108 protein-coding genes and 1 riboswitch (2 of these 109 running past the window's edge) are annotated in these 112723 nt (G+C 60.3%); of the genes, 76 read left to right on the top strand and 32 right to left on the bottom strand.

Annotated elements, in window-relative coordinates; all coding sequences use genetic code 11:
- Positions 1-498, top strand: partial view of a flagellar biosynthetic protein FliR gene (fliR, locus tag JWU58_RS19885; protein ID WP_073472764.1) — the 3' portion only. Its footprint begins 288 nt before the window's first position; the window shows 498 of its 786 coding nt (coding positions 289-786); the start codon falls outside the window, past its left edge; the stop codon is at positions 496-498.
- Positions 499-501: 3 nt separating this feature from the next.
- On the top strand, positions 502-1641 hold the full coding sequence (gene flhB / locus JWU58_RS19880) for a flagellar biosynthesis protein FlhB (protein WP_024012110.1): 1140 nt from the start codon (positions 502-504) through the stop codon (positions 1639-1641).
- Between the two features lie 79 nt (positions 1642-1720).
- Here flhB and JWU58_RS19875 read toward each other — a convergent pair whose 3' ends face one another.
- On the bottom strand, positions 1721-3511 hold the full coding sequence (locus JWU58_RS19875; RefSeq protein ID WP_206420835.1) for a hypothetical protein: 1791 nt from the start codon (positions 3509-3511) through the stop codon (positions 1721-1723).
- Positions 3512-3588: 77 nt separating this feature from the next.
- The gene (locus JWU58_RS19870) at positions 3589-3789 is read right to left on the bottom strand and encodes a hypothetical protein (RefSeq protein WP_110602072.1); all 201 of its coding nucleotides are present in this window, start codon (positions 3787-3789) and stop codon (positions 3589-3591) included.
- A gap of 123 nt (positions 3790-3912) precedes the next feature.
- Between JWU58_RS19870 and JWU58_RS19865 the strand changes: the two genes are divergently transcribed.
- Positions 3913-4149: a hypothetical protein gene (locus tag JWU58_RS19865; protein ID WP_122611575.1), complete on the top strand. Its 237-nt coding sequence runs from the start codon at positions 3913-3915 to the stop codon at positions 4147-4149.
- Positions 4150-4315: 166 nt separating this feature from the next.
- Here the strand turns inward: JWU58_RS19865 and JWU58_RS19860 are convergent, their stop codons facing one another.
- Entirely contained in the window at positions 4316-4675 is a 360-nt protein-coding gene (locus JWU58_RS19860; protein ID WP_042610027.1) for a DUF6124 family protein, read from the bottom strand.
- A gap of 621 nt (positions 4676-5296) precedes the next feature.
- Between JWU58_RS19860 and flhA the strand changes: the two genes are divergently transcribed.
- The 14 genes from flhA to JWU58_RS19790 all read left to right on the top strand — a co-directional run bounded on the left by flhA (position 5297) and on the right by JWU58_RS19790 (position 19853).
- Positions 5297-7426, top strand: coding sequence for a flagellar biosynthesis protein FlhA (flhA, locus tag JWU58_RS19855; RefSeq protein ID WP_016771062.1), 2130 nt, complete (start codon positions 5297-5299; stop codon positions 7424-7426).
- Positions 7427-7437: 11 nt separating this feature from the next.
- Entirely contained in the window at positions 7438-8778 is a 1341-nt protein-coding gene (gene flhF, locus JWU58_RS19850; RefSeq protein ID WP_024012117.1) for a flagellar biosynthesis GTPase FlhF, read from the top strand.
- A 116-nt stretch (positions 8779-8894) separates the two neighbouring features.
- The gene (fleN, locus tag JWU58_RS19845) at positions 8895-9725 is read left to right on the top strand and encodes a flagellar synthesis regulator FleN (protein WP_016771060.1); all 831 of its coding nucleotides are present in this window, start codon (positions 8895-8897) and stop codon (positions 9723-9725) included.
- Positions 9722-10462, top strand: coding sequence for an RNA polymerase sigma factor FliA (gene fliA / locus JWU58_RS19840; protein ID WP_016771059.1), 741 nt, complete (start codon positions 9722-9724; stop codon positions 10460-10462). The genes fleN and fliA overlap by 4 nt, the downstream gene beginning before the upstream one ends.
- A gap of 167 nt (positions 10463-10629) precedes the next feature.
- A complete protein-coding gene (locus tag JWU58_RS19835) occupies positions 10630-11001 on the top strand; it encodes a chemotaxis response regulator CheY (protein ID WP_161986607.1) in 372 nt (123 codons plus the stop codon).
- A gap of 18 nt (positions 11002-11019) precedes the next feature.
- On the top strand, positions 11020-11808 hold the full coding sequence (locus tag JWU58_RS19830; protein ID WP_042607546.1) for a protein phosphatase CheZ: 789 nt from the start codon (positions 11020-11022) through the stop codon (positions 11806-11808).
- Between the two features lie 53 nt (positions 11809-11861).
- Positions 11862-14138, top strand: coding sequence for a chemotaxis protein CheA (locus JWU58_RS19825; protein WP_206420834.1), 2277 nt, complete (start codon positions 11862-11864; stop codon positions 14136-14138).
- A 49-nt stretch (positions 14139-14187) separates the two neighbouring features.
- Positions 14188-15333, top strand: a complete 1146-nt coding sequence (locus tag JWU58_RS19820) for a protein-glutamate methylesterase/protein-glutamine glutaminase (RefSeq protein WP_206420833.1) — start codon at positions 14188-14190, stop codon at positions 15331-15333.
- Positions 15333-16073, top strand: a complete 741-nt coding sequence (locus tag JWU58_RS19815; protein ID WP_016771055.1) for a flagellar motor protein — start codon at positions 15333-15335, stop codon at positions 16071-16073. Before JWU58_RS19820 ends, JWU58_RS19815 begins: the two co-directional genes overlap by 1 nt.
- A gap of 12 nt (positions 16074-16085) precedes the next feature.
- Positions 16086-16976 carry a flagellar motor protein MotD gene (motD, locus tag JWU58_RS19810; protein ID WP_016771054.1) on the top strand — a complete coding sequence of 297 codons (891 nt, stop codon included), beginning with the start codon at positions 16086-16088 and terminating at the stop codon, positions 16974-16976.
- A 43-nt stretch (positions 16977-17019) separates the two neighbouring features.
- Positions 17020-17808 carry a ParA family protein gene (locus JWU58_RS19805; RefSeq protein ID WP_039763606.1) on the top strand — a complete coding sequence of 263 codons (789 nt, stop codon included), beginning with the start codon at positions 17020-17022 and terminating at the stop codon, positions 17806-17808.
- A gap of 118 nt (positions 17809-17926) precedes the next feature.
- Positions 17927-18880, top strand: a complete 954-nt coding sequence (locus JWU58_RS19800) for a CheW domain-containing protein (RefSeq protein WP_123442835.1) — start codon at positions 17927-17929, stop codon at positions 18878-18880.
- 90 nt (positions 18881-18970) lie between these two features.
- Positions 18971-19456, top strand: a complete 486-nt coding sequence (locus tag JWU58_RS19795) for a chemotaxis protein CheW (RefSeq protein WP_016771050.1) — start codon at positions 18971-18973, stop codon at positions 19454-19456.
- Between the two features lies 1 nt (position 19457).
- Positions 19458-19853 (top strand): DUF2802 domain-containing protein, encoded by a 396-nt coding sequence (locus JWU58_RS19790; protein ID WP_016771049.1) that lies wholly within the window; start codon positions 19458-19460, stop codon positions 19851-19853.
- Between the two features lie 249 nt (positions 19854-20102).
- Here JWU58_RS19790 and JWU58_RS19785 read toward each other — a convergent pair whose 3' ends face one another.
- Positions 20103-20432 carry an EscU/YscU/HrcU family type III secretion system export apparatus switch protein gene (locus JWU58_RS19785; protein ID WP_016770586.1) on the bottom strand — a complete coding sequence of 110 codons (330 nt, stop codon included), beginning with the start codon at positions 20430-20432 and terminating at the stop codon, positions 20103-20105.
- Positions 20429-22003: a flagellar hook-length control protein FliK gene (fliK, locus tag JWU58_RS19780; RefSeq protein ID WP_123442834.1), complete on the bottom strand. Its 1575-nt coding sequence runs from the start codon at positions 22001-22003 to the stop codon at positions 20429-20431. The genes JWU58_RS19785 and fliK overlap by 4 nt, the downstream gene beginning before the upstream one ends.
- A gap of 197 nt (positions 22004-22200) precedes the next feature.
- Here fliK and ccmA point away from each other — a divergent pair, with 197 nt between their 5' ends.
- The 10 genes from ccmA (at position 22201) to JWU58_RS19730 (ending at position 29597) form a co-directional block, all read left to right on the top strand.
- Positions 22201-22836, top strand: coding sequence for a cytochrome c biogenesis heme-transporting ATPase CcmA (ccmA, locus tag JWU58_RS19775; RefSeq protein ID WP_206420832.1), 636 nt, complete (start codon positions 22201-22203; stop codon positions 22834-22836).
- Positions 22833-23501, top strand: a complete 669-nt coding sequence (gene ccmB / locus JWU58_RS19770) for a heme exporter protein CcmB (protein ID WP_039763615.1) — start codon at positions 22833-22835, stop codon at positions 23499-23501. The genes ccmA and ccmB overlap by 4 nt, the downstream gene beginning before the upstream one ends.
- A 97-nt stretch (positions 23502-23598) precedes the next feature.
- Complete coding sequence (locus JWU58_RS19765; RefSeq protein ID WP_122691772.1) at positions 23599-24354, top strand: heme ABC transporter permease; 756 nt, start codon at positions 23599-23601, stop codon at positions 24352-24354.
- Positions 24351-24527, top strand: a complete 177-nt coding sequence (gene ccmD, locus JWU58_RS19760) for a heme exporter protein CcmD (RefSeq protein ID WP_016771045.1) — start codon at positions 24351-24353, stop codon at positions 24525-24527. The genes JWU58_RS19765 and ccmD overlap by 4 nt, the downstream gene beginning before the upstream one ends.
- Positions 24524-24979 (top strand): cytochrome c maturation protein CcmE, encoded by a 456-nt coding sequence (gene ccmE / locus JWU58_RS19755; protein ID WP_016771044.1) that lies wholly within the window; start codon positions 24524-24526, stop codon positions 24977-24979. Before ccmD ends, ccmE begins: the two co-directional genes overlap by 4 nt.
- Positions 24980-24982: 3 nt before the next feature.
- Positions 24983-26971: a heme lyase CcmF/NrfE family subunit gene (locus tag JWU58_RS19750; protein ID WP_056783848.1), complete on the top strand. Its 1989-nt coding sequence runs from the start codon at positions 24983-24985 to the stop codon at positions 26969-26971.
- Positions 26968-27504, top strand: a complete 537-nt coding sequence (locus JWU58_RS19745) for a DsbE family thiol:disulfide interchange protein (protein WP_016771042.1) — start codon at positions 26968-26970, stop codon at positions 27502-27504. The genes JWU58_RS19750 and JWU58_RS19745 overlap by 4 nt, the downstream gene beginning before the upstream one ends.
- A complete protein-coding gene (locus JWU58_RS19740; RefSeq protein ID WP_016771041.1) occupies positions 27501-27971 on the top strand; it encodes a cytochrome c-type biogenesis protein in 471 nt (156 codons plus the stop codon). The genes JWU58_RS19745 and JWU58_RS19740 overlap by 4 nt, the downstream gene beginning before the upstream one ends.
- On the top strand, positions 27968-29167 hold the full coding sequence (gene ccmI / locus JWU58_RS19735; RefSeq protein ID WP_206420831.1) for a c-type cytochrome biogenesis protein CcmI: 1200 nt from the start codon (positions 27968-27970) through the stop codon (positions 29165-29167). The genes JWU58_RS19740 and ccmI overlap by 4 nt, the downstream gene beginning before the upstream one ends.
- Positions 29168-29192: 25 nt before the next feature.
- Positions 29193-29597, top strand: coding sequence for a hypothetical protein (locus tag JWU58_RS19730; RefSeq protein ID WP_123442831.1), 405 nt, complete (start codon positions 29193-29195; stop codon positions 29595-29597).
- Positions 29598-29961: 364 nt separating this feature from the next.
- On the opposite strand, the gene JWU58_RS19725 is transcribed toward JWU58_RS19730, so the two are convergent.
- From JWU58_RS19725 to gcl, 9 genes are all read right to left on the bottom strand, one after another.
- Positions 29962-31149, bottom strand: coding sequence for an MFS transporter (locus JWU58_RS19725; RefSeq protein ID WP_024012134.1), 1188 nt, complete (start codon positions 31147-31149; stop codon positions 29962-29964).
- A 166-nt stretch (positions 31150-31315) separates the two neighbouring features.
- Positions 31316-32314, bottom strand: coding sequence for a sulfate ABC transporter substrate-binding protein (locus JWU58_RS19720; RefSeq protein ID WP_042607566.1), 999 nt, complete (start codon positions 32312-32314; stop codon positions 31316-31318).
- A 104-nt stretch (positions 32315-32418) separates the two neighbouring features.
- Complete coding sequence (locus tag JWU58_RS19715; protein WP_024012136.1) at positions 32419-33243, bottom strand: ion transporter; 825 nt, start codon at positions 33241-33243, stop codon at positions 32419-32421.
- 21 nt (positions 33244-33264) lie between these two features.
- Entirely contained in the window at positions 33265-34179 is a 915-nt protein-coding gene (locus JWU58_RS19710; protein ID WP_206420830.1) for an urea transporter, read from the bottom strand.
- Positions 34180-34324: 145 nt separating this feature from the next.
- Positions 34325-35740 carry a pyruvate kinase gene (gene pyk, locus JWU58_RS19705; protein ID WP_122611608.1) on the bottom strand — a complete coding sequence of 472 codons (1416 nt, stop codon included), beginning with the start codon at positions 35738-35740 and terminating at the stop codon, positions 34325-34327.
- A complete protein-coding gene (locus tag JWU58_RS19700; protein WP_123442828.1) occupies positions 35737-37011 on the bottom strand; it encodes a glycerate kinase type-2 family protein in 1275 nt (424 codons plus the stop codon). Before JWU58_RS19700 ends, pyk begins: the two co-directional genes overlap by 4 nt.
- 154 nt (positions 37012-37165) lie before the next feature.
- Positions 37166-38059 carry a 2-hydroxy-3-oxopropionate reductase gene (locus tag JWU58_RS19695; RefSeq protein WP_016771028.1) on the bottom strand — a complete coding sequence of 298 codons (894 nt, stop codon included), beginning with the start codon at positions 38057-38059 and terminating at the stop codon, positions 37166-37168.
- Between the two features lie 162 nt (positions 38060-38221).
- Complete coding sequence (hyi, locus tag JWU58_RS19690) at positions 38222-39004, bottom strand: hydroxypyruvate isomerase (protein ID WP_123442827.1); 783 nt, start codon at positions 39002-39004, stop codon at positions 38222-38224.
- Positions 39005-39142: 138 nt separating this feature from the next.
- Positions 39143-40918 carry a glyoxylate carboligase gene (gene gcl, locus JWU58_RS19685; protein WP_123442826.1) on the bottom strand — a complete coding sequence of 592 codons (1776 nt, stop codon included), beginning with the start codon at positions 40916-40918 and terminating at the stop codon, positions 39143-39145.
- Positions 40919-41186: 268 nt separating this feature from the next.
- Here gcl and JWU58_RS19680 point away from each other — a divergent pair, with 268 nt between their 5' ends.
- The gene (locus tag JWU58_RS19680) at positions 41187-41627 is read left to right on the top strand and encodes a GlcG/HbpS family heme-binding protein (protein WP_041479606.1); all 441 of its coding nucleotides are present in this window, start codon (positions 41187-41189) and stop codon (positions 41625-41627) included.
- A 212-nt stretch (positions 41628-41839) separates the two neighbouring features.
- Complete coding sequence (locus JWU58_RS19675) at positions 41840-42298, top strand: REP-associated tyrosine transposase (protein WP_073472715.1); 459 nt, start codon at positions 41840-41842, stop codon at positions 42296-42298.
- 102 nt (positions 42299-42400) lie between these two features.
- Here the strand turns inward: JWU58_RS19675 and JWU58_RS19670 are convergent, their stop codons facing one another.
- The gene (locus tag JWU58_RS19670) at positions 42401-43009 is read right to left on the bottom strand and encodes a TetR/AcrR family transcriptional regulator (RefSeq protein ID WP_041479604.1); all 609 of its coding nucleotides are present in this window, start codon (positions 43007-43009) and stop codon (positions 42401-42403) included.
- A gap of 135 nt (positions 43010-43144) precedes the next feature.
- On the opposite strand from JWU58_RS19670, the gene JWU58_RS19665 reads away from it, so the two are divergent.
- Positions 43145-44059: a DUF808 domain-containing protein gene (locus JWU58_RS19665; RefSeq protein ID WP_123442825.1), complete on the top strand. Its 915-nt coding sequence runs from the start codon at positions 43145-43147 to the stop codon at positions 44057-44059.
- 127 nt (positions 44060-44186) lie between these two features.
- Here JWU58_RS19665 and JWU58_RS19660 read toward each other — a convergent pair whose 3' ends face one another.
- Together JWU58_RS19660 and JWU58_RS19655 are read right to left on the bottom strand one after the other, a co-directional pair.
- Entirely contained in the window at positions 44187-44975 is a 789-nt protein-coding gene (locus JWU58_RS19660; RefSeq protein ID WP_024012144.1) for an MlaA family lipoprotein, read from the bottom strand.
- A complete protein-coding gene (locus JWU58_RS19655; protein ID WP_024012145.1) occupies positions 44968-46266 on the bottom strand; it encodes a serine protein kinase PrkA in 1299 nt (432 codons plus the stop codon). Before JWU58_RS19655 ends, JWU58_RS19660 begins: the two co-directional genes overlap by 8 nt.
- A 224-nt stretch (positions 46267-46490) precedes the next feature.
- On the opposite strand from JWU58_RS19655, the gene JWU58_RS19650 reads away from it, so the two are divergent.
- Positions 46491-46859 (top strand): hypothetical protein, encoded by a 369-nt coding sequence (locus tag JWU58_RS19650; protein WP_136492218.1) that lies wholly within the window; start codon positions 46491-46493, stop codon positions 46857-46859.
- Between the two features lie 94 nt (positions 46860-46953).
- Here the strand turns inward: JWU58_RS19650 and JWU58_RS19645 are convergent, their stop codons facing one another.
- On the bottom strand, positions 46954-48549 hold the full coding sequence (locus JWU58_RS19645; protein ID WP_206420829.1) for a glycoside hydrolase family 17 protein: 1596 nt from the start codon (positions 48547-48549) through the stop codon (positions 46954-46956).
- A 297-nt stretch (positions 48550-48846) separates the two neighbouring features.
- Here JWU58_RS19645 and JWU58_RS19640 point away from each other — a divergent pair, with 297 nt between their 5' ends.
- The 3 genes from JWU58_RS19640 to JWU58_RS19630 all read left to right on the top strand — a co-directional run bounded on the left by JWU58_RS19640 (position 48847) and on the right by JWU58_RS19630 (position 51906).
- A complete protein-coding gene (locus JWU58_RS19640) occupies positions 48847-49698 on the top strand; it encodes a glycine betaine ABC transporter substrate-binding protein (RefSeq protein ID WP_041479599.1) in 852 nt (283 codons plus the stop codon).
- Positions 49699-49939: 241 nt separating this feature from the next.
- Positions 49940-50251: a DUF485 domain-containing protein gene (locus JWU58_RS19635; RefSeq protein WP_016771016.1), complete on the top strand. Its 312-nt coding sequence runs from the start codon at positions 49940-49942 to the stop codon at positions 50249-50251.
- Positions 50248-51906, top strand: coding sequence for a cation acetate symporter (locus tag JWU58_RS19630; RefSeq protein WP_016771015.1), 1659 nt, complete (start codon positions 50248-50250; stop codon positions 51904-51906). The genes JWU58_RS19635 and JWU58_RS19630 overlap by 4 nt, the downstream gene beginning before the upstream one ends.
- 993 nt (positions 51907-52899) lie before the next feature.
- Here the strand turns inward: JWU58_RS19630 and gltA are convergent.
- A complete protein-coding gene (gene gltA, locus JWU58_RS19625) occupies positions 52900-54189 on the bottom strand; it encodes a citrate synthase (protein ID WP_003222994.1) in 1290 nt (429 codons plus the stop codon).
- A 362-nt stretch (positions 54190-54551) separates the two neighbouring features.
- Between gltA and sdhC the strand changes: the two genes are divergently transcribed.
- The 12 genes from sdhC (at position 54552) to JWU58_RS19565 (ending at position 68993) form a co-directional block, all read left to right on the top strand.
- Positions 54552-54926, top strand: coding sequence for a succinate dehydrogenase, cytochrome b556 subunit (sdhC, locus tag JWU58_RS19620; protein ID WP_016773673.1), 375 nt, complete (start codon positions 54552-54554; stop codon positions 54924-54926).
- Positions 54920-55288 carry a succinate dehydrogenase, hydrophobic membrane anchor protein gene (gene sdhD / locus JWU58_RS19615; protein WP_008049683.1) on the top strand — a complete coding sequence of 123 codons (369 nt, stop codon included), beginning with the start codon at positions 54920-54922 and terminating at the stop codon, positions 55286-55288. The genes sdhC and sdhD overlap by 7 nt, the downstream gene beginning before the upstream one ends.
- A 3-nt stretch (positions 55289-55291) precedes the next feature.
- Complete coding sequence (sdhA, locus tag JWU58_RS19610) at positions 55292-57064, top strand: succinate dehydrogenase flavoprotein subunit (RefSeq protein WP_024012149.1); 1773 nt, start codon at positions 55292-55294, stop codon at positions 57062-57064.
- Between the two features lie 11 nt (positions 57065-57075).
- Positions 57076-57780, top strand: a complete 705-nt coding sequence (locus tag JWU58_RS19605) for a succinate dehydrogenase iron-sulfur subunit (protein WP_016773675.1) — start codon at positions 57076-57078, stop codon at positions 57778-57780.
- A 251-nt stretch (positions 57781-58031) separates the two neighbouring features.
- On the top strand, positions 58032-60863 hold the full coding sequence (locus JWU58_RS19600) for a 2-oxoglutarate dehydrogenase E1 component (RefSeq protein WP_041479560.1): 2832 nt from the start codon (positions 58032-58034) through the stop codon (positions 60861-60863).
- 44 nt (positions 60864-60907) lie between these two features.
- Positions 60908-62134, top strand: coding sequence for a 2-oxoglutarate dehydrogenase complex dihydrolipoyllysine-residue succinyltransferase (gene odhB, locus JWU58_RS19595; RefSeq protein WP_024012151.1), 1227 nt, complete (start codon positions 60908-60910; stop codon positions 62132-62134).
- 108 nt (positions 62135-62242) lie between these two features.
- Positions 62243-63679 carry a dihydrolipoyl dehydrogenase gene (lpdA, locus tag JWU58_RS19590; RefSeq protein WP_016773678.1) on the top strand — a complete coding sequence of 479 codons (1437 nt, stop codon included), beginning with the start codon at positions 62243-62245 and terminating at the stop codon, positions 63677-63679.
- 182 nt (positions 63680-63861) lie between these two features.
- A complete protein-coding gene (gene sucC / locus JWU58_RS19585) occupies positions 63862-65028 on the top strand; it encodes an ADP-forming succinate--CoA ligase subunit beta (RefSeq protein WP_016773679.1) in 1167 nt (388 codons plus the stop codon).
- Positions 65028-65912 carry a succinate--CoA ligase subunit alpha gene (sucD, locus tag JWU58_RS19580; RefSeq protein ID WP_016773680.1) on the top strand — a complete coding sequence of 295 codons (885 nt, stop codon included), beginning with the start codon at positions 65028-65030 and terminating at the stop codon, positions 65910-65912. The genes sucC and sucD overlap by 1 nt, the downstream gene beginning before the upstream one ends.
- 361 nt (positions 65913-66273) lie before the next feature.
- Positions 66274-67587, top strand: a complete 1314-nt coding sequence (gene brnQ, locus JWU58_RS19575) for a branched-chain amino acid transport system II carrier protein (protein WP_016773681.1) — start codon at positions 66274-66276, stop codon at positions 67585-67587.
- 267 nt (positions 67588-67854) lie between these two features.
- Positions 67855-68592 (top strand): DUF599 domain-containing protein, encoded by a 738-nt coding sequence (locus JWU58_RS19570; protein WP_016773682.1) that lies wholly within the window; start codon positions 67855-67857, stop codon positions 68590-68592.
- Complete coding sequence (locus JWU58_RS19565; RefSeq protein ID WP_016773683.1) at positions 68592-68993, top strand: MAPEG family protein; 402 nt, start codon at positions 68592-68594, stop codon at positions 68991-68993. Before JWU58_RS19570 ends, JWU58_RS19565 begins: the two co-directional genes overlap by 1 nt.
- 62 nt (positions 68994-69055) lie before the next feature.
- Here JWU58_RS19565 and JWU58_RS19560 read toward each other — a convergent pair whose 3' ends face one another.
- A complete protein-coding gene (locus tag JWU58_RS19560; protein WP_007959016.1) occupies positions 69056-69292 on the bottom strand; it encodes a hypothetical protein in 237 nt (78 codons plus the stop codon).
- Between the two features lie 158 nt (positions 69293-69450).
- Between JWU58_RS19560 and JWU58_RS19555 the strand changes: the two genes are divergently transcribed.
- The 4 genes from JWU58_RS19555 to JWU58_RS19540 all read left to right on the top strand — a co-directional run bounded on the left by JWU58_RS19555 (position 69451) and on the right by JWU58_RS19540 (position 73161).
- Positions 69451-69927 carry a PaaI family thioesterase gene (locus JWU58_RS19555; protein WP_206420828.1) on the top strand — a complete coding sequence of 159 codons (477 nt, stop codon included), beginning with the start codon at positions 69451-69453 and terminating at the stop codon, positions 69925-69927.
- A complete protein-coding gene (locus JWU58_RS19550) occupies positions 69924-70376 on the top strand; it encodes a PaaI family thioesterase (RefSeq protein ID WP_071171477.1) in 453 nt (150 codons plus the stop codon). The genes JWU58_RS19555 and JWU58_RS19550 overlap by 4 nt, the downstream gene beginning before the upstream one ends.
- A gap of 82 nt (positions 70377-70458) precedes the next feature.
- Positions 70459-72363, top strand: coding sequence for a molecular chaperone HtpG (gene htpG, locus JWU58_RS19545; RefSeq protein WP_038861952.1), 1905 nt, complete (start codon positions 70459-70461; stop codon positions 72361-72363).
- 69 nt (positions 72364-72432) lie between these two features.
- A complete protein-coding gene (locus tag JWU58_RS19540; protein ID WP_122611617.1) occupies positions 72433-73161 on the top strand; it encodes a dienelactone hydrolase family protein in 729 nt (242 codons plus the stop codon).
- 86 nt (positions 73162-73247) lie between these two features.
- Here the strand turns inward: JWU58_RS19540 and JWU58_RS19535 are convergent, their stop codons facing one another.
- Together JWU58_RS19535 and JWU58_RS19530 are read right to left on the bottom strand one after the other, a co-directional pair.
- Entirely contained in the window at positions 73248-74120 is an 873-nt protein-coding gene (locus JWU58_RS19535; protein WP_123442819.1) for a pirin family protein, read from the bottom strand.
- A gap of 61 nt (positions 74121-74181) precedes the next feature.
- Positions 74182-74598, bottom strand: coding sequence for an OsmC family protein (locus JWU58_RS19530; protein ID WP_206420827.1), 417 nt, complete (start codon positions 74596-74598; stop codon positions 74182-74184).
- Between the two features lie 129 nt (positions 74599-74727).
- Between JWU58_RS19530 and JWU58_RS19525 the strand changes: the two genes are divergently transcribed.
- Both JWU58_RS19525 and JWU58_RS19520 read left to right on the top strand, forming a co-directional pair.
- Complete coding sequence (locus JWU58_RS19525) at positions 74728-75774, top strand: amidohydrolase family protein (protein WP_206420826.1); 1047 nt, start codon at positions 74728-74730, stop codon at positions 75772-75774.
- Between the two features lie 138 nt (positions 75775-75912).
- Complete coding sequence (locus JWU58_RS19520) at positions 75913-77538, top strand: methyl-accepting chemotaxis protein (RefSeq protein WP_206420825.1); 1626 nt, start codon at positions 75913-75915, stop codon at positions 77536-77538.
- Between the two features lie 191 nt (positions 77539-77729).
- On the opposite strand, the gene JWU58_RS19515 is transcribed toward JWU58_RS19520, so the two are convergent.
- The 3 genes from JWU58_RS19515 to purM are packed head-to-tail and all read right to left on the bottom strand — an operon-like array spanning position 77730 to position 80160.
- Positions 77730-78443 (bottom strand): DUF3108 domain-containing protein, encoded by a 714-nt coding sequence (locus JWU58_RS19515; protein ID WP_056783915.1) that lies wholly within the window; start codon positions 78441-78443, stop codon positions 77730-77732.
- 8 nt (positions 78444-78451) lie between these two features.
- On the bottom strand, positions 78452-79102 hold the full coding sequence (gene purN / locus JWU58_RS19510; RefSeq protein WP_024012162.1) for a phosphoribosylglycinamide formyltransferase: 651 nt from the start codon (positions 79100-79102) through the stop codon (positions 78452-78454).
- Positions 79102-80160: a phosphoribosylformylglycinamidine cyclo-ligase gene (gene purM, locus JWU58_RS19505; protein WP_123442816.1), complete on the bottom strand. Its 1059-nt coding sequence runs from the start codon at positions 80158-80160 to the stop codon at positions 79102-79104. Before purM ends, purN begins: the two co-directional genes overlap by 1 nt.
- Positions 80161-80533: 373 nt before the next feature.
- Between purM and JWU58_RS19500 the strand changes: the two genes are divergently transcribed.
- The 5 genes from JWU58_RS19500 to JWU58_RS19480 all read left to right on the top strand — a co-directional run bounded on the left by JWU58_RS19500 (position 80534) and on the right by JWU58_RS19480 (position 85172).
- On the top strand, positions 80534-81592 hold the full coding sequence (locus JWU58_RS19500) for a DUF2066 domain-containing protein (protein ID WP_206420824.1): 1059 nt from the start codon (positions 80534-80536) through the stop codon (positions 81590-81592).
- Between the two features lie 34 nt (positions 81593-81626).
- The gene (locus tag JWU58_RS19495) at positions 81627-82700 is read left to right on the top strand and encodes an AI-2E family transporter (RefSeq protein ID WP_123442814.1); all 1074 of its coding nucleotides are present in this window, start codon (positions 81627-81629) and stop codon (positions 82698-82700) included.
- A gap of 206 nt (positions 82701-82906) precedes the next feature.
- Complete coding sequence (gene hda / locus JWU58_RS19490) at positions 82907-83611, top strand: DnaA regulatory inactivator Hda (protein WP_007919828.1); 705 nt, start codon at positions 82907-82909, stop codon at positions 83609-83611.
- Between the two features lie 191 nt (positions 83612-83802).
- Positions 83803-84420, top strand: a complete 618-nt coding sequence (locus JWU58_RS19485; protein ID WP_016773699.1) for a C40 family peptidase — start codon at positions 83803-83805, stop codon at positions 84418-84420.
- Positions 84421-84635: 215 nt separating this feature from the next.
- On the top strand, positions 84636-85172 hold the full coding sequence (locus JWU58_RS19480) for a C40 family peptidase (RefSeq protein WP_016773700.1): 537 nt from the start codon (positions 84636-84638) through the stop codon (positions 85170-85172).
- A 128-nt stretch (positions 85173-85300) separates the two neighbouring features.
- Here the strand turns inward: JWU58_RS19480 and JWU58_RS19475 are convergent, their stop codons facing one another.
- Positions 85301-86614, bottom strand: coding sequence for a PQQ-dependent sugar dehydrogenase (locus JWU58_RS19475; RefSeq protein ID WP_206420823.1), 1314 nt, complete (start codon positions 86612-86614; stop codon positions 85301-85303).
- Between the two features lie 66 nt (positions 86615-86680).
- Positions 86681-87265, bottom strand: coding sequence for a hypothetical protein (locus JWU58_RS19470; RefSeq protein ID WP_123442812.1), 585 nt, complete (start codon positions 87263-87265; stop codon positions 86681-86683).
- A 162-nt stretch (positions 87266-87427) separates the two neighbouring features.
- Positions 87428-87657, top strand: a riboswitch (cobalamin riboswitch).
- An 82-nt stretch (positions 87658-87739) separates the two neighbouring features.
- On the opposite strand from JWU58_RS19470, the gene cobO reads away from it, so the two are divergent.
- The 14 genes from cobO (at position 87740) to JWU58_RS19405 (ending at position 99238) form a co-directional block, all read left to right on the top strand.
- Entirely contained in the window at positions 87740-88351 is a 612-nt protein-coding gene (gene cobO / locus JWU58_RS19465; protein ID WP_016773703.1) for a cob(I)yrinic acid a,c-diamide adenosyltransferase, read from the top strand.
- Entirely contained in the window at positions 88348-89748 is a 1401-nt protein-coding gene (locus JWU58_RS19460; protein ID WP_206420822.1) for a cobyrinic acid a,c-diamide synthase CobB, read from the top strand. Before cobO ends, JWU58_RS19460 begins: the two co-directional genes overlap by 4 nt.
- A complete protein-coding gene (gene bluB / locus JWU58_RS19455) occupies positions 89745-90395 on the top strand; it encodes a 5,6-dimethylbenzimidazole synthase (RefSeq protein WP_125926989.1) in 651 nt (216 codons plus the stop codon). Before JWU58_RS19460 ends, bluB begins: the two co-directional genes overlap by 4 nt.
- Complete coding sequence (gene cbiB, locus JWU58_RS19450) at positions 90392-91300, top strand: adenosylcobinamide-phosphate synthase CbiB (RefSeq protein WP_206420821.1); 909 nt, start codon at positions 90392-90394, stop codon at positions 91298-91300. The genes bluB and cbiB overlap by 4 nt, the downstream gene beginning before the upstream one ends.
- Positions 91293-92285, top strand: a complete 993-nt coding sequence (gene cobD / locus JWU58_RS19445) for a threonine-phosphate decarboxylase CobD (RefSeq protein ID WP_073472676.1) — start codon at positions 91293-91295, stop codon at positions 92283-92285. Before cbiB ends, cobD begins: the two co-directional genes overlap by 8 nt.
- On the top strand, positions 92282-93733 hold the full coding sequence (locus tag JWU58_RS19440) for a cobyric acid synthase (RefSeq protein ID WP_206420820.1): 1452 nt from the start codon (positions 92282-92284) through the stop codon (positions 93731-93733). The genes cobD and JWU58_RS19440 overlap by 4 nt, the downstream gene beginning before the upstream one ends.
- 121 nt (positions 93734-93854) lie before the next feature.
- Positions 93855-94376 (top strand): bifunctional adenosylcobinamide kinase/adenosylcobinamide-phosphate guanylyltransferase, encoded by a 522-nt coding sequence (cobU, locus tag JWU58_RS19435; RefSeq protein WP_206420819.1) that lies wholly within the window; start codon positions 93855-93857, stop codon positions 94374-94376.
- A complete protein-coding gene (gene cobT, locus JWU58_RS19430) occupies positions 94373-95428 on the top strand; it encodes a nicotinate-nucleotide--dimethylbenzimidazole phosphoribosyltransferase (RefSeq protein ID WP_206420818.1) in 1056 nt (351 codons plus the stop codon). The genes cobU and cobT overlap by 4 nt, the downstream gene beginning before the upstream one ends.
- Positions 95425-96000: an alpha-ribazole phosphatase family protein gene (cobC, locus tag JWU58_RS19425; RefSeq protein WP_206420817.1), complete on the top strand. Its 576-nt coding sequence runs from the start codon at positions 95425-95427 to the stop codon at positions 95998-96000. The genes cobT and cobC overlap by 4 nt, the downstream gene beginning before the upstream one ends.
- Position 96001: 1 nt before the next feature.
- Positions 96002-96724 carry an adenosylcobinamide-GDP ribazoletransferase gene (locus JWU58_RS19420; RefSeq protein WP_206420816.1) on the top strand — a complete coding sequence of 241 codons (723 nt, stop codon included), beginning with the start codon at positions 96002-96004 and terminating at the stop codon, positions 96722-96724.
- A gap of 114 nt (positions 96725-96838) precedes the next feature.
- On the top strand, positions 96839-97243 hold the full coding sequence (locus JWU58_RS19415; protein ID WP_016773714.1) for a MarR family winged helix-turn-helix transcriptional regulator: 405 nt from the start codon (positions 96839-96841) through the stop codon (positions 97241-97243).
- A 52-nt stretch (positions 97244-97295) separates the two neighbouring features.
- Positions 97296-98504 carry an MFS transporter gene (locus tag JWU58_RS19410; protein ID WP_110601190.1) on the top strand — a complete coding sequence of 403 codons (1209 nt, stop codon included), beginning with the start codon at positions 97296-97298 and terminating at the stop codon, positions 98502-98504.
- Complete coding sequence (locus tag JWU58_RS27405) at positions 98501-98623, top strand: hypothetical protein (RefSeq protein ID WP_016773715.1); 123 nt, start codon at positions 98501-98503, stop codon at positions 98621-98623. Before JWU58_RS19410 ends, JWU58_RS27405 begins: the two co-directional genes overlap by 4 nt.
- Before the next feature lie 54 nt (positions 98624-98677).
- Positions 98678-99238 (top strand): glutathione peroxidase, encoded by a 561-nt coding sequence (locus JWU58_RS19405; RefSeq protein WP_071171497.1) that lies wholly within the window; start codon positions 98678-98680, stop codon positions 99236-99238.
- A 224-nt stretch (positions 99239-99462) separates the two neighbouring features.
- On the opposite strand, the gene JWU58_RS19400 is transcribed toward JWU58_RS19405, so the two are convergent.
- The 3 genes from JWU58_RS19400 to JWU58_RS19390 form a co-directional block, all read right to left on the bottom strand.
- Complete coding sequence (locus JWU58_RS19400; RefSeq protein ID WP_130902173.1) at positions 99463-100734, bottom strand: OmpP1/FadL family transporter; 1272 nt, start codon at positions 100732-100734, stop codon at positions 99463-99465.
- A 146-nt stretch (positions 100735-100880) separates the two neighbouring features.
- Complete coding sequence (locus tag JWU58_RS19395; protein WP_122505975.1) at positions 100881-101363, bottom strand: hypothetical protein; 483 nt, start codon at positions 101361-101363, stop codon at positions 100881-100883.
- A 271-nt stretch (positions 101364-101634) separates the two neighbouring features.
- The gene (locus JWU58_RS19390; protein WP_016773719.1) at positions 101635-101859 is read right to left on the bottom strand and encodes a hypothetical protein; all 225 of its coding nucleotides are present in this window, start codon (positions 101857-101859) and stop codon (positions 101635-101637) included.
- A 911-nt stretch (positions 101860-102770) separates the two neighbouring features.
- Between JWU58_RS19390 and JWU58_RS19385 the strand changes: the two genes are divergently transcribed.
- Complete coding sequence (locus JWU58_RS19385; RefSeq protein WP_024012181.1) at positions 102771-103094, top strand: SEL1-like repeat protein; 324 nt, start codon at positions 102771-102773, stop codon at positions 103092-103094.
- Between the two features lie 175 nt (positions 103095-103269).
- Complete coding sequence (locus JWU58_RS19380; RefSeq protein WP_166554593.1) at positions 103270-104634, top strand: DNA recombination protein RmuC; 1365 nt, start codon at positions 103270-103272, stop codon at positions 104632-104634.
- Between the two features lie 437 nt (positions 104635-105071).
- Here the strand turns inward: JWU58_RS19380 and JWU58_RS19375 are convergent, their stop codons facing one another.
- Together JWU58_RS19375 and JWU58_RS19370 are read right to left on the bottom strand one after the other, a co-directional pair.
- Positions 105072-108542 carry a hybrid sensor histidine kinase/response regulator gene (locus JWU58_RS19375; protein ID WP_206420815.1) on the bottom strand — a complete coding sequence of 1157 codons (3471 nt, stop codon included), beginning with the start codon at positions 108540-108542 and terminating at the stop codon, positions 105072-105074.
- 211 nt (positions 108543-108753) lie between these two features.
- Complete coding sequence (locus JWU58_RS19370) at positions 108754-109296, bottom strand: TetR/AcrR family transcriptional regulator (RefSeq protein WP_024012184.1); 543 nt, start codon at positions 109294-109296, stop codon at positions 108754-108756.
- A 103-nt stretch (positions 109297-109399) separates the two neighbouring features.
- On the opposite strand from JWU58_RS19370, the gene JWU58_RS19365 reads away from it, so the two are divergent.
- The 3 genes from JWU58_RS19365 to JWU58_RS19355 form a co-directional block, all read left to right on the top strand.
- Positions 109400-110587, top strand: a complete 1188-nt coding sequence (locus JWU58_RS19365; protein WP_206422213.1) for an MFS transporter — start codon at positions 109400-109402, stop codon at positions 110585-110587.
- 115 nt (positions 110588-110702) lie between these two features.
- Entirely contained in the window at positions 110703-111854 is a 1152-nt protein-coding gene (locus JWU58_RS19360) for a TDT family transporter (RefSeq protein WP_206420814.1), read from the top strand.
- A 96-nt stretch (positions 111855-111950) separates the two neighbouring features.
- On the top strand, positions 111951-112723 hold the 5' portion of the coding sequence (locus JWU58_RS19355; RefSeq protein WP_122602267.1) for an MFS transporter. It continues 1099 nt past the right edge of the window; 773 of the gene's 1872 nt are visible here — the first part of the coding sequence; the start codon lies at positions 111951-111953; the stop codon falls past the right edge of the window.

The following is a 112723-nucleotide window of genomic DNA, read 5'->3' as shown; positions in this document are numbered from 1 at the left end:
CAGGCCTTCGCCGTCGCCGGGCAGATTGTCGCGGTGCAGATGGGTATGGGCTTCGCCTCGATGATCGACCCTACCAACGGCGTTTCGGTGGCGGTGATCGGGCAGTTCTTCACCATGCTGGTGACGCTGCTGTTCCTGTCGATGAACGGCCATCTGGTGGTATTCGAAGTCCTCACTGAAAGCTTCACCACGCTGCCGGTCGGCGGCGGTCTGATGGTTGCGCATTACTGGGAACTGGCCGGCAAACTCGGCTGGGTACTCGGCGCCGCATTGCTGCTGGTGTTGCCGGCCGTCACCGCACTGTTGGTGGTAAACATCGCGTTCGGCGTGATGACCCGCGCCGCGCCGCAACTGAACATCTTCTCGATCGGTTTTCCGCTGACCCTGGTGCTCGGCCTGTTCATCGTCTGGGTGGGCCTGGCGGACATTCTCAACCAGTATCAACCGCTGGCCAGCGAGGCCTTGCAGTTGCTACGCGAACTGGCACGGGCGCGCTGAGTCATGGCAGAGAGCGAAAGCGGTCAGGACAAGACAGAAGACCCCACGGAGAAACGCAAAAAGGACTCCCGTGAGAAGGGTGAAATCGCCCGTTCCAAAGAACTCAACACCCTCGCCGTGATGATGGCTGGCGCCTCTGCGCTGCTGATTTTCGGCGGCATGCTTGCGCAAGAAATGATGGACGTGATGCGCCTGAACTTCACCCTGTCCCGCGAAGTGGTCATGGATCAGGGCGCCATGGGCCGTTTTCTGTTGGAGTCAGGGTTGATCGCCTTGCTGGCGATTCAGCCGGTGATGATCACCCTGTTGCTCGCCGCCATCATCGGGCCGATCTCCCTCGGTGGCTGGCTGTTCGCCGCAAAGTCGCTGGCGCCCAAATTCAGCCGGATGAACCCGGCCGCCGGCCTCAAACGCATGTTCTCGTTCAAGGCTGTGGTCGAACTGCTCAAAGCCCTGGCGAAGTTTCTGATTACTCTGGGCGTGGCGCTGTTGGTGTTGTCCGCCGACGTCGACGACTTGCTGCGCATAGCCCACGAACCACTGGATATGGCGATCATTCACAGCGTCCTGCTGGTGGGCTGGAGCACGCTGTGGCTGGCCTGCGGTCTGATCATCATCGCCGCCGTCGACGTGCCGGTGCAGATCTGGGAGAGCATGAAGAAGCTCAAGATGACCAAGCAGGAAGTGCGCGACGAACACAAGGATCAGGAAGGCCGCCCCGAGGTCAAGCAACGCATTCGCCAGACCCAGCGCGAAATGTCCCAGCGGCGCATGATGGCAGCGATTCCCGAAGCCGACGTGGTCATCACCAACCCGACCCACTACGCCGTCGCGCTCAAATACGACTCGGAGAAGGGCGGCGCGCCGGTGCTGCTGGCCAAGGGCAGCGACTTCATCGCCCTGAAAATCCGCGAAATCGCAGTGGCCAACAACGTCATGCTGCTCGAGTCGCCTGCGCTGGCGCGCTCGATCTATTACTCAACTGAGCTTGAGCAGGAAATTCCTGGCGGGCTGTATCTGGCAGTGGCGCAGGTGTTGGCTTACGTCTACCAGATCCGCCAGCACCAGGCGGGCAAGGGCAAACGGCCGGATCCGTTGAAGGATGATTTGCCGATTCCGCCGGATTTGCGTCGGGATTCTTGACCGGACTGGACGAAACAAAAAAACGCCGTCCCGATTGTATGGGGCGGCGTTTTTTTGCCTGAAGATGCGTTGTCTTTGTTTATAACCGCCGTACATGAATGTAGTCGATGTGGAAGTCATTTCCACCGTTTGCTCCGCCATACCCTCCCCGATCTTCATGATTCGATATGTAAATTGTGTAGGGCCCACTTACCGGTACTCTGAACGGAGCAGTTTGCTCGTAATAGGCGCCATTGCGAGGAACAACAAACATTCCCAAAATCGCCAGGCCGCTGGAGGTACTGACGCTGATCCTCGGTGGTTGGTTATCGGGCTGGGGGCTAACATTGGCTATTCGATAGCTAAAGCTGTAAGTTCTTGCTGCATCGAATTGAAACGTCTGGCTCAGTAAAACCCCTGAGTTGCCCGCGACGTCATAAGTGTAGTTTTCATAATAACCGTTGAGAATTCGGGCTGTTCTCGAGGCTGATCCGAACGCCCAGCTTCCCGCATTGCCATTGAAGTCGGTAATCGAATCTCTCCAAGTATCAACAGCTACAGTCACAGTCCATGTGGCTGATTCAGCTTCCTGCCCATATAAAGCCCTGGCTTTGAAAACATGTAGACCCAGGCCCAGCCCGGATAAAAGCACCTGCCAGACGCCGGTCGTCTCATCGGCGGTGGGTTGGCCTTTGGGCGTAATACCATCCAGTATTTCAACTTTTTGGCCAGCTGCTGCTGTACCGCTCAACGTTACGGAAGTTTCGAAAGTAGACCCATTGTTGGCAATTGCAGTCCCGCTTGGGAAGCCTCTAGCGGAGGTCAGTGTGGGCGCCGGGGCTGCTACCGCTGTCAGATTGCGTACGTTTGAATAAACCGGGGTAGGGTGGTAAAGCGATTTAGCATACAAGCGGTGACCGCCGACTGTGATGGTGATGGTGTGCTGCCAAGCCCCATCGATTGAACTAGCGGTTACTTTGCCTTTCGACACTGCGCTCGGACCGCTACCATCGAAAATCTCGACTTCCCTGCCTTTGCTGGCGGTGCCCTTGAGGATTAACTTGGTGCTGATAGTGCTGGCACCTTCAGGCACTTCGTTATTGTTCGAGTCCAATACGTTGGTGAGGGTAGGGGCCGGGAAATTTTCCTTAAGACGAATATTCAGCGTCTCATTCGGCGATTCGCCAAAGTTCCCCAATTGGTCCGTCACCTCGAAATTGGCATTGATCTCGCCGTCAATAAAGTTTTCAAAGTCATCGGTATACAGCGTTACGCTCACTGGCGCCGAGGGATCTGTGACCTCCATCATGAATGTTGCATTGCCTAGTCGTAATTGCACCTGATCGAATGGTTCTTTAGTGGTGTAGCTCATTTCGAACGTTACGCCCCTCTTGGCCAGTTCAGCGGTAACACCATAAGCGATTACCTCCGATGGAATAATCAGCTTGAAGTTGGCGTGGGGGTGCAGATGGTAGAGCACGTGCAAGATATCCGATGACTCCTCATTGCCGCTTAACCGTTTAACTACGTAATGCAGTTTGTTAATGCCGTTTATGAACTTGGCTTTCGGAGCGTTCAGCGCGACTCGCTTATTTTCCTCGCCGGGCTCGATAACGGCGCTGTATACGGGGGTTTTCCCTGCATTAATAAATAATTCGACTGATTCATATTCAGCTAGCGTCGCCACGCCTCGGTTCAGCAATAAAGTCCACGGATCGACCACGCACCGCACACTTTCCGGTGTGCCGGAGAATAGGCGTCTGGGAACACTGCCATCAGCAAGACCGGAGGGTTTCACCGGGGTCACCCAGCCAGGTATGAATACCGGGACCAGTTTTAAAACTTCAATCACCTCGTCGGATTGGATGTCGATAGTTGATTCAGTGTCCATGACGCGCTCCTGGCCCTTGAGAGGCAGGCAAATGGGTGAAGCGCTATCACATACTCGTCTGTGAATTTTGCCCACTGTCATATCTGACAGGTAAATGCATGTTTCAGACAAGCGGTCAGAGCCTCGTCGCGGGATTTGACACGAAGCGTCTCGGGCTGCTGGCGCAAGGGCAGCGAGTTCATCGCCCTGTAAATCCGCGAAATCGCTTTGGCCAACAAATTCATGCAGCTTGAGATGCCGGATTTTGCGTCGGGATTCCTGAGTTGCTGCGCGGCCATTGGTCTGAGGCCTCCCTTTACTGTCAACTCTGACAGGTGCCCTCGCCGTGATTTTGCAGTTTGATGCAAGGTGGCACCGCGAACTTGGCGCGGTCAGGCTAGCGAGTGCAAGGGAGCGCGACCATGAAAGGTATTTTCAGCAGCTACGATGAAAAAACCGGCAAAGGCACCATCACGCCGAAGCCCTCGGGACGATGCCTGTCCTTTGCCGAAGCCACGGGTTTTTTTCTGACGGCCAAAGAGTACCGGTTCAGCATTCCAGTGCCTGATGCCCTGCATGCGAAGGTCAAAGTGGGCGGCGAAGTCGAGTTCGAATTGCCCAGGACCAAGAATGGAAAAGTGAAAATCCTTCGGTATTGAGCAACCGTTCGCAAAGCTGCTGAACGGGGCGGCGGTTCTTTATGATCGTTCCCACGCGCAGCAAAGGAATGCAGCCCGGGACGCTCCGCGTCCCTTCCAAAGCCGAACGCAGAGCGTCCGTTGAGGCATTCCCACGCAGGAGCGTGGGAACGATCATCGCGTGTCGCTACTGCGGCAATTCCAGATTATCCAGCACCCGATTCACCGCCAATTCCCCGAGCATGATCAGTTGCGCAATGCCCATCAGCGTTCGGCGCTGGGATGGCTTTACCAGCCCGGCGAATTCCTGGGCGATGGTTTTAGCCGAGGCGAGGGTTTCGCAGGCGTTGGCCAGCAGGTCTTCGTTTTTGGTGTCGGCGGTGACGGCGTACATGGCGCGGGGGCTGAAGGGCGGCGGGGTCGAGCCGGGTGGGCAGAGGTAGTGGTCGAGGGCGCGGTCGGCGGCTTGGTGGAGTTTTTTTGAGTCGAGGGATTCGTAGGGGGAGGTGGGGTCGGTTTCGGGTGGGTTGGGTGTTGGTTTGATCATGGTGAAGCTCCTTTGAAGTGGAGCCGCTACAACCTGTCGCTAAACAGGGAGGGTGGCGGCTGTACGCGGGTTAGCGAACCGGTCAAAGGCACCCGGCAGACCCGAAGGTCTCCCGCATACAGCCACCATGACGAAATCGCGAACATACAGATCCGCAACGAAGCCTGGAACGCTGATGCACCTTTGACATGAGTTCGAGTCGCTAAACCCGATCGCTGATTCGTCAGCGACCGGACCACAATAGAATCCGCCCCCAAAGCGCACAAGCCGGCGGATTCTGGCTTGGCTGTAGGCAATGGCGCAAGGATTTGTAGCCTTGAGACCGTGTCTGCAGGTGTCTTTTAAACAGCTTCGTTTAAATCGAAAAAATGCGCCGCATTCGAAGGCCTCTTCGCGAGCAGGCTCGCTCCCACAGGGGCCGTATTCCAAATGTCCGATTGGGAATGCATTTCAAACTGTGGGAGCGAGCCTGCTCGCGAAGGGGTCAGCCCAATCAGTCGATAATCCCAAGTAAAACCGCTCTATTTCATTCCCCGGCAAAAGTTGGAAAGCTTCTTGCAATAGCCGCCCTGCGCCCGTTCGGGGCGTCAAAAGTTTGCTTTAAAGGAACGGGGAAAACCGGTGGATCGCACTCAGTTATTCAATACAGCACGCACCAACGTTGCCGACCTCAGTCGAGGCAATCTGGGCGTGCCGTTGTTGCTGCTGGTCATGCTGGCGATGATGATGTTGCCAGTACCGCCGTTCCTGCTCGACGTCTTCTTTACCTTCAACATCGCTCTGTCGATCGTCGTCCTGCTGGTCTGCGTGTATGCGCTGCGGCCGCTGGATTTCGCCGTGTTCCCGACCATTCTGCTGGTGGCGACGCTGCTGCGGCTGGCCTTGAACGTGGCGTCGACGCGGGTGGTGATGCTCCACGGTCAGGACGGCCACGCCGCTGCCGGTAAGGTGATTCAGGCCTTCGGTGAGGTGGTGATCGGCGGTAACTACGTGGTCGGTATCGTGGTCTTCGCGATCCTCATGATCATCAACTTCGTCGTGGTGACCAAGGGTGCCGGGCGGATTTCCGAGGTGAGCGCGCGTTTCACCCTCGATGCGATGCCCGGCAAACAAATGGCGATCGACGCCGACCTCAACGCCGGCCTGATCGACCAGAACCAAGCCAAGTCGCGCCGTCAGGAAGTCGCCCAAGAGGCGGAGTTCTACGGTTCGATGGACGGTGCCAGCAAGTTCGTCCGTGGTGACGCGATCGCCGGCCTGCTGATTCTGTTCATCAACCTCATCGGCGGCATGGCTGTGGGTATCTTCCAGCACGGCATGAGCTTCGGCGATGCGGGCAAGGTTTACGCCTTGCTGACTATCGGTGACGGTTTAGTGGCGCAATTGCCATCACTGTTGTTATCTACAGCAGCGGCGATCATGGTGACCCGTGCTTCCGGCTCGGAAGACATGGGCAAGCAGATCAACCGCCAGATGTTCGCCTCGCCGAAAGCGCTGGCGGTGGCCGCTGGTTTGATGGCGGTGATGGGCTTGGTGCCAGGCATGCCGCACTTCTCCTTCCTGAGCATGGCGGCGCTGGCTGCGGGCGGCGCGTACCTGTTCTGGAAGAAGCAGAACGTCGCCAAGGTTGTGGCGCTGGAAGAGGTCAAGCGTCAGCAGGAACTGCTGCCGTCGCCGGCCCGCGCCATGGAAACCAAGGAGCTGGGCTGGGACGACGTGACGCCGATCGACATGATCGGCCTGGAAGTCGGCTATCGCCTGATCCCGTTGGTGGACCGCAATCAGGGTGGGCAATTGCTTGCGCGGATCAAGGGCGTGCGCAAGAAGCTCTCGCAGGATCTGGGCTTCCTGATGCCGACCGTGCACATCCGTGACAACCTCGATCTGGCGCCGAGCGCGTATCGCCTGACGCTGATGGGCGTAATCCTCGCCGAGGCCGAGATCTACCCGGATCGCGAACTGGCGATCAACCCGGGCCAGGTGTACGGCTCGCTCAACGGGATCAACGCCAAAGATCCGGCTTTCGGCCTGGAGGCGGTGTGGATCGAAATCAGCCAGCGCGCCCAGGCGCAATCGCTCGGCTACACCGTGGTCGACGCCAGCACCGTGGTCGCCACCCACTTGAACCAGATTCTGTACAAGCACTCCAGTGAGCTGATCGGCCACGAGGAAGTGCAGCAACTTATGCAATTGCTGGCCAAGAGCTCGCCGAAACTGGCAGAAGAGCTGGTGCCGGGCGTGGTTTCGCTGTCGCAGTTGCTCAAAGTTCTGCAAGCGCTGCTCGCTGAGCACGTGCCGGTGCGTGACATCCGCAGCATCGCCGAGGCGATCGCGAACAACGCTGCCAAGAGTCAAGATACCGCCGCGCTGGTCGCCGCTGTGCGGGTCGGCGTATCCCGTGCAATCGTCCAAAGCATTGTAGGCACTGAGTCCGAGCTGCCTGTAATCACATTGGAACCAAGGTTGGAACAGATATTGCTCAATAGTCTGCAGAAGGCAGGACAAGGCTCGGAAGAGGGCGTTCTGCTGGAGCCGAGCATGGCCGAGAAGCTGCAGCGTTCGTTGATCGAAGCGGCCCAGCGGCAGGAAATGCAAGGCCAACCGGTGATCCTGCTGGTAGCAGGCCCGATTCGCGCGATGCTCTCGCGCTTCGGCCGCCTCGCAGTGCCAGGCCTGCATGTGCTGGCCTACCAGGAAGTACCGGACAACAAGCAAGTGACCATCGTTGCGACAGTAGGGCCCAACGGCTGAGGTAGTGGTTTATGCAAGTTAAGCGTTTTTTCGCCGCCGATATGCGTCAGGCCATGAAGCTGGTTCGCGATGAGCTGGGCGCTGATGCCGCCATCATCGGTAACCGCCGCATTGCCGGCGGCGTCGAGTTGACGGCGGCTCTGGATTACAAACTGTCGGCGCTAGCGCCACGGGTTCCGAACATGGAACTCGAAGACGAGCTGCGCAAGACCCAGTCGCGCATCGTCACCGCCCAGGCCGAGCTGAGCCTGCGTGGCGAAGCCGACGGCAACACCAATCAGCAGTTGTTCGCCGGGCTGCCGTTGACCGCAGGCCTGCCGCTGACTGCTGCCGAGCCGCTGAGCGAGCCGACCTACGCCGCACCGACGCGTCCGGCCGCAGCGCCTGCGCAGGCCTCCGCGGGTGTCGATCCGCGTGCACTGGATTCGATGCGTTTTGAATTGAACAGCCTGCGCGAGCTGATGGAAGTGCAGCTCGGCACCCTGGCCTGGAATCAGTTGCAAGGCAGCCGTCCGGCCCAGGCCAATCTGTATCGCCGTCTGCAGCGCATCGGCCTGTCCGGCCCGCTGTCGCGCGATCTGTTGGCGATGATCACCGATATCGAAGAACCCCGTCAGGCCTGGCGCATGCTGCTCGCGCACCTGGCGCGGATGATTGCCGTACCGGAAGTCGAGCCGCTGGAAGAGGGCGGTGTGATTGCCATGGTCGGCCCCGCCGGCATGGGCAAGACCACCACGCTGGCCAAGCTCGCCGCGCGTTACGTGCTCAAGTACGGCGCGCAGAACGTCGCGCTGGTGAGCATGGACAGCTTCCGCATCGGCGCGCAGGAACAACTGAAAACCCTCGGGCGCATCCTCAACGTGCCGGTGACGCACGTCGATCCGGGTCAGTCGCTGGTGCAGGCATTGGATCCACTGCTACGCAAACGCGTGGTTTTGATCGATACTGCCGGCCTGCAAGCCAGTGATCCGGCGTTGCGCATGCAGCTTGAGAGCCTGGCCGGGCGTGGCATTCGCTCAAAAAATTATCTGGTCCTGGCAACCACCAGCCAGAAACAGGTTCTAACCGCCGCTTATCACAGTTACAAGCGTTGCGGGCTGGCCGGCTGCATCCTGACTAAACTGGATGAAACGGCCAGTCTCGGCGAAGTGTTGAGCCTGGCGATCAGTCATGAATTGCCGGTCGCGTATCTGACCGATGGCCCACGGATTCCGGATGATCTGCATCTGCCGCGCCGTCATCAACTGGTCAGCCGCGCCGTCAGCGTGCAAATGCAGGAAGAACCCAGCGAAGAAGCCATGGCTGACATGTTCGCTGATATCTATCACAGCCCGACCAAGCAGGTTGGCTGAGGTAATCATGAACAGTTTTTGTACCTACATCGATGGTCTGCCACGCATTGTTCCGATCAGGAACGCGCAGCCAGTAATGTGGCCTCCGTCTATGCAAGACAAGGTAAAGAAATAACATGGGCAGCATGCATCCCGTACAGGTGATCGCGGTGACCGGCGGCAAAGGTGGCGTCGGCAAGACTAACGTGTCAGTGAACTTGTCGCTGGCGCTGGCAGAGCTTGGCCGTCGGGTCATGCTGCTGGACGCCGACCTGGGCCTGGCGAACGTCGACGTTCTGCTGGGGCTGACACCCAAGCGCACACTGGCCGACGTTATCGAAGGCCGTTGCGAACTGCGCGACGTGCTGTTGCAGGGCCCGGGCGGGATTCGCATCGTGCCGGCGGCCTCCGGCACGCAGAGCATGGTGCACCTGAGCCCGGCGCAACACGCCGGCCTGATCCAGGCGTTCAGCGACATCGGCGACAATCTCGACGTGCTGGTGATCGACACCGCTGCGGGTATTGGTGACTCGGTAGTCAGTTTCGTTCGTGCCGCCCAGGAAGTGTTGCTGGTGGTCTGCGACGAGCCGACTTCGATCACCGATGCTTACGCGCTGATCAAGTTGCTCAACCGCGATTACGGCATGAACCGCTTCCGCGTGCTGGCCAACATGGCGCAGAGCCCGCAGGAAGGGCGCAACCTGTTCGCCAAGTTGACCAAGGTCACGGATCGCTTCCTTGACGTCGCCCTACAATACGTCGGCGCGGTGCCGTACGACGAAAGCGTGCGCAAAGCGGTGCAGAAGCAGCGCGCCGTCTACGAAGCCTTTCCCCGTTCCAAGTGCGCGCTGGCCTTCAAGGCCATCGCCCAGAAGGTCGACACCTGGCCGCTGCCGGCCAACCCGCGCGGGCATCTGGAATTTTTCGTCGAGCGTCTCGTGCAGCAAACCGCAGGGCCTGTGATATGACCGCCAGTGGCATGAATCTTTACAAAAAGTCGGCGCGTGACGCGCAATACGAATTGATCGAGCGTTACGCGCCACTGGTCAAGCGCATTGCCTATCACTTGCTGGCGCGCCTGCCGGCCAGCGTGCAGGTCGAAGACCTGATCCAGGCCGGGATGATCGGTTTGCTCGAAGTCTCGACCAAATACGACGCCAGCAAAGGCGCCAGTTTCGAAACGTACGCGGGCATTCGAATCCGCGGCGCGATGCTCGATGAAGTGCGCAAAGGGGATTGGGCGCCACGCTCGGTTCACCGTAATACCAGGATGGTCAGCGACGCGATTCGCTCGATTGAAGCTAAAACCGGCCGTGACGCTAAAGATCACGAGGTTGCGGCCGAACTCCAATTGAGTCTCGACGATTACTACGGGATTCTGAATGACACCTTGGGCAGTCGCCTGTTCAGTTTCGACGACCTCTTGCAGGACGGCGAACACGAAGGGCTGCACGAGGATGGCGCGAGTGCTCATATGGAGCCGTCACGCGATCTGGAAGATGAACGCTTCCAGGCGGCGCTGGCGGACGCGATTGCCAATTTGCCGGAGCGTGAGCGACTGGTGTTGGCGCTGTACTACGACGAAGAGCTGAACCTCAAGGAAATCGGTGAAGTCCTTGGCGTCAGTGAATCGCGGGTCAGCCAGTTACACAGCCAGTGCGCGGCCCGTCTGCGGGGGCGTTTGGGGGAGTGGCGAGCGCGCTGAAGGCAGTGTGGGGACACTGCGAAACGAGGCTGGTGCGGTGATGAACGGCGCCGGTCTCGATCCGTTGTGCTCCAGACAAACTTCGAGTGCTATGCCGATTGATTGAAGTGGCGCGTCCAGGTGCTGGGCGCGTTTAAGACTGCTTGGAGGTCGAATTGAACAAAGACATGAAAATCCTCATCGTTGATGACTTCTCAACGATGCGGCGGATCATCAAGAACCTGCTGCGCGATCTTGGGTTCACCAACACCGTCGAGGCCGACGATGGCGTAACCGCCATTCCGGTGCTCAACAGCGGCAGCATCGACTTTCTGGTAACAGACTGGAACATGCCGGGCATGACCGGTATCGACCTGCTGCGTCACGTGCGCGCTGATGAAAAACTCAAGCACCTCCCGGTGTTGATGGTTACTGCTGAAGCCAAGCGTGAGCAGATCATCGAGGCCGCCCAGGCCGGTGTGAACGGTTACGTGGTCAAACCTTTCACGGCTCAAGCGTTGAAAGACAAAATCGAGAAGATTTTCGAACGCATCGGCTGATGAATGCGCGGGGGAGCTATGGAGCATAACGAATCATCACAGGGCGATTTCGAATCGACCCTGAAAAAACACGCGGTCGAACTGGTCGAGAGCCTTGAAAAAGGCAGGTTCGGCGACGCGGTGCAACTGATCCATGAGCTCAATCAGACCCGTGACCGCGGCCTGTATCAGGAAGTGGGCAAGCTCACACGTGAACTGCACAGTGCGATCGTCAATTTCCAGATCGATCCGCACATGCCGCAGGCCGAGGAAGTGTCGCAAATCACCGACGCCACCGAACGCCTGGGCTATGTGGTCAAGCTGACGGAAGCCGCGGCCAACCGCACCATGGATCTGGTGGAAAGCGCCACGCCGGTGGTCAACAGTCTCGCTGATGAAGCGCAGACGTTGAGCGCCGATTGGGGCCGCTTCATGCGTCGCGAGGTCGGGGCTGAAGAGTTCCGCGAACTGGCGCGCCGGGTCGACGGTTTTCTGTCACGCAGCAGCACGGACAACCGTGCGGTGTCGAGCAACCTCAACGACATCCTGCTGGCTCAGGATTACCAGGACCTCACAGGTCAAGTGATCAAGCGTGTGACCCAACTGGTCACCGAAGTCGAAAGCAATCTGCTCAAACTCGTGCTCATGGCCAGTCAGGTCGACCGCTTTGCGGGCATCGAACATGACCGCGCCGCAATGCTTGCTGAAAAAGATCCACAAAAACATCTCTCGCAGGGTGAAGGTCCGCAGATTCATGCCGATAAACGAGAAGACGTTGTGTCCGGTCAGGACGATGTGGACGATTTGTTATCCAGCCTTGGATTCTAGAGTTTCGGAATTCGGGTTTTTTGGGTTTTTAGACCTGTAGGAGCACCCCATTAATGAGCTTCGGCGCCGATGAAGAGATCCTTCAGGATTTCCTGGTTGAGGCCGGCGAGATTCTTGAGCAACTGTCCGAACAACTGGTCGAGCTTGAAAGCCGCCCGGATGATGCAGATCTGCTCAATGCAATTTTTCGCGGTTTCCACACTGTAAAAGGGGGCGCCGGCTTCCTTCAGCTCAATGAGCTGGTGGAGTGCTGTCACATCGCCGAAAACGTGTTCGACATCCTGCGCAAGGGTGAGCGTCGCGTTGATGCAGAACTGATGGACGTGGTGCTCGAAGCACTGGACGCGGTGAACAGCATGTTCAGCGAAGTCCGTGAACGTGCACCGATCACCGCTGCCACGCCGGAACTGCTGGCCGCGCTGGCGCGTCTGGCCGAGCCGCAATCGGCGGATGAAGCCGTTGCCGCACCGGTAGAAGCGGTGGAAGAACCGGTCGCCGAAAGCGCATCGGACGACATTACCGATAACGAATTCGAACAACTGCTGGACTCGCTGAATGCCGTCAAGGCCCAGGCCCAGGCCGAGGCTCCGGCCGCTGTCGCTGCTCCCGCGCAGGTTGCCGATACGGCGGCCAGCGATGAAATCACCGACGCCGAATTTGAATCGCTGCTCGATCAACTACACGGCAAAGGCCAGTTTGCTGTAGATGCGGTCGCTCCGGCGGCACCAGCAGCGCCGGCCGCACCTGCTGCGGGCGACAGCTCGGACATCACCGACGACGAATTCGAAGCCTTGCTCGATCAGTTGCACGGCAAGGGCAACTTCGCCGTTGACGCGCTGGAATCGGCCATCGCTTCGGCCCCGGCCGCACCTGCTGCACCGGCAGCCGCTGCGGCCGGCAGTGATCTGATCAGCGATCACGAATTCGAATCGCTGCTCGACGAATTGCACGGCAAAGGCAAGTTTGACGCCAGCGCTGCGACTGCCGGCTCTGCGTCGAGCGTCGCCACGCCAGCGGCGAAAGCTCCGGCTGCCGCTGCTGCGCCGAAACCTGCGGCCAAGCCTGAGCCGAAAGTCGAGGCGCCGAAACCGGCCGCCGCTGCTGCACCGGCTCCGGCCCGTGCGCCAGCCGCTGCTCCGGCGGAAAAACCGGCCAGCGAAGCGGAAACCACCGTGCGCGTCGACACCGCGCGGCTCGACGAGATCATGAACATGGTCGGCGAGCTGGTGCTGGTGCGTAACCGTCTGGTGCGCCTGGGCCTTAACAGCGGCGACGAAGCCATGTCCAAGGCCGTGTCGAACCTCGACGTGGTCACCGCTGACCTGCAGACCGCCGTGATGAAAACGCGGATGCAGCCGATCAAGAAGGTCTTCGGGCGCTTCCCGCGTCTGGTTCGCGACCTCGCACGTCAGCTCAAGAAAGAAATCAACCTGGAACTGGTGGGTGAAGAAACCGACCTCGACAAAAACCTTGTCGAGGCTCTTGCCGACCCGCTGGTCCACTTGGTGCGCAACGCCGTCGACCACGGCATCGAGTCGCCGGAAGAACGCGAAGCATCGGGCAAGGCCCGTGGCGGTCGCGTGGTGCTGGCGGCCGAGCAGGAAGGCGACCATATCCTGCTGTCGATCTCCGACGATGGCAAAGGCATGGACCCGAACGTCCTGCGTTCGATCGCGGTGAAACGCGGTGTGATGGACAAGGACGCGGCCGATCGCCTGAGCGATACCGAGTGCTACAACCTGATCTTCGCCCCGGGTTTCTCGACCAAGACCGAGATCTCCGACGTGTCCGGCCGTGGTGTCGGCATGGACGTGGTGAAGACCAAGATTTCCCAGCTCAACGGTTCGATCAACATCTACTCGACCAAGGGCCAGGGCTCGAAGATCGTCATCAAGGTGCCGCTGACCCTGGCGATCATGCCGACGCTGATGGTCATGCTCGGCAATCAGGCGTTCGCGTTCCCGCTGGTCAACGTCAACGAAATCTTCCACCTCGACCTGTCGACCACCAACGTCGTCGACGGTCAGGAAGTGGTGATCGTGCGCGACAAGGCGCTGCCATTGTTCTACCTCAAGCGCTGGCTGGTCAGCTCCGCCGCTCACGAAGAGCAGCGCGAAGGCCATGTGGTGATTCTTTCGGTGGGCACACAGCGGATCGGCTTCGTCGTCGATCAACTGGTCGGCCAGGAAGAAGTGGTCATCAAGCCATTGGGCAAAATGCTCCAGGGAACTCCGGGCATGTCCGGCGCCACCATCACCGGTGACGGCCGCATTGCGCTGATTCTCGATGTTCCAAGCATGCTCAAGCGTTACGCCACAAAGCGTATTTGAATCCGGGGCGGCGGCGCGATGACGCGCCGCTGCACCTAATGGAGTGTTTATGGCAGTCAAAGTCCTGGTGGTGGACGATTCGGGTTTTTTCCGCCGCCGCGTCTCGGAAATTCTTTCGGCGGATCCGAGCATCCAGGTGGTCGGCACGGCCACCAACGGTAAAGAGGCGATCGATCAGGCCATGGCCCTCAAGCCTGACGTGATCACCATGGACTACGAGATGCCGATGATGGACGGCATCACGGCGGTGCGGCACATCATGCAGCGCTGCCCGACCCCGGTGTTGATGTTCTCCTCGCTGACCCACGAAGGCGCGCGGGTAACCCTCGATGCGCTGGACGCCGGCGCGGTGGATTTCCTGCCGAAGAATTTCGAAGACATCTCGCGCAACCCCGAGAAGGTCAAGCAACTGCTGTGCGAGAAAGTCCACAGCATCTCGCGCAGCAATCGTCGTTTCAGTGCCTACAGCGCGCCGGCTCCCGCCGCTGCGCCAGCGCCGACGCCTGCTCCGGCAGCGTCGAGCTACGGCAGCCACACGAGCCACAGCAGCCCTGTCCCGGCACGTCCGACGCCAGCGCCAGCGCCTGCCCGTGCATCCGCTGCCAGCGCTTCGTCGCCAGCACCGAAACGCAAAGCCTACAAACTGGTTGCCATCGGCACTTCGACGGGCGGCCCGGTCGCGCTGCAACGTGTGTTGACGCAATTGCCGGCGAACTTCCCGGCGCCGATCGTGCTGATCCAGCACATGCCGGCGGCGTTCACCAAAGCGTTTGCCGAACGTCTCGACAAGCTCTGCCGTATCAGCGTCAAGGAAGCCGAGGATGGCGACATCCTGCGTCCGGGCCTGGCGCTGCTGGCGCCGGGTGGCAAGCAGATGATGATCGACGGCCGTGGCGCGGTGAAGATTCTGCCGGGTGACGAACGTCTGAATTACAAGCCGTGCGTGGACATCACTTTCGGTTCTGCAGCCAAGTCCTACGGCGACAAAGTTCTGGCAGTGGTGCTGACCGGCATGGGCGCCGACGGCCGCGAAGGCGCGCGTCTGCTCAAGCAGGGCGGCAGCTCGGTGTGGGCGCAGGACGAAGCAAGCTGCGTGATCTACGGCATGCCGATGGCCATCGTCAAAGCCGATCTGGCTGACGCCGTGTACGGTCTGGACGACATCGGCAAGCACATCGTCGAGGCGTGTATCTGATGGATGTTCTCAGCCTTATCGGCCTCATCATGGCGTTCGTCGCCATCATCGGCGGCAACTACCTTGAAGGCGGTCACCTCGGCGCGCTGGCCAACGGCCCGGCGGCGCTGATCGTACTGGGCGGCACGGTCGGTGCTGCGCTGCTGCAATCGCCGATGAGCGCGTTCAAGCGCGCCATGCAGATTCTCGGCTGGATCTTCTTTCCGCCGCGTGTCGACCTGGCCGGCGGCATCGATCGCGTGGTCAATTGGAGCCTGACGGCGCGCAAGGAAGGCTTGCTTGGCCTCGAAGGCGTGGCCGACGCCGAACCTGACAGCTATTCGCGCAAAGGTCTGCAACTACTGGTCGACGGCGCCGAGCCGGAAGCCATTCGCAGCATTCTCGAAGTGGATTTCTACACCCAGGAATCCCGCGATATCGAAGCGGCCAAAGTGTTCGAAAGCATGGGCGGCTACGCGCCGACCATCGGCATCATCGGTGCGGTGATGGGCCTGATTCACGTGATGGGCAACCTCGCTGATCCGTCGCAGTTGGGTAACGGCATTGCCGTGGCGTTCGTCGCGACCATCTATGGCGTGGCCAGTGCCAACCTGATCCTCTTGCCGGTCGCGGCCAAGCTCAAGTCCATCGCGTTGCGGCAGTCGCGTTATCGCGAAATGTTGCTGGAAGGAATTCTGTCGATCGCCGAAGGTGAAAACCCTCGTTCCATTGAGTTGAAGCTGCAAGGCTTCATGGACTAAGGGAATAACCTCATGGCTCGTCGTCGCCACCAGGAAGAACACGTCAATCACGAGCGCTGGCTCGTGTCCTACGCGGATTTCATCACTTTGCTGTTCGCGTTTTTCGTGGTGATGTACTCGATCTCGTCGATCAACGAAGGCAAGTACAAAGTCATTTCCGAAGCGCTGATCGGCGTGTTTACCGACTCCGATCGCTCGCTCAAACCGATTCCGATCGGCGACGAACGACCGAAAACCGTGACCCCGGCCAAGCCGCTGGTCAAGGATGCCGAGCAGGTCGACGCCGGTATATCCGGGGCCAGCGATCCGCTGAAAAGCATCGCCGATGACATCAGCGCCGCCTTCGGTGACTTGATCAGCTCCAACCAGATGACCGTTCGCGGCAACGAGTTGTGGGTCGAGATTGAGCTCAATTCCAGCCTGTTGTTTGGCAGCGGCGACGCCATGCCGAGCGACATCGCGTTCAACATCATCGACAAGGTCGCGGCGATCCTGAAGCCGTTCGACAACCCGATCCACGTCGAAGGCTTCACCGACGATCAACCGATCCGCACCGCGCAGTACCCGACCAACTGGGAACTGTCCTCGGCGCGCTCGGCGAGCATCGTGCGCATGCTCGCCATGCAGGGCGTGAACCCTGGGCGACTGGCGTCGGTGGGCTACGGCGAATTCCAGCCAGTGGCCAACAACGCCACGGTCGAAGGCCGGGCGAAGAACCGTCGCGTGGTGCTGGTGGTGTCGCGCAATCTCGATGTGCGCCGCAGCCTGACGGGCACCGGAACCGCCAATGCGCAACCTGATGCGGCGTTGAAGCGCGCTGGCACACAAACTGCACCGACCCCGGTCAAGACGCCGGGACGCGAGAGTGCCGTCAATTCTCCGTCGCCCGCATTAACACGCTGAAGCATGTCTCGGTCAATCAACCTGGCCGGGAGGAACGAACTGAATGAGAGTCTGGGCAGTCGCCAATCAAAAGGGTGGTGTCGGTAAAACCACATCCTCCATCGCTTTAGCCGGATTGCTGGCCGAGGCGGGCAAGCGCGTGGTTGTGGTCGATCTCGACCCGCACGGCTCGATGACCAGCTATTTCGGCTACGACCCCGACAGCCTGGAACACAGCAACTACGACCTGTTTCTGCACAAGGGCAGCGTGCCGCAAGGCCTGCCGGGGCAGTTGCTGTTGTCGACCAGCGACGAACGCATTTCCCTGCTGCCATCGAGCACCGCACTGGCCACCCTTGAGCGCCAGTCGCCGGGGCAGAGTGGCCTGGGTCTGGTGATCGCCAAGAGTCTGGCGCAACTGTGGCAGGACTTCGATTACGCGATCATCGACAGCCCGCCGTTGCTCGGTGTGCTGATGGTCAACGCCCTCGCGGCGAGCCAGCAACTGGTGATCCCGGTACAGACCGAGCACCTCGCCGTGAAAGGTCTGGAGCGCATGGTCAACACCCTGGCGATGATCAATCGCTCGCGCAAACAGCCGCTGCCGTTCAGCATTGTGCCGACGCTGTTCGACCGCCGCACGCAGGCGTCGATGGGCACCTTGCGCGTGCTGCGTGACAAATTCCCCGAAGACATCTGGCACGGCTACATCCCGGTCGATACCCGTCTGCGCGACGCCAGCCGGGCGGGCGTCACGCCTTCGCAATTCGACGGCAAGAGCCGTGGCGTGCTGGCCTACCGCGCGCTGCTCAAGCACCTGCTCGCGCAGCAACTTGTTCCGCAGGTGGCCTGAGCATGATCCTTATTCGTGTAGGAGCTGCCGAAGGCTGCGATCTTTTGATCTGGCCTGTCAGTGCTCCTGAAAAGATCAAAAGATCGCAGCCTTCGGCAGCTCCTACAGGGAGTCGCGCATGAACCGGCCGGTGAAGCTGACTTCACGTCCGCAACAGGCCTTGCAGTCCTATCTGGAAGACCTGCTGCTCGACTTGCCCGAGGACTTGCCTGCGCCGGTCGAAGTACTGCCGCCAGTCGTCGAACAGGCGCAGCCTGAAGTGGTGGAAAGCACCGAGGCCATGGACGAGTTCCAGGCCGCGGTGCTGGAAGAGCAGGCCCGTGACGCGCAGAAATCCGTCGCTCCGATTGCCGCGCCTGCTGCTGTCCCCGTGGCCAAAGCACCGGTGGCGCTGATCGACGAACCGCGCGCGCCACTGTCGACACTGGCGCCGCTGCTGCAAACACAATTATTGACCGTGCCGGAACCCGAACCGGAGCCAGAACCCGCGCCGCAGATTGCAGAGCCGAAGGTGCTGGTCCCGCCGCTGGTCGAAGTGCATCTGCCACCGAACAACCCGCCGCCACCGGTCGAACCCGATGGCCGTCCGGCCTGGGCTGCCGAAGCCTTCGAATGCTTGCTGTTCGATGTTGCCGGGCTGACCCTGGCGGTGCCGCTGGTGTGCCTCGGCTCGATCTATTCGCTGGCCGGCCACGAGCTGACGCCGCTGTTTGGTCAGCCGGAGTGGTTCCTCGGGATTCTGCCGAGCCAGGCCGGCAATCTGAAAGTCTTGGACACCGCGCGTTGGGTCATGCCGGATCGTTACCGCGATGACTTCCGGCAGGGCCTGCAATACGTGATTTCGGTACAAGGTTACGAGTGGGGGCTGGCGGTGCATCAGGTCAGCCGCTCGTTGCGCCTGGACCCGAATGAAATCAAATGGAGAAGTCACCGGGGTCAGCGGCCATGGCTCGCCGGCACCGTGATCGAGCACATGTGTGCATTGCTTGACGTATCCGCACTGGCCGAGTTGATCGCCAGCGGCGGGGCAAAGCACTTGAGTGGCAACAAGCCGCTACATAAACCGACATAGCAGCCGACATAACAATCAGGCGATGGCATTTTCCAGTGCCACCACACAGAACACACACCGCCCGGGGCGGTTTTTTCGAGGGGTCAGGGTATGAGTAGTCAGGCGTCGAATGCAAAAGGTTCTGAAGATCCGATCCTGCAATGGGTGACCTTCAAACTGGATAACGAAACCTACGGCATCAACGTGATGCGCGTGCAGGAAGTGCTGCGCTACACCGAGATCGCGCCGGTACCGGGTGCACCGAGCTACGTGCTGGGCATCATCAACCTGCGCGGCAACGTGGTCACCGTGATCGACACCCGTCAGCGCTTCGGCCTGCACAGCGGCGAGATCAGCGACAACACCCGTATCGTCATCATCGAAGCCGACAAGCAAGTCGTCGGCATCATGGTCGACAGCGTCGCCGAAGTGGTTTACCTGCGTCAGTCGGAAATCGAAACCGCGCCGAACGTCGGTAACGAAGAGTCGGCCAAGTTCATCCAGGGCGTGTGCAACAAGAACAACGAACTGCTGATTCTGGTCGAGCTGGACAAGATGATGAGCGAAGAAGAATGGTCGGAACTGGAGAGCATCTGATTTGATTCTCGAGGTTGCGGTAATTGTTCTGTTCCTGTTCTGGGCCGGTACGCTGGCGATGTTCGTCTCGTACATCAAGGCGCAGCGGGTGATCGCTGCGCAGCAGGCTCAGGGCGACGCGCTGCGTGATCAGCGCATCAAGGAACTGGCCAAACGCGTCGACGACTACCAGAACGGCAACGTGCGCATGGGCGAAGCCCTGCACGAGTTGCGCGCGGTGGTGAGCCCGTTGCCGGACAAGATCGTTGCACTGGAACAACGCGACCCGTCGAGCCTGTCATTCGCCCAGGCGGCGAAACTGGTGGGCATGGGCGCCAGCGTCGATGAACTGACTCAGTCTTGCGGCTTGACCCAGGCTGAGGCTGAGTTGATGCGCAAGTTGCACAAGGGCAGCTAGAAGCTTCAAGCTTCAAGCTTCAAGCGGCAAGCTAGATCAAAAGATCGTTCCCACGCTCTGCGTGGGAACGCATCCTGGGACGCTCCGCGTTCCGCCTGTGAAATGTGACGCGGAGCGTCACGGGCGGCATTCCCACGCGGAGCGTGGGAACGATCAAATCAAAAGCGCTATTCGCGAGCAGGCTCGCTCCCACATTCGACCGTGATCAAATGTGGGAGCGAGCCTGCTCGCGAAGGCGTCTTTGAAACCTCAATAATCATCCCCGCGTGCGGTGATGTCCTTCTCGACCATCGGGGCGTTCGGGTCCTGTCCCTCGGGGAATTTGCCTTTCAGGTTCCAGGCAAACGCGATGATCTCGGCGATGGTGCGATAGAGCTCTTCGGGGATGCTGTCGCCCAGTTCCATCCGCGCCAGCAGGCGCACCAGTTCAGGGTTCTCGTAAATCGGCACTTCGTAATCGCGGGCGATGCGCAGGATTTCTTCGGCCAGTTCCTCGTCGCCCTTGGCGGTGAGGGTCGGGGCGTGGTTGCCGTCGTATTTAAGGGCGATGGCCTGGCGTGGGGCAGTGGAATCGTTCATGCGGTTTCGTCGACCCAGCGGTGTTCGAGGCGGGTTTGGTTGCCTTGCGGCGGCGTGCCGTGGTGGCAGTCGAGGTCGCCGACGTTGAGCCCGGAATCGAGCAGGCGCTGGCGCAAGGCAAACAGATTGTTTTCGATCAGGTCAGCGGTGTACGGACGCTCGGCCCACAGCTGACTGGACAGGCTGCCGGCGATCAGTTGCGCCTGAATCTGCATCGGCCCGAGCGGTTCCAGATCGAAGGCCAGATCGACGCGCCACAGTTGCTGCTTGGCTTCGCGCTCATCGCGGCGTTCATGCGGCTGCGGTTCCCGCTCCGGCGCTTCTTCACGCTGGAATTTGACCTGCAGCGGCACGATGTCCTGCAAATTGCGCATCGGGATTTCCAGCTGCCAGGTGCTGAGCAGGCGGCCATCGTCGGTGACGCCGGTCTGTTCCAGGCTCGACAACTGATGGCTTTGCAGGCGCGACACCGCTGCGGCGGCGAGGCGCAGCAGTTGTTCGAGATCACCTTCGCCTTCCAGTTTTGCCAGCAGTCGTTCGGGCAATGGGAAGCTGCTCGGCACCGGTTTGGCGCTGACCTGGCCGAGGGTGCCGAGGGCGTTCCGGACGAAACTCGGCAGCGCCTGCGCCAAGGTGTTGGCAGCGATGATCGCATTGAAATTGGTGTTGCTTGGCAGGCCCGGGGTCAGTTGCGCGATCAGTTTGAGCAGGTCGGCTTTCATGTCCGGGGCGAGAGTCGGATTCTGTCCGCCGAGCAATTTCGCTTCAAGGAACGCGCCGCTGTTGGCCAAGGCCAGCGCCACGCCTTTGGCGGTGCTCATTTGTTGCACGTCCGGCAGGCTGGCGAGCAACTTGTCGACCACCGCGCGCAGATCGGCCGAGGTCTGGTCAGTCGCCGGTGGCAGATTTTGCAACATCTTCAGCAGGCCATCGAGCGAGCCCTGACGACTTTGCTGACCGAGCAATTGCTGACTCACCGCCAGTTGTTCCTGACGGCTGCTCAGTGGCACGAATTTGAGGGTTTGCGCGTCCTGCACCTGCGCCGACAACAAGGTGCCGATGCGCAGCGGCTGCGGGCTGTCGACGGTCAATGTGCTGCCGCTCAATGCGGTGTTGAGCAGAGTGACCATCGAGCGAAATACCGCCGCTTGCCCCGGCGTCTGCGGCAGGGCTTGCGAGGTCACGACTTTGCCTTGCAGCAGGGTGCCGGCGGGCAATTGCGCGGTATCGATGCGGGTCAGGGTGGCGACGCTGCTGGCGATCGCTTGCTGTACGGTGATCGCCAGATTGCCGGCCGATGGCTGAGTGATCGCCAGGTTGGTGCCCTGTGGCAACGGCAGGTTGCTGCTGGCCTGCACGGTGGTCTGACGGCCGCTGTCGAGGGTCACTTTGAGCAACAATTCAAAGGTCTGATCGGCCTGCTTGAGCGACAACACCTCGGCCTTGGCGCTTTGCCCCGCGCCGATCAAGCCCTCCACCGGCGTCAGCAGCTTGAGCAGTTCACCCATCTGCGGGCGAGCGCTCGCCGGCACGGTGGGTGGCAGCGGGAGGATGTTCATTTCGCCTGTCATACGCGGACACAACCTGAGGAAATTGCGCTCTTGAGAGTAAGGCACGGCATGTATAATGCCGCGCGTCGTGCGCTTCGTTCAAAAAACCTGGCAATTGTTTGATCCAGCTCGCCAGATCGAGCGATCAAAGCATCTATGCTGCATCTCTTTAACGGCCGCTCCAGAGCCGACTTGAACCGTATAAGGCCCGTGATCCCTTGACCAGTCCTGTCCTGCAAACCGTTGCCCTGGCGTGTGAACGCGATCTGCGGCTGCTTTTCGAAAACCTCGAATTGCGCCTGGCCAGTGGCGACATGGTGCAGATCAGCGGCCCCAACGGCAGCGGCAAGACCAGTCTTTTACGTCTGCTCGCCGGTTTGATGCAACCTACCGACGGCCAGGTACTGCTCAACGGTCAGTCGTTGATCGAGCAACGCAGCGAACTGGCGCGAAACCTGTTGTGGATCGGCCACGCCGCCGGGATCAAGGATCTGCTCACTCCCGAAGAAAACCTCTCGTGGCTGTGCGCCCTGCATCATCCCGCCGAACGCGAGGCGATCTGGCAGGCGCTGGCAGCGGTAGGATTGCGCGGTTTCGAAGACGTTCCCTGCCACAGCCTTTCCGCCGGCCAACAGCGCCGCGTGGCACTGGCGCGGTTGTATCTGGACAGCCCGCCGTTGTGGATTCTCGACGAACCGTTCACCGCGCTGGACAAGCAGGGTGTCGCTCAGTTGGAAGAGCATCTGGCCGGCCACTGCGAACGCGGCGGTCTGGTGGTGCTGACCACCCACCACACCCTGAGCCGCATGCCGGCCGGTTATCGCGACATCGATCTGGGGAAATGGGCGGTATGAGTGTCTTCGGCCTGCTGCTTGCCCGCGAATCGCGACTGCTGTTCCGCCGCCCGGCGGAGCTGGCCAATCCGCTGATTTTCTTTGCCATCGTCATTGCCCTTTTCCCGCTGGCCGTCGGCCCGGAAACTCAAGTCTTGCAAAACCTGTCCCCGGGGTTAGTCTGGGTGGCGGCGTTGTTGTCGGTCCTGCTGTCGCTGGACGGATTGTTTCGCAGTGACTTCGAAGACGGCTCGCTGGAACAGTGGGTCCTTTCGTCGCACCCGCTGCCGCTTCTGGTCCTGGCCAAGGTGCTGGCACACTGGCTGTTCTCCGGTCTGGCACTGGTGCTGCTGTCGCCTTTGCTGGCGCTGATGCTCGGGTTGCCGGCCGCGTGCCTGCCGGTGCTGCTGCTGTCGTTGTTGCTCGGTACGCCGGTGTTGAGCCTGCTCGGTGCAGTCGGCGCGGCGCTGACGGTCGGCCTGAAGCGCGGCGGGCTGTTGCTGGCGCTGCTGATTCTGCCGTTGTACATCCCGGTGTTGATCCTTGGCAGTGGCGCGTTGCAAGCGGCGCTGCAAGGCATGCCGGCGACTGGATACCTGTTGTGGATGGCCAGCCTCACAGCGCTGGCGATCACCCTGACACCCTTTGCAATAGCCGCTGGCCTGAAGATCAGCGTCGGCGAATAATAATGAGGCCTGGTCAAAAATTGACCACTTCTATCAGAAGAAAGGCATGACCCTCTGCCAGCTCGCGATGATGAGCGGCAACCGTGATGGAAACAGTATGAACTGGACCTGGTTTCACAAGCTCGGCTCGCCCAAGTGGTTCTACGGCATCAGCGGCAAGTTCCTGCCGTGGTTGAGCATTGCAGCGTTGCTGCTGATCGGCGTTGGCGTGGTCTGGGGCCTGGCCTTCGCGCCGCCGGATTACCAGCAAGGCAACAGCTTCCGCATCATCTATATCCACGTACCTGCAGCGATGCTCGCCCAGTCGATCTACGTAATGCTCGCGGTCTGCGGCGTGGTCGGGCTGGTGTGGAAGATGAAACTGGCCGATGTCGCCCTGCAATGCGCCGCACCGATCGGTGCGTGGATGACTGCCGTGGCGCTGGTCACCGGGGCCATCTGGGGCAAGCCGACCTGGGGCTCGTGGTGGGTGTGGGATGCGCGCCTGACCTCGATGCTGATTCTGCTGTTTCTGTATTTCGGCGTGATCGCGCTGGGCAATGCCATCAGCAACCGCGACAGCGCCGCCAAGGCCTGCGCGGTGCTGGCGATTGTTGGCGTGATCAACATTCCGATCATCAAATACTCGGTGGAGTGGTGGAACACCCTGCACCAGGGCGCGACGTTCACCCTCACGGAAAAGCCGGCGATGCCCGCGGAAATGTGGCTGCCGCTGCTGCTGACGGTGCTGGGTTTCTATTGCTTCTTCGGCGTCGTGCTGTTGCTGCGCATGCGTCTTGAAGTGCTCAAGCGCGAGGCCCGCGCCAGTTGGGTGAAGACCGAAGTGCAGCAGAGTCTGGAGGCGGTGCGATGAGTTTTGCTTCATTCGGCGATTTTCTCGCCATGGGCCATCACGGCCTGTATGTCTGGTCGGCCTACGGCATCTGTCTGGCGGTGCTGGCCCTCAACGTGGTGGCGCCGATTGCGGCGCGCAAGCGTTATCTGCAACAAGAGGCGCGTCGTCTGCGCCGGGAGAACGGCAAGTGAATGCGCTGCGCAAAAAACGTCTGATCATCATTCTGGCGATTCTGGTCGGAGTGGGCGCTGCTGTCGGCCTGGCCCTGAGCGCGTTGCAGGAAAACATCAATCTGTTTTACACACCGACGCAGATCGCCAACGGCGAAGCGCCGCAAGACACGCGCATCCGCGCCGGCGGCATGGTCGAGGCCGGTTCGCTGCAACGCTCCAAGGATTCGCTGGACGTCAAATTCGTCGTCACCGACTTCAACAAATCCGTGACCATCGCCTATCGCGGCATCCTCCCGGATCTGTTCCGTGAAGGGCAGGGCATTGTCGCTCTCGGCAAGCTCAACGCCGATGGCGTGGTGGTCGCCGATGAAGTGCTGGCCAAGCACGACGAGAAGTACATGCCGCCGGAAGTGACCAAAGCGCTGAAGGACAGCGGTCAATCCGCACCGACGCCTGTGAAGGAGGGTTGATCGATGGCCGCCGCACTGTTTATTCCTGAGCTGGGCCACCTGGCCATGATCCTCGCGCTGTGTTTTGCACTGGTCCAAGCGCTGGTGCCGATGCTCGGCGCGTGGCGCGGTGACCGCTTGTGGATGAGCCTGGCGCAACCGGCGGCGTGGGGCCAGTTTGCCTTTCTGCTGTTTGCCTTCGGCTGCCTGACCTACGCGTTCATGACCGACGATTTCTCGGTCGGCTACGTGGCGATGAACTCCAACAGCGCGCTGCCGTGGTACTACAAATTCAGCGCGGTGTGGGGCGCCCACGAAGGTTCGCTGCTGCTGTGGGCGTTGATCCTCGGCGGCTGGACTTTCGCTGTGTCGGTGTTCTCCCGGCAGTTGCCGCAAGTCATGCTCGCCCGCGTCCTGGCGGTGATGGGCATGATCAGCACCGGTTTCCTGCTGTTCCTGATTCTTACCTCGAACCCGTTTTCGCGGATCCTGCCGCAGATTCCCGCGGACGGTCGCGACCTCAACCCGTTGCTGCAGGACATTGGCCTGATCGTGCATCCGCCAATGCTGTACATGGGTTACGTCGGTTTCTCGGTAGCGTTCGCGTTCGCTATCGCCGCGCTGCTCGGCGGGCGTCTCGATGCGGCATGGGCGCGCTGGTCGCGGCCATGGACCATCGTCGCCTGGGCCTTCCTCGGCATCGGCATCACCCTCGGTTCGTGGTGGGCGTATTACGAACTCGGCTGGGGCGGCTGGTGGTTCTGGGACCCGGTGGAAAACGCCTCGTTCATGCCATGGCTGGTCGGCACCGCGTTGATTCACTCGCTGGCGGTCACCGAGAAACGCGGCGTGTTCAAGAGCTGGACGGTGTTGCTGGCGATCGCCGCGTTCTCGTTGAGCCTGCTCGGCACCTTCCTCGTACGCTCGGGCGTGCTGACTTCGGTGCATGCCTTCGCTTCGGATCCCGAGCGCGGTGTGTTCATCCTGATTTTCCTGCTGTTCGTGGTCGGCGGTTCGCTGACGCTGTTTGCGCTGCGTGCGCCGGTGGTGAAAAGTCAGGTTGGCTTCAATCTGTGGTCGCGTGAGACTTTGCTGCTGGGCAACAACCTGGTGCTGGTCGTGGCTGCATCGATGATCCTGCTTGGCACGTTATATCCGCTGATTCTTGATGCCATCAGCGGCGCCAAGCTCTCGGTCGGCCCGCCGTACTTCAATGCGCTGTTCATCCCGTTGATGGCGTTGCTGATGCTGGTCATGGCGATCGGTGTGATCGTGCGCTGGAAGGACACGCCAGTGAAATGGCTGGCGAGCATGCTCACTCCGGTGTTGCTCGGCAGCGTCGCATTGGCCGTGGTGGCCGGCGTGGCGTACGGCGATTTCAACTGGGCAGTGATCGCGACGTTCCTGCTGGCGGCGTGGGTGTTGCTCGCCGGCGTGCGCGATCTGTTCGACAAGACCCGCCACAAAGGCCTGATCAAAGGTTTGCCGACGCTGACCCGCAGTTATTGGGGCATGCAGATCGCCCACCTCGGCATCGCCGTGTGCGCGCTGGGCGTGGTGTTGTCGAGCCAGAACAGTGCCGAGCGCGACCTGCGTCTGGCGCCGGGCGAGTCGATGGACCTGGCCGGCTATCAATTTGTCTTCGAAGGCGCCAAGCATTTCGAAGGGCCGAATTTCACATCGGACAAAGGCACCATCCGCGTCATTCGTGACGGCGAGGAAATCAGCGTGCTGCACCCGGAAAAGCGTCTGTACACCGTGCAGAACTCGGTGATGACCGAAGCCGGCATCGATGCCGGTTTCACCCGCGATCTCTACGTCGCCCTCGGCGAGCCGCTGGATAACGGCGCCTGGGCCGTGCGCGTACACGTCAAACCGTTTGTGCGCTGGATCTGGTTCGGCGGCTTGCTCACCGGATTGGGTGGTTTGCTGGCAGCGCTGGATCGGCGTTATCGGGTCAAGGTGAAAAGCAAAGTGCGCGAAGCGCTGGGCATGACGGGAGCGGCGGCATGAGGCGTTGGTTGATGTTGTTGCCGTTGGCGATTTTCTTGCTGGTGGCGGTGTTTCTTTATCGTGGGCTGTATCTGGATCCGGCGGAGCTTCCGTCGGCGATGATCAACAAGCCGTTCCCGGAGTTTTCCCTGCCGAGTGTGCAGGGTGACAAGACGCTGACCAAGGCCGACATCCTCGGCAAACCGGCGCTGGTCAATGTCTGGGGCACCTGGTGCATCTCCTGCCGCGTAGAGCATCCGGTGCTGAACAAACTCGCCGAGCGCGGCGTGGTGATCTACGGCATCAACTACAAGGACACCAATGCCGACGCCTTGAAGTGGCTGGCCGAGTTTCACAATCCGTATGCGCTGGATATTCGTGACGACGAGGGTTCGCTGGGCTTGAATCTCGGTGTCTACGGCGCGCCGGAAACCTTCTTCATCGACGCCAAAGGCATCATCCGCGACAAGTTCGTCGGGGTGATCGACGAGCAGGTCTGGCGCGAAAAACTCGCGGCCAAGTATCAGGCGCTGGTCGATGAGGCCAAGCCATGAAACGTTTTCTCGCAGCAGTGGTGTTGGGCTTGAGCCTGGCCGGTGTCGCCCACGCGGCCATCGACACCTACGAATTTGCCAAAGAGGGCGACCGCGAGCGTTTCCGCGAACTGACCAAGGAACTGCGCTGCCCCAAATGCCAGAACCAGGACATTGCCGACTCCAACGCACCCATCGCCGCCGACCTGCGCAAGGAGATTTTCCGCATGCTCGGCGAGGGCAAGGACAATCAGCAAATCATCGACTTCATGGTCGATCGCTACGGTGATTTCGTCCGCTACAAACCGGCGCTCAATGCCAAGACCGCGCTGCTGTGGTTCGGCCCGGCCGGGCTGCTGCTCGGTGGTTTCGTGGTGATCGCGCTGATCGTGCGCAGGCGTCGCGGGCAACGCGCCGAAACGCCGTCATCGCTGTCTGCCGAAGAACGTCAGCGTCTCGACCAACTGTTGGATAAAAACCAAGAATGATTGATTTCTGGCTCGCCGCAGGGCTGTTGCTTCTGGTCGCCCTGAGTTTTCTGCTGATCCCGGTACTGCGCGAACGCCGCGCCCAGCGGGAAGAAGATCGCACCGCGTTGAACGTCGCGCTGTACCAAGAACGGGTGGCCGAGCTGCAAGCGCAGCAGGTCGAGGGCGTGCTCGACGCCGCGCAACTGGACAGCGGTCGCGCGGAAGCTGCGCGTGAACTGCTCGCCGACACCGAAGGCGCCGCCGCGCCGCGTGTCTCGCGCCTGGGTAAACCGTTGCCGCTGCTGGCCGCCGTGCTGGTACCGGTGCTGGGTCTCGGTCTGTACCTGCATTTCGGCGCCGCCGACAAGGTCGAACTGACCCGCGAATTCGCTCAGGCACCGCAGTCGATGGAAGAGATGACCCAGCGTCTGGAACGTGCGGTCGCCGCACAACCGGATTCCGCTGAAGGTCTGTATTTCCTCGGCCGTACCTACATGGCTCAGGACCGCCCGGCAGACGCGGCGAAGATGTTCGAACGCGCCGCCAACCTCGCCGGTCGCCAGCCGGAGCTGCTCGGCCAGTGGGCGCAGGCGCAGTATTTTGCTGACGGTAAAAAGTGGTCGGAGCAGATTCAGAAACTGACCGACGAAGCGCTGAAGGCCGATCCGAAGGAAGTCACCAGCCTCGGCCTGCTCGGCATCGCTGCGTTCGAAGGCGAGCGTTATCAGGAAGCCATCGACTACTGGAATCGCCTGCTCGCGCAACTGCCGCCGGATGACAACTCTCGCGTTGCGCTGCAAGGCGGCATCGAGCGTGCCACCGAACGGCTGAAAGCCAGCGGCGGCAAAGTTGCCCAGGCAGCGGCGCCGAAAGCTGCGTTACTGACAGTCAGCGTTGATCTGGCCAGCGAACTCAAAGACAAGGTGCAACCGGGCGACAGCGTGTTCATCTTCGCCCGCGCCACTTCTGGCCCACCGGCGCCGCTGGCGGCCAAACGTCTGACCGTGGCTGACCTGCCGGTGACCGTCGAACTGGGCGATGCCGACGCAATGATGCCGCAGTTGAAACTGTCCAACTTCCCTGAAGTCCAACTGGTTGCGCGCATCTCACGGGCCGGTCAACCGACCTCCGGTGAGTGGATCGGTCGCAGCGGCCCACTGGCCAGCAGCACCACCGCGCCACAAAAACTGACTATCGACAGCCCGGACAAATAACCGGATCCAACAGGAAAGCACCGCCATGCACACCATCGCCCGCATCACAGTCCTCACACTGGCCCTGGGCTTGAGTGCATGTGCGGTACAACGCCCGGAACCGACCACCAGCCTGCCGCCGATCCCGCCGTCTCAGCCAAGTCCAACCCCGTCGACCTCGCCAAGCCCCGGCAAGAACATCCCGGCCAAACCCGCCAAGCCCGTGCCACGTACCTCGGCCAGCTTCGCCCCGCCACCGGGCGGCAACAGCCACTGGGACCAGAAACTCGGCGTCTACGTGCTCGACGACCAGCCCAACACCTTCTACCGCCAGCGCACCTACTACCGCTGGAACAACGGCTGGAGCCGCTCGGTCAGCCCCAACGGCCCGTGGGAAGACACCAACATCCACGGCGTCCCGCCGGGGTTGGGCAAGAAGTTCGGGCAGTGATGAGAAACGGCGATCCTGGGATCGCCGTTTTTTCGTTTGCGGGGTATTGGAGTGCGGCGCAAAACCTGTAAGAGCGAGCCTGCTCGCGAAGGCGTCGGGTCAGTCAAATCAGCTGAGACTGAAACTCCGCTATCGCGAGCAGGCTCCCTCCTGCAGTAGTTTTCGGCGATGCCCTATTCCGCATCCGCCAAGAACCTGTGGGAGCGAGCTTGCTCGCGAAAGCGTCAGGGCAGTCAAATTATCTGTAACTGAAACACCGCTTTCGCGAGCAGGCTCGCTCCCACACTGGTTTTGTGTATCGCAGTGATTCGGAGGTCACCCAAAACCTGTGGGAGCGAGCCTGCTCGCGAAGCTTTTGACGCCTTTAAGCCGTGGCCAATGAAGCGCGTCGTGAAGTGCTCAAAAACCGCAGCAACGCCAACAGCGGAAAGACGCTGCCGACAATCACGATCCACAACCAGCCGCCATGCTCGTACACCGCGCTGGCGACCGAGGAGCCGAAGGCGCCGCCGATGAAGATGCTGGTCATGTACAGCGCGTTCAAACGGCCACGACTTTTCGCGTCCAGCGAGTACACCGCGCGTTGGCCCAGGACCATGTTCATCTGCACGCAGAAGTCCAGCACCACGCCGGTCACGGCCAGGCCGATGACGCTATAGGCCGGGTGGATGAAGGCGGGGAGAAAGCTCAGGCTGGCGAACAGCATGGCCAGCAGCGAGGCGATGCGTGTGTGACCAGCATCGGCGAGGCGGCCGCTGATTGGCGCGGCGATGGCTCCGATGGCGCCGACCAGGGCGAAGATCGCGATTTCGCTTTGCGACAGGCCATGGTTGCGCGCCAGTTCCAGCGGCACGGCGGTCCAGAACAGGCTGAACGTGGCAAACATGCAGCCCTGGTAAAAGGCCCGCTGACGCAGCACCGGTTGCTGGCGCAGCAGTGTCCATAGCGAACCGATCAACTGGCCATAAGTAGCGCTGTGATCTGGCTGGCGCTTGGGCACGGTCAGCGCCAGCACCACGCTGATTGCCGCCATCAACGCTGCGGCGATCATGAACATGGCGCGCCAGCCGAGGTGATCGGCGACCACACTCGACACCGGTCGCGCCAACAGAATGCCCAGCAGCAAACCGCCCATGATCCCGCCCACCACCCGGCCACGGGACTCTTCCGGCGCCAGATGCGCGGCCAGCGGAATCAGGATCTGCACCGACACCGAGCTGAAGCCGACCAGCAGCGAGATCAGCAGGAACACGTTCGGCTGTTCAGTGAACGCGGCGCCAAGCAGACTGGCGATCGCCACGACCGTGGTGATGATCATCAGCCGCCGGTTCTCCAGCAGATCCCCCAGCGGCACCAGAAAGAACAGGCCCAACGCATAGCCGATCTGCGTCAGCGAGACGATGAAACTGGCCATGGTGTCGGAGAGGCCGATGTCCGGCGCGATCAGGCCAATAATCGGTTGTGCGTAGTAGATGTTGGCAACAATGGCGCCGCAGCAAAACGCGAACAGCAGGACCATGCCTCGGGTCATTGCGTGAGGAGTGGTGGTCATAGGGGATCTCGGGTCGGGCACAGGAAAGGGCTGAGGCTAATGGACAACGTGGACTGGCAGAAGACGTTTTCGGATGATAACTGTTATTACGCAGTGTAATGACCGGTATTCCCACGCAACAAAAAGGCGACCCGGTGGGTCGCCTTTTGATTTTTCAGATCAAGCCTTACTGCCCGCTATAAATCTGATCAAACACGCCACCATCATTGAAGTGGGTTTTCTGCACCGTGCGCCAGTCACCAAAGGTCTTCTCAACCGAAAGGAAATCGACTTTCGGGAAACGGTCGGTGTACTTCGCCAGCACCGCCGGGTCACGCGGACGCAGGTAGTTGGCCGCCGCAATTTCCTGACCTTCCGGCGACCACAGGTACTTCAGATACTCATCAGCCGCAGCGCGCGAGCCCTTCTTGTCGACCACTTTGTCGACCACCGAAACCGGTGGCTCGGCTTCTGCGGAGACGCTTGGGTAGATAACTTCGAACTGATCGCGACCGAACTCGCGAGCGATCATTTCCGCTTCGTTTTCAAAGGTCACCAGTACGTCGCCGATCTGGTTGGTCATGAACGTGGTGGTGGCGGCGCGGCCACCGGTGTCGAGCACCGGCGCCTGCTTGAACAGCTTGCCGACGAAGTCCTTGGCCTTGTTCTCGTCGCCGCCGTTTTTCAGCACGTAGCCCCAGGCCGACAGGTAGGTGTACCGGCCATTACCCGACGTTTTCGGGTTCGGCACGATCACCTGTACGCCGTCCTTGAGCAGATCGGGCCAGTCTTTCAAAGCTTTCGGGTTGCCCTTGCGGACGATGAACACCGTGGCCGAGGTAAACGGCGCGCTGTTGTTCGGCAGGCGCGTGACCCAATTGTCCGGGACCAGTTTGCCGTTGTCGGCGAGGGCGTTGATGTCGGTGGCCATGTTCATGGTGATGACGTCAGCCGGCAGGCCGTCGATCACCGAACGCGCCTGCTTGCTCGAGCCGCCGAAGGACATCTGCACGGTGATGTTCTCCTTGTGCTCGGCTTGCCAGTGCTTCTGGAACGCAGTGTTGTAGTCCTTGTAGAAATCGCGCATCACGTCGTAGGAAACGTTAAGCAGCGTCGGTGCTGCCTGGGCGATGTTGGCCAAGGCCAGGCCGGCGGCGAGAAGTGAGGCGCCAAAGAGTTTTTTCACTGCGCATTCCTTGTTCTGTGGGGGTGTCGTGTCAAAAGTTAGGCGATTTGCCAGCGACTATAGCGGGCCTGGCATAGTCGCTTAAAGATTAAAAAGCTCTGTGCTTATTCCACTTTCTTGAACAGCTGACTGCCGCAGCGCGAACAGAACGCTGCGCTCTGCTCGTGGGACTTTTTCTGGCAGCCCGGGCAGTCATGTTGCAGCTGTTCGCCGCGCATGGCGTTGGCCAGCTCAGCGGTGAAAATCCCTGTGGGCACGGCGATGATCGAATAACCGGTGATCATCACCAGCGAGGAAATCACCTGGCCCAGCGGCGTCTTCGGCACGATGTCGCCGAAGCCCACAGTGGTCAAGGTCACGATCGCCCAATAGATGCCCTTGGGAATGCTGGTGAAGCCATGTTCCGGGCCTTCGATCACGTACATCAGCGTACCGAACACTGTCACCAGCGTGCACACGCTGACCAGAAACACGACGATTTTCTGCTTGCTGCCACGCAGCGCCGACATCAGATAGTTGGCTTGCTTGAGGTACGGGCTGAGCTTGAGCACGCGGAAAATCCGCAGCATCCGAATGATGCGGATGATCAGCAGATACTGCGCATCGCTGTAATACAGGGCGAGGATGCCCGGCACGATCGCCAGCAGATCCACCAGGCCATAAAAGCTGAAGGCATAGCGCAGTGGCTTGGGCGAGCAGTACAGACGCAGGATGTATTCGCCGAGGAAGATCGCCGTGAAGCCCCACTCGATATAGGCCAGAACGTCGGCGTAATTACGGTGAATGCTGTCGATACTGTCGAGCATCACGATCACCAGACTGGCGAGGATGATCACCAGCAGGATGCCGTCGAAGCGACGCCCGGCCGGGGTGTCGCTCTGGAAAATCATGACGTAAAGCCGTTCGCGCCAATTGTTGCTGCTGTCCATGGATAACGCCTGAATCGAAGATCAGCGCAGCCTAGGGTGATTCTCCTCGTGAGCGCAAGACTCATGCGCAAGCGACGCTTTGCCAAGCATTTGAATGCCAGCCCGGATCAACCAGCAGGCGAGGATGAACGGCGCGGTCAGAGTCGCCAATCCAAGGGCAGCAAACAGCGGCGTCACCAGCAGTGCCAGAACAATTGCGAGCAGCGGCAGCCACGGATGTTGCCGTTGCGAGCTGAAGGCGAGGGCGGCGAGTACGGCGTTGTAGCCACCGAGCCCGAGCAGTGCGGCGGACGTTTCGTGGTGCAGCAGGCTGGAACCGAGGCCGATCGCCGACGCCAGCAGCGCCCAGCAGAACGCACGGCGATCGGCGAGCAGCAAACCGCTGGCGATCAACGCCCCGGCCAATGGATGGTCGAGAAACATCACCTGGCCGAATCCGCGCAGTTCAGCGGCCAGCAGATTTGTCGTGTTCAGGTCGACCGATGCCGCCGGCGCGAACGGCTCGGCGAACATCAGCAGCACCCAGCTGAGCGCCACGAACGGCGAGGTATACGCTGGTATGGCGCGACTGCGGTACACGTGTTTGAGCCATTGCTGAGTGAGCATCGCGCTCAAGCCGCCCGCTGCAAGAATCAACGGCGGCAGCAGTGGCGACCAAGGGAAATACAGGCTCAGCAGCAGGCCGAGCAGCACGCCGTTGTAGCTGAACAACCCGGCCTGGCGATCGGCCTTGGCGTAGTTGCGCCGCTGCGCGGTGAGCAGACCGGCAACGCCACCGAGCAGCGCCCCGGCGAACAGCACCGGCGCGGTCAGCAGAATCGCCAACAGACACAGCAGGCCGCACAGCGGATGACGCTGAAAGAAAATCTGACTGAAACCGTTGAGCAAAGCCTCGGCCCAGTCGGGGCAGTGGGTGTTGAAGTGATTGGCAGGCATGGCAGTTCTGAAAGTCAGGGAAACCGAGGCGCCTGCTTCGCGAGCAAGCTCGCTCCCACATGGATCTGCGTCCAGTCATTGAGTTTGTGGTGCACACAAATCAACTGTGGGAGCGAGCCTGCTCGCGAAGAGGCCGGTACAGGCGCTAAATCAACGTTTCGATCCGCAGCGAATTGGTCGACCCCGGCTGCCCGAACGGCACGCCAGCGGTGATCAGCAGCGTGTCGCCACGCTCGGCCATGCCTTGCGCCTGAGCAATCTCCAGTGCGGTCGAGCAGACTTCGTCGACCTGACGCAGGCGATCGTTGACCACCGAATGAATGCCCCACGCCACGCTCAAGCGCCGCGCGGTTTGCAGGTTCGGCGTCAGATTGAGGATCGGTGCTTTCGGCCGTTCCCGCGATGCACGCAGCGTCGAGGCGCCGGACTCGCTGTAATTGACCAGCACCGCAACCGGCAGCACGTTGCTGATCCGGCGGATCGCACAGCTGATCGCATCGGAAACCGTCGCCTCGGCTTTCGGCCGGCTGACGTCGAGCTGGGTCTGATAATCCGGGCCGTTCTCAACCTGACGGATGATCTTGCTCATCATCTGCACGGCTTCCAGCGGGTACTCACCGGACGCGGTTTCCGCCGAGAGCATCACCGCATCGGCGCCTTCGGCCACGGCGTTGGCGACGTCAGTCACCTCGGCACGGGTTGGGGCAGGGGAGAAACGCATCGACTCGAGCATCTGCGTCGCCACCACCACCGGTTTGCCCAGCGCGCGGCAGGTGGTGATGATGTTTTTCTGAATCTGCGGCACGCTTTCCGCCGGCACTTCCACACCAAGATCACCGCGAGCGACCATGATGGCGTCGCTCAACTCAGCAATCTCACGCAGTTGCTCGACCGCCGAAGGCTTCTCGATTTTCGCCATCAGGAATGCCTTGTCGCCGATCAGCGCGCGGGCTTCGACAATGTCCTGTGGGCGCTGTACGAACGACAGCGCGACCCAGTCCACACCCAATTCCAGGCCGAAGCTCAGATCGCGGCGATCCTTGGCGGTCAGCGGGCTCAGGTCCAGCACCGCTTGCGGCACGTTCACACCTTTGCGATCAGACAGTTCGCCGCCGTTGAGCACGGTGGTGTCGATCGCATCGTTGTACTTGGTGACCACGCGCAGACGCAGCTTGCCGTCGTCGAGCAGCAGGTCCATGCCGGCTTCCAGCGCGGCAATGATCTCCGGATGCGGCAGGTTGACCCGGCGCTCATCGCCCGCTGTCGTATCGAGATCGAGGCGGAACGCCTGACCGCGATGCAACTGCACCTTGCCGTCAGCGAACTTGCCGACGCGCAGTTTCGGGCCCTGCAAGTCCATCAGAATGCCCAGCGGGTAGTTGAGCTGACGCTCGACTTCGCGGATCCATTGATAGCGCTTGGCGTGGTCGGCGTGATCGCCGTGGCTGAAATTCAGGCGGAAGATGTTGACCCCGGCCTCGACCAGCTCGCGGATGTCATCGATACCGTCGACCGCAGGGCCGAGGGTGGCGAGGATTTTGACCTTTTTATCAGGCGTCATGATTTGCAGTTCTCAAGGATCAGAATGGCGCGGAAGTCGTTGACGTTAGTGCGGGTCGGCTCGGTGACGATCAGCGCATTGAGCGCCTGGAAGTAGCCGTAGCCGTTGTTGTTGTCCAGCTCGTCGCTGGCGCTCAGACCCAGTGCGGCGGCGCGGGCGTAGCTGTCCGGGGTCATGATTGCGCCGGCGTTGTCTTCCGAGCCGTCGATGCCATCGGTGTCGCCGGCCAGCGCGTAGACGCCGGGCTGGCCCTTGAGGCTGTCGGTCAGGCTGAGGAGGAATTCGGCATTGCGTCCGCCACGGCCATTGCCGCGCACGGTTACCGTGGTTTCACCGCCGGAGAGAATCACGCAGGGCGCCGCCAGTGGCTGGCCGTGGTGGATGATCTGTCGGGCGATGCCGGCGTGGACTTTCGCCACTTCACGGGATTCGCCTTCGAGGTCGCCGAGAATCAAGGTGCTGAAACCGGCCTGACGGCATTTCACCGCCGCCGCGTCCAGCGATTGCTGCGGACGGGCGATCAACTGGAAATGACTGCGCGCCAGGCTTGGGTCGCCGGGTTTGACCGTCTCCGATTCCGGACTTTGCAGCCAAGTACGCACGGAGGCGGGAATGTCGATGCCGTAGCGCTTGATGATCGCCAGCGCCTCGGCCGAAGTGCTCGGATCGGCCACAGTCGGGCCGGAGGCAATGACGGTGGCGAGGTCGCCGGGCACATCGGAAATAGCGTAGGTATAGACAGTCGCTGGCCAGCAGGCCTTGCCCAGACGCCCACCCTTGATCGCCGAGAGGTGCTTGCGCACGCAGTTCATCTCGCCGATGGTTGCGCCGGATTTGAGCAGGGCTTTGTTGATCGACTGCTTATCGGCAAGGGTGATGCCTTCAGCCGGCAGGGCGAGCAGGGCAGAGCCGCCGCCGGAGAGCAGGAAGATCACGCGGTCGTCTTCAGTCAGGTTGCTGACCAGCTCCAGCACACGTTTGGCCACGGCCAGACCCGCCGCATCCGGCACCGGGTGTGCGGCTTCGACCACTTCGATTTTTTCGCACGGAGCGCCGTGGCCGTAGCGGGTCACCACCAGGCCGGTGACTTCACCCTCCCAGCAGCGCTCGACCACTTGCGCCATGGCAGCAGCGGCTTTGCCGGCGCCGATGACGATCACCCGGCCGGTACGATCGGCGGGCAAATGGGTTTCGAGGACTTGGTTCGGATGGGCCGCGTCGATGGCTGTGGCAAACAGCTCGCGCAGCAGTTGTTGCGGATCGACCGACATGGCGGGCTCCCGGAATTCTTGTTATTCGAAAGGGCAACTCGGAACCCTTGTGGGAGCGAGCCTGCTCGCGAACGCGGTATGTCAGCCAACATGGATGTTGAATGTGAAGCCGCTTTCGCGAGCAGGCTCGCTCCCACAGGGTTTTGTGCAGGCTTTATTTATTGTCGCGAATCGAGAAATTGGCCATGTGTTCCAGGCCCTTGATCAGCGCCGAGTGGTCCCAGTTGCTGCCACCGATGGCCGCGCAGGTGCTGAACACTTGCTGGGCATTGGCGGTGTTCGGTAGGTTGATGTTCAGTTCCTTGGCGCCTTGCAGGGCCAGGTTCAGGTCCTTCTGGTGCAGGCTGATGCGGAAGCCCGGATCGAAGGTGCCCTTGATCATGCGCTCGCCGTGCACTTCGAGGATCTTCGAAGAAGCGAAACCGCCCATCAGCGCTTCACGCACCTTGGCTGGATCGGCACCGTTTTTCGAGGCGAACAGCAGGGCTTCGGCAACGGCCTGGATGTTCAGCGCGACGATGATCTGGTTCGCCACTTTGGCGGTCTGGCCGTCGCCATTGCCGCCGACCAGGGTGATGTTCTTGCCCATGGCCTGGAACAGCGGCAGGGCGCGTTCGAAGGCATCGGCGTCGCCACCGACCATGATGCTCAGGGTGGCGGCTTTGGCACCGACTTCACCGCCGGACACTGGCGCGTCGAGGTACTGCGCGCCTTTTTCGTTGATCTTGGCGGCGAAGGCTTTGGTCGCGGTCGGCGAAATCGAGCTCATGTCGATGACCACTTTGCCTTTGCCGATACCGGCGGCAACACCGTCGGCGCGGAACAGCACGTCATCGACCTGCGGGGTGTCCGGAACCATGACGATGATGAATTCGGCTTCCTGCGCTACTTCACGCGGGTTGGCCAGGGCGACGGCGCCAGCGGCGACCAGATCGGCCGGGGCCGCGTCGTGGTGTTGCGACAGGAACAGGCTGTGACCGGCTTTCTGCAGGTTCGCCGCCATTGGGTGGCCCATGATGCCGGTGCCGATGAATCCGATTTTAGCCATGAGAAAATCCTCTTGTTTTTGTCGTGCTCAAGCAAATAGGGGAGCTGCTTTACATGTGGGAGCGAGCCTGCTCGCGAATGCGGTGGAACATTCAATATCCGTGTTGACTGAACCACCGCATTCGCGAGCAGGCTCGCTCCCACAGGGGATTTGCTGTGTTTCTTAGATTGCGTTGTGTGATTTCAACCAGTCCAAGCCCGCTTCGGTGGTGGTCAGCGGTTTGTACTCGCAACCGACCCAACCCTGATAACCGATGCGATCAAGGTGTTCGAACAGGAAGCGGTAGTTGATCTCGCCAGTGCCCGGCTCATTGCGCCCCGGGTTGTCCGCGAGCTGAACGTGGTTGATCTCGCCCAAGTGCGATTGCAGGGTGCGGGCCAGATCGCCTTCCATGATTTGCATGTGATAGATGTCGTATTGCAGGAACAGATTGGCGCTGCCGACCTGTTCGCGAATCGACAGGGCTTGCGCCGTGTTGTTCAGGTAGAAACCGGGAATGTCGCGGGTGTTGATCGCTTCCATCACCAGTTTGATGCCCACCGCTTGCAGCTTGTCGGCGGCATATTTGAGGTTGGCAACGAAGGTCTTCTCCACGGTGGCATCGTCAACGCCTTGCGGGTGGATACCGGCCAGGCAGTTGACCTGGGTGTTGCCCAGCACTTGTGCGTAAGCGATCGCCAGATCGACCCCGGCGCGGAACTCTTCGACCCGATCCGGCAGGCAGGCAATACCGCGCTCGCCCTTGGCCCAGTCACCGGCCGGCAGGTTGAACAGCACTTGGGTCAGCCCGTTGGCCTCAAGTTTTGCCTTGATTTCAGCCGAGCTGAAGTCGTACGGGAACAGGTATTCCACGCCACTGAAACCGGCCTTGGCGGCGGCGTCGAAACGGGCAAGGAAATCCTGTTCGGTGAACAGCATGGACAGGTTGGCTGCGAAACGCGGCATGGTGGTCTCCCGTTCTAGATTCTCGTTCCCACGCTCTGCGTGGGAATGCCTCAATGGACGCTCTGCGTCCGCTTTGGGACGCAGAGCGTCCCGGGCTGCATTCCCACGCAGAGCGTGGGAACGATCAGCAGTCAGCAGTTAGTCAAGCAACGAAATCGCCGTCGGCGCGTCATTGCCGACCAGTGCCAGGTCTTCGAACTCGTTGACCGCGTTGATCTCGGTACCCATGGAGATGTTGGTCACACGCTCCAGAATGATTTCGACGATCACCGGCACCTTGAACTCTTCGATCATCTGTTCGGCCTTGCGCAGCGCAGGGGCGATTTCCGACGGTTCGAACACACGCAGCGCCTTGCAGCCGAGACCCTCGGCGACTGCGATGTGGTCAACCCCGTAACCGTTGAGTTCCGGCGCGTTGAGGTTATCGAAGGACAGCTGCACGCAGTAGTCCATTTCGAACCCGCGCTGGGCTTGACGGATCAGGCCCAGGTACGAGTTGTTCACCACGACGTGGATGTACGGCAGTTTGAACTGAGCGCCGACCGCCAGTTCTTCGATCATGAACTGGAAATCATAGTCCCCCGACAGGGCCACGACTTTGCGGTTCGGATCGGCCTTCACCACGCCCAGCGCCGCCGGAATGGTCCAGCCCAACGGGCCGGCCTGACCGCAGTTGATCCAGTGACGCGGCTTGTAGACGTGCAGGAACTGCGCGCCGGCAATCTGCGACAGACCAATGGTGCTGACGTAGCAGGTGTTCTTGCCGAACACCTGGTTCATTTCTTCGTAAACGCGCTGCGGCTTGACCGGCACGTTGTCGAAGTGGGTCTTGCGATGCAGGCTGGCCTTGCGCTGCTGGCAATCCTGCAGCCAGGCGCTGCGGTTCTTCAGCTTGCCGGCGGCTTGCCATTCACGGGCGACTTCAATGAACACGGTCAGCGCTGCCGCGGCGTCGGAAACGATGCCCAGATCCGGCGTGAACACGCGGCCGATCTGCGTGCCTTCGATGTCGACGTGAATGAACTTGCGGCCTTCGGTGTAGACATCCACCGAACCGGTGTGGCGGTTGGCCCAACGGTTACCGATGCCCAGCACCACGTCGGATTTGAGCATCGTCGCGTTGCCGTAACGGTGCGAAGTCTGCAGACCGACCATGCCGACCATCAGCGGGTGATCGTCAGGGATGGTGCCCCAGCCCATCAGGGTCGGGATGACAGGGATGCCGGTCAGCTCGGCGAACTCGACCAGCAGATCGCTGGCGTCGGCGTTGATGATGCCACCACCTGCGACCAGCAATGGACGCTCGGCCTGATCCAGCAATGCCAACGCTTTCTCGACCTGCACGCGGGTTGCGGTAGGTTTGGCCAGTGGTAGCGGTTGGTAAGCGTCGATGTCGAATTCGATCTCGGCCATTTGCACGTCGAATGGCAGGTCGATCAGCACTGGGCCTGGACGGCCGGAGCGCATTTCATAAAAGGCTTTCTGGAACGCGTAAGGCACCTGACCCGGTTCCAGAACAGTGGTCGCCCACTTGGTCACTGGCTTGACGATGCTGGTGATGTCGACTGCCTGGAAGTCTTCTTTATGCATACGGGCGCGGGGTGCTTGCCCGGTGATGCAGAGGATTGGAATCGAGTCGGCCGAGGCGCTGTATAGCCCGGTGACCATGTCGGTACCGGCCGGGCCGGACGTGCCGATGCACACGCCGATGTTGCCGGCCTTGGTGCGGGTGTAGCCCTCGGCCATGTGCGAGGCGCCTTCAACGTGGCGAGCAAGGACGTGATCGATGCCACCGACCTTCTGCAAGGCGGAGTACAGCGGGTTGATCGCTGCGCCCGGGATGCCAAAAGCGGTATCAACCCCTTCACGGCGCATCACCAGAACGGCGGCTTCGATTGCTCTCATTTTGCTCATGGTTTTGTGCCTCTTTACGTTTTGTAATTGTATACAAGTGGCTTTGCGCAGAGTGTATTCACGGCGGACGGCGCAGGTCAATCCATTTTCTCAAGCGCCTGTTTCATTCGTCGGAAGCCCGCTGTGCTGTGGCTTTTCGTCGCATGTGGCGCTTTTCGAGAATTATTGTATACAAAAATATAACTCATTGTGTTCTATTTGTGTCACCGGGCTGCGGCACAAACGCGCAGTCCCACGACTTTCCCTATAACAAAATGAGGACGGCACCATGAGCGCTTTAACCTTGAAAGTCGCAGTCAACCTGGTCAGCGAAGCCATCAACGCAGGACGCGGCATCAACGCCGCACCGCTGACCATCGCGGTACTCGATAACGGCGGCCACCTGATCGCCCTGCAACGCGAAGACGGCGCCAGCCTGCTGCGCCCCGACATCGCCATCGGCAAAGCCTGGGGCGCCATCGCTCTGGGTAAAGGCTCACGCCTGCTCGCCCAGGACGCCCAACAACGCCCGGCGTTTTTTTCTTCGTTGAACAGCATGGGGCAGGGCAGCGTTGTGCCGGCACCGGGTGGCGTGTTGATTCGAAATCAGGCCGGTGAAGTGCTGGGCGCGATCGGGATCAGTGGGGATTTGTCGGATGTGGATGAGCAGGTGGCGATCAGAGCGGTGGAAGCGCTGGATTTGAGGGCGGATGGTGGGGTGGTTGGTTGAATGTCAGTGTCTGAATAACCGCTTTCGCGAGCAGGCTCGCTCCCACATTGAGTTTGGGTTGGACACAAAATGTTCGAGTGTTCGAAAGCCCCTGTGGGAGCGAGCCTGCTCGCGAATACGATCTGCGCTACACATCTTGCTAAAAGTCTGACGCTCTCTTCGCCATCTCCACGGCTAGCCTTTTCATGATCAACATATGAAAAGGCAACGGAATGCCGGGTTTATCTGCTTCACATCGCTTGCGCATCGGACGCTATTCAGAACACAACCGCATTTACCTTCTGACCGCCAATACCGCCGGGAGAGAACCCGTATTCAGCGATTTCTTCCTTGGCAGAATGCTTGTAAGCCAATTCCGGGCAGCTGAGGAAACGGGATTGGCCAATTCTCTGGCTTGGGTCGTAATGCCAGATCATTTTCACTGGCTGATTGAATTGAAGAGTGGCTCGCTCGGCGAATTGATGCAGCGAACCAAATCCCTCAGCACCAAAGCGGTAAAGCTTTCGACCGGCCGAAAGACCAGCCTTTGGCAACCTGGCTTCCATGACCGCGCACTGCGTAAAGAGGAGAATCTGGTGAAGATGGCGCGGTATGTCATTGCCAACCCATTGCGGGCAGGACTGGTCAAAAGCCTTGGCGACTATCCGTTGTGGGATTCGATCTGGTTATGAGTTGAGGTCTGCGGTGCGGCTATTCGCGAGCAGGCTCGCTCCCACAGGAGAATGCATTCCAAATGTGGGAGCGAGCCTGCTCGCGAAGCGGTTCCCCCGATCTCACCGATCCGGCTCACACCCTTTCAACACCAACCGGATAATCGTCTGCGCCGCCGCTTCATAATCGGCTTCATCAAGCTTGTCCTTCCCGGTCACCGCGGAAATCTGCCAGTCGAAGTCGGCGTAGGTCTGGGTCGCGGCCCAGATGCTGAACATCAGGTGGTTGGGGTCGATCGGGGCGATCTGGCCGCGGTCGATCCAGCTCTGGATGCAGGCGATGTTGTGCTTGGCCTGGGCGTTGAGCTGCTCGACCAGGTCGGCGCTCAGGTGCGGGGCGCCGTGCATGATTTCGCTGGCGAACACCTTGGAGGCGTAGGGCAGGTCGCGGGAGATGCGGATCTTCGAGCGGATGTAGCCGCTCAGCACCTCGCTCGGCACGCCGTCCGGGTTGAACGGGGTCGAGGCCTGCAGAATCGGCTCGATGATGCTTTCCAGCACCTCGCGATAGAGGTTTTCCTTGGATTTGAAGTAGTAGTAGACGTTGGGCTTGGGCAATCCCGCCTTGGCGGCGATGTCGCTGGTTTTGGTCGCCGCGAAGCCCTTGTCGGCAAACTCTTCGCTGGCGGCGCGCAGGATCAGTTCTTTGTTACGCTCGCGGATTGTGCTCATAAACCCGGTGGTTCCTTGCCTGTTCTGGCGGTGGCGCATGGTAGCACCGGCCTTGAGCGGCGCTCAACAATGCAGCCTGTGGCCGGCGGTCGCGTTATGCTTGGCAACATTCATACACAGAAGGAAACAGGATTCATGGCAGGAAGCAGTTTGCTGGTGCTGATCGATGACATCGCCACCGTTCTGGATGACGTTGCATTGATGACCAAGATGGCCGCGAAGAAGACCGCCGGTGTACTCGGTGATGATCTGGCGCTCAATGCCCAGCAGGTTTCGGGCGTGCGCGCCGAGCGGGAAATTCCCGTGGTCTGGGCGGTGGCCAAGGGCTCGTTCGTCAACAAGCTGATCCTTGTGCCGTCGGCATTGGCGATCAGCGCTTTCGTACCGTGGCTGGTGACACCACTGTTGATGGTCGGCGGCGCGTACCTGTGCTTCGAGGGTTTCGAGAAGCTCGCGCACAAATTTCTGCACAGCAAAGAGGAAGACGAGGCAGAGCACACGCAGTTGACCGAAGCAGTGGCCGATCCGGCGACCGATCTGGTGGCGTTCGAGAAGGACAAGATCAAAGGCGCAATCCGCACTGACTTCATTCTTTCGGCAGAAATCATCGCCATCACTCTCGGCACCGTGGCAGATGCCTCGCTGACGCAGCAAGTGGTGGTCATGTCCGGCATCGCCATCGTCATGACCGTGGGCGTTTATGGTTTGGTGGCTGGCATCGTCAAGCTCGACGATCTGGGGCTGTGGCTGACACAGAAGCCCGGGCAGATGGCGAAAAAGATCGGCGGCGGCATTCTCAGCGCCGCGCCGTACATGATGAAAACCCTGTCGGTGGTTGGCACGGCAGCGATGTTCCTGGTCGGCGGTGGCATCCTGACCCATGGCGTGCCGGTGCTGCATCACTGGATCGAAGGTGTTGGCGCAGCGGCAGGGAGCGCCGGGTTCGCCGTGCCGATGCTGCTCAATGGTGTTGCGGGGATTATTGCTGGCGCGGTGGTGTTGGCGGTGGTTTCGGTCGTAGGCAAGCTCTGGAAAGCGCTGAAGGGTTAATCAGCAACACATAACAAATGTGGGAGCGAGCCTGCTCGCGAATGCGGTAGCCCAGTCAATATTGATAGAGACTGGTACTCCGCGTTCGCGAGCAGGCTCGCTCCCACAGTGTTTTCCGGCAGCCGATTTACTCGGCGATCTGCAACTTGCGCGCTTCGGTATACACGTACCGCACTTTCTCGTACTCGAACGGCGAGTTCATCTGACCATAGCGGAAGCTGGTCTGGTAGCGCTTGTCGATCGCACGCAAAGCCCAGACTTCCGGGTGGTTGGAGCTGACTTCGGCGACGTTGAGGAAGTTGATCGCAGTGTCGGCGGTGTAATCCACGGCCAGACCTGCGGTGTCGCGGATGTTCGACGGGCCGAAGATCGGCAGTACGAAGTAGGCACCGCCCGGTACGCCGTAGAAACCCAGGGTCTGACCGAAGTCTTCGTTCTGGCGTGGCAGGCCCATGGCGGTGGCCGGGTCCCACAGGCCGGCTATGCCGATCGTGGTGTTGAGCAGCAGGCGCGCGGTGGTTTCCATCGAGCGCTGGCCCTTGAACTGCAACAGGCTGTTGACCAGGTTCGGCACGTCACCAATGTTGTTGAAGAAGTTGCTCACCCCGGTACGCACAAAGCTTGGCGTGATGTAGCGATAGCCATCGACTACCGGCAGGAACACCCACTGGTCGAAGCGATAGTTGAAGTGGTAGACCCGGCGGTTCCACGATTCCAGCGGGTCATAGACGTTCAGCGCGTTGAGCGTCGAACGTTCGAACTCGCGCTGGTCCAGGCCCGGGTTGAACTTGAGTTTGGTCAGCGGTTCCTTGAAGCCGTCGCTGTCGACCACTACCGGGGCATCGGCTTTACTGTTGTCGGCCTGGGCCACGCCTGCACAGAGGAACGCTGCAATCAGCAGGAGATATTTAGCCACGGAAGAACTCCAGCATGGCGTCGCTGTTGACGCGATAGTTAAGGTTGCCGCAGTGGCCGCCCAGTGGATAAACGGTCAGGCGATCACCGAAGGTTTTACGCAGAAAGCCCAGGTCGCCAGGGCCGAGGATGACGTCGTCGGCGTTGTGCATGACGGCGATTTTCGGGCTGTCGTGCAGGTAATCCTTGAGCGCATACAGGCTGACCTGATCGATCAGTTGCAGCAGGCTGCCGCCGTCAGTGCGCGCGCGCCACATCGGAATGACCTGCTCGGTGATGTAGCAGTCGAAATCGCATTGCAGCGCACGCTTGAGGAACGGCGTGAGGCTGGTGCCTTCGGTGATCGGGAATTTCGGCGGGGTAATCAGACCGCGACGGTTGACTAGGTCCGAGGTGTAGGCAATGTCGGCTGCCGAGAAGCGGAACGACGTGCCAATCAGCATGGCCATCTGTTCGTTGGTCAGGTGCTGCTTGGACTGCTGGAAGTCATACAGCAGCGCATCGTTGAGGTCGATGTAGCCTTTCTGCTGGAAGTAGCGGGTCAGCTTGGTCAGTACCAGCTCATAGAAGGTGGTGCTGTTGTTGATGCCTTTCACCTCGGTCTGTACCAGCTTGTCGAGGTTGGTCACCGAGGTATAGAGGTTCACCGGCGGGTTCAGCAACAGGACTTTCTTGAAATTGAAACTGCGGCGGGTCTCGTCCAGATGCGCGACGAACGCGGCATCAAGGGCGCCGAGGCTGTAACCGGTCAGATAGTACTCGGTGACCGGCAGTTTCGGGTTCTGCGCCCGCACGGCCTGCATCACCCGATACATGTCTTCGGCATCTTCCTTGGTCACGCCCGGGGTGGCGAAACGCGAGGCGGCGCTGATGAAGTCGAAGCTGGTCGGCGACGACAACTGCACGACATGGTAGCCGGCCTTGTAATACAGCTTTTTCAGGTATTCGTTGAGCGTGCTGTCAAAGCGCGCACCGGTGCCGGCGATCAGGAAGATCAGCGGCGCCGGTTTGTCCTGCGTGGCGATGCGGTAAGTGAGCTTCTTCACTGCCCAGAAATTGTCCGGCAGCTGGAATTCACGCTCCGGGCGCAGGGTGAGGCTGCGGTCCGTTTGATTGATGTCGTCGTCCAGCGGCAACTCCGGACGCAGATCCGGCGGTGTCGTGGCGATCGTCGCCTCGAACGGGTTGGTCAGCGGGTAGCCATAGCTGGCGGCGTCGATATCCACCGCCAGCGCGGACGCACTCAAGATAAGGCCGCTGAACAGCGCGGCGAAGCGCAAGGAACGGAGCATGACTAGATCCCTTAGAGGAAGGTGCCGATTGAAGTTCGCAGGCTATGACCACCGGCCGTGCGCCAAAGTGCCATGCTGCGGCACCAAACAGGCGGAATTCGGGGTAATAGTAGCTGGACGATACACGTTGCGAGGGCTTGCTGAACAGTTAACAGTTGTTAGTGCTTGCGAATGCCGGTCGGCAGATTAAGCTGGCCGCCGATTTCCGCAGATTGGAGTGCCCCATGTCCCGCCGCTTGCCCGTGATTGTGCTGCTTGTTTTGTTGCCGCTGTGGCTGGCCGCCAGTTATGCCGCGCGCTATGGCTTCATGGAAGACGGGCAGTGGGTGGGCATCTGCGTCGACGAGGCCAGTCGTTGGCAATGCCTGGTGCGTTCGAATCTGGGGCTGATGATTCATTTCAAGGTGTTGGGCTGGGCGGCGGTGGCCACCGCGGTATTGGCATTTGTCGTGCCGGGACGGGCAGGGTGGTCGCTGGCGGTGCTGGCGCTGGTGTTCGGCCTGCCGGCGCTGGCGTTGTACAACACTACATTAGCGGTGTTTGCGGTGGTGATTGCCGGGTTGCGCCTGGTCAGATCCTCACGCAGCGAGTGACAGAAGAGATCGCAGCCTTCGGCAGCTCCTACAGTTGCATGCCGTACACCTGTAGGAGCTGCCGAAGGCTGCGATCTTTTGATCTTGCTCTTGCTCAGCCTCTGCGAACCCGCAGGCAGCGCCACAACGCCACCACCATCAGTCCACTGACCAGCGCCCAACCCCACGCCTGCTGATTTAGCAGCCCTTCCTGATATAACTGCGGTGCAATCCCGGCGCCGATGATAAAGGTCAGCAGAGCAATTTCCCGACGCGGCACGCTCACCGGGCGGCACAGGTAGACCAGCGCCGGCAGGACGAACGCCATGCTTGCGAAACTGCGATAACGCGGATCGAAGACCATCTCCAGCATCATCACCGCCGCGGCAAAACCGGCCGCCACGACCAGCCAGCCTGCGCGCCGCTCGAGGAAGTCGAATGCGCCTGCCCGCCAACCGTTACGCGCGCTCAACGTCAACGTCGCATGCGCGAGAACCAACAGATTCAACCCGGTCAGCAGTCCGACCCACAGCCATTCACCGGCAAATCGTGTGGTCAATCGAGCCAGATCGCCCCAGGCGCCAATCGAGCACGCTGCGACCACGCCCAGCAGTGGCAGCAAAAGCGCCGAACGTGTGCTGCGCACGCGTCCACCAAGCATCAGCGTGCCAAGGAAAATCAATCCGCCTACCGCCAGCCATTCTTTCCAGTACGGCACGTTGCTCACCGGCCCGGCGAGTACACCCTTGTCCTGTCGATCGGCATCGAACAGCCCCCAATAGCCGCCGACCGCGCCTTCACTGCCGCGCTTCCACGGTTGGTCGAAGGCTTCGATCAGGTTGTAACGCCAGCCTTCCTGCTCGGCCATCGCCACGAAACCACGAATGAATTTTGCCTCGTTGACCCGGCTCGGTACGGCTGTTTCACGCTGACGGCCTTCGCTCGGCCAGCCGGTTTCGCCAATCATCACGTCTTTCGGAGCGAATTTGTTGCCGAACACCTGGCGCACATCCGCCACATGCCGCAGCGCCACGTCGATGTTCGATGGATCGTCTTCCCAGTACGGCAGCAGGTGAATGGTCAGAAAGTCCACGGCCGGGGCGATTTCCGGATGCTTGAGCCAGAATTCCCAGACGTCGGCGTAGGTCACCGGTTGCTTGACCTGGCTTTTGACCTTGCTGATCAGCCGGGCCAGTTGCGCGCCGGTGACCTCTTTGCGCAGCAGTGCCTCGTTGCCGACGATTACGGCTGTGACCACGTCGGGGTTGGCATTGGCCGATTTGATCAGCAGCTCGACTTCCTGCTCGGTGTCGACCGGGTTGCTGTTGACCCAGGCGCCGATCATCAACTTCAGACCGTGCTTGCGCGCCAGATCGGGCAGGGCGTCGAGCCCGGTCATCGAGTAGGTGCGGATACACTCGAAGCGCGTCGCCAGCAGTGCGAGGTCGGCGTCCATGCGCTCGGGGCGCAATTTGAACGGCACGTCGAACGGCGATTGGTCTTTGTCGAACGGTGTGTAGGAGGCGCATTGCAACTTGTGCGTCGGCGTCGCGGCGTCCGGCAGGATCACCGGTTGGCCGAGGCCATACCAAAAACCGCCAAGGGCCAGGAGCCCGAGCAGGCAGGCGAACAGATAAGGCAGAAAAGGAAATCGGGACGTCGCGGACATGGTCAGGCCGAGTGGCTGCAAAGCGACGCATGTTACCTGCATTTATACAAGGGCAGGTGGCTCGCAGGCGTTGTACATGCAAAGTTCGGGCGGATTGTCTGGCGTCAATTAATCGCGTTTGATTAATGGCTTTCTGATGTCGTTTCTCGCTGCCTTGAGGTCGCTGACAGAGCAGGTCGCCGGCCGCTTGAGGTTGATGATCAAACCATCAGTACCCTTTTTGAAAAATCGGCTGATGTTCGGTGTGTGAGGTCCGGCGTGATGGGGGCGCTGAGCACCATAACAATACGTTGACGATGCCCGGCATCCGTCGGGCGCAGCATTTCGGGGAAGTAAACGATGAAGATGCGACGACTTTTAGGCGCAGGTGCCGCTCTGGCGCTTGCGATGAGTTCCACTTTCGCCAACGCTGAAAAACAGACCCTGAACATCGGTTACGTTGACGGCTGGTCCGACAGCGTCGCAACCACTCACGTGGCGGCCGAAGTGATCAAACAGAAACTCGGTTATGACGTGAAGCTGCAGGCCGTCGCCACCGGGATCATGTGGCAGGGCGTGGCCACCGGCAAACTCGATGCGATGCTCTCGGCCTGGCTGCCCGTGACCCACGGTGACTATTGGACGAAAAACAAGGATCAGGTCGTCGATTACGGCCCGAACTTCAAGGACGCGAAAATCGGCCTGATCGTGCCGGAGTACGTCAAAGCCAAATCGATCGAAGACCTGAAAACCGACGACACCTTCAAAAACCGTATTGTCGGCATCGACGCCGGTTCAGGCGTAATGCTCAAGACCGATCAGGCGATCAAGGATTACGGTCTGGACAAGTACAGCCTCAAGGCCAGTTCCGGCGCCGGCATGATTGCCGAGCTGACCCGCGCCGAGAAGAAGAACGAATCCATCGCTGTCACCGGTTGGGTGCCGCACTGGATGTTCGCCAAGTGGAAACTGCGCTTCCTCGACGACCCGAAAGGCGTGTATGGCCAGGCTGAAACCGTGAACAGCATCGGCAGCAAAGGCCTGGACGCCAAGGCGCCGGAAGTGGCCAAGTTCCTGAAAAACTTCCAGTGGGCGTCGAAAGACGAAATCGGCGAGGTCATGCTGGCAATTCAGGACGGCGCCAAGCCTGATGCAGCGGCCAAGGACTGGGTGGCCAAACACCCGGATCGTGTAGCTGACTGGACCAAATAATTTAAACACCGCCACACCCCTGTGGGAGCGAGCCTGCTCGCGAATGCAATCTGTCAGTTGATGCGATATCGACTGATACGATGCCTTCGCGAGCAGGCTCGCTCCCACAGTTGTTTTTGTGTGTGCTTGAAAATGGCCAGAACATCATGGCCATCTACTACTAAGGTCGTCTGGATCCTCTCTCGCAGCCGCATACATTAGCTACGTTCCAACAATAATTTGTGCTGCGAGGATAAAAACAATGAACGACAGCATTTACCTCTCGATTCAAAACAGTCCCCGATTCAAGGAGCTGGTTCAGAAAAGGGAACGATTCGCCTGGATTCTCTCGGCAATCATGCTTGGGCTGTACTCCGCATTCATCCTGCTGATCGCATACGGGCCGCACGTGCTCGGGGCGAAACTCAGTCCTGAATCCTCGATCACCTGGGGCATCCCGATCGGCGTCGGCCTGATCATTTCAGCCTTCGTCCTGACCGGCATCTACGTGCGCCGCGCCAATGGCGAGTTCGACGACCTGAACAATGCGATTCTCAAGGAGGCTCAGCAATGATCCGGCGTCTACTGGCTCTATTGAGTGTTGCGGCTTTCGCGCCGAGTGTCTGGGCGGCTGACGCGTTGACGGGGGAGGTGGCCAAACAGCCGCTGAACATCCCGGCGATCCTGATGTTCGTGGCATTCGTCGGCGCGACGTTGTACATCACCTACTGGGCTTCGAAGAAAAACAATTCGGCCGCCGATTATTATGCGGCGGGCGGCAAGATCACCGGTTTCCAGAACGGCCTGGCGATTGCCGGCGACTACATGTCGGCGGCGTCCTTCCTGGGTATTTCCGCGCTGGTGTTCACCTCCGGCTACGATGGCCTGATCTACTCGATCGGCTTCCTCGTGGGCTGGCCGATCATTCTGTTCCTGATCGCCGAGCGCCTGCGCAACCTGGGTAAATACACCTTTGCCGACGTGGCGTCCTACCGCCTCGGGCAAACCCAGATTCGCACCCTGTCCGCCTGCGGCTCGCTGGTGGTGGTGGCGTTCTACCTGATCGCGCAAATGGTCGGTGCCGGCAAGCTGATCCAGCTGCTGTTCGGCCTCGATTACCACGTTGCGGTGATTCTGGTCGGCGTGCTGATGTGCATGTACGTGCTGTTCGGCGGCATGCTCGCGACCACTTGGGTGCAGATCATCAAGGCAGTGTTGCTGCTGTCCGGTGCCTCGTTCATGGCGCTGATGGTGATGAAGCACGTGGGCTTCGACTTCAACACGCTGTTCTCCGAAGCGATCAAGGTGCACGCCAAGGGCGAAGCGATCATGAGCCCGGGCGGTCTGGTCAAGGATCCGATCTCGGCGTTCTCGCTGGGTCTGGCACTGATGTTCGGTACCGCTGGCCTGCCACACATTCTGATGCGCTTCTTCACCGTGAGTGACGCAAAAGAAGCGCGCAAGAGCGTGCTGTACGCTACCGGCTTCATTGGCTACTTCTACATCCTGACCTTCATCATCGGCTTCGGCGCGATCCTGCTGGTCAGCACCAACCCGGCCTTCAAAGATGCAGCGGGCGCCTTGCTCGGCGGCAACAACATGGCGGCGGTGCACCTGGCCAACGCGGTGGGCGGCAGCATCTTCCTTGGCTTCATCTCGGCAGTGGCGTTCGCAACCATTCTGGCGGTGGTAGCCGGTCTGACGCTGGCGGGTGCTTCGGCGGTTTCTCACGACCTGTACGCCAGTGTGATCAAGAAGGGCAAAGCCAACGAGAAGGATGAGATTCGCGTATCGAAGATCACCACTATCGCCCTGGCGGTGCTGGCGATTGGTCTGGGCATTCTGTTCGAAAGCCAGAACATCGCGTTCATGGTCGGCCTGGCGTTCTCCATCGCGGCGAGCTGCAACTTCCCGGTACTGCTGCTTTCGATGTACTGGAAGAAGCTGACCACTCGCGGCGCGATGATCGGCGGCTGGCTGGGTCTGGTGAGTGCTGTTGGTCTGATGATCCTCGGCCCGACCATCTGGGTGCAGATTCTGCATCACGAGAAGGCGATCTTCCCTTACGAATATCCGGCGCTGTTCTCGATGATGATTGCCTTTATCGGGATCTGGTTCTTCTCGATTACCGACAAGTCGGCGGCTGCGGACAATGAGCGGGCGCTGTTCTTCCCGCAGTTTGTGCGTTCGCAGACCGGGTTGGGGGCGAGTGGGGCGGTTTCGCACTAAGAGATCAGTTGTAAGCTGCAAGCTGCAAGCTTCAAGAAAACGCCCTGATTGAGAGATTGGGGCGTTTTTTTGTGGGCGGTTATCGGTTGGTTTTGGGTGTATATCCGTTTTTTGAGGTGATGCGGCTGGCGGTTTCGCCTGACGGCGACTCACTTTTTTTACAAACGCCTAAAAAAAGTAAGCAAAAAAACGCTTGCTCCTACGTTCGGCCCTCGCAGGCTCGGGTTCCTTCGCTGCGGAATCGATCCGGGCGCAGCGGCTCCGGTTTGCTTCGCTGCACCTCCTTCCGCTGTGTCTGGCTGCGCCAGACGGTCGCTATGCTCCCACCCCCGGATCAATCCCTCCACTCAGCCTTCCGACGTCGCCCGTAGATCAAAAGCACTCGAGCTTGCGCTCATTGTTGAGTGGTGCGGCTTCGCCGCGGGCAGCTGCGCTGCTTTGCTTTCTGTGGGAGCGAGCTTGCTCGCGAAGGCGGCCTGACAGCCGACCTGGTCTTGAGCTAGCACGCAATCTAACTGGAGCTGCCGAAGGCTGCGATCTTTTGATCTGGCTTTTGCTTTTGCTGTGGCTTTTGATCCGGCTCTTGATCTTTTGCCCCTTCGGCAGGCTTCGTTACGGGACCGATCCGGGTGTGGGAGCGCAGCGACCGTACGACGCAGTCGTACACAGCGGAAGGAGGTGCAGCGAAGCAAACCGTAGCCGCTGCGCCCGGATCGGTCCCGTAACGAAGGAACCCCGAGCTTTAGCGAGCGGGCCGTACGCCGGGGCAAAGCCTTTTGGGTTACCTTTTTGCTGGGCCGGCACTCCGGCGTCTGAAAAAGGTGACTCGCTGTAAGAGCGAAACCGCCAGCGGCAGCACCCGCAGCAACGGATATGCCCCGAGAATCCAAGAACCAGTCGGCCCGAAGGCCGCTGAGACCACAAACAAAAACGGCCTCTATATAAGAGGCCGTTCCTGACACACCACTAAACCATTACAAAAAAGAAAAAACCTTATTTGCGATCTTCCAGCTTGGTGATGTCACGCGACTCGTAACCGGTGTACAGCTGGCGCGGGCGGCCAATCTTGTACGGGCTCGAGAGCATTTCCTTCCAGTGCGAAATCCAGCCGACAGTACGTGCCAGGGCGAAAATCACCGTGAACATGCTGGTTGGAATGCCGATCGCCTTGAGGATGATCCCCGAGTAGAAGTCGACGTTCGGGTACAGCGAGCGCTCGATGAAGTACGGGTCGGTCAGGGCGATCTCTTCCAGGCGCATGGCCAGTTCGAGTTGCGGATCGTTGTTGATGCCCAGTTCCTTCAGCACTTCGTCGCAGGTCTGCTTCATGACAGTCGCGCGAGGGTCGCGGTTCTTGTAGACGCGGTGACCGAAGCCCATCAACTTGAACGGATCGTTCTTGTCCTTGGCCTTGGCGATGAACTTGTCGATGTTCGACACATCGCCAATCTCGTCGAGCATGGTCAGCACGGCTTCGTTCGCACCGCCGTGGGCAGGGCCCCACAGTGCGGCGATACCGGCGGCGATACAGGCGAACGGGTTGGCACCCGAAGAACCGGCCAGGCGCACGGTGGAGGTCGAAGCGTTCTGCTCGTGGTCGGCGTGGAGGATGAAGATCCGGTCCATGGCCTTGGCGAGTACCGGGCTGATCGGTTTGATCTCGCACGGGGTGTTGAACATCATGTGCAGGAAGTTTTCCGCGTACGTCAGGTCGTTGCGCGGGTACATCATGGGTTGGCCCATGGAGTACTTGTAGACCATCGCTGCCAGGGTCGGCATCTTCGCAACCAGACGGATCGCGGAGATTTCGCGATGCTGCGGGTTATTGATGTCCAGGGAGTCGTGGTAGAAGGCCGAGAGGGCGCCGACTACACCGCACATGACGGCCATCGGGTGGGCGTCGCGACGGAAACCGTTGAAGAAGGTTTTCAGCTGCTCGTGAACCATGGTGTGGTTTTTCACGGTGCTGACGAACTGGGCCTTCTGTTCTGCGGTCGGCAGTTCGCCGTTGAGCAGCAGGTAGCAGGTTTCCAGGTAGTCCGACTTTTCAGCCAGCTGTTCGATCGGGTAGCCGCGGTGCAACAAAATGCCGTTGTCGCCGTCGATATAGGTGATTTTCGATTCGCACGAAGCGGTCGACATGAAACCCGGGTCGAAAGTGAAGCGGCCCGTGGCCGTCAGGCCCCGAACATCGATTACATCGGGACCAACGGTGCCGGTTAAAATGGGCAGCTCGACGGGGGCTGCGCCCTCGATGATCAACTGCGCTTTTTTGTCAGCCATGTGGCCTCCTATTTATGCTTGAACCATCAGACAGACCCCCCACGCAGGGCCCGCACCACTATAGTGAGATAAATTCGAATGTCAATTTGCCTAAAGTCTTGCTCCAGAAGGCTTTAAGCCGACTTTTTCCTCGAAATTGCCTGCCATTTACGCCTTTTATGCAACTTGTGCAATCCGCTATTGGGGGTAGGTGAACGCGTTGTCATTAGTAGCCTAACTGTCTATACTCGGCCACCGACCGCCAAGGGCTTTTGGGCTTGCTTTCATTGGGGGTCGCATCCCTGGGTGGTGGTTACCTGACCAGTGCACTCCCCAACAACTTTGCCCTGATTGTTAGGGGCTCTTCAGTGTGAAAAAAAGCCGTGAAAAGCCAACGACCTGTAAACCTAGACCTAAGGACCATCAAACTCCCAGTCACTGCTTACACGTCCATTCTTCACCGTATCTCCGGTGTCATCCTCTTCGTGTGCCTTGCCATCATGCTTTATGCATTGGACAAGTCGCTGAGCTCCGAGGAAGGCTTCGGTCAGGTGAAAGCGTGTCTGACCAGTCCGCTAGCCAAGCTAGTGATTTGGGGCATCCTGTCCGCTCTGCTGTATCACCTGGTAGCCGGTGTGCGCCACTTGATCATGGACATGGGCATCGGTGAGACGCTGGAAGGCGGCAAACTGGGCTCGAAAATCGTTATCGCCGTTTCCGTGGTGGTAATCGTTCTGGCAGGAGTCTGGATATGGTAACTAACGTCACTAACCTGTCGCGTTCGGGCCTCTATGACTGGATGGCACAGCGTGTGTCTGCGGTCGTTCTCGCGGCTTACTTCATCTTTCTGATCGGATACATCGTCGCCAATCCTGGCCTCGAGTATGCCCAGTGGCATGAACTGTTCGCTCACAACGGAATGCGTATTTTCAGCCTGCTGGCCCTTGTTGCTCTGGGCGCTCACGCCTGGGTCGGCATGTGGACCATCGCGACCGACTACCTGACGCCAATGGCGTTCGGCAAGTCCGCAACGGCGATACGTTTCCTTTTCCAGGCAGTATGCGGCGTTGCGATGTTCGCTTACTTCGTCTGGGGTGTGCAGATTCTCTGGGGTATCTGATTCATGGCTAACATTCCAACGATTTCTTTCGACGCCATCATTATTGGTGGTGGCGGTGCCGGCATGCGCGCTGCGCTGCAGCTGGCACAGGGCGGCCACAAGACTGCGGTGATCACCAAGGTTTTCCCGACCCGTTCGCACACTGTGTCCGCGCAGGGCGGCATCACGTGCGCCATCGCTTCCGCCGACCCGAACGATGACTGGCGCTGGCACATGTACGATACCGTCAAGGGTTCCGACTACATCGGTGACCAGGACGCTATCGAATACATGTGTCAGGAAGGCCCGGCCGCTGTTTTCGAGCTGGACCACATGGGTCTGCCGTTCTCGCGTACCGAGCAAGGCCGCATCTACCAGCGTCCGTTCGGTGGCCAGTCCAAGGACTATGGCAAGGGCGGTCAGGCTGCACGTACCTGCGCTGCGTCCGACCGTACCGGTCACGCGCTGCTGCACACGCTTTATCAGGGTAACCTGAAAGCCGGCACCACGTTCCTCAACGAGTACTACGCTGTTGATCTGGTGAAAAACCAGGAAGGCGAATTCGTTGGTGTGATCGCGATCTGCATCGAAACCGGCGAAACCTCCTACATCCGTGCCAAGGCCACCGTTCTGGCCACTGGCGGTGCAGGCCGTATCTACGCGTCCACCACCAACGCCCTGATCAACACCGGTGACGGCGTCGGCATGGCTCTGCGTGCTGGCGTGCCGGTACAAGACATCGAAATGTGGCAGTTCCACCCGACCGGCATCGCCGGCGCCGGTGTACTGGTTACCGAAGGTTGCCGTGGTGAAGGTGGTTACCTGATCAACAAGCACGGCGAGCGTTTCATGGAGCGTTATGCTCCGAACGCGAAAGACCTTGCAGGTCGTGACGTGGTTGCCCGTTCGATGGTCAAGGAAATCATCGCCGGCAACGGTTGCGGTCCGAATGGCGACCACGTAATGCTCAAACTCGACCACCTGGGCGAGGAAGTGCTGCACAGCCGTCTGCCAGGCATCTGCGAACTGTCGAAGACTTTCGCCCACGTTGACCCGGTTGTTGCTCCGGTTCCGGTTGTGCCGACCTGCCACTACATGATGGGCGGCGTTGCCACCAACATTCATGGCCAGGCGATCACCCAGAACGCCGAAGGTCAGGACCAGATCATTCCTGGCCTGTTCGCGGTAGGCGAAGTGGCTTGCGTATCGGTTCACGGTGCGAACCGTCTGGGCGGCAACTCGCTGCTCGACCTGGTGGTCTTCGGTCGCGCTGCCGGCCTGCACCTGGAAAAGGCGTTGACCGATGGCATCGAATACGACGACGCTACCGAGTCCGACATCGAAGCTGCACTGTCGCGTCTGAACGCGCTGAATAACCGTACCGACGGTGAAGACGTTGCCACCCTGCGTCGCGAGCTGCAAAGCTGCATGCAGAACTACTTCGGTGTATTCCGTACCGGCGAATACATGCAGAAGGGCATCGCTCAGCTGGCCGATCTGCGCAAGCGTATCGCCAACGTGAAGATCAACGACAAGTCGCAAGCGTTCAACACTGCACGTATCGAAGCGCTGGAACTGCAGAACCTGCTGGAAGTGGCTGAAGCTACCGCCATCGCGGCCGAAGTACGTAAAGAGTCTCGCGGCGCTCACGCCCGTGAAGACTTCGAAGACCGTGATGACGAAAACTGGCTGTGCCACACCCTGTACTTCCCGGGTGACAAGCGCGTCACCAAGCGTGCCGTGAACTTCTCGCCGAAGACTGTTCCGACTTTCGAACCTAAAGTCCGGACTTATTAAGGGTGACCGCCATGTTGCAAGTCAGTGTTTATCGCTACAACCCTGATCAGGACGCTGCGCCGTTCATGCAGGATTTCCAGGTCGATACCGGTGGTAAAGACCTGATGGTGCTGGACGTGCTGGCCCTGATCAAAGAGCAGGACGAAGGTTTCTCCTATCGTCGCTCCTGCCGTGAAGGCGTCTGCGGCTCCGACGGCATGAACATCAACGGCAAGAACGGTCTGGCCTGCATCACGCCGCTGTCTGCCGTTGTAAAAGGCAACAAACTGATCGTTCGTCCGCTGCCAGGTTTGCCGGTTATCCGTGACCTGGTCGTCGATATGAGCATCTTCTACAAGCAATACGAGAAGGTGAAGCCTTACCTGCAGAACGACACGCCGGCTCCGGCCATCGAGCGTCTGCAGTCGCCAGAAGAGCGCGAAAAGCTCGACGGTCTGTACGAGTGCATCCTGTGCGCCTGCTGCTCGACCTCTTGCCCGTCCTTCTGGTGGAACCCGGACAAGTTCCTGGGTCCTGCTGCGCTGCTGCAAGCCTACCGCTTCCTGGCAGACAGCCGCGACACCAAGACCAGCGAGCGTCTGGCTTCACTTGACGACCCGTTCAGCGTTTTCCGCTGCCGGGGCATCATGAACTGCGTCAACGTATGTCCGAAAGGCCTGAACCCGACTAAGGCCATCGGTCACATCCGTAACATGCTGCTTTCGAGCGGCGTGTGATTCAGCTGCTGTAACCGTTGCACCGTAGAGGCTGTGGCGCGGGCTTCAACCCGCGTCATGGCTATAACCAGAGCAGTAGCCATAAGCTGCAGCTCTTCTTTTGAAGAAATGAGACAAGCAGGGGCATCCGGGCTGGTACCCGGACTATCAGTGTGATCCTAGGTGGCTTGTTTTAGTCGCTGCATTCGGACTTCTGCAAGTTTGCTCGGTGTCGACACCGATGGTGTTCCCCTAACCGAGGGTGACCAAGCATGCAAGAAAGCGTGATGCAGCGCATGTGGAACAGCGCCTACCTTTCAGGTGGAAACGCTGCCTATGTGGAAGAGCTTTATGAGCTCTACCTGCACGACCCTAACGCTGTGCCAGAAGAGTGGCGCACCTACTTTCAGAAGTTGCCAGCCGACGGCAACTCTGCCACTGATGTTTCGCACTCGACGATTCGCGATCATTTCGTGCTGCTGGCAAAGAACCAGCGCCGCGCCCAACCGGTTTCCGCCGGCAGCGTGAGCAGTGAGCACGAGAAGAAGCAAGTTGAAGTGCTGCGATTGATCCAGGCCTACCGTATGCGTGGCCACCAGGCAGCCCAGCTTGACCCGCTGGGGCTGTGGCAGCGTCCTGCACCTGCAGACCTGTCGATCAATCATTACGGCTTGACCAATGCCGATCTTGATACGACCTTCCGTGCCGGCGACCTGTTCATCGGCAAAGAGGAAGCGAGCCTACGCGAAATTCACGAAGCGTTGCAGCAGACATATTGCCGCACCATCGGCGCTGAATTCACGCACATCACCGATTCCGAGCAGCGCCAGTGGTTCCAGCAGCGTCTGGAAAGCGTACGTGGCCGTCCGACGTACTCCGCCGACATCAAGAGCCACCTGCTTGAGCGCGTGACTGCCGGTGAAGGCCTGGAAAAATACCTGGGCACCAAATACCCGGGCACCAAGCGTTTCGGTCTGGAAGGTGGCGAAAGCCTGATTCCGATGCTCGACGAACTGATCCAGCGTTCCGGCTCGTACGGCACCAAGGAAGTCGTCATCGGCATGGCCCACCGTGGCCGTCTGAACGTGCTGGTCAACACCTTCGGCAAGAACCCGCGCGAGCTGTTCGACGAGTTCGAAGGCAAGAAGAAGGTCGAGCTCGGTTCCGGTGACGTCAAATACCACCAGGGCTTCTCGTCCAACGTGATGACCACCGGCGGTGAAGTTCACCTGGCCATGGCGTTCAACCCGTCCCACCTGGAAATCGTTTCCCCGGTGGTCGAAGGTTCGGTGCGCGCCCGTCAGGACCGTCGCAACGACCTGACCGGTGAGAAGGTACTGCCGATCTCCATCCACGGTGACGCGGCATTTGCCGGTCAGGGCGTGGTCATGGAAACCTTCCAGATGTCGCAGACCCGCGGTTTCAAGACCGGCGGTACCGTGCACATCGTGATCAACAACCAGGTCGGTTTCACCATCAGCAACCCGCTGGACTCGCGCTCCACCGAGTACGCCACCGACGTTGCCAAGATGATCCAGGCGCCGATCCTCCATGTGAATGGTGATGATCCGGAAGCCGTGCTGTTCGTGACCCAACTGGCCATCGACTACCGCATGCAGTTCAAGCGTGACGTGGTGATCGATCTGGTCTGCTACCGTCGTCGCGGCCACAACGAGGCCGACGAGCCGAGCGGCACCCAGCCCCTGATGTATCAGCAGATCACCAAGCAGCGCACCACCCGTGAGCTGTACGCTGATCGCCTGACCCAGGCCGGTGTGCTCGACGCTGAACGTGTTCAGGCCAAGGTCGACGAATACCGCAACGCGCTGGACAACGGTCTGCACGTGGTGAAATCGCTGGTCAAAGAGCCGAACAAAGAGCTGTTCGTCGACTGGCGTCCGTACCTGGGCCACGCCTGGACTGCGCGTCACGACACGCGTTTCGATCTCAAGACCCTGCAAGAACTGTCCGCCAAGCTGCTGGAAATTCCGGAAGGCTTCGTCGTTCAGCGTCAGGTCGCGAAGATCTACGAAGACCGTCAGAAGATGCAAGCCGGCGGCCTGCCGATCAACTGGGGTTACGCCGAAACCATGGCGTACGCGACCCTGGCGTTCGAAGGTCACCCGATTCGCATGACTGGTCAGGACATCGGCCGCGGTACGTTCTCGCACCGTCACGCTGTGTTGCACAACCAGAAAGACGCGGGCACCTACATTCCGCTGCAGAACCTGTACGACGGTCAGCCACGTTTCGACCTGTACGACTCGTTCCTCTCGGAAGAAGCGGTACTGGCATTCGAATACGGTTACTCGACCACCACGCCAAACGCGCTGGTGATCTGGGAAGCCCAGTTCGGCGACTTCGCCAACGGTGCTCAGGTCGTGATCGACCAGTTCATCACCAGCGGCGAGCACAAGTGGGGCCGTCTCTGCGGTCTGACCATGCTGCTGCCACACGGTTACGAAGGTCAGGGCCCTGAGCACAGCTCGGCTCGTCTTGAGCGTTACCTGCAGCTGTGCGCCGAGCACAACATTCAGGTGTGCATGCCGACCACGCCAGCGCAGATCTACCACTTGCTGCGTCGTCAGGTGATCCGTCCGCTGCGCAAGCCGCTGGTCGTGCTGACGCCGAAGTCGCTGCTGCGCCACAAGCTGGCCATCTCGACGCTGGAAGATCTGGCCGAAGGTTCGTTCCAGACCGTGATCCCGGAAATCGACGCACTGGACCCGAAAAAGGTCGAGCGCGTGGTTCTGTGCAGCGGCAAGGTCTACTACGACCTGCTGGAAAAACGCCGTGCCGAAGGCCGCGAAGATATCGCCATCGTGCGTATCGAGCAGCTGTATCCGTTCCCTGAGGATGACTTGAAAGAAGTCCTGGCTCCATACACCAACGTCAAACACGCCGTTTGGTGTCAGGAAGAGCCGATGAACCAGGGTGCCTGGTACTGCAGCCAGCATCACTTGCGTCGCAGCATCGCCAACCTCGACAAGACTCTCGTACTTGAGTACGCGGGCCGTGAGGCTTCGGCTGCGCCAGCTTGTGGTTACGCATCGATGCACGCCGAGCAGCAGGAAAAACTGCTGCAAGATGCTTTCACTGTTTAACGCCTTCGCGCTGACTGAAACCGAATTTTAAGGACCCACAGATAATGGCTATCGAAATCAAAGCCCCGTCATTCCCGGAATCGGTTGCCGATGGCACCGTTGCCACCTGGCACAAGAAACCAGGTGAGGCCGTCAAGCGTGACGACCTGATCGTCGACATCGAAACCGACAAAGTCGTGCTCGAAGTGTTGGCTGAAGCAGACGGCGTGCTGGGCGCAATCGTTGCCGAAGAGGGCGCTACCGTTCTGTCGAACCAGGTTCTGGGCTCGATCGAAGAGGGCGGCGCTGCTGCTGCCGCTCCTGCCGCCGCTGCTGCTCCGGCTGCTACTGCCGCTGCCGCACCAGCTGCTGCCGATGGCGAAGATGACCCGATCGCAGCTCCTGCCGCTCGCAAGCTGGCTGAAGAGAACGGCATCAACATCGCTTCCGTTGCCGGCACCGGCAAGGGCGGTCGTGTGACCAAGGAAGACGTGGTAGCAGCAGTTGCTGCGAAGAAAGCCGCTCCGGCTGCCGCGCCTGCCAAGGCTGCTGCTCCTTCGGCTGCTGCGCCTGTGTTCGCTGCTGGCGACCGCATCGAGAAGCGCGTACCGATGACCCGCGTACGTGCCACCGTGGCCAAGCGTCTGGTTGAAGCCCAGTCGAACATGGCGATGCTGACCACGTTCAACGAAGTCGACATGACCGAAGTCATGGCCCTGCGTTCGAAGTACAAGGACCTGTTCGAGAAGTCCCACAACGGCGTACGCCTGGGCTTCATGTCGTTCTTCGTGAAAGCGGCCACCGAAGCGCTGAAACGCTTCCCGGCTGTCAACGCGTCGATCGACGGCGGCGACATCGTTTACCACGGCTATGCGGACATCGGCGTTGCCGTTTCCAGCGACCGTGGCCTGGTGGTACCGGTTCTGCGTAACGCCGAGCTGATGAGCCTGGCTGAAATCGAAGGCGGCATCGCAACATTTGGCAAGAAAGCCCGTGACGGCAAACTGTCGATGGACGAGATGACCGGTGGTACCTTCACCATCACCAACGGTGGTACCTTCGGTTCGATGATGTCGACACCGATCGTCAACCCGCCGCAGGCAGCGATTCTGGGCATGCACAACATCATCCAGCGTCCGATGGCCATCAACGGTCAGGTCGTGATCCGTCCGATGATGTACCTGGCTCTGTCCTACGATCACCGTCTGATCGATGGCAAAGAAGCTGTGACCTTCCTGGTGACCATCAAGAACCTGCTGGAAGATCCGGCTCGTCTGTTGCTGGATATCTAAAAAGCAGCTGCAAGCTTTCAGCTACAAGCCTCAAGCTCAAGGCGAGCGGGTGGGCTTGCAGCTTGAAGCTTGCGGCTTGTAGCTTTATTGCTAAAGAGGATTTTTTGAATGTCGCAGAAATTTGACGTAGTAGTGATCGGTGCCGGCCCTGGTGGCTATGTAGCGGCCATCAAGGCTGCTCAGTTGGGCCTGACCACTGCCTGCATCGAGAAGTACACCGACGCAGAGGGCAAGCAAGCCCTGGGCGGTACCTGCCTGAACGTGGGTTGCATCCCTTCCAAGGCGCTGCTCGACAGCTCGTGGAAATACAAGGAAGCCAAAGAGAGCTTCAACGTTCACGGTATCTCGACCGGCGAAGTCAAAATGGACGTCGCTGCGATGGTTGGCCGCAAGGCTGGCATCGTCAAGAACCTGACTGGCGGCGTTGCCACCCTGTTCAAGGCCAACGGCGTTACTTCGATCCAGGGCCACGGCAAGCTGCTGGCCGGCAAGAAAGTCGAAGTCACCAAGCCGGACGGTTCGGTTGAAGTCATCGAAGCGGAAAACGTCATCCTCGCGCCAGGTTCGCGTCCGATCGACATTCCACCGGCTCCGGTTGACCAGAAAGTCATCGTCGATTCGACTGGCGCTCTGGAGTTCCAGTCCGTACCTAAACGTCTGGGCGTGATCGGCGCTGGCGTGATCGGTCTGGAGCTGGGTTCGGTATGGTCGCGTCTGGGTGCAGAAGTGACTGTTCTCGAAGCGCTGGACACTTTCCTGATGGCAGCGGACACCGCTGTTTCCAAGGAAGCGCTGAAAACCCTGACCAAACAGGGTCTGGACATCAAGCTGGGCGCTCGCGTTACCGGTTCGAAAGTCAACGGCGAAGAAGTCGTCGTCAACTACACCGATGCCAACGGCGAACAGACCATCACTTTCGACAAGCTGATCGTAGCCGTTGGTCGCCGTCCGGTGACCACTGATCTGCTGTCTGCCGACTGCGGCGTGGAAATCGACGAGCGCGGTTTCATCGCGGTCGATGACCATTGCGTCACAGCTGTACCGGGCGTCTTCGCCATCGGTGACGTGGTTCGCGGCATGATGCTGGCCCACAAGGCGTCCGAAGAAGGCATCATGGTTGTCGAGCGCATCAAGGGCCACAAGGCTCAGATGAACTATGATTTGATCCCTTCGGTTATTTATACTCACCCGGAAATCGCGTGGGTTGGCAAAACCGAGCAGGCGCTGAAGGCCGAAGGCGTTGAAGTCAACGTCGGCACCTTCCCGTTCGCCGCTTCCGGCCGTGCCATGGCTGCCAACGATACCGGTGGTTTCGTCAAGGTCATCGCCGATGCCAAGACCGACCGCGTATTGGGCGTGCACGTGATTGGCCCGAGCGCTGCAGAACTGGTTCAGCAGGGCGCGATCGGTATGGAATTCGGCACCAGCGCTGAAGACCTGGGCATGATGGTTTTCTCCCATCCGACCCTGTCTGAAGCCTTGCACGAAGCTGCTCTGGCAGTGAATGGCGGCGCCATTCACATTGCCAACCGCAAGAAGCGTTAAGACATAATAAGAAACCACGGCGGTAGCGGCCCGTCGTGAGCCTTGCGAGCAAGACTCACCGCGGAATGTCCGCCGGACGCAGTCTTGCGTAGCCCAGCTACGCAAGCAGCAGTCACAGGTGGCGCGGCACTCAAACGAGCGCAGCGCCGAATGCGCAGTACCTAACGAAGACGGTAAAAAGCATGAATCTTCACGAGTATCAGGGTAAGCAGCTGTTCGCTGAATACGGCCTGCCAGTTTCCACTGGTTATGCAGTAGACACCCCGGAAGCAGCAGCAGAAGCTTGCGACAAGATCGGCGGCAACGAGTGGGTCGTCAAAGCCCAGGTTCACGCCGGTGGTCGCGGTAAAGCGGGCGGCGTAAAGCTGGTTCGCAGCAAAGAAGACGCCAAAGCCTTCGCACAGCAGTGGCTGGGCAAGCGTCTGGTGACTTACCAGACTGACGCCAATGGCCAGCCAGTCACCAAGATCCTGGTTGAATCGTGCACTGATATCGCTAAAGAGCTGTACCTGGGCGCTGTCGTTGACCGTTCGAGCCGTCGCATCGTGTTCATGGCTTCCACCGAAGGTGGCGTGGACATCGAGAAAATCGCTCACGACACTCCAGAAAAAATTCTCAAGGCCACTATCGATCCACTGGTTGGCGCTCAGCCATCCCAGGGTCGCGAGCTGGCATTCCAGCTGGGTCTGGAAGGCAAGCAGGTCACTCAGTTCGCCAAGATCTTCGTAGGTCTGGCCAAGCTGTTCAAAGACCACGACCTGGCTCTGCTGGAAGTGAACCCGCTGGTGATCAAGGCTGACGGCGATCTGCACTGCCTCGACGCGAAGATCAACATCGACGCCAACGCCATGTATCGTCAGCCCAAGCTGAAGGCTTTCCACGATCCGTCGCAGGACGATCCGCGCGAAGCGCACGCTGCCAAGTTCGAACTGAACTACGTAGCCCTGGAAGGCAACATCGGCTGCATGGTCAACGGTGCCGGTCTGGCCATGGGTACCATGGACATCGTCAACCTGCATGGCGGCAAGCCAGCCAACTTCCTCGACGTAGGTGGTGGCGCTACCAAGGAACGCGTTACTGAAGCGTTCAAGATCATCCTGTCCGACCAGAACGTCGCGGCAGTACTGGTCAACATCTTCGGCGGCATCGTTCGCTGCGACATGATTGCCGAAGGCATCATCGGCGCTGTGAAAGAAGTCGGCGTGAAAATCCCGGTTGTTGTTCGCCTTGAAGGCAACAACGCTGAGCTGGGCGCTAAAGTACTGGCAGAAAGCGGTTTGAACATCATCGCTGCAACCAGCCTGACCGACGCTGCTCAACAAGTTGTCAAAGCTGCGGAGGGCAAATAATGAGCGTCCTGATCAATAAAGACACCAAAGTTATCTGCCAGGGTATTACCGGTTCGCAAGGTAGTTTCCACACCCAGCAAGCCATTGAATACGGCACCAAGATGGTTGGCGGCGTAACTCCGGGCAAAGGCGGCACCGAGCACCTGGGTCTGCCAGTGTTCAACACCGTTAAAGACGCAGTAGCTGCCACCGGCGCTACCGCCAGCGTGATCTACGTTCCGGCTCCGTTCTGCAAGGACTCGATCCTGGAAGCGGCATTCGGCGGCATCAAGCTGATCGTCTGCATCACCGAAGGCATTCCTACCCTGGACATGCTGGACGCCAAAGTTAAGTGCGACGAGCTGGGCGTAGTCCTGATCGGCCCTAACTGCCCAGGCGTGATCACCCCAGGCGAATGCAAGATCGGCATCATGCCAGGTCACATTCACTTGCCAGGCAAGGTCGGTATCGTTTCGCGTTCCGGCACCCTGACCTACGAAGCTGTGAAGCAGACCACTGACGCCGGTTTCGGTCAGTCGACTTGCGTCGGCATCGGCGGTGACCCGATCCCGGGTTCGAACTTCATCGACATCCTGAAGCTGTTCCAGGAAGACCCGAAGACCGAGGCGATCGTGATGATCGGCGAGATCGGCGGTTCGGCTGAAGAAGAAGCGGCTGCCTACATCAAGGCTAACGTGACCAAGCCGGTTGTTTCCTACATCGCTGGTGTGACTGCTCCTCCGGGCAAGCGCATGGGCCATGCTGGCGCAATCATCTCTGGCGGCAAAGGCACTGCAGACGAGAAATTCGCTGCGCTGCAAGACGCAGGCGTAAAAACCGTGCGTTCGCTGGCAGACATCGGCAAGGCCCTGGCCGAGCTGACTGGCTGGGAAGTGAAGAAGTAAGCTTCGGCTGACTTTTTAGCTCCAGCAGCAAAGGCCACCTTCGGGTGGCCTTTGTCGTTTCAGAGCAGCGGCAAGCTTCAAGCGGCTAGCTGCAAGATAGAAGCTTGCAGCTTGAAACTTGTAGCTTGCAGCTGCTTTTCTTATGTAAACGCGACACGGAAACGTCGCGTATCGGATAGTTCGCCCTCCAACAGTGCGTTTGTCAGCCAAATTCGTTAGGCTGGCAGCCATTTTTGCGTCCGCCGCCCACAAGGCAGCCACGCGCTTTAAGGGTCAGTCCCATACGGATCGACAGCATTTCCCTAATCCAACAGGGCAATCCCCCTCTAAATTCCGATTTCAGTAGTGTGGTATTTCCTTAATGAAAGTTTTGAAAGGTCAGGACATCCTGGCACTTGGTTTTATGACGTTTGCCCTGTTTGTCGGGGCCGGTAACATCATTTTCCCGCCGATCGTTGGCTTGCAGGCCGGACCTCACGTCTGGATGGCTGCGCTGGGCTTTCTGATTACCGCCGTCGGTTTGCCGGTAGTCACCGTGGTGGCGCTGGCCAAGGTCGGCGGCGCGATGGATGCGTTGAGCAGCCCGATCGGCAAGATCGCCGGCGGTATCCTCGCGGCGGCATGCTATCTGGCTGTGGGTCCGCTGTTCGCCACTCCGCGTACCGCGACCGTTTCCTTCGAAGTGGGTCTGGCGCCGTTGACCGGCGAGAGCCCGCTGGCGCTGTTCCTCTACAGCTCGGTGTACTTCCTGCTGGTGTTCTTCATTTCGCTCTACCCTGGGCGTTTGCTGGATACCGTTGGCCGCTTCCTCGCACCGCTGAAAATCATTGCGCTGGCAGTACTGGGCATCGCCGCGTTTGCCTTGCCGGCGGGTGACATCGGTCACGGCACTCCAGAGTATGTGGCGGCACCGTTTTCGCAAGGCTTCATCAATGGTTACCTGACCATGGATACCCTCGGCGCACTGGTATTCGGCATCGTTATCGTCAACGCGATCCGCTCCCGTGGCGTCGAGTCGCCGGCGCTGATCACACGTTACGCGATCATCGCCGGGCTGATTGCCGGCGTGGGTCTGGCACTGGTCTACGTCAGCCTGTTCCGCCTCGGATCCGGCAGCCATGAAGTCGCGGTCGGCGCCACCAACGGCGCGGCGGTGTTGCATGCTTACGTGCAGCACACCTTCGGTTCGCTGGGCAGCGGTTTCCTTGCGGTACTGATCTCGCTGGCGTGTCTGGTCACGGCGGTCGGCCTGACCTGTGCCTGTGCTGAATACTTCAGCCGTGTGCTGCCGCTGTCCTACAAGACGCTGGTGATTATCCTCGCAGCGTTTTCGCTGCTGGTCTCCAACCTCGGTCTGACCAAACTGATCGCCTTCTCGATTCCGGTACTCACCGCGATCTACCCGCCGTGCATCGTTCTGGTCGCACTGAGCTTCTGCAAGGATTTCTGGCATGAGCACGGGCGCATTCTTGGCCCGGTGATGTTGGTTTCCTTCGTTTTCGGCACCATCGACGCCCTGAAAGGCGCTGGTCTGGCCGACTGGATGCCAACTCAGCTGACCCATCTGCCGCTGAGCGAGCAGGGTCTGGCGTGGCTGGTGCCGTGCGTGATGACCCTGGTGGTCGCCGTGGTCTGCGATCGTCTGCTGGGCAAGCGCAGCGAAGTCACTGCCTGACGTGGTTCGGACCCGCCACAAGTGGGTCGAGCACGGTTAAACGGAAATGCCCCGTATCAATCGATACGGGGCATTTTTTATGCGCGGGAGGCAGTGTCTTTTTTGCTGAGCTAACGTCGAAGGGTTGCCGAAATCGTTATGTGGGAGCGAGCCCGCTCGCGAAAGCGTTGTGTCAGCCGCCATGAGTGTTGGGTGGTACGTCGCTTTCGCGAGCAGGCTCGCTCCCACAGGTCATTCATACCGTGATCACATTTCACAAGGAATTGCATGTCGTTCATCCAAGCCAATCTGATCCACTTGCTCGCCGCCGTCTGGTTTGTCGTCTGCTGGGGCGGTTACACCCGTTATGCCACCTGGAAGGCCCGTGATACGGCGTGTCTGGCCAGCGTGTTGCACCTTTACCGCGAAGACTGGATGCGCCGCATGCTGCTGCGTGACAACCGCATCGCCGATGCCAGCGTGATCGGCAATCTGGAGCGCAACGCCTCGTTCTTCGCATCCAGCACGCTGATCATCCTCGCCGGTATTCTCACCGTGCTCGGTGCGTCCGACCGAGCTGTGTCGTTGTTGGCGGATATTCCGATGGTGCAACAGGCCTCGCAAGGCATGTCGGAGATCAAGTTGCTGTGCCTGGCACTGGTGTTCGTCTATGCGTTCTTTACTTTCAGCTGGTGCATGCGCCAATACAACTTCGCGGCGATTCTGGTCGGTTCAGCGCCGATGATCGGCGAGCGCCAAGTGACCGAGCAGGAACGCAAGGCCTTCGCTTCACGGGCGGCGCGAGTGATTTCGATGGCGGCCAACCAGTTCAACTTCGGCCTGCGCTCTTATTACTTCGGCATGAGCATGCTGGCGTGGTTCGTCAGCCCGTGGCTGTTCATGATCATGAGCGCGGGCGTGGTGGTGGTGTTGTATCGCCGCGAGTTTCATTCCGACGTTCTCGATGTCATGGTCTATACCCCTACAGAGGCGCCCGTCCCTGAGGCGAACAAAGAGGCTGTTTGATGAGTATTCCGTTCTGGTGTGTGTTTATCAGTGCTTTATTGATCTACGTGGCGCGCATGCCGGTGGCCAAGGCCATGAAAGAGCAGGGCGGGTATGACAATCACTTGCCTCGGCAGCAGCAGGCGCAGTTGACCGGCTTCGGTGCGAGGGCGCTGGCGGCCCATCAGAACAGCATCGAAGCCTTCATTCTGTTCGCGGTCGGTGTGCTGATGGCGCACACCACGCAAACCGCGGGTTGGCTGATCGATGCGCTGGCGATCATCTTCGTGATCTCGCGAGTGTTCTATCTGTGGTTCTATCTGGCCGATCTGGCGAAGTTGCGCAGCCTGATGTGGCTAGTTGGCTTCATCTGTTCGTTGTTGCTGATGATTAGTCCGACTTTTAGAACCGTGTTGCTCTAACCGGTAAATCGCAGGCAAAAGAAAACCCGCACTTGGCGGGTTTTCCTTTCACACCACAAAGCTTATTGCTTTTTGGCGGCTTCTTCTTGAGCAGCGGCGTTCGATTCAGCCTGAGCTTTGGCAGCTTCGGCGTTTTCTTTTGCTGCGTCGTTCACTTTATCCTGAGCTTTGTTCATGTCTTGCTGAGCTTGCTCAGCATGTTGGTTGGCATCTTGAGCTTTGTCCTCGGATTTTTTATCGCAGGCAGCGAGACCGAGGGAAGCGGTCAACATCAAGGCAATAGCTAAAGTCTTACGCATGGGGTGTATCTCCTTATGGAAAATAACTACTGGCCTTAAGAACTCGGCGCTACGGGTTAAGTTCCTCAATTGTTTCAGATATATAAGTTTGTTTTATCACGGAACTTTTGCCGCTTTTCTCACTACTGGCACAAGGCCCAAACGCGAGTAATTATCACATGGCCGAAAACCCCGTTTTTGAGCGCGCGACGCGCTTTTTATCGGCATTGCGACACTGTCAGGTCTTGGGGCTGCAAGTGCGCAGTGCCTCCAGCGAAGGGCTGACGGTGATCCTGCCGTACAGCGAAAAAATCGTCGGCAATCCCGAAACCGGAGTCATTCATGGCGGCGCCATCACTTCATTGATGGACACCGCCTGCGGCATGTCGACCCTGTGCGTGCTGCCGGAGTTCGAAGTCTGTCCGACCCTCGATCTGCGCATCGACTACATGCACGCCGCTGAACCGAACAAAGCCGTGTACGGTTTTGCCCAGTGCTATCGCGTCACCACCGACGTGATCTTTGCCCGTGGTTTTGCTTACCAGGACGATCCCGAGCAACCGATTGCCCACGTCGTCGGCACATTCATGCGCATGGGCATCGGTCTGAAGGGCAGCAAGGGTTTCGCGGGCGCGATCAAGGGAGCGAGCCAATGAGCAACGAACTCAGGGAGCAGCTGCAACAGGCCCATGCACAGGGCGATTACACGCCGCTGCTGGCGTTGATTCCTTATGCCGGGCTGATCGGTATCGAATGCTCGCGAGTCGGCGATGAGTTGCTGTTCAAGCTGCCGGCGAACAAGGACAACATTGGTAACCCTTTATTGCCGGCGATCCATGGTGGCGTGATTGCCGGGTTCATGGAGCTGGCCGCCGCCCTGCATTTGCTGATTTTCACCGGCACGCCGGGTGTGCCGAAGATCATCGATTTTTCCCTCGATTACCTGCGCGCCGGGCAGTTTCGCGACACTTGGGCCAGGTGTCAGGTCTGCCGCCAGGGCCGTCGCGTCGCTAACGTAGCGGTCACTGCCTGGCAGAGTACCGAGGCCGAACCGATCGCCACCGCCCGCGCGCACTTCAAAATTGATGAGCCCTTGAAATCCTGAACAGCGCCCCCAACTCAGATGACAACCCGCCGCAGACCATTTCGGGTCGCGGCCACTGCCATCTGATTGGAGTTTGATGACCATGAGTGTGGAAACTCAAAAGGAAACCCTGGGCTTCCAGACCGAGGTAAAGCAGCTGCTGCACCTCATGATCCATTCGCTGTATTCGAATAAGGAAATTTTCCTTCGCGAATTGATCTCGAACGCCTCTGACGCTGTCGACAAGCTGCGCTTCGAAGCCCTGGCCAAGCCTGAGTTGCTCGAAGGTGGCGCTGACCTGAAAATCCGTGTGAGCTTCGACAAGGACGCCAAGACCGTCACCCTCGAAGACAACGGTATCGGCATGAACCGTGACGATGTGATCACCCACCTGGGGACCATCGCCAAATCCGGCACCGCCGACTTCATGAAAAACCTGTCCGGCGATCAGAAGAAAGATTCGCACCTCATCGGCCAGTTCGGTGTCGGCTTCTACTCGGCCTTCATCGTTGCCGACAAGGTTGATGTTTACAGCCGTCGCGCCGGCACTGCCGCCAGCGAAGGCGTGCACTGGTCGTCGAAAGGCGAGGGCGAGTTCGAAGTCGCCACCATCGACAAGCCAGAGCGCGGCACCCGCATCGTCCTGCACCTGAAATCCGGCGAAGACGAATTCGCTGATGGCTGGCGTCTGCGCAACATCATCAAGAAGTACTCCGACCACATCGCTTTGCCGATCGAACTGCCGAAGGAAGTCACTGCGGCCGAAGGCGAAGAGGCTCCAGCCGTTGAATGGGAAACCGTCAACCGTGCCAGCGCCCTGTGGACCCGTCCGCGCACTGAAGTCAAAGACGAGGAATACCAGGAGTTCTACAAACACATCGCTCACGACTTCGAAAATCCGCTGTCGTGGAGCCACAACAAGGTTGAGGGCAAGCTCGAGTACAGCTCGCTGCTGTACGTGCCGGCCCGCGCACCGTTCGACCTGTACCAGCGTGAAGCGCCGAAAGGCCTGAAGCTGTACGTGCAGCGTGTGTTTGTGATGGATCAGGCCGAGTCGTTCCTGCCGCTGTACCTGCGCTTCATCAAAGGCGTGGTCGATTCCAACGACCTGTCGCTGAACGTGTCGCGTGAGATCCTGCAGAAAGACCCGATCATCGATTCGATGAAAACCGCGCTGACCAAGCGTGTGCTCGACATGCTGGAAAAACTGGCGAAGAACGAGCCTGAGCAATACAAAGGCTTCTGGAAAAACTTCGGTCAGGTCATGAAAGAAGGCCCGGCAGAAGATTTCGCCAACAAAGAAAAAATTGCCGGTCTGCTGCGTTTCGCATCGACCCAGGGCGACGACGGCGAGCAGGTTGTCGGTCTGGCTGACTACCTGGCCCGCGCCAAGGAAGGTCAGGACAAGATCTACTACCTCACCGGCGAAACTTACGCGCAGGTCAAGAACAGCCCGCACCTGGAAGTCTTCCGCAAGAAAGGCATCGAAGTGCTGCTGCTGACCGATCGCATCGACGAGTGGCTGATGAGCTACCTCAGCGAATTCGACGGCAAGACGTTTGTCGACGTGGCGCGCGGTGACCTCGATCTGGGCAACCTGGATTCGGAAGAGGACAAGAAAGCCGCAGAAGAAGTCGCCAAGTCCAAAGAAGGCCTGGTCGAGCGTCTGAAAACTGCTCTGGGTGATTCGGTGGCTGAAGTCCGCGTGTCCCATCGTCTGACCGATTCGCCGGCCATTCTGGCCATCGGCGAACAGGATCTGGGTCTGCAAATGCGCCAGATTCTCGAAGCCAGCGGGCAGAAAGTCCCGGATTCGAAGCCCATCTTCGAATTCAACCCGAGCCACCCGCTGATCGAGAAACTCGATGGCGAGCAGAGCGAAGAGCGTTTTGGCGACCTGTCGCACATCCTCTTCGATCAGGCCGCCCTGGCGGCGGGCGACAGCTTGAAGGATCCGGCCGCTTACGTGCGCCGGCTGAACAAGCTGCTGGTTGAACTGTCGGTTTGATCACGTTGTAGGAAAAACCCGCTTCGGCGGGTTTTTTCGTTCTGGTGTTTACTCAATCAGGAGTCAGAAATGAGCCAAGTCACTGTACGTTCCGTGGTCTATCAGATTGACGGCCAGGCCTATGAAGGTCGCCTGGCGTTCGACGCCGAGCACAAGGCTGCGCGCCCGGGTTTGCTGATGGCGCCGAACTGGATGGGCGTCAGCGCCGGTGCCGAAGACATCGCCAAAGCGGTAGCGGCCAAGGGTTACGTGGTGCTGATCGCGGATGTCTACGGCCAGAGCGTGCGTCCGCAGAACGCTGATGAGGCGCTGGCAGCAATGATGCCGCTCAAGGACGACCGCGCGCTGTTGCGCAAACGTCTGCAAGTGGCTTTCGAGCAATTGCAGAGCCAGGGCGAAGCCACGGTGGATACTTCGAAACTGGCGGTGTTCGGTTTCTGCTTCGGTGGTTGCTGTGCGTTGGACCTGGCTCGCACGGGTGCGCCGGTGAAAGCGGCGGTGTCGTTCCACGGCACGCTGGATTCGCCGAACCCGGCGGATGCGCAGAACATCAAGGGCTCGGTGCTAGTGCTGCATGGCGCGTCCGATCCGTTGGTGCCGAAGGAGCAACTGCCAGCGTTCGAAGAGGAAATGAACGCAGCGAAGGTCGACTGGCAACTGCTCAGCTACGGCGGCGCGGTGCACTCGTTTACCGATCCGCATGCCAACGTACCGGGCAAGATGATGTACGACGAAAAGACCGCCAAGCGCGCGTTCAAGTCGATGCATGATCTGCTGGATGAAGTGTTCAAGGGCTGATTGCCCTCAGATCAAAAGATCGCAGCCTTCGGCAGCTCCTACATGAATCCGGTATAGGAGCTGCCGAAGGCTGCGATCTTTTGCTTTTAACGGCTTGCCGGTAGCTCGATTCGCTCGATTTCCCCCGGCACCGTCGGCCAATCCTTGGCCGCCCACTTGCGCCGTGCCTCATCAATCGCCGCCGGATCACTGGCAACAAAATTCCAGTTGATCCGCCTCGGACCGTCCAGCGCCGCGCCGCCGAACACCACCGCGTGCACATCGCTTTCGGCAAACAGGCTCATCTCTTCGCCGGCTGGCAACACCACCAGCGCTTGCGGCTCGATCGCCTCGCCATTCAATTGCGCATCACCGCTCAACACGTACACCGCGCGTTCTTCATGCTCGGTGGGAATCAGCAGGGTGGTCGCGGTCTGCATCTTCACTTCCGCATACAGCGTAGGAGAAAGCACTGGCACCGGCGATTCCAGGCAAAAGCCTGACCCGGCAATCATGCGAATCTGCACGCCAAGGTTATCGCTGACCGGCAGCGTCGCTGCCGGGTGATGGCTGTAATGCCCCGGGCCCTGTTCGTGTGCCTTGGGCGAGGCCAGCCAGACTTGCAGGCCATGCAAGGTGAAGGTCTCGGCGAGCAGTGGCGCTGGCGTACGCTCGACGTGGGCGATGGCGCTGCCGGCGGTCATCCAGCTGACATCGCCGGCGCCGACCACTTGATCGGAGCCCAGACTGTCCTTGTGCTGCAATTGCCCTTCGAACAGATAGGTAAGCGTCGACAGACCAATGTGCGGATGCTGGCGGATATCCATGCCTTTACCCGTCGGATAAATCGTTTCGAGCATGTGGTCGAAAAACACGAAAGGCCCGACATTGCGGCATTTGGCTGACGGCAGCGGGCGCAGGATCGGCTGGCCTTCGACGTCTTCGGCGCGCGGGCGGATGATCAGGAGTGGCGTGTCCATGGTGCATTCCAGGCTGAGCGGGTGATGCCAGAAGCATAACCCGCCGCTGGCATCAGGAGGATTATTGGCTGTCGAAGCCTTGTGGTGCGTGGGTTTCGATACTGACTTCGCTGGTGGTCATCAATTTGTGAATCGGGCAGCGATCGGCCACACGCAGCAGTTCCTCGCGCTGGGCTTCGGTGAGTACGCCTTTGAGCGTAAGGGTGACATGCAGGGCGTATTTGCCTTTCTGCTCCTGGCTGTTGTCGCGCTTTACCTCGACTCCCACGCCGGTCAGCGGGATGTCTTTTTTCTTCGCATACATCTTCACGGTCAGCGCTTTGCAGGCGCCCAGCGCAGCGTCGAAGTAATCGTGTGGCTCTGGCGCGGTGCCTTCACCTCCGGCGGTTTTCGGTACATCGGCAAACAATTCGTGGTCGTCGATCTGGACGGTGTGACGAAAACCTTCGGCAGAGACGGTATTGACGGTAACAGTCATGGAAACCTCACAGGCGGCAGGAAAAATCGTTCGATCAAAGCAGACCTTGCAGTTATAGAGCATTCCCGGCAGTGGGCGTTCCGCTTTTCGGCAGGGATGAACCCTTGTCGTTCGGGCGCGGTCTAGGCTATGCCCATCTGCCGGAGATTACTTGTGTCCTTGTCTCGTCTGAGTCTTGCCTGTCTTCTGCTGTTCGCTGGCAGCGCCAGTGCCCGCGAATACACCTACAGCGATGCGCACCTGCATTACGTGGATTTTTTCCAGGAAAGCGCCGGCATGCAGAAATTGCTCACGGCCATGAAAGAAAATTCCATCGAGCACGTGATGATTTCCGGCATTCCCGTGGCGAAGAAATGGCATGAAGACGAACCCAAGCGCCCGCGCTATTACGCCGGTGATGACGCCGATGCCTATTGGTACAGCGCCACCGATGTGATCATTGCCGACGCGGTGCAAAAACTTGCGCCGGAGCAGCGCCAGTACTTTCATCCGTTCCTGTCCGGCTTCAATCCCAATGACAAGAATTCCGCCGCGCACATCCAGCGCATGCTCGATCTGTATCCGGGGTTGTGGCAGGGCATCGGCGAGGTGTTCACCCGACACGATGACCTGACCGCGCTGACCTCCGGCGACACACCCCGGGCCAACAACGAGGCGATGACCAGGATCTATCACCTCGCTGCGGAAAACGATCTGCCGGTGATGCTGCATTCCAACATCACTTCCAAGCGTGAGAAAAATCCGCTGTATCTGAAGGAAGTTGAAGAGCCGCTGCGTAATCATCCGCACACGCGGTTCATCTGGGCGCACGCCGGCACCAGCGCCGAGATTCATCGGCATCAAACGCAATTACCGTTTCTCCTGCCAACCCTGACGCGCATGCTTGAGGCTTATCCGAATCTATTCATCGACCTGTCGTGGAGCATGCTCACACCGTATCTGCTGGACGAGCAGGGCAAGCCGCGCGCCGAATGGCTGGCGCTGGTGGAAAAGTATCCCGAGCGCTTCATGCTCGGCTCAGACATAGTAGGACGGTTCAACAAGCTCGGTCAGGAAATGCACAGCTACAAGCCGTTTCTCGATGCGCTGCCGGAGGCGGTGGCGCGCAAAGTCGCGCGCGATAACTTCCTAGCAATACTGCCGCGCAACACAGAAAAATCCGCTGCTCCGCGCTGAAACGTCAAAGCCACGGGTTCGGACTAGCCGCTCGTCTGCCTATCGCCTTTTCGTCTTACGCAATTTCACGGCAATGCCGATACCTTCTAAAGCAACCCGCTGCAGGCTGATGCAGCGCTTTTGGAAGGAGCCAGAGTGATGAATATCCGTAGTCTCAATATTGCCCCGCGTGCCGGTCTCGGTTTTGGCCTGCTGGCCTTGATGGTGTTCGCCCTTGGCGCGTTCGCCTTGCTGCAAATGTCGAACATGCGTGCGCAGTCCGATGAAGTCGACAACAACTGGCTGCCAAGCGTGATGGCGGTGGGTGAGATGAGTCAGGACATGCTGCGCCTGCGCGCACTGACCATGCGCCTGTTACTCAACCGTGACCCCAAGGCACTGGAGCAGAATGTCGCCAAGCTCGACGAACTGCGCAGTGGCTTGAGCGAAGCGCAGCAGCGCTATGACGGTCTGATCGTGCTGCCTGAAGAGCGCGTATTGTTCGAACGCTTCAAGGGCACCGAGCACAAATACCTTGAGCTTCAGGCACAAGTCCTACAGCTGTCGGCGCAGAATCGGGTCGCTGAGGCTGCGACGATTCTCAATGATCAGATGAGCCCGCTGGCCGATGAAATCGCCGCCACTTTGCGTGAGCTGGTCGAGTTGAATAAACAGAATGCCGGTCTGGCCACTGAGGCCGCGCGGCTGGTGTTCAAGCAATCGCGGCTGTGGGTCGCAGTAATGATCGCCATGGCCGCGCTGATTACCGTCGGCCTGGCGTTGCTGCTGACGCGCAGCATTGTCGTGCCGTTGTCGCAATCGCTCAGCGTGGCCGAAGTCGTGGCCGGCGGTGATTTGACCGGTGACATTCACATCGTTGGCAAAGACGAGCCGGCGCGCCTGCTGCAAGCGCTGAAAAGCATGCAGCACAATCTGCGCGACACGATCCGGCGCATTTCCGAGTCGTCCACCCAGTTGGCCTCAGCCGCCGAAGAACTCAGCAGCGTCACCGAAGATGCCACTCGCGGCTTGCATCAGCAGAGCCAGGAAATCGAGCAGGCCGCCACTGCGGTCAACCAGATGACGGCAGCGGTGGAAGAGGTGGCGAACAACGCCGTGGCCACGTCTGAAGCTTCCCGCGAATCCGACCGCATCGCCCGCCAAGGGCGCGAGCAAGTGCAGCAGACGGTGGCGTCGATCGAGTTTCTCGCTGGCGATGTCACCAATAATGCCGCGCAGGTCGAGGCGCTGGCGCAAAAGGTTCATGGCATCAGCAAAGTGCTGGACGTGATTCGCTCGATCGCCGAACAGACCAATCTGCTCGCCCTCAACGCCGCGATCGAAGCCGCGCGCGCCGGCGATGCCGGGCGTGGCTTTGCAGTGGTGGCGGATGAAGTGCGCGCGCTGGCGCATCGCACCCAGCAGTCGACCCAGGAAATCGAGCAGATGATCGGCGGGATCCAGCAGGGCACCGATTCGGCGGTCAGTTCGATGCAGCAAAGCAATTCTCGGGCGCGCTCGACTCTGGAATTGGCCAAGAGCGCAGGCTCGGCTCTGGAGGAAATTGCCTCGGCGTTTACCTTGATCAACGAGCGCAATCTGGTCATCGCCAGCGCCTCGGAAGAGCAGGCATCGGTGGCGCGCGAGGTGGATCGCAATCTGATGAATATTCGTGATCTGGCAATGCAGACATCGGCGGGGGCCAATCAGACCAGTGCGGCGAGTCAGGAGTTGTCGAAGTTGGCGGTGGATCTGAACGGGATGGTGGCGCGGTTTTCGGTGTGACCGCGCAATCCATTGCAATTGAAACCTGTGGGAGCGAGCCTGCTCGCGAAAGCGCAGTGTCAGCCACTGAAAAGGTTGGCTGAGCAGACGCCTTCGCGAGCAGGCTCGCTCCCACAGGGATTGTTATGTTTGCGTAAACTGCGGGCAATAAAAAGCCCCGCATTCGCGGGGCTCTTTGTTGTTGCGGTCGATCAGCTGCCTTTAACGGTTTTGCCGTTAACTGTGCCGTCCTGGAGCATGATGTTGTACTCCTTGCCGTCAGTCTCGACCTGTTGCAGACGCACCAGCAGGTAATCCCAGTCCTTGGCGAACCACAGCACGGTGATGCGCTTGCTTTGTGTCGGATCGCGCACGCGTTCGACCTTGATCGCGTCGATCTGGCCGGCCTTGGTGTCGACCTTTTCCGAACCCAGCACGCGGAAGTCGTAGGTGTCGACTTCGCCATCATCAACCACCTGATAGCTCATGCTTTTCTTGCCGGCGGCAACGTCGTGCTGCAGCGCCAGTTGATAGGTCGACTTGTCGACCATGCCACGGTTCAGCGGGATCTTCACCGCGTCGCCACGGTCGGTGCCGGTCACCAGTTTGTTGGCCCAGTCGAAGTCCAGATCAGCTTTTTTCGCTTTGCCCAGACCGCCACGTTCAAAGTGGTAGGACTGCGGCAGTAGGGTGTCCTTGTCCAGCTTCAGGGTGCTCTCTTCAGTCAGGCTGGCGATCATCATCGATGCCTTGAAGCTGAGCTTCCAGACGCCGTCGGCTTCCTTGGTCAGGCTGCGTTCGGCGGTGCCGCTCATGGGCAGCTGCTTCCAGTCGGCGGTGTAGCTGGCGGAGAACGGTTGAAGGTCCGCTGCCTGCGCGAAGGGCAGGGCGAGCAGAGCGCAAGCGAAGAGCAGGGCGCGACGCATAATATCTCCTAGTGTCGAATCAAGTGGCCGCTGGCGGCGAGTAACTGGCCGTCGAGTAAAGCACCCTGGTCACCGAGTGTCAGCCTGCCTTCGGCAAACCAGCGTACTGCCATCGGGTAGATCAGGTGTTCCTGAGCGTGGACTCGTTGCGCCAGACTCTGCGGCGTGTCATGCAACTCTACCGGTAATACTGCTTGTACGACCAGTGGTCCGCCATCGAGTTCCTCGGTGACGAAGTGCACGGAGCAGCCATGTTCCGTGTCGCCGGCCTCCAGCGCACGCTGATGAGTGTGTAACCCTTTGTATTTGGGCAGCAGCGACGGGTGGATGTTGAGCAGGCGACCCTGGTAGTGGCGCACGAAATCAGCGCTGAGAATGCGCATGAAGCCGGCCAGTACCACGAGTTTGGGGTTGAATTGGTCGATCAGTTCGATCAACGCGGCATCGAAGGCCTCGCGGCCCTCGAATGCTTTGTGATCCAGCGAGCGGGTGGCGATACCCGCGTCGCGGGCGCGTTGCAGGCCGTAGGCGTCGGCGCGGTTGGAAATCACCGCAGCGATGCGGACCGGGCTGTCGCCGGTCCGCGTGCTGTCGATCAGAGCCTGCAAGTTACTGCCGGTGCCGGACAACAGCACCACGACATCACAGGACTTTGGCATCAGTGAGCCTTGAGGTTCTTCAGCTCGACCTGCGCAGCGCCCTCGGCGGCCACGGCGATCTGACCGATGACCCAAGGCTGCTCGCCGGCGTCACGCAGGGTGTTCAGCGCAACTTCAACGTGCTCCTGAGCTACACAAATGACCATGCCGACGCCGCAGTTGAGCACGCGGTGCATTTCGGTTTCATCAACGTTGCCTTTCTCTTGCAGCCAGTCGAACACCGCCGGGCGAGACCAGCTGGCCACGTCAACCACTGCTTGCGCGCCTTTTGGCAACACGCGTGGGATGTTGTCGAGCAGGCCGCCACCGGTGATGTGGGCCATGGCCTTCACAGCGCCGGTGTCTTTGATCAGCTTGAGCAGTGGCTTGACGTAGATGCGGGTCGGGGCCATCAGCAGGTCGGTCAGCGGTTTGCCGTCGAGCTGGGTGTTCTCGATGTCGGCACCGGAGACTTCGATGATTTTGCGGATCAGCGAGTAGCCGTTGGAGTGCGGGCCGGACGATGGCAGGGCGATCAGGGCGTCACCGGTGGCGACTTTCGAGCCGTCGATGATTTCCGCCTTTTCCACGACGCCGACGCAGAAGCCGGCCAGGTCGTAGTCTTCGCCTTCATACATGCCTGGCATTTCAGCGGTTTCGCCGCCAACCAGCGAGCAACCCGACAGTTCGCAGCCAGCGCCGATGCCGGTAACCACTTGGGCAGCGGTGTCGACATTCAGTTTGCCGGTGGCGTAGTAGTCGAGGAAGAACAGCGGCTCGGCGCCGCACACCACCAGATCGTTGACGCACATGGCGACCAGGTCGATGCCGATGCTGTCGTGCTTGTTCAGGTTCAGCGCCAGGCGCAGCTTGGTGCCGACGCCGTCGGTGCCGGAGACCAGCACTGGCTGCTTGTAGCCGGCCGGGATTTCGCAGAGGGCGCCGAAACCGCCCAGGCCGCCCATGACTTCCGGGCGCGCAGTGCGCTTGGCGACGCTCTTGATGCGTTCGACCAATGCTTCACCGGCGTCGATGTCTACACCGGCGTCCTTGTAGCTCAGGGAGGGTTGCTTGCTCATGATCCAGGCCTTTAGGGGAGGGGATTCAGGGGGTAACGACCGAGTTCAGCGGGAACATCGAACTCGATGGGCGATCGCCTCACGCGAGTTTCGAGGGGCCCGGCTGTTGCCGGTCTGCGAAGGCGCGCGATTTTATCAGGCTTGAGGGGCAGCGGCCATCCTCGCACCGACGGGCAGGGCCATATCGGCGGAAATTTTTTGCAATCGCAGGGTATGACTGCCTGTATAAGGTGTGGCGATTAACCGTCTATCGTTAGGACTGTGCAAAAACTTACCGCCACCGTGTGAATGTTTTGCCAGGGGTGGGGGTCACAGCCTTGCTCAAACGGTTCACGCGGCGTGTTCCAGCCGCTCCTGTCGACGGGAATTTTCCATGCGTTTTTGTAAATTATTGTTTGTAGGCTGCCTGACGCTGGTCAGCCTGGCGAGCCATGCCGAAAACCTCAAAGGCCTGTATCAGGTGCGTCAACCGGTCAACGGCCAGGCGCCGGAAGAGCGCGATCGCGCCACGCAGGCGGCGCTCGATACCCTGGTGCTGCGCCTGACCGGCGACCCGAAAGCCGCGCAGAACCCGGGGCTGGCGCCGATTCGCAAGGATCCGCAGCAGATCATCAGCCAGTTCGGTTTCGATGCCGGGCCACCGGAAGTGCTGAAAGTCGACTTCGATCCGGCAACCACCGAGCAGGCCTTGCGCCGGGCCGGGTTGCCGGTGTGGGGCGCCAGTCGACCGTCGATCCTCGGCTGGTGGCTGAACGATTCGACTGAAGGTGCGAGCCTGGTCGGTGATGGTCAGGCCGCAGCCGCGATGTTGCGCACGGCCGCGCAACATCGCGGTTTGCCACTGCGCTTGCCGCTGGCTGATCTCAGCGAGCAATTGGTTGCCACCGCACCGGCGCTGGAAAGCGCTGATCCGGCGCCCCTGCGCAGTGCTTCGGAACGCTACAACGCTGACGCCTTGCTGGCGGTGCACGCGCGCGAAGAGGGCGGGCAGTGGCAGGCGAAATGGCGCTTGTGGCTCGGTGATCAGAAAGAGGCCGGCAGCGTGCAGGGCGCCGATCAGGCTGCGGTTGCCGATGCGGTGATGCTAGCGGTAGCCGAGCGTCTGGCGCCGCGATTTGTCGCCAAGCCCGGCGCGTCGGGTCAGCAGACTCTGGAAGTGCAGGGCATGAATCTGGAGCACTATGCAGCGCTGCTGCGGTTACTCGAACCGTTCGGCGTGCGTCTGCAAAGCGTGCAGGGTGATCGGATCGTCTACCGGGTCAATGGCAGCGTCGATCAATTGCGCGCGCAATTGTCGCTGGCGAAGTTGCAGGAACTGCCGGCCGAAGCGCCGGTTCCGGTGGCGCCTGCCCAGCCAGCGGCGGATGGTACGCCTGCGGTGGCAGCGCCAACCCCGGCAGCGGCGGCACCGTCGTTGCGGTTTCGCTGGTAAGTCTTTCCTTATATAGAAGCATCAGGAGTGGTAAATGGCCGATACGCGGCGTTGGTTCTGGCTCGGTGGGGTAGTCCTGCTTTGCGCGTTTATATGGTTGCTGCACCCGATCCTCACGCCGTTTCTGGTCGCGCTGTTGCTGGCTTATCTGTTCGATCCGCTGGTCGATCGTCTGGAACGCCTCGGGCTGTCGCGAACCTGGGGTGTGATCGCCGTGTTTGCCTTGTTCACCTTGATCGTCACCGCGTTGCTGCTGGTGCTGGTTCCGATGCTCGCCAAGCAGTTGCTGCGTCTGTACGAGCTGGCGCCGCAGATGCTCGACTGGTTGCAGCACACCGCTGTGCCGTGGGCGCAAGCGAAACTGGGGCTGTCGGACGGCTTCTGGAAATTCGATAAAGTCAAAGCCGCGATCAGCGAGCACATGGGCCAGACCACCGACATCGTCGGCGTGGTGCTGAGTCAGGCGACGGCCTCGAGCCTGGCGCTGATCGGCTGGCTGGCAAACCTGGTGCTGATTCCGGTGGTGAGCTTCTATCTGTTGCGCGACTGGGACGTGATGATGGGCAAGATCCGCAGCCTGCTCCCACGTGATCGCGAAGAGCGCGTGGTTGCGCTGGCGGGCGAGTGCCACGAAGTGCTCGGCGCGTTTGTGCGCGGGCAGTTGCTGGTGATGGTTGCGTTGGGGGTGATCTACGCGGCTGGCCTGATGATCGTCGGTCTGGAGCTGGGGCTGTTGATCGGCCTGATTGCCGGTCTCGCGGCGATCGTGCCGTACATGGGTTTTGTCATCGGCATCGGCGCGGCATTGATCGCCGGGTTGTTCCAGTTCGGTGGCGATCTGTACCCGATGGTCGGGATCGTCGCAGTGTTCATGGTCGGTCAGGCACTGGAAGGCATGGTGCTGACGCCTCTACTGGTCGGGGACCGCATCGGCCTGCACCCGGTGGCGGTGATCTTCGCGATCCTTGCTGGCGGCGAGCTGTTCGGTTTCACCGGCGTTCTGCTGGCGTTGCCGGTGGCGGCGGTGATCATGGTGCTGGTGCGTCATGTCCACGACTTGTATAAGGATTCCGGGATCTACAGCGGCGTCGACGAACCCGAGCTGTGATGCGAGGGCCAGCCCGGCGCTTGGCCGGGCTGGCCCGTGTCGTGCAGGCGAGGGCGCCAGAGAATCCGTCACAAAACCGCTGCGTCAACGCAAACCTTTGATTTTGCTTGGGGTCTGTCGCATTGTGCGCTCAGCCTCACGGGTATAAACTTCGCCAACTTTACACAGAGGCCACTAACGGTTCCTTTGAGAACTGTTCAGTCAGCATGAAACCGATTCAGCTGCCCCTAGGTGTGCGTCTGCGTGACGACGCCACCTTCATCAACTACTACCCAGGCGCCAATGCCGCTGCACTCGGCTATGTCGAGCGTCTCTGCGAAGCCGACGCCGGGTGGACAGAGAGCCTGATCTACCTGTGGGGCAAGCACGGCGTCGGGCGCACGCATCTGTTGCAGGCCGCGTGCCTGCGCTTCGAGCAGATGGGCGAACCGGCGGTGTATCTGCCGCTGGCCGAGTTGATGGACCGCGGCGTGGAAATCCTCGACAACCTTGAACAGTACGAACTGGTCTGCCTGGATGATTTGCAGGTGATTGCCGGCAAGGCCGACTGGGAAGAGGCGATGTTTCATCTGTTCAACCGTCTGCGTGACAGCGGCCGGCGCCTGCTGATCGCCGCGTCCACTTCACCGCGCGAACTGCCTGTGAAGCTGGCTGACCTGAAATCCCGTCTGACCCTGGCGCTGATCTTCCAGATGCGCCCACTTTCTGATGAAGACAAATTGCGTGCGCTGCAATTGCGCGCATCCCGTCGCGGTCTGCACCTGACCGATGAAGTCGGGCACTTCATTCTCACTCGCGGCACGCGCAGCATGAGCGCGCTGTTCGATCTCCTCGAGCAGCTTGATCAGGCGTCCCTGCAAGCGCAACGCAAGCTGACCATCCCCTTCCTCAAGGAAACTCTTGGCTGGTAGTAGTGGGCTTTTGCCAGCTTTCAGGCGCCAGAAAACCCGCGTCTTTGCGCCGATTCACCGGCCAGACGAGTTACGCGCTTAGATGTAAACGCGAAACCGGGAAGTCACATAAAGTTCGATTGAATTTGCAAATGAGGACGATAGCGGGCATAGTCTCGGCTTCTTTACAACTATCAGCCACGGTCGTGCCCATGCTAAAGCGCTTCGCACCCCTCGTGCCTCTCGCACTCGTTACCCTGTTATTCGGTTGTGCTGCACATTCTCCGGTTCAAGAGCCGCCGCAACAGGTCAAGAATTCTGCTACCGCCCAATCTTCCGTTATTTACCAGGAAGAGCTGGACACCGAAAAAGAACTCAACCAGTTCAACGGCAGCAAGCCTTATCAGCTTCCTGTACTGGCTGACAGCATCCTCGAACGCGGCATGTCCCTGATCGGTACCCGTTACCGTTTCGGCGGTACTTCTGAAGCCGGCTTCGATTGCAGCGGTTTCATCGGTTACCTGTTCCGCGAAGAGGCCGGCATGAACCTGCCGCGCTCGACTCGCGAAATGATCAACGTTGATGCGCCGCTGGTTTCGCGCAGCAACCTTGAGCCGGGTGATCTGCTGTTCTTCGCCACCAATGGTCGTCGCGGTCGTGTCAGTCACGCCGGGATCTACCTGGGTGACAATCAGTTCATCCACTCCAGCAGTCGTCGCAGCGGCGGTGTTCGCATCGACAGCCTGGGTGACAGCTACTGGAGCAAGACCTTCATCGAAGCCAAGCGTGCACTCGCCATGGCGCCGACCGTGGTCACCGCTCGCAAGTAAGCCCGAGGTCGCTGCGTTCGCGGCGACAAAACGGCACGGCAACGGAGTAGACCTAAACTTTACAAGGTGAAGTTAAAGTCTTACTTGAAGTTTGCCGCGTAGCCGCTAGAATCCTGAATCTATATTGATGGCAAACCGCCTGCGTGATGACGCAGGCGGTTTTGTTTCTGTCCATTCTGCAGAGAAAGCCGCAGCCAGATCAGGATGTTCTGCTTATGACGATGTCGGCCCGCCTCACCTTGATCCTTTGCGCCGCGCTGCTCAGCGCCTGCGCCAGCCGTACACCGCCGCCAGCCCCCGTGGTTCGCGCGCCGATCGTGTTCGGTCCTTCCCAGGCTTTTTCTCCCGTTGCTGAAGACGTGCTGTTCCGCGCCCTCGGCCTGGTCGGCACGCCGTATCGCTGGGGCGGCAACACGCCAGATTCCGGTTTCGATTGCAGTGGTCTGATCGGTTTCGTCTACCGCGACGCGGCGGGAATTTCGCTGCCACGCTCGACCCGCGAAATGATCGTCATGCAGGCGCCGAATGTCGGCAAGGAAGGCTTGCAGACCGGCGACCTGATTTTCTTCGCCACCAATGGCGGCTCGCAGGTCAGTCATGCGGGGATTTACGTCGGTGAGGGGCGCTTCGTGCATGCACCGGCCACGGGTGGCACGGTCAAGCTTGATAGCCTGTCGAAGGCCTATTGGCAGAAGGCGTATCTGAGCGCCAAGCGAGTGTTGCAGCCGGGGCAGCTGGCGCATAATCCCTAGCGCGTATGCATAACTAATTGTGGGAGCGAGCCTGCTCGCGAAGGCGGAGTGTCAGTCGACAATGATTTGACTGATACACCGCTTTCGCGAGCAGGCTCGCTCCCACATTTTTTTACGTCGTGCTTAGCTTATTTGCTGGCCGACACACGCCATACTTTGTTCCCGACATCATCCGCTACCAGCAAGCCACCTTGCTGATCGATGACCACGCCAACTGGGCGGCCCAGCGCGTTCTCGTCCTTGTCGAGGAAACCGGTCAGCACATCCACCGGTTGCCCGGTCGGTTTGCCGCCAGTGAACGGCACGAAAATCACCTTGTAGCCGCTGTGCGGTTTGCGGTTCCACGAGCCGTGCTGGCCAATGAATGCGCCTTCCTTGAATTGCGCCGGCAAGCGGTTGCCCTCGGCGAAGGTCAGGCCCAGCGAAGCGGTGTGCGGACCGACGGCGTAATCCGGAGCGATGGCCTTGGCCACCAGATCAGGATTCTGCGGTTTGACTCGCACATCGACGTGTTGCCCGTAGTAGCTGAACGGCCAGCCATAGAAGCCGCCGTCCTTGACCGAGGTGATGTAGTCCGGCACCAGATCGCTGCCGATTTCGTCACGCTCGTTGACCGCTGTCCACAAGGCGCCGCTGGTGGGTTCCCAGGCAAGGCCGTTGGGGTTGCGGATGCCCGAGGCGAAGATCCGGTGATTGCCGGTCGCCCGATCCACTTCCCAGATCGCCGCGCGGCCTTCTTCCTGATCCAGACCGTTTTCGCCGACGTTACTGTTCGAGCCGACGGTGACGTAGAGCTTGTTGCCGTCCTTGCTGGCGATGACGTTCTTGGTCCAGTGGTGATTCAGCGTGCCGCCGGGCAAGTCGACGACTTTGATCGGTTGGGTTTTGATCTCGGTGGCGCCCGGCTCGTAGTTGAAGCGCAGCAGGCGGTCGGTGTCGGCAACGTACAAATCATTGCCAACCAGCGTCATGCCAAACGGCGAATTGAGGTTCTGCAGGAACACCGTGCGGGTTTCCGCGACGCCATCGTGGTCGGCATCACGCAGCAGGGTGATGCGGTTCGGGCTGGGTACGCCGGCACCGGCCTTGCCCATGACTTTCTTCATCACCCAGCCACGAATGCCTTTGCTGTCATCGGGCTTGGGCGGCGCATTGGTTTCCGCCACCAGCACATCGCCGTTGGGCAGCACGTAGAGCCAGCGCGGGTGATCGAGTCCTTCGGCAAACGCCGCGACCTGGGTGCCGGCCGCTGCGGTCGGTTTCGCGCCGTCCGGCCAGCCCACCGCCGGGGCGATGTTGACTGTCGGGATCAGTGTCTTGTTCGGTTCGGGCAGTTTCGGTGACGGACCGGTGCCGTCGGAAACTTGCAGGCTGGAGGTTTCACCGCAGGCAGCGAGCCCGCCAGCGACGGCGATGATGAGAGCGAGTGGGGCCTTGCGCATTGCTGATCTTCCCTATGAATGCATTCCTAAACATAGAGGAGGGCGCAGGCCCGATGGTTCAACTGCTCAACCGCGGGCTTCCTTGAACAGCACGGCGATGCCCGGATGATAGTTGCCCGCGTCGCTGTGCAATTTGCGATAGGCGTAGGGGAAATACCAGGCCACGGCGCAGGTGTGTTCCTTTTGCAGGTCGTCGACCATGTCCTGCAGTTCTTCAGGGCTGGCGCTGTGCTGGGCTTTTTGCGGAGCGATGAAGAGGCAGCCGAGCTTGAGATCGCTTGCGTAGCTGATGCGCTTGGCATCAACGGTGATGTCGAGCAGGGCCTGGGTCAGGTTGAGGTTGTTGACCCGTGGCCAGCGTTGCGTGGCCTGAATGAATGCACGGTCTTCGCTGCCGGCAATTAACAGATCGGCGCGGGCATTGCGTTCGCCTTCTTCGTTCTGTTTGCGCGTGGCGGTGTCGTTCAGCGTGACCATTTCAGCCATCCACGCCGCTGCCGCGAGCAGGCCCAGATTGGCTTTCTCGTCGTGCCAGTACGGCGTGTCGTTGTCGCCGCGAACGGTGTTGTAGCGATCGATACAGTCAAACCAGCGTTCCAGCACCGGGCGCAGGAATTCCAAGCGCGGGTTGCTGATGATCATGCCTTGCATCGTCGTCATCCTTATTGTTGTAGTGGGCTTTTCGGAAAAAGCATGGCTCTTTGATATCACTTGTCACAGTCTGGCACAAGATTGCCGCTGCACATTTGATCAGCGGCAGTTATTCGCGCGCAAAGCGCCTCTTCAATTGACGCTCCACCCCCAACCCTCTAACCTTCGCCGCTTGTTTCAGGTGCTCTGTGGCCCCGCGTCGACAGAGTGAAACAGGGAAGCCGGTGAGTGTGGTCTTCAAGCGAAGCCACGACGATCCCGGCGCTGCCCCCGCAACGGTAAATGAGTGAAAACTGCGCCTTGAGCCACTGCCTCGAAAGAAGCGGGAAGGCGCGCAGTCAGGCGAAACGCCGCTCATGAGCCCGGAGACCGGCCTGATCCATCTCAACGGCATCACGGTGGGCGATGCCAGGCTTTTTGCCGTCTATTCTTGTGCCTGCCCGCCGTTATCCAGCCTCAACGGAGAGCTCCCCCATGACTGATTCCCCCGAGCGTGACGAACGCCATCTGGCGCGCATGCAGCGCAAGAAAGCCGTGATCGACGAACGCATTGCCAACTCGCCCGACGAATGTGGCCTGGTGCTGGTGCTGACCGGCAACGGCAAAGGCAAGAGCAGCTCGGCATTCGGCATGCTCGCCCGCGCCATGGGCCACGGCATGCAATGCGGCGTGGTGCAATTCATCAAGGGCCGCAACAGCACTGGCGAAGAATTGTTTTTCCGCCGCTTCCCCGAGCAGGTGCGTTTCCACGTCATGGGCGAAGGCTTCACCTGGGAAACCCAGGATCGTCAGCGCGACATCGCCGCGGCGACCGCCGCTTGGGAAGTCTCGCGCGAATTGTTGCGCGACCCTTCGATCGGTCTGGTGGTGCTCGACGAATTGAACATCGCCCTCAAGCACGGCTACCTCGATCTCGATCAGGTGCTCAGCGATTTGCAGGCGCGTCCGCCGATGCAGCACGTGGTGGTCACCGGTCGCGGCGCCAAGCCGGAAATGATCGAGATGGGCGACACGGTCACCGAGATGGGCATGCTCAAGCACGCCTTCCAGGCCGGGATCAAAGCGCAGAAAGGCGTCGAACTTTGAAGCCACCACGTCACTGCCCGGCGGTGTTGATCGCCGCGCCGGCCTCCGGTCAGGGCAAGACCACCGTCACCGCTGCACTCGCCCGTTTGCATCGCAATCAGGGGCGCAAGGTGCGCGTATTCAAATGCGGGCCGGACTTTCTCGACCCGATGATCCTCGAGCGCGCCAGCGGTGCGCCGGTGTATCAACTGGACATGTGGATGGTCGGCGAGCAGGAAAGTCGCCGCCTGTTGTGGGAAGCCGCCGCCGAGGCTGATCTGATTCTGATTGAAGGCGTGATGGGCCTGTTCGACGGCACGCCATCCAGCGCTGATCTGGCGCGCCACTTCGGTGTGCCGGTGCTCGGCGTGATCGACGGCACCGCCATGGCGCAGACCTTTGGCGCCTTGGCGCTGGGCCTGGCGAAGTATCAGCCGGACTTGCCGTTCGCTGGCGTGCTGGCCAACCGCGTCGGCACCTTGCGCCATGCGCAATTGCTCGAAGGCAGCCTCACCGAAGGTTTGCGCTGGTACGGTGCGCTGTCCCGCGAGACCGGCATCGAATTGCCGAGCCGCCACCTCGGTCTGGTCCAGGCCAGCGAATTGAATGATCTGGATCTGCGTCTCGACGCGGCTGCCGATGCGCTGGCCAGCAGTTGCCAAGTCGCGCTGCCACCGGCGGTTGAATTCGCCGCGCCTGACCTCATCGCCGCCGAGCCTTTATTGAATGGTGTGCGCATCGCCGTCGCCCGCGATGAAGCCTTTGCCTTCACCTATGGCGCCAGCCTCGATCTGCTGCGGGCGATGGGCGCCGAGCTGCAATTTTTCTCGCCGATCCGCGACACGCAATTGCCCGAGGCGGACAGCCTGTATCTGCCGGGCGGCTATCCAGAGTTGCATCACGTCGCGCTGGCGCAGAACACCTCGATGCTTGCAGCAATCCGCGCGCACCACGCGGCGGGCAAGCCGTTGCTCGCCGAATGTGGCGGCATGCTTTACCTGCTTCATTCGCTGACCGACGTGGAAGGCACCCGTGCTGAGCTGGTCGGTTTGCTCAAGGGCGATGCAACGATGCAGAAGCGTCTCGCGGCGCTGGCGTTGCAGGCGGTTGAGCTGCCGGAAGGGGAGTTGCGTGGGCATACCTATCATCATTCGCTGACCACCACCGAGCTGACGCCGATTGCCCGGGGGGTGAGTCCCAATGGCGGGCGCGGCGCTGAGGCGGTTTATCGCGAGGGGCGGATGACGGCTTCCTATGTGCACTTTTATTTCCCGTCGAATCCTGTGGCTGTCGCTGCGCTGTTTGCGCCCGGCCTTGAGACCGCCATCGCTGGCAAGCCAGCTCCCACAGGGGATTGCGTTTCGTCAGGTATTGCACCGCCCACTGTGGGAGCTGGCTTGCCAGCGATGGGGCCATGACCGACAACACATTCTCCGAAGCCGAACGCGCGGCGGTCTACAAGGCCATCGCCGAACGCCGCGACATGCGCCACTTCACCGGCGGCAGCGTCGAACCGCAGTTGCTGCGTCGTCTGCTCGAAGCCGCTCATCAAGCGCCGAGCGTCGGCCTGATGCAGCCGTGGCGCTTCATCCGCATCAGCGATCGCGCTCTGCGCGGGCAGATCCGCGATCTGGTGGAAGAAGAGCGCATCCGCACCGCCGAGGCCCTCGGCGAGCGCAGCGATGAGTTCATGCAGCTCAAGGTCGAAGGCATCAACGATTGCGCAGAAGTGCTGGTCGCGGCGCTGATGGATGATCGCGAAAAGCACATCTTCGGTCGGCGCACCTTGCCGGAAATGGACATGGCCTCGTTGTCCTGCGCGATCCAGAATCTGTGGCTGGCCTCCCGCGCTGAAGGCCTGGGCATGGGCTGGGTCTCGCTGTTCGAACCGCAAGCCTTGGCGGATTTGCTCAAGTTGCCGGTCGGTGCCAAGCCGCTGGCGGTGTTGTGTCTGGGCCCGGTCAGGGAATTCTATCCGGCGCCGATGCTGGTGCTTGAAGGCTGGGCGCAGGCGCGGCCGCTCAACGAGCTGCTGTACGAAAATTATTGGGGAGTGAGTCAATGAGTGTGGCGTTGCTGAGTGTCGCTGCGGTAGCGCTGGATGCGCTGCTCGGTGAACCGAAACGCTGGCATCCGCTGGTGGCGTTCGGCAATTTTGCCGGGCGCATTGAGCAACGCTTCAACGCTGGCGGTCGTGGCTGGCGCAGCCATGGCGTGACCGCGTGGGTGCTCGCGGTGCTGCCGCTGACTCTGCTCGCCACAGCATTTTCCTGGGCGCCCTATGTCGGCTGGATTGTCGAGATCCTGGCGTTGTATTGCGCCCTCGGCATGCGCAGCCTCGGCGAACATGTCGCGCCGGTTGCGGCGGCGTTGCGCGCCGATGATCTGGACGAGGCACGCAAGCGCGTCGGCTATCTGGTCAGTCGCCAGACCGATGAACTCGACGGCACTGCGGTTGCCCGCGCCGCGACTGAGTCGGTGCTGGAGAACGGCAGCGATGCGGTGTTCGCTGCGCTGTTCTGGTTTGTCGTCGCCGGCGCGCCGGGCGTGGTTCTGTATCGCTTGAGCAATACCCTCGATGCGATGTGGGGTTATCGCAACGAACGCTTCGAGCGTTTCGGCTGGGCGGCGGCGAAAATCGACGACGTGTTGAACTACATTCCTGCGCGTCTGGTGGCATTGACCTACGCGCTGCTCGGCAAAACCCGACTCGCGCTCAAGTGCTGGCGCACCCAGGCGCCAAAGTGGGACAGCCCCAACGCCGGCCCGGTGATGGCGGCCGGTGCCGGTGCGCTGGGCGTCGAGTTGGGTGGCCCGGCGATCTATCACGGCGAACTGCACGAGCGCCCGCAATTGGGCGAGGGTGCGCCGGCCGATGCTGATTCCATCGACCGTGGCTGGCAATTGGTCCAGCGCGGCGTATGGTTATGGCTGCTGATGCTTTGCCTGGGGGCGGAATTTTATGCTTGAGCACGGTGGCCGGCTGCGCAAGGCTGCACTCGATTACGGGATCGCCGAGGCCGACTGGCTTGACCTGTCCAGCGGCCTCGCGCCATGGCCGTTCCCGATCCCGGAGATCCCGCTACGCGCCTGGGCGCGGTTGCCGGAAACCGATGACGGACTGGAACAGGCCGCCTGCGATTATTACGGCGCCGCGCAGGTGCTACCGGTGGCCGGCTCGCAAATGGCTATCCAGCTGCTGCCGCGTCTGCGTCGGGCCGGCAAGGTCGGCGTGTTGTCGCCGTGCTATGCCGAGCATGCCGAAGCGTGGCGGCGCAGCGGTTACATTGTCCGTGAAGTACTCGAGCAGGAAGTCGAATTCTTTCTCGACAGTCTTGATGTGCTGGTGGTGGTCAATCCGAACAACCCGACCGGACTCAGCCTGACCCCGGCGCGCCTGCTCGACTGGCATGCGCGGCTGGCGCAACGTGGCGGCTGGCTGGTGGTCGATGAAGCGTTCATGGACAACACGCCGCAACTGAGCCTGGCGCCCTATGCGCATCAGGTCGGGCTGGTGGTGTTGCGTTCGTTCGGCAAGTTTTTCGGTCTGGCCGGGGTGCGCCTCGGTTTCGTTCTGGCCGAGCGCAAGTTGCTCAAACTGCTCGCCGAACAGGTCGGGCCGTGGGCGGTGAGCGGGCCGACGCGGGTGCTCGGTACGGCGTGCCTGCAAGACACCGAGGGCCATACCCGTCAGCGGATCCGCAGCGATGAAGCGAGCGAGCGGTTGGCGGCGCTGCTGACCCGTTGCGGTTTTGCACCGCAGGGTGGCTGCGCGCTGTTTCAGTGGCTGATCACCGAGCACGCCGAAGCGCTGCACGAATTCCTCGCCCGGCGCGGCATCCTCCTGCGCCTGTTCAGCCACAACAGCAGCGTGCGTTTCGGCCTGCCAGCGGATGCCGCGCAAGCGCTGCGTCTCGAACAGGCTTTGCAAGCTTTCACCAAGGACCACCCATGACCACTCTGATGGTGCAAGGCACCACGTCCGATGCCGGCAAAAGCACTTTGGTGACGGCGTTGTGCCGCTGGGCCACCCGCCAGGGCGTGGCGGTGGTGCCGTTCAAACCGCAGAACATGGCGCTCAACAGCGCAGTCACCGCTGACGGCGGCGAGATCGGCCGCGCGCAGGCAGTGCAGGCGCAAGCGGCCGGTCTTGAACCGCACACCGATATGAATCCGGTATTGCTCAAGCCCAACAGCGACACCGGCGCGCAAGTGATCATTCATGGCCGCGCGGTGACGACGATGAACGCCGTCGCTTATCACGATTACAAGGCCATCGCGATGCAAGCGGTGCTCGCCTCGCACGAGCGACTCAGCGCTGCGTATCCGCTGGTAATGGTCGAAGGCGCCGGTTCGCCGGCGGAGATCAATCTGCGCGCCGGCGACATTGCCAACATGGGCTTTGCCGAAGCGGTGGATTGCCCGGTTTTGCTGATCGCCGACATCAATCGCGGCGGCGTGTTTGCGCATTTGGTCGGCACGCTGGAATTGCTTTCACCGAGCGAACAGGCGCGGGTCAAAGGCTTCATCATCAACCGCTTTCGCGGCGATATCGCCTTGTTGCAACCGGGCCTCGACTGGCTGGAACAACGCACCGGCAAACCGGTGGTCGGCGTGTTGCCGTACGTGATGGACCTGCACCTTGAAGCCGAGGACGGCATCGACCAACGCCAGACCGACAAGGCCGAGCAGGTGTTGAAAGTGGTGGTGCCGGTGCTGCCGCGCATCAGCAATCACACCGACTTCGACCCGCTGCGTCTGCATCCGCAGGTGGATCTGCAATTCGTCGGCCCGGGCCAGGCGATTCCCGCCGCCGACCTGATCATCCTGCCGGGCTCGAAAAGCGTGCGCAGTGATCTGGCTTATCTACGCGCCAACGGTTGGGATGCGGCGATCAATCGGCATCTGCGCTACGGCGGCAAGGTGCTGGGGATTTGCGGCGGTCTGCAGATGCTCGGTGAACAGGTGCACGATCCGCTTGGGCTGGAAGGCGCTGCCGGCTCCAGCGCCGGTCTGGGGCTGCTGGCGTTCGAAACCCAGCTCGAAGCCGACAAGCAACTGCGCAACGTGCGCGGGCGGCTGACGCTGGAAAACGCCGCAGTCATCGGTTATGAAATCCATGCTGGCGTGACCACCGGGCCGGCTCTGGAAAATCCGGCGGTGCATCTGGACGACGGTCGTTGCGATGGCGCGCAGAGTGCCGATGGTCAGGTGTTCGGCACCTATCTGCATGGCTTGTTCGAATCCCCCGAGGCGAGCGCGGCGTTGCTGCGCTGGGCCGGGTTGAGTGATGTGCAGGAAGTCGATTACCACGGCTTGCGCGAACGCGACATCGAGCGGCTGGCGGATCTGGTGGAGAAGCATCTGGATACCGGGCTGTTGCGTCAGCTCTGTGGGATTTGAGTTGTCCGGGCTGGCCTCTTCGCGAGCAGGCTCGCTCCCACAGGGAGACGCGATCAACGGTGGGAGCGAGCCCGCTCGCGGAGGGGGCCGGTTGCCTTACCACACATTTTTGGATGAACCCATGCTCCAACTGATCCTCGGCGGCGCCCGCTCCGGCAAGAGTCGTCTGGCGGAAAAACTCGCCAGCGACAGCCATCTGGCGGTCACCTACATCGCCACCAGCCAACCGCTGGACGGCGAAATGAATCAACGCGTCGCCCATCATCGCGCACGTCGCCCGGTCGAATGGGCGTTGATCGAAGAGCCGCTGGAACTGGCCCGCGTGCTGCGCGAATCCGCCGGCGCCGAGCGCTGCCTGCTGGTCGATTGCCTGACCCTGTGGCTGACCAATCTGCTGATGCTCGACGACGCCGAACGTCTCGCCGCCGAGCGTGAAGCCTTGCTCGACTGCCTGGCGTCGTTGCCGGGTGAAATCATTTTTGTCAGCAACGAGACCGGAATGGGTGTCGTGCCGCTGGGCGAATTGACCCGCGGCTATGTCGATGAAGCCGGTTGGCTGCATCAAGCTCTGGCCGAGCGTTGTCAGCGAGTTGTCCTGACCGTCGCCGGCCTGCCCCTGACTTTGAAAGGACCTGCGTTATGAGCCCGACCTGGTGGCTGAACCCGTGCAAAACCGTGAACCCGGACATCATCGCGCAAGCGACCGAGCGCCAGCAGCAACTGACCAAACCGGCGGGTTCGTTGGGGCGCCTTGAATCGGTGGCCGTGCAACTGGCCGGTCTGCAAGGTCAGCTCAAGCCAACGCTGGATCAAGTCTGGATCGCGATTTTCGCTGGCGACCATGGCGTGGTAGCCGAAGGCGTATCGGCTTATCCGCAGGAAGTTACCGGGCAGATGCTGCTCAACTTTGTCAGCGGCGGCGCGGCGATCAGCGTGCTGGCGCGTCAGCTCGGCGCGCAGATGGAAGTGGTCGATCTGGGCACGGTGAATCCGACGCTGAATCTGCCCGGCGTGCGCCATCTGAACATCGGCGAGGGAACGGCGAACTTCGCACAGGGCGCAGCGATGACTCAGGCGCAGGGCGAATCGGCTTTGCAGGCCGGTCGCGACAGCGTCTTGCGCGCGAAAGCCGCCGGCACCCAGTTGTTCATCGGTGGCGAAATGGGCATCGGCAACACCACGGCGGCCAGTGCGCTGGCCTGTGCCTTGCTCGATTGCCCGGTGGCGCACCTGACCGGTCCCGGCACCGGGCTGAATGCCGCTGGCGTCAGCCACAAGGCACAGGTGATCGAACGCGCGCTGGCGCTGCATGCCGCACAGCGTGGCGATGCCTTGCAGACGCTATTCAATGTCGGCGGTTTCGAGATTGCCGCGTTGGTCGGCGCTTATCTGGCCTGCGCGCAGGAAGGCATTGCGGTGCTGGTCGACGGCTTCATCTGCACGGTCGCGGCACTGGTCGCGGTGCGCTTGAATCCAGCCTGTCGTGAGTGGCTGTTGTTCGGCCATCGCGGTGCCGAGCCGGGCCATCGCCATGTGCTGGAAACCTTGAGCGCCGAGCCGCTGCTCGAGCTCGGCCTGCGCCTGGGCGAGGGCAGTGGCGCGGCGTTGGCGGTGCCGTTGTTGCGCCTGGCGTGTGACCTGCACGGGCAAATGGCGACATTCGCCGAAGCAGCCGTGGCGGATCGCCCGGCATGAGCCTGCGCCTGGATCTGCTGCGCCACGGCGAAACGGAACTCGGCGGCGGCTTGCGCGGCAGCCTCGACGATGCGCTGACCGCAAACGGCTGGACGCAGATGCGTGCGGCGGTGGTCAACGGCGGGCCGTGGGATCGTATCATCAGTTCGCCATTGCAGCGCTGCGCGCGCTTCGCTGCTGAACTCGGCGAGCAACTGAACCTGTCCGTGCATCTGGACAAGGATCTGCAAGAGCTGCATTTCGGCGCGTGGGAAGGGCAGAGCGCGGCGGCGTTGATGGAAACGGATGCTGAAGCGCTGGGGCTGTTCTGGGCTGATCCCTATGGCTTCACGCCACCGCAGGGGGAGCCGGTCAGCGCGTTTTCCGCGCGGGTGTTGGCGGCGGTTGCGCGATTGCACGCGGCTTACGCCGGCGAACGGATTCTGCTGGTCAGCCACGGCGGCGTGATGCGTTTGTTGCTGGCGCAGGCACGAGAGCTGCCACGTGAACAGTTGCTGAATGTCGAGGTCGGCCACGGTGCGCTGTTTGCGCTGACGGTCGAGGCTGACGGCGCGCTCAAGGAAGGTCACTGAGATGTTGCCGCTGTGGATCGCCTTGCAGTTTCTCAGCAGCCTGCCGATTCGCCTGCCGGGCATGCCTGAGCCGCAACAGCTTGGCCGTTCGCTGCTGTTTTATCCGCTGGTGGGATTGCTGTTCGGGCTGATCCTCTTCGCGTTGAATCTGTTGTTGGCCGGCGCGCCGATGTTACTGCATGCGGCGCTGTTGCTGACCGTGTGGGTATTGCTCAGCGGCGCGCTGCATCTCGATGGCCTGGCCGACAGCGCCGATGCCTGGCTCGGCGGTTTTGGTGATCGCGAGCGCACGTTGACGATCATGAAAGATCCGCGCAGCGGGCCGATTGCGGTGGTCACGCTGGTGCTGGTGTTGTTGCTCAAATTTGCCGCGCTGCTGGCACTGATCGAGCAAGGGCATACCCTGGCGCTGATCATCGTGCCGGTGCTCGGGCGAGCGGCGCTGTTGGGGTTGTTTCTGACTACGCCGTATGTGCGTGCGGGTGGCTTGGGTCAGGCGCTGGCCGATCATCTGCCGCGTAGAGCGGGGTGGTGGGTGCTGGGGTTGAGTGCGCTGGGCTGCGTGTTGATCGCGGGTATCGGCGCGGTGCTGATTTCGCTGGTCGGGTTTGTCTGGCTGCGGCGTTTGATGATGCGGCGGTTGGGCGGGGCTACCGGGGACACGGCGGGGGCGTTGCTGGAATTGCTGGAGATGGGGGTGTTGGTGGGGCTCGCTTTGGTCTGAAGGATTTGCGGAGATGATGCCTGCTCGCGAAGGCGGCCTCACCGGCAATAATGATGTGCAGAGTAAACTCATCTGTAACTTGATTTAACACACTCGCGGGTATATACACGCATCATGCTTCCTTCTCAGTGTTTGTGCACCAACCTGCGTCGCGCCGCGCGTGGCGTCAGCAGGCATTACGACGGCGCTCTCGACGGCTTCGGGATCAACGTTGCCCAGTATTCTCTGCTGTGTAATCTGCAGCGGCTGGAGCAACCGAGCATTTCCGAACTGGCCGAAGCCATGGGCCTGGATCGCAGCACTTTGGGGCGCAACTTGCGCGTGCTCGAGGGCGAAGGTCTGGTGGCGCTGGCCGAAGGCGAGGACATGCGCAACCGCATCGTGCGCCTCACCGAAACCGGCGTGCAGCGCCTGGCAGCGGCATTGCCGGCGTGGGAAGCGGCGCAACAGCGGCTGATCGACCGTCTCGGTGCCGAGAAGCGCGAAACCTTGCTCAAACTGCTCGACGAACTGGCCTGACGCCGGTTTTTTCGCGCTCAAGCGGGTATATACCCGCGACTGGAGAATAACAATGACATCAATGTGGCGTACGTGCGGTTGGGTGTTGCTGGGGAGTGCGCTGATCCTGGCGTTGTCATTGGGCGTGCGCCACGGGTTCGGTCTGTTCCTGTCGCCGATGAGCGCGCAATTTGGTTGGGGTCGGGAGGTATTTGCTTTCGCCATCGCCCTGCAAAACCTGATCTGGGGTCTGGCGCAGCCATTCACCGGCGCCCTGGCCGACCGCTTCGGCGCGGCGAAAGTGGTGCTGGTCGGTGGGATCCTCTACGCGGCGGGCCTGGTGTGCATGGGCCTGTCTGATTCGGCGGTGACTCTGTCACTGAGTGCCGGTCTGCTGATCGGTATCGGTCTTTCGGGCACTTCGTTTTCAGTCATTCTTGGTGTTGTGGGTCGTGCTGTGCCGCCAGAGAAACGCAGCATGGGCATGGGTATCGCTAGCGCCGCCGGTTCGTTCGGCCAGTTTGCGATGTTGCCGGGCACGCTGGGCCTGATCGGCTGGCTCGGCTGGTCGGCCGCGCTGTTGGTGCTGGGCCTGTTGGTGGCGATGATTGTGCCGCTGGTGAGCATGCTCAAGGACAAGCCGCTGCCGGTGCTTGGCCATGAACAGACTCTTTCCGAAGCGCTGCGTGAGGCCTGCTCGCACTCCGGTTTCTGGCTGCTGGCGTTCGGCTTTTTTGTCTGCGGTTTTCAGGTGGTGTTCATCGGTGTGCACTTGCCAGCGTATCTGGTCGATCAGCATCTGCCCGCCAGTGTTGGCACTACGGTGCTGGCGTTGATCGGACTGTTCAATATCTTCGGCACTTACACCGCCGGTTGGCTCGGTGGCCGCATGTCCAAACCGCGCCTGCTGACAGCGTTGTATCTGCTGCGCGCGGTGGTGATCGTGCTGTTCCTGTGGTTGCCGGTGACGACCATGTCGGCGTACCTGTTCGGTATGGCCATGGGTTTCCTGTGGCTGTCGACGGTGCCGTTGACCAACGGTACGGTGGCGACCTTGTTCGGCGTGCGCAATTTGTCCATGCTCGGTGGCATTGTCTTTCTGTTCCATCAGCTCGGCTCGTTCCTTGGTGGCTGGCTGGGCGGGGTGGTGTACGACCGTACCGGGAGTTATGACTTGATCTGGCAAGTGGCGGTTCTCTTGAGCCTGCTCGCGGCGGCGCTGAACTGGCCGGTGCGCGAGCGTCCGGTGGCGCGCCTGCAAGCTGCGGCGAGTGCAGCATGAGCCGGATCTGCGCGCGGGTCGTTGTTGCCGCACTGGCTGCAGCGCTGTTGGCGCTGGTGTGGTGGGGCTGGCAGCGCGGCGGTCTGGCGCTGATGCAGTTGGGCATGAGTATTTGCTAGATGGCAGCGTGGCGAGTAACGTCGAAGCCTGATGACTGCCCAAGGAAATTCGACATGTTGATGCGCTGGTGTGCTGTTCCCGCGTTGCTGATGGCGTTGACTGGCCTGGCCCAGGCCGCCGATTGTCCTGAGCTGCTGCAAGGCTCGCTGCCGAAGCTGCGCGCCAAGGAATCCATCGATCTGTGCAAGCAGTACGCCGACAAGCCGCTGGTGGTAGTCAATACCGCCAGCTTCTGCGGTTTCGCCCCGCAGTTCGAAGGCCTCGAGGCGCTGAACAAGCGCTACAAGGCGCAAGGGCTGGAGATGCTCGGCGTGCCGTCCAATGACTTCAAGCAGGAGTCCAAGGACAGCGCCGAAACCGCCAAGGTCTGTTACGCCAACTATGGCGTGACCTTCAACATGACCGAGCCGCAGAAGGTTCGCGGCGACGACGCCACGCATCTGTTCCAGGTATTGGCCGCGCAGAGCAATGCGCCGAAGTGGAATTTCTACAAGTATGTGGTCGACCGGCAGGGCAAGGTGGTGGCGAGTTTTTCCAGTTTGACCAAACCGGATGACCCCGAGTTTATCGCGGCGATCGAGAAGGCCATTGCCTCCAAACCGCTGAAGCCCTGAAGCCCTGAAGCCCTGAAGCCTTGTGATGATCCTGTAGGAGCTGCCGCAGGCTGCGATCTTTTGATCTTGATTCTCTGAAGGTAAAAGCAAGATCAAAAGATCGCAGCCTCGTTGCACTCGTCAGCTCCTACGGGTTGTACAAATTTTCAGGCATGAAAAAGCCCCGCCTCTGTAAAGAGAGCGGGGCTTTTTGGTGGGCGAGGGGTTAGCCTCGCCACGGTGCATCAGAAGCGGTAAGTCGCGCCGACACCGAAGCCGTTTGCCGAGTTTTCATACTTGGCATCGTAGGTCTGGCCACGCGCGTTTTCGTTGCGGATGTTGACCGACTCTTCTTTGAGGTACGAGTACGCGACGTCGATGGTCAGGTCGTCCGTCGGGCTCCAGCCGGCACCGATACTGAAGATGGTGCGGTCGCCAGTCGGGATACGCGGCGAGCGGTCTTCGTTATTGGTTGGCGACTGGTCGAAGGTCAGACCGGTACGCAGCACCCATTCCTTGTTCAACTGGTACGAGGTACCCACGGCATAGGCCCAGGAGTCATGCCAGTTCTGGTCTTCGTTGATCGAGCCGAACTGACCGGCCAGCAGAGGTTGCACGCCGGAGTTCTTCACGGTGATCTTCTCGAGCTGGCTCCAGCGGGTCCAGGTGGTGCCGGCATATACGTTCCAGCGATCGTTGATTGCCTGGGTGACCGACAGGTCCACGGATTCCGGCGTGGTGATCTTCAGCGAAGCGTCGTACTTCTGGTTGGCGCCAACGCCCACAAGCGCCAGGGCGTTGTAGTTGACCTTGGTGTCGCCTTCGAGCTTGTAGTCGACCTTGGAGTGGTAGGTCAGGCCGACACGGGTGGTGTCGGTGGCCTGGACCAGCAAGCCGACGTTGTAACCCAGCGCGGTATCGTCACCCTTGATCTTGACCTTGCCGTCCGGCAGTGCCTGGGTGATCGACAGGTTGGATTCCAGCGAGCCGTCGATGCGGTTGATGGTCGGGCCGAAACCGATCGACACCTTGTCGTTGAAGGCGTAGCTGACGGTTGGCTGGAAAGTGATGACTTGTACTTCGGACTTGCTGCCGAAGTAACGACCGGCGAAGCCGTTTTCGTAATCCGTGATCAGACCGAACGGTACGTACACACCGAGACCGAATGCCCAGTGGTCATCGATCGGTTTTACATAGAAGCCCATAGGTACAGCGGTGAAGGGCACCATGTCGCCTTTGTTGCTACCGCCGTTAGGGCTGGAGCTGGCGTTGCTGATATCGGTGTGTGCATCGACAACGGCGACACCACCGGTGACTTGTTCGCGCTTGATGCGCGCCATGCCGGCCGGGTTGCCATAAACAGTGCTTGCGTCGTCGGCAGAAGAAGATCGCCCGGCAAAACCAGTCCCCATCCCACTGATGCTTTGTTCGTTGAGGGCAAAACCTGCCGCGAAGATTTGTGTAGAGGCAAGGGTAACGGCGAGGCTAAGGGTGGTTTTGAGCATGACTTTTTTCATTATTAGAACTCCTGGTGATCACCGGGGCGAAAATTACCAACATTTTCGTCCCAGCGCTATAGCCTGTATGCCTTGAGTTAGAGCGGTTTTGTAGGACAATCCGACCAAAATGGCGACCTGATGGGAGAACTTGTGAAACCGCCCGGTCAGCAAGCGACCTGATTCAGCGGTGAAACACAGGTTTGCCAGGCATAGGTGAAGTCGCGCAAACGGCCTTGCGGTTGAAAGGTCTGGCGCCAGATACGCGCCATGCCGAGCAGGTCGGTCGGAGCGGGGAGGGTGGGGTGTTGTTCTTCTATCAGCAGCCAGGCGATGGCCGTGGCGTAACGCAGGTTGACGGTCAGTTCCAGATGCGGGCCGCTGAGGAACGCATGCTGACTGGCCAGGCCGCGCACCAGGCTGGCGCGCTCCGGATCGAGCGCCAGATAATCATCCCAGAGGGCCTGATGGCGATGTTCGGCAATCCGGTAGAGGCCGTGGCCACGGCGGTCATGCAGGGCAGACCCGAGGGCGGACTGGCTGGCGGCGATACCCAGCAGCAGGGATTCGGCAGTTGCGCAGTGGCGTCCCAGATAAATCAGTGTGGGACGGATCACATAGCGGCACAGTTCGCTGGCAGCGATACCCATAACACCCTCGGTTCTTGTTGTTGAGGGCGAGTCCTGAAGGGGCCTTGGCAGCAGTGGATCGACTCAGGCTCGCCGCAAGCGGGTCAAGCCGCTTGAGTTGAAGTGTAGTGTCATATTCAGCGTGTAAAGGCCTGTTTTTAAAATATTTCCGCCATCGCATCCCGGGCGTTAGATCGGAACATGCTTAGAAGCGCAGCGCTAAAAGTGAAATATCAGGCAATAAAAAGCCCCGCTTTTCAGCAGGGCTTTGCTTTTGCAGCCTGTCCGGCTTTCAGGCAACCAGTGCCTGACGGGTACGCTCGATCACGGCCTGCAGCGGTTCGGCGCTGGAGTATTGGTCGGGGTACAAACGCTCGCTGTGACGAGCGATGCCGTGTTCATTGACCACGGTGAAGCTGAAGCAGCCTTTGCGAGCGGCCATGATCAGGCAGTTCATTGGAGCAAAAGCGTTGGTTAGGGTGCGAATGGCATCCTGAGTCTGGATTTGAGTAGACATAGTTATTAGGTGTTCCTACAAATGACACGGATAAGAACCGTGCAACGTTAAAACGTTCCAGTAACGTTGATCACCATTGATCGAACGAAGAACCCGACTGGAACAAAGCAGCCAGTTTGAAGCGCTGATAAATGTGCGCGCTTGGGCTGGCAGGTAGGTACTTAGGAGGACAGGCATCACAGCGAGGGCAAAGGTTCTGGGCCCGGGGTGAAGATCCTGATCAATTTGCAGGTTGGTTCGGTCAGAGTAAGTGTTCTTCGCAACGCCCTTTGTTTTCGTTCAAAGGCAGCGTCGTCGCAAGATTTACCTGGAAACCATCGAGGGGTCGTTCCCGCTTTTTTCGGCAATGTCTTCCTGTTGGAAGTTGACCGTGGGGAGATGTTCGACCGGAATTGACTTTCAGCTTGGTACTAACGCCGCGGATAGTAACGGATCCGTTCGGGCGAAGCAAACCCCATGACCCAAAAAAGGATCACAGGGAGAGGTCGTGTCGCACCGTCCGTCGGCGTGCATGCTTTTCGCAGAGCCTTTCGGTCGCTCGCAGCTGCGCAAAATGACCCGAAAAAGCGCACGCATATAACCGGCTCACAGGTACTTGTGCACATTAGTTGCGCAGAGCGTAACGCAACTGTCACATCGATCCTGACTCCAGTCGCTGCCTGTATCAAAAGTTTAAGTCAATGAAAAATATCGTCTTTTTTTGTTGGTGAAAAAATCGTCAGTTTGACTGCGAGCCCCATTCCATAAGGCTTTGCGGGGATCGTAGAGCGGTTGTCCACTGACTTATCCACAGCTTCTGTGGATTGTCCCTAGCGCTTGCTCTAGCACGGGCGTGCCGGGTTTTTTTCGACTTTACCTGTAAGAAAAAGAGAGTAAAGTGGCGCGCCTTCCGATCTGTCCCGCAGTGCTTTATGAAGTTTCGCTCAGTATCAGACTCTGTTACCTCCAATCCGACCTCTGTTACCGCTCCCAAGCGTTTTTCCGTACGTGTGGCTGAGTGGCTGCTCGATGCGCCGCGCCTGAGCGACAGTCCCAGCGCCAAACACCTCGCTGGCCGTCTGCTCAAGCAACCGGCCCGTGAAGGTGTGGTCGCTGCACAGAGCCGTCTCGGCCAATTGATTTGCCGGGAGTGCGGCAATGCCCGTGACCGACGTATCGGCCAAGAGCTGCTGCGTCAGGCCGCCCGTGCCGGTGACCGTCGCGCGCAGCAGGAACTCGGTCTGATCGAAGACTGAGCTGTCCAAGCCCAGACACCTTGGTTAACCTTCAGGCTTTATCCGATTGGCAGGAGTTGCTATGGCTATGGACTTGACCAGCATATTGCTTGGTCTTGCGGCAGCAGGGGTGCCGCTGCTGGCGCTGGCCTGGCAACTGCAACGCCGGGCCAGCAACGCCCAGGCCGATCTGGCCTTGCTCGAAGAGCGCCTGGCCATGGCGCAACTGGCCCAGGACGGCCTCACCGCGCAGCTTGAAGCGAGCCGCGATGAGATCGCCGACCTCGGTCAGGCTAACGCCGCCAAACAGGCAGACCTCGCCGCCCTGCGCCGCGAAGTCGAATTGCTGCAGATCGAGCGCGACGACGCCCGCGATGCATCCCACGCCTGGAACCTCGAACGCGCCAACAAGGATGCTGAGTTACGCCGCCTGGACGCCCACGCTGCCTCGCTGAGCGCCGAACTGCGCGAGCAACAGGAAAGCCATCAACAACGTCTCAACGACCTGCAAGGCTCACGTGATGAGCTGCGTGCGCAGTTCGCCGAGCTGGCCGGCAAGATCTTCGATGAGCGTGAGCAGCGCTTTGCCGAAACCAGCCAGCAGCGGCTCGGGCAGTTGCTTGATCCGTTGAAAGAGCGCATCCAGTCCTTTGAAAAACGCGTTGAAGAAAGCTATCAGGCCGAAGCCCGCGAGCGCTTCTCGCTGGCCAAGGAGCTGGAGCGTTTGCAGGCATTGAATCTGCGTTTGAGCGACGAAGCGACCAACCTGACTCGCGCGCTCAAGGGCCAGAAAACCCAGGGCAATTGGGGCGAACTGATCCTCGAGCGCGTTCTTGAGCACGCGGGTCTGGAGAAGGGCCGCGAGTATCAGACTCAGGTCAATCTCAAAGGCCCGGACGGTGAGCGCTTCCAGCCCGATGTGATCATTTATCTGCCCGGCGACAAGCAGGTGGTGGTCGACTCGAAAGTCAGCCTCACGGCCTATCAACAATATGTTGCGGCTGATGACGACACGTTGGGGCAGGTCGCGATCAAGCAGCACGTGTTGTCGCTGCGCAATCATGTGAAAGGTCTGGCCGGCAAGGATTACAAGCGTCTGGAAGGCTTGCACAGCCTCGATTTCGTTTTGCTGTTCGTACCGATCGAAGCGGCATTTTCTGCGGCATTGCAGGCTGAGCCGTCGCTGTTTCAGGACGCTTTCGACCGCAATATCGTCATCGTCAGTCCGACTACGCTGTTGGCCACGCTGCGGGTGATTGACAGTCTGTGGAAGCAGGAGCGGCAGAGCCAGAACGCCCGGGAAATCGCCGAGCGCGCGGGTTGGCTGTACGACAAGTTCGTGTTGTTTATTCAGGATCTGGACGAAGTGGGCAATCGTCTGCAGCAGCTGGACAAGGCTTACAGCTCGGCGCGGAACAAGCTGACAGAGGGGCGCGGTAATCTGGTCAGCCGCAGTGAGCAGTTGAAGTTGCTCGGTGCGCGGGCGAGCAAGAGCTTGCCGGCGGATTTGCTCGAGCGGGCGATGACGGATGTTGATGGGTTGGTTGAGTTGCCTGAGTAGGCGTCGTTTATTGGGCTGATTTTGGGGGCATATCCGTTGCTGCGGTCGTGGCGGCTGGCGGTTTCGCCCTTACGGCGAGTCACCTTTTTCAAACGCCGGAGTGCCGGCCCAGCAAAAAGGTAACCCAAAAGGCTTGCTCCTGCGTTCGGCCCTCGCAAGCTCGGGTCCCTTCGCTCCGGGATCGATCCGGGCGCAGCGGCTCCGGTTTGCTTCGCTGCACCTCCTTCCGCTGTGTCTGGCTGGGCCAGACGGTCGCTGCGCTCCCACGCCCGGATCAATCCCTCCGCTCAGCCTTCCGACGTCGCCGGTGAATCAAGATCAAAAGCACTCGAGCTTGCGCTCATTGTTGAGTGGGGCGGCTGCGCCGCAGGCAGCTTCGCTGCTTTGCTTTTCTGTGGGAGCGAGCCTGCTCGCGAAGGCGTCTGCAAGATCACTCTCTACAACGGCAAAAACCGACTCAAAAGCGCCCGCAACGCCGCCGGCTTCACCGGTTTGGCCAGGTAATCCAGGCCCGCCGCATGCACTTGCGCCACGGTCTCCGGGCGTCCATCCGCGCTGATGACCACGCCGGGCACGGGCTCGCCCAGGCGCGTGCGCAACCACGCCATCAACTCTGTGCCGGTATCGCCGTGGTCGAGGTGATAGTCGACCAGCGCCAGTTGTGGCCGCACACCTTCATTCAATATCGCTGCGCATTCTTCGCGATTGCGCGCCGTCCACACTTGGCAGCCCCAGCGGCTCAACAGGCTGTTCATGCCGATCAGGATGCTGTCTTCGTTATCGATGCACAGTACCTGCGCGCCCCTGAGCAGCTTTCCGTTCAGTTCCACCGTGGCGCTGACTGGAGGCGTTTGCGTGCGGGCGATCGGCACTGTCACGCTAAACACACTGCCGCGCCCCGGCCAGGAGCGAACGCGCAGGGTGTGCCCGAGCACGCGGCACAAGCCATCGGCGATCGCCAGTCCCAGGCCCAGGCCTTTTTCGGCGCGGGTCTGGTGGCTGTCGAGGCGTTTGAACTCTTCGAAAATCACTTGCTGCTTGTCTTCCGGAATACCCGGGCCGCGATCCCAGACTTCCAGGCACAGCTCGCCACCACGCCGACGCACGCCCAGCAGCACCGGACCCTTGGCGTAGCGGAACGCGTTGGTGAGGAAGTTTTGCAGAATCCGCCGCAGCAGTTTGATGTCGCTGTCGATGCGCAATTGACTGCCACGCACCCGGAACGTGAGCTTTTGCTCTTGAGCCAGCGCCTTGAATTCTGCGCCGAGGGTGTCGAACAGTTCGTTGACGGCGAAGGCTTTGCGATCCGGGTTGATCTTGCCGTTTTCCAGGCGCGAGATGTCCAGCAGATCGCTGATCAGGTCTTCCGCCGAACGCAGCGAGCTGTCGAGGTGTTGCACCAGCTGCTGCGCCTCTGCGCTCAAGCCTTCGTTCTGGTGGGAGAGGGCGGCGGAGAACAGTCGCGCGGCGTTCAGCGGTTGCATCAAGTCGTGGCTGACCGCGGCGAGGAAGCGGGTTTTCGACTGGTTGGCCGCCTCGGCATTGCCCTTGGCTTCGGTGAGCGCGACGTTTAGTTGCGACAGTTCCTGGGTGCGCTCGCTGACCCGTTGTTCCAGCCCTTCGTTGGCCTCGGTCAGCGCCTGTTCGGCTTCGCGGAACGCGGTAATGTCGGTGAAGCTCATGACGAAACCGCCGCCAGGCATCGGGTTGCCGATCAGCTCGATTACCCGGCCATTGGGGAATAGCCGTTCGGAAGTGTGCGCACGGCCCTGACGCATCCAGTGCAAGCGTCGCGCGACGTGCACTTCCGCTTCGCCGGGGCCGCACAAGCCGCGTTCGGCGTTGTAGCGAATGATGTCGGCAATCGGCCGGCCGACGCTGATCAGGCCGTCGGGGTAGTTGAACAGCTCCAGATAACGCCGGTTCCACGCCACCAGTTTCAGCGACTGGTCGACCACGCTGATGCCCTGGGTGATGTTCTCGATCGCGCCTTGCAGCAGGGCGCGGTTGAACTGCAGCACTTCCGAGGCTTCGTCAGCGATTCGGACTACGTCCTCCAACTGCATTTCCCGACCTTCGATGGCGGCCTTTACTACGGCGCGCGTCGAAGAAGCGCCGAGGACACCGGCGAGCAAGCGTTCGGTGTGGGCAATCCATTCGCTGTCGGCGTTCTGGTTGGGGTTGAAGCCCTTGCCCTGGCGGTAGGCGAAGCGAATGAAGCTCTGCCGCGCGCGTTCTTCGCCGACAAAACGCGCCGCCAGTTGCAGCAGATCGTCGATCTGTACCGCCAGCATCGAACGAGCATTAGGTCGTGCGCTGATTTCCTGACCGATAAAACGCCCGGCCTGCCAGTGCTCGGAAACCCGCGTGCGCGACAGCACCGAGACCCAGGCGAACAGGGTGAAATTACCCGCCAGCGACAGCACCACGCCTTGGGTCAACGGGGTGATCGGCAGGTTCAGCGGATTGCTGTGCAGCCACGCCAAGCCGGGGAAGCTCGCCAGTGACCAGCCGAGACTGTGCGCGGCAATCGGCAGCACCAGTGTGTAAAACCACAGGAAAGTGCCGGTGGCGAGGCCGGCGAACACGCCCCGGCGGTTGGCCTGTTTCCAGTACAGCGCGCCGAGCATGGCTGGCGCCAGTTGCGTAACCGCGGCGAAGGCGATCTGGCCGATGGTCGCCAGGCTCGCGGTCGAGCCAAGCAAGCGATAACTGACGTAGGCCAGCAGCAGAATCACTACGATGCTCACGCGGCGCACCGAGAGCATCCACTGGCGGAACACCTCGAACGGGCGCTCGGCGTTGTTGCGGCGCAACAGCCACGGCAACAGCATGTCGTTGGAAACCATGGTCGACAGCGCAACGCTGGCGACAATCACCATGCCGGTCGCTGCCGATGCGCCACCAATAAACGCCAGCATCGCCAGCGCCGGATGGGCCTGGGCCAGCGGCAGGCTGATCACGAACGAGTCGGGCAGTACATCGCTGGGCAGCATCATCTGACCGGCAAGGGCGATAGGGACTACAAACAGTGCGGCCAATGCCAGATAGGCGGGGAACACCCATTTCGCCAGACGCAGATCCTGCGGGTCGATGTTCTCCACCACGGTGACGTGAAATTGCCGCGGCAGGCAGATGATCGCCATCATCGCCACGCCGGTCTGCACCACCATCGATGGCCAGTTGATGGTTTCCTTCCAATACGCCTCAAGGCGCGGGGCGAGCATTGCCTGATTGAACAGGTCGTCGAAACCGTCATACAGACCGTACGTGACGAAGGCGCCGACGGCGAGAAAGGCGAACAGCTTGACCAGCGACTCGAACGCGATCGCCAGCACCATGCCACGGTGGTGTTCGGTGGCGTCGAGGTTGCGCGTACCGAAAACGATGGTGAACAACGCCAGCACCAGCGACACGATCAGCGCCGTGTCCTGGGCGCGGGTGCCCATGGCATCGGCGCCGGCGCCGATCAACAGGTTCACGCCGAGGACGATGCCTTTGAGTTGCAGGGCAATATAGGGCAACACGCCGACCAGACAGATCAGCGCCACCACCACCGCCAGCGATTGCGATTTGCCGTAGCGCGCGGCGATGAAGTCGGCGATGGAGGTGATGTTCTCCTGTTTGCTGATCATCACCATTTTCTGCAGGACCCACGGCGCGCCGACCAGCAGCAGGATCGGCCCGAGGTAGATCGGCAGGAATGACCACAGTTGTTCCGCCGCCTGACCGACCGCGCCGAAGAACGTCCAACTGGTGCAGTAAACCGCCAGCGACAGGCTGTACACCCAGGCGCGCACCCGTGGCGGCAACGGTGTGCTGCGACGGTCGCCGTAGAAGGCGATTGCGAACATGATGGCCATGTAGGCCAGGGCAACGACGGCGATCAGCCCGGTGGACAACGACATGCAGCACCCCCGACAAAAGACTCCCCGGCACTCCTGCCCGGGGCGGACAGTCTCGCACGGGCGCGGCGGTTAGTCAGTGTCGACCAAGGTCGTGGCGTGGCGGGGTGTCGCAGGCGGGATACCGGGTGGTTCTTGTGGTGACTGGGAGGACCTCTTCGCGAACAGGCTCGCTCCCACAATTGGAATGCATTTCCTTGTGGGGGCGAGCGCGTCAGTCCAGACGCAGCGCAATATCGATCAGGCGATGGAGCTCATCAACCTCCAGCGCCGCCGCCGAAAACAGAATCCGGAACACCACCGGCGCCACCACCAGATTGATCAAGCGGTCGACACTCGGCGCCTTCTCATGCGGATAGCGATCGACAATGGTCTGCAACTGCGCACCGATGATCGTCACGCAATAGCCCGGCGTAGCGCTGGCCTGCACGTCGCGCATCATGTTGCGCCCGACCTCTGAACTCATCTCGTCAAGATACTGCTCGGCCCAGGCGCGGATATCGCCGCGCAGGCTGCCAGTGCTCGCCGGCTCGCTGTCCGGGCGCATGCGGGCGAGGGCGACGTCCGCCAGCAATGCCGCCAGATCGCCCCAGCGTCGATAAATCGTCGACGGCGTAACCCCCGCGCGGGCGGCGATTTGCGGAACGGTCACAGTGGAACGCTCCTGTTCTTGCAGCAGCGCATTGACCGCCGAATGAATCGACTCCTGCACCCGGGCACTGCGGCCACCGGGGCGTAAACCTTCTTTAATAGCCATGCGGCAGACCTTAACACAAAGAATTTGCTTTAAGCGCTGGGCGGTAGCACACTCAGCAAAAGCAAAAAATTAGCTTTTGCGGAGTGTGCCCATGACCAGCCCCTTGAATAGTTTCGCTTCCCACCGGTCGAGCTTGTGGTTTCTGGCGATCACCTTACTCAGTTTTCTCGCCGCTTCCACCGCGCCGACGCCGTTGTATCACTTGTATCAGGATCAACTGCATTTCTCGGCAGCGATGCTTACGCTGATTTTTGCCGTATACGCCTTGAGTCTGTTGGCAGCGTTGCTGACGGTCGGTTCGCTTTCCGACCATCTCGGACGCAAACCGGTGATCTTCACCGCCGTGTTGCTCAATGCGCTGGCCATGCTACTGTTCATTTATGCCGACAGCGTGGCGTGGTTGATCGGCGCGCGGGTGCTGCAGGGTTTCGCCACCGGCATGGCCACCGCCGTTTTGAGCGCAACATTGCTCGATACCGATCGCCAGCAGGGGCCGCTGGTTAACAGCGTCGCGCCATTACTGGGTATGGCTCTGGGCGGTTTGGGCTGTGGCTTGCTGGCGGAATTCGCGCCGGCGCCGTTACAGCTGACTTACTGGTTACTGTTGGCACTGTTTGTGTTGCAAGGCGTGTATGTCTGGCGCCTGCCGGAGAGTGTCTCGCGGCAAGGTGGGGCGCTGGCGTCGTTGCGACCTACCCTGCACGTGCCGGTGCAAGCGCGTTCAACGTTGTGGCGAGTGCTGCCGCTGAACACTGCAACCTGGGCGCTCGGTGGTTTTTATGCCTCGCTGGCACCGTCATTGGTGCGCACGGCCACTGGTTCTACCTCCAATCTGATCGGCGGCGCTACGGTCGCGGCGCTCACCGTGACCGGTGCGTTGATGATTTTCATGATGCGCAATCGTCCGGCCGCTCAGGCGTTGCGGCTGGGTGCGAGCTTGCTGCCGGTTGGGCTAGTGCTGATTCTGCTCGGCGTGCATGGCGCCAGTCTGTCGTTGTTTTTCTTCGGCACACTGGTCGCCGGTTGCGGCTTTGGTTCGGGCTTTCTCGGAGCGGTGCGCAGCCTGGTGCCGCTGGCCTTGCCGCATGAACGAGCCGGGTTGATGTCGGCGTACTACGTGCTCAGTTATCTGGCGTTCTGTTTGCCGGCGCTGCTGGCCGGGTATCTGGCGCGCAACTTTGGACTGCTGGCGACCACCGACGGATACGGCGTTGTGTTGATCGTGCTGGCCGTGACTGCGCTGCTGCTCAGTCTGCGTCCGCGGGCGAGCGGAGTTTGCAGCGCTCATTAAGTGCGTGTAGATGCTTATCTGCAAAACAGATAACAGTTAGAGATATTACCCGTTATATCGATATTCGATTCGGATCTACCATGGATTCAACCTCACCAGAGGACAGGAGTTCATGATGATTTGCCCCAACAGTGTCACCCCCGGCTACAAACCTCTCAGCCAGCTTCAGCATCCGCGTGAAGTGATCCGCCAGTTCACGCCGAACTGGTTCGCCGCGACTATGGGCACCGGTGTGCTGGCATTGGCTCTTGCCCAGTTACCGCTGGCCATTCCCGGATTACGCGTCGTGGCCGAGGGGCTGTGGCTGTTCAACATTCTGTTGTTCAGCTTGTTTACTGCTGCCTACGCCGCGCGCTGGATTTTGTTCTTTGACGAGGCGCGGCGGATTTTCGGTCATTCCACCGTGTCGATGTTCTTCGGCACCATTCCCATGGGCCTGGCGACGATCATTAACGGCTTTCTGTTGTTCGGCCTGCCGCGCTGGGGCGACGGTGTTATTCAACTTGTTGAAGTGTTGTGGTGGATCGATGTGGCGATGTCGCTGGCCTGCGGTGTGCTGATTCCGTACATGATGTTTACCCGCCAGGAACACAGCATCGATCAGATGACCGCGGTCTGGTTGCTGCCGGTAGTGGCGGCGGAAGTGGCAGCGGGCAGCGGCGGCTTGCTCGCCCCGCATCTGACCGACGCCCATGGGCAACTGATCGTACTGACTACCAGCTATGTGCTTTGGGCATTCTCCCTGCCGGTGGCGTTCAGCATTCTCACCATTCTGTTGCTGCGCATGGCCTTGCACAAACTGCCCCACGAAAACATGGCCGCGTCGAGCTGGCTGGCGCTGGGGCCGATCGGCACCGGTGCGCTGGGCATGTTGCTGTTGGGCGGTGAGGCGCCAGCGATTTTTGCCGCGAATGGTCTGCCCGGTGTCGGTGAGATCGCTTCCGGCCTGGGTCTGGTCGCTGGGATCACGCTGTGGGGTTTTGGTCTGTGGTGGATGTTGATGGCACTGTTGATCACCGTGCGTTATCTGCGTGACGGCATTCCGTTCAACCTCGGCTGGTGGGGCTTCACCTTCCCATTGGGCGTGTATTCGCTGGCGACGCTGAAACTGGCAAGTATCCTCAACCTGACATTTTTCAGTGTGTTCGGTACGGCGCTGGTGATTTTGTTGGCGGCAATGTGGCTGATCGTCGGCAAGCGCACCGTGCAGGGCGCGTGGCGTGGCGAGCTGTTTGTCTCGCCGTGTATTGCAGGTTTGAAGAAATAATCCGAAAAGTTTAGGTAAGGTGTGGCCTGGATCGTGGTGCGGGAATCCAATAACAAGCACCCAGGCCTCACTACCTAACATCAGGAAACACGGAAGATGAGTCACCCCTCACAGTTCAACCTGTTGCGCACCCGGCGCTTTTTGCCCTTCTTTATTACCCAGTCGCTCGGCGCGTTCAACGACAACGTGTTCAAGCAGTCGTTGATCCTCGCCATCCTCTATCGGTTGACCATCGAGGGCGATCGCTCGATCTGGGTCAACCTCTGCGCGCTGCTGTTTATCCTGCCGTTTTTCCTGTTCTCGGCGCTGGCCGGGCAGTTCGGGGAAAAATTCGCCAAGGACGCGCTGATCCGTCTGATCAAACTCGCGGAAATCGCCATCATGGCCGTAGGATCGATCGGCTTCCTCTTCGATCATCTGTCGCTGATGCTGGTGGCACTGTTCGCCATGGGCACGCACTCGGCGTTGTTCGGCCCGGTGAAGTATTCGATCCTGCCGCAGGCCTTGCGCGACGATGAACTGGTCGGCGGCAACGGTCTGGTGGAAATGGGCACGTTTCTGGCTATTCTCGCCGGCACCATCGGCGCCGGGATCATGATGTCGTCCGAGCACTACGCGCCGGTAGTCTCCGCAGCGATCGTCGGCATTGCCGTGCTGGGTTATCTGGCCAGCCGCAGCATTCCGCGCGCGGCGGCCTCGTCGCCGGAAATGCGCCTGAACTGGAATATCTTCAGCCAGTCCTGGGCGACGCTGAAACTCGGTCTGGGCCAGACGCCTGCGGTGTCGCGCTCGATTGTCGGTAACTCGTGGTTCTGGTTTGTCGGCGCGATTTACCTGACGCAGATCCCGGCCTACGCCAAGGAATGGAT

Origin of the sequence: Pseudomonas atacamensis, from assembly GCF_017167965.1 — a bacterium.
GTDB lineage: Bacteria > Pseudomonadota > Gammaproteobacteria > Pseudomonadales > Pseudomonadaceae > Aquipseudomonas > Aquipseudomonas atacamensis.
This window is presented reverse-complemented; position numbering and strand designations above follow the sequence as displayed.

What these genes read in the sequence shown, in the direction of transcription:
- flhB (WP_024012110.1), top strand. Translation starts at nt 502, where the DNA reads ATGGCAGAGAGCGAAAGCGGTCAGGACAAGACAGAAGACCCCACGGAG.
- JWU58_RS19875 (WP_206420835.1), bottom strand. Translation starts at nt 3,511, where the DNA reads ATGGACACTGAATCAACTATCGACATCCAATCCGACGAGGTGATTGAA.
- JWU58_RS19870 (WP_110602072.1), bottom strand. Translation starts at nt 3,789, where the DNA reads ATGGCCGCGCAGCAACTCAGGAATCCCGACGCAAAATCCGGCATCTCA.
- JWU58_RS19865 (WP_122611575.1), top strand. Translation starts at nt 3,913, where the DNA reads ATGAAAGGTATTTTCAGCAGCTACGATGAAAAAACCGGCAAAGGCACC.
- JWU58_RS19860 (WP_042610027.1), bottom strand. Translation starts at nt 4,675, where the DNA reads ATGATCAAACCAACACCCAACCCACCCGAAACCGACCCCACCTCCCCC.
- flhF (WP_024012117.1), top strand. Translation starts at nt 7,438, where the DNA reads ATGCAAGTTAAGCGTTTTTTCGCCGCCGATATGCGTCAGGCCATGAAG.
- fleN (WP_016771060.1), top strand. Translation starts at nt 8,895, where the DNA reads ATGGGCAGCATGCATCCCGTACAGGTGATCGCGGTGACCGGCGGCAAA.
- fliA (WP_016771059.1), top strand. Translation starts at nt 9,722, where the DNA reads ATGACCGCCAGTGGCATGAATCTTTACAAAAAGTCGGCGCGTGACGCG.
- JWU58_RS19835 (WP_161986607.1), top strand. Translation starts at nt 10,630, where the DNA reads ATGAAAATCCTCATCGTTGATGACTTCTCAACGATGCGGCGGATCATC.
- JWU58_RS19830 (WP_042607546.1), top strand. Translation starts at nt 11,020, where the DNA reads ATGGAGCATAACGAATCATCACAGGGCGATTTCGAATCGACCCTGAAA.
- JWU58_RS19825 (WP_206420834.1), top strand. Translation starts at nt 11,862, where the DNA reads ATGAGCTTCGGCGCCGATGAAGAGATCCTTCAGGATTTCCTGGTTGAG.
- JWU58_RS19820 (WP_206420833.1), top strand. Translation starts at nt 14,188, where the DNA reads ATGGCAGTCAAAGTCCTGGTGGTGGACGATTCGGGTTTTTTCCGCCGC.
- JWU58_RS19815 (WP_016771055.1), top strand. Translation starts at nt 15,333, where the DNA reads ATGGATGTTCTCAGCCTTATCGGCCTCATCATGGCGTTCGTCGCCATC.
- motD (WP_016771054.1), top strand. Translation starts at nt 16,086, where the DNA reads ATGGCTCGTCGTCGCCACCAGGAAGAACACGTCAATCACGAGCGCTGG.
- JWU58_RS19805 (WP_039763606.1), top strand. Translation starts at nt 17,020, where the DNA reads ATGAGAGTCTGGGCAGTCGCCAATCAAAAGGGTGGTGTCGGTAAAACC.
- JWU58_RS19800 (WP_123442835.1), top strand. Translation starts at nt 17,927, where the DNA reads ATGAACCGGCCGGTGAAGCTGACTTCACGTCCGCAACAGGCCTTGCAG.
- JWU58_RS19795 (WP_016771050.1), top strand. Translation starts at nt 18,971, where the DNA reads ATGAGTAGTCAGGCGTCGAATGCAAAAGGTTCTGAAGATCCGATCCTG.
- JWU58_RS19785 (WP_016770586.1), bottom strand. Translation starts at nt 20,432, where the DNA reads ATGAACGATTCCACTGCCCCACGCCAGGCCATCGCCCTTAAATACGAC.
- fliK (WP_123442834.1), bottom strand. Translation starts at nt 22,003, where the DNA reads ATGACAGGCGAAATGAACATCCTCCCGCTGCCACCCACCGTGCCGGCG.
- ccmB (WP_039763615.1), top strand. Translation starts at nt 22,833, where the DNA reads ATGAGTGTCTTCGGCCTGCTGCTTGCCCGCGAATCGCGACTGCTGTTC.
- JWU58_RS19765 (WP_122691772.1), top strand. Translation starts at nt 23,599, where the DNA reads ATGAACTGGACCTGGTTTCACAAGCTCGGCTCGCCCAAGTGGTTCTAC.
- ccmD (WP_016771045.1), top strand. Translation starts at nt 24,351, where the DNA reads ATGAGTTTTGCTTCATTCGGCGATTTTCTCGCCATGGGCCATCACGGC.
- JWU58_RS19750 (WP_056783848.1), top strand. Translation starts at nt 24,983, where the DNA reads ATGGCCGCCGCACTGTTTATTCCTGAGCTGGGCCACCTGGCCATGATC.
- JWU58_RS19745 (WP_016771042.1), top strand. Translation starts at nt 26,968, where the DNA reads ATGAGGCGTTGGTTGATGTTGTTGCCGTTGGCGATTTTCTTGCTGGTG.
- JWU58_RS19740 (WP_016771041.1), top strand. Translation starts at nt 27,501, where the DNA reads ATGAAACGTTTTCTCGCAGCAGTGGTGTTGGGCTTGAGCCTGGCCGGT.
- ccmI (WP_206420831.1), top strand. Translation starts at nt 27,968, where the DNA reads ATGATTGATTTCTGGCTCGCCGCAGGGCTGTTGCTTCTGGTCGCCCTG.
- JWU58_RS19730 (WP_123442831.1), top strand. Translation starts at nt 29,193, where the DNA reads ATGCACACCATCGCCCGCATCACAGTCCTCACACTGGCCCTGGGCTTG.
- JWU58_RS19725 (WP_024012134.1), bottom strand. Translation starts at nt 31,149, where the DNA reads ATGACCACCACTCCTCACGCAATGACCCGAGGCATGGTCCTGCTGTTC.
- JWU58_RS19715 (WP_024012136.1), bottom strand. Translation starts at nt 33,243, where the DNA reads ATGGACAGCAGCAACAATTGGCGCGAACGGCTTTACGTCATGATTTTC.
- JWU58_RS19710 (WP_206420830.1), bottom strand. Translation starts at nt 34,179, where the DNA reads ATGCCTGCCAATCACTTCAACACCCACTGCCCCGACTGGGCCGAGGCT.
- pyk (WP_122611608.1), bottom strand. Translation starts at nt 35,740, where the DNA reads ATGACGCCTGATAAAAAGGTCAAAATCCTCGCCACCCTCGGCCCTGCG.
- JWU58_RS19700 (WP_123442828.1), bottom strand. Translation starts at nt 37,011, where the DNA reads ATGTCGGTCGATCCGCAACAACTGCTGCGCGAGCTGTTTGCCACAGCC.
- JWU58_RS19695 (WP_016771028.1), bottom strand. Translation starts at nt 38,059, where the DNA reads ATGGCTAAAATCGGATTCATCGGCACCGGCATCATGGGCCACCCAATG.
- hyi (WP_123442827.1), bottom strand. Translation starts at nt 39,004, where the DNA reads ATGCCGCGTTTCGCAGCCAACCTGTCCATGCTGTTCACCGAACAGGAT.
- gcl (WP_123442826.1), bottom strand. Translation starts at nt 40,918, where the DNA reads ATGAGCAAAATGAGAGCAATCGAAGCCGCCGTTCTGGTGATGCGCCGT.
- JWU58_RS19680 (WP_041479606.1), top strand. Translation starts at nt 41,187, where the DNA reads ATGAGCGCTTTAACCTTGAAAGTCGCAGTCAACCTGGTCAGCGAAGCC.
- JWU58_RS19675 (WP_073472715.1), top strand. Translation starts at nt 41,840, where the DNA reads ATGCCGGGTTTATCTGCTTCACATCGCTTGCGCATCGGACGCTATTCA.
- JWU58_RS19670 (WP_041479604.1), bottom strand. Translation starts at nt 43,009, where the DNA reads ATGAGCACAATCCGCGAGCGTAACAAAGAACTGATCCTGCGCGCCGCC.
- JWU58_RS19665 (WP_123442825.1), top strand. Translation starts at nt 43,145, where the DNA reads ATGGCAGGAAGCAGTTTGCTGGTGCTGATCGATGACATCGCCACCGTT.
- JWU58_RS19655 (WP_024012145.1), bottom strand. Translation starts at nt 46,266, where the DNA reads ATGCTCCGTTCCTTGCGCTTCGCCGCGCTGTTCAGCGGCCTTATCTTG.
- JWU58_RS19650 (WP_136492218.1), top strand. Translation starts at nt 46,491, where the DNA reads ATGTCCCGCCGCTTGCCCGTGATTGTGCTGCTTGTTTTGTTGCCGCTG.
- JWU58_RS19645 (WP_206420829.1), bottom strand. Translation starts at nt 48,549, where the DNA reads ATGCAGGTAACATGCGTCGCTTTGCAGCCACTCGGCCTGACCATGTCC.
- JWU58_RS19640 (WP_041479599.1), top strand. Translation starts at nt 48,847, where the DNA reads ATGAAGATGCGACGACTTTTAGGCGCAGGTGCCGCTCTGGCGCTTGCG.
- JWU58_RS19635 (WP_016771016.1), top strand. Translation starts at nt 49,940, where the DNA reads ATGAACGACAGCATTTACCTCTCGATTCAAAACAGTCCCCGATTCAAG.
- JWU58_RS19630 (WP_016771015.1), top strand. Translation starts at nt 50,248, where the DNA reads ATGATCCGGCGTCTACTGGCTCTATTGAGTGTTGCGGCTTTCGCGCCG.
- gltA (WP_003222994.1), bottom strand. Translation starts at nt 54,189, where the DNA reads ATGGCTGACAAAAAAGCGCAGTTGATCATCGAGGGCGCAGCCCCCGTC.
- sdhD (WP_008049683.1), top strand. Translation starts at nt 54,920, where the DNA reads ATGGTAACTAACGTCACTAACCTGTCGCGTTCGGGCCTCTATGACTGG.
- sdhA (WP_024012149.1), top strand. Translation starts at nt 55,292, where the DNA reads ATGGCTAACATTCCAACGATTTCTTTCGACGCCATCATTATTGGTGGT.
- JWU58_RS19605 (WP_016773675.1), top strand. Translation starts at nt 57,076, where the DNA reads ATGTTGCAAGTCAGTGTTTATCGCTACAACCCTGATCAGGACGCTGCG.
- JWU58_RS19600 (WP_041479560.1), top strand. Translation starts at nt 58,032, where the DNA reads ATGCAAGAAAGCGTGATGCAGCGCATGTGGAACAGCGCCTACCTTTCA.
- odhB (WP_024012151.1), top strand. Translation starts at nt 60,908, where the DNA reads ATGGCTATCGAAATCAAAGCCCCGTCATTCCCGGAATCGGTTGCCGAT.
- lpdA (WP_016773678.1), top strand. Translation starts at nt 62,243, where the DNA reads ATGTCGCAGAAATTTGACGTAGTAGTGATCGGTGCCGGCCCTGGTGGC.
- sucC (WP_016773679.1), top strand. Translation starts at nt 63,862, where the DNA reads ATGAATCTTCACGAGTATCAGGGTAAGCAGCTGTTCGCTGAATACGGC.
- sucD (WP_016773680.1), top strand. Translation starts at nt 65,028, where the DNA reads ATGAGCGTCCTGATCAATAAAGACACCAAAGTTATCTGCCAGGGTATT.
- brnQ (WP_016773681.1), top strand. Translation starts at nt 66,274, where the DNA reads ATGAAAGTTTTGAAAGGTCAGGACATCCTGGCACTTGGTTTTATGACG.
- JWU58_RS19570 (WP_016773682.1), top strand. Translation starts at nt 67,855, where the DNA reads ATGTCGTTCATCCAAGCCAATCTGATCCACTTGCTCGCCGCCGTCTGG.
- JWU58_RS19565 (WP_016773683.1), top strand. Translation starts at nt 68,592, where the DNA reads ATGAGTATTCCGTTCTGGTGTGTGTTTATCAGTGCTTTATTGATCTAC.
- JWU58_RS19560 (WP_007959016.1), bottom strand. Translation starts at nt 69,292, where the DNA reads ATGCGTAAGACTTTAGCTATTGCCTTGATGTTGACCGCTTCCCTCGGT.
- JWU58_RS19555 (WP_206420828.1), top strand. Translation starts at nt 69,451, where the DNA reads ATGGCCGAAAACCCCGTTTTTGAGCGCGCGACGCGCTTTTTATCGGCA.
- JWU58_RS19550 (WP_071171477.1), top strand. Translation starts at nt 69,924, where the DNA reads ATGAGCAACGAACTCAGGGAGCAGCTGCAACAGGCCCATGCACAGGGC.
- htpG (WP_038861952.1), top strand. Translation starts at nt 70,459, where the DNA reads ATGAGTGTGGAAACTCAAAAGGAAACCCTGGGCTTCCAGACCGAGGTA.
- JWU58_RS19540 (WP_122611617.1), top strand. Translation starts at nt 72,433, where the DNA reads ATGAGCCAAGTCACTGTACGTTCCGTGGTCTATCAGATTGACGGCCAG.
- JWU58_RS19535 (WP_123442819.1), bottom strand. Translation starts at nt 74,120, where the DNA reads ATGGACACGCCACTCCTGATCATCCGCCCGCGCGCCGAAGACGTCGAA.
- JWU58_RS19530 (WP_206420827.1), bottom strand. Translation starts at nt 74,598, where the DNA reads ATGACTGTTACCGTCAATACCGTCTCTGCCGAAGGTTTTCGTCACACC.
- JWU58_RS19525 (WP_206420826.1), top strand. Translation starts at nt 74,728, where the DNA reads ATGCCCATCTGCCGGAGATTACTTGTGTCCTTGTCTCGTCTGAGTCTT.
- JWU58_RS19520 (WP_206420825.1), top strand. Translation starts at nt 75,913, where the DNA reads ATGAATATCCGTAGTCTCAATATTGCCCCGCGTGCCGGTCTCGGTTTT.
- JWU58_RS19515 (WP_056783915.1), bottom strand. Translation starts at nt 78,443, where the DNA reads ATGCGTCGCGCCCTGCTCTTCGCTTGCGCTCTGCTCGCCCTGCCCTTC.
- purN (WP_024012162.1), bottom strand. Translation starts at nt 79,102, where the DNA reads ATGCCAAAGTCCTGTGATGTCGTGGTGCTGTTGTCCGGCACCGGCAGT.
- purM (WP_123442816.1), bottom strand. Translation starts at nt 80,160, where the DNA reads ATGAGCAAGCAACCCTCCCTGAGCTACAAGGACGCCGGTGTAGACATC.
- JWU58_RS19500 (WP_206420824.1), top strand. Translation starts at nt 80,534, where the DNA reads ATGCGTTTTTGTAAATTATTGTTTGTAGGCTGCCTGACGCTGGTCAGC.
- JWU58_RS19495 (WP_123442814.1), top strand. Translation starts at nt 81,627, where the DNA reads ATGGCCGATACGCGGCGTTGGTTCTGGCTCGGTGGGGTAGTCCTGCTT.
- hda (WP_007919828.1), top strand. Translation starts at nt 82,907, where the DNA reads ATGAAACCGATTCAGCTGCCCCTAGGTGTGCGTCTGCGTGACGACGCC.
- JWU58_RS19485 (WP_016773699.1), top strand. Translation starts at nt 83,803, where the DNA reads ATGCTAAAGCGCTTCGCACCCCTCGTGCCTCTCGCACTCGTTACCCTG.
- JWU58_RS19480 (WP_016773700.1), top strand. Translation starts at nt 84,636, where the DNA reads ATGACGATGTCGGCCCGCCTCACCTTGATCCTTTGCGCCGCGCTGCTC.
- JWU58_RS19475 (WP_206420823.1), bottom strand. Translation starts at nt 86,614, where the DNA reads ATGCGCAAGGCCCCACTCGCTCTCATCATCGCCGTCGCTGGCGGGCTC.
- JWU58_RS19470 (WP_123442812.1), bottom strand. Translation starts at nt 87,265, where the DNA reads ATGCAAGGCATGATCATCAGCAACCCGCGCTTGGAATTCCTGCGCCCG.
- cobO (WP_016773703.1), top strand. Translation starts at nt 87,740, where the DNA reads ATGACTGATTCCCCCGAGCGTGACGAACGCCATCTGGCGCGCATGCAG.
- bluB (WP_125926989.1), top strand. Translation starts at nt 89,745, where the DNA reads ATGACCGACAACACATTCTCCGAAGCCGAACGCGCGGCGGTCTACAAG.
- cbiB (WP_206420821.1), top strand. Translation starts at nt 90,392, where the DNA reads ATGAGTGTGGCGTTGCTGAGTGTCGCTGCGGTAGCGCTGGATGCGCTG.
- cobD (WP_073472676.1), top strand. Translation starts at nt 91,293, where the DNA reads ATGCTTGAGCACGGTGGCCGGCTGCGCAAGGCTGCACTCGATTACGGG.
- JWU58_RS19440 (WP_206420820.1), top strand. Translation starts at nt 92,282, where the DNA reads ATGACCACTCTGATGGTGCAAGGCACCACGTCCGATGCCGGCAAAAGC.
- cobU (WP_206420819.1), top strand. Translation starts at nt 93,855, where the DNA reads ATGCTCCAACTGATCCTCGGCGGCGCCCGCTCCGGCAAGAGTCGTCTG.
- cobT (WP_206420818.1), top strand. Translation starts at nt 94,373, where the DNA reads ATGAGCCCGACCTGGTGGCTGAACCCGTGCAAAACCGTGAACCCGGAC.
- cobC (WP_206420817.1), top strand. Translation starts at nt 95,425, where the DNA reads ATGAGCCTGCGCCTGGATCTGCTGCGCCACGGCGAAACGGAACTCGGC.
- JWU58_RS19420 (WP_206420816.1), top strand. Translation starts at nt 96,002, where the DNA reads ATGTTGCCGCTGTGGATCGCCTTGCAGTTTCTCAGCAGCCTGCCGATT.
- JWU58_RS19415 (WP_016773714.1), top strand. Translation starts at nt 96,839, where the DNA reads ATGCTTCCTTCTCAGTGTTTGTGCACCAACCTGCGTCGCGCCGCGCGT.
- JWU58_RS19410 (WP_110601190.1), top strand. Translation starts at nt 97,296, where the DNA reads ATGACATCAATGTGGCGTACGTGCGGTTGGGTGTTGCTGGGGAGTGCG.
- JWU58_RS27405 (WP_016773715.1), top strand. Translation starts at nt 98,501, where the DNA reads ATGAGCCGGATCTGCGCGCGGGTCGTTGTTGCCGCACTGGCTGCAGCG.
- JWU58_RS19405 (WP_071171497.1), top strand. Translation starts at nt 98,678, where the DNA reads ATGTTGATGCGCTGGTGTGCTGTTCCCGCGTTGCTGATGGCGTTGACT.
- JWU58_RS19400 (WP_130902173.1), bottom strand. Translation starts at nt 100,734, where the DNA reads ATGAAAAAAGTCATGCTCAAAACCACCCTTAGCCTCGCCGTTACCCTT.
- JWU58_RS19395 (WP_122505975.1), bottom strand. Translation starts at nt 101,363, where the DNA reads ATGGGTATCGCTGCCAGCGAACTGTGCCGCTATGTGATCCGTCCCACA.
- JWU58_RS19390 (WP_016773719.1), bottom strand. Translation starts at nt 101,859, where the DNA reads ATGTCTACTCAAATCCAGACTCAGGATGCCATTCGCACCCTAACCAAC.
- JWU58_RS19385 (WP_024012181.1), top strand. Translation starts at nt 102,771, where the DNA reads ATGAAGTTTCGCTCAGTATCAGACTCTGTTACCTCCAATCCGACCTCT.
- JWU58_RS19375 (WP_206420815.1), bottom strand. Translation starts at nt 108,542, where the DNA reads ATGTCGTTGTCCACCGGGCTGATCGCCGTCGTTGCCCTGGCCTACATG.
- JWU58_RS19370 (WP_024012184.1), bottom strand. Translation starts at nt 109,296, where the DNA reads ATGGCTATTAAAGAAGGTTTACGCCCCGGTGGCCGCAGTGCCCGGGTG.
- JWU58_RS19360 (WP_206420814.1), top strand. Translation starts at nt 110,703, where the DNA reads ATGATTTGCCCCAACAGTGTCACCCCCGGCTACAAACCTCTCAGCCAG.